The 112,560-nt window shown below is 63.7% G+C and carries 112 protein-coding genes, 1 pseudogene and 1 riboswitch (2 of these 114 cut by a window edge); of the genes and pseudogenes, 67 read left to right on the top strand and 46 right to left on the bottom strand.

Annotated features, from left to right (window positions below; genetic code table 11):
• A protein-coding gene (locus D1012_RS15230) for an acyl-CoA thioesterase (protein ID WP_118153986.1) crosses the window boundary here: on the top strand, positions 1-359 show its 3' portion. It extends 103 nt beyond the left edge of the window; only the last 359 of its 462 coding nucleotides appear in the window; its start codon lies beyond the left edge, outside the window; the stop codon is at positions 357-359.
• Here the strand turns inward: D1012_RS15230 and D1012_RS15225 are convergent.
• From D1012_RS15225 to D1012_RS15200, 6 genes are all read right to left on the bottom strand, one after another.
• Complete coding sequence (locus tag D1012_RS15225; RefSeq protein WP_118153983.1) at positions 344-1,144, bottom strand: ATP-binding cassette domain-containing protein; 801 nt, start codon at positions 1,142-1,144, stop codon at positions 344-346. The genes D1012_RS15230 and D1012_RS15225 overlap by 16 nt on opposite strands.
• The gene (locus tag D1012_RS15220; RefSeq protein ID WP_118153980.1) at positions 1,137-2,006 is read right to left on the bottom strand and encodes an ABC transporter ATP-binding protein; all 870 of its coding nucleotides are present in this window, start codon (positions 2,004-2,006) and stop codon (positions 1,137-1,139) included. The genes D1012_RS15225 and D1012_RS15220 overlap by 8 nt, the downstream gene beginning before the upstream one ends.
• Entirely contained in the window at positions 2,003-2,869 is an 867-nt protein-coding gene (locus D1012_RS15215) for an ABC transporter permease (RefSeq protein ID WP_118153977.1), read from the bottom strand. The genes D1012_RS15220 and D1012_RS15215 overlap by 4 nt, the downstream gene beginning before the upstream one ends.
• Positions 2,862-3,872 (bottom strand): ABC transporter permease, encoded by a 1,011-nt coding sequence (locus D1012_RS15210; protein WP_118153974.1) that lies wholly within the window; start codon positions 3,870-3,872, stop codon positions 2,862-2,864. Before D1012_RS15210 ends, D1012_RS15215 begins: the two co-directional genes overlap by 8 nt.
• 128 nt (positions 3,873-4,000) lie before the next feature.
• The gene (locus D1012_RS15205; RefSeq protein ID WP_118153971.1) at positions 4,001-5,524 is read right to left on the bottom strand and encodes an ABC transporter substrate-binding protein; all 1,524 of its coding nucleotides are present in this window, start codon (positions 5,522-5,524) and stop codon (positions 4,001-4,003) included.
• A gap of 47 nt (positions 5,525-5,571) precedes the next feature.
• Positions 5,572-7,140 carry a phytoene desaturase family protein gene (locus D1012_RS15200; RefSeq protein WP_118153968.1) on the bottom strand — a complete coding sequence of 523 codons (1,569 nt, stop codon included), beginning with the start codon at positions 7,138-7,140 and terminating at the stop codon, positions 5,572-5,574.
• 141 nt (positions 7,141-7,281) lie between these two features.
• Here D1012_RS15200 and D1012_RS15195 point away from each other — a divergent pair, with 141 nt between their 5' ends.
• The 10 genes from D1012_RS15195 (at position 7,282) to D1012_RS15150 (ending at position 18,760) form a co-directional block, all read left to right on the top strand.
• Positions 7,282-8,073 (top strand): cyclase family protein, encoded by a 792-nt coding sequence (locus tag D1012_RS15195; protein ID WP_118154105.1) that lies wholly within the window; start codon positions 7,282-7,284, stop codon positions 8,071-8,073.
• A 5-nt stretch (positions 8,074-8,078) separates the two neighbouring features.
• On the top strand, positions 8,079-9,644 hold the full coding sequence (locus tag D1012_RS15190; RefSeq protein WP_118153965.1) for a phytoene desaturase family protein: 1,566 nt from the start codon (positions 8,079-8,081) through the stop codon (positions 9,642-9,644).
• Positions 9,641-10,129, top strand: coding sequence for a MarR family winged helix-turn-helix transcriptional regulator (locus D1012_RS15185; RefSeq protein ID WP_118153962.1), 489 nt, complete (start codon positions 9,641-9,643; stop codon positions 10,127-10,129). Before D1012_RS15190 ends, D1012_RS15185 begins: the two co-directional genes overlap by 4 nt.
• A 1-nt stretch (position 10,130) precedes the next feature.
• Positions 10,131-12,278, top strand: coding sequence for a thiamine pyrophosphate-dependent enzyme (locus tag D1012_RS15180; RefSeq protein WP_118153959.1), 2,148 nt, complete (start codon positions 10,131-10,133; stop codon positions 12,276-12,278).
• Entirely contained in the window at positions 12,275-13,852 is a 1,578-nt protein-coding gene (locus tag D1012_RS15175) for an indolepyruvate oxidoreductase subunit beta family protein (RefSeq protein WP_233517138.1), read from the top strand. Before D1012_RS15180 ends, D1012_RS15175 begins: the two co-directional genes overlap by 4 nt.
• A gap of 248 nt (positions 13,853-14,100) precedes the next feature.
• Positions 14,101-14,919, top strand: coding sequence for a phosphonate ABC transporter ATP-binding protein (gene phnC, locus D1012_RS15170; RefSeq protein ID WP_118153956.1), 819 nt, complete (start codon positions 14,101-14,103; stop codon positions 14,917-14,919).
• 53 nt (positions 14,920-14,972) lie between these two features.
• Positions 14,973-15,872, top strand: a complete 900-nt coding sequence (gene phnD / locus D1012_RS15165) for a phosphonate ABC transporter substrate-binding protein (protein ID WP_118154099.1) — start codon at positions 14,973-14,975, stop codon at positions 15,870-15,872.
• Positions 15,873-15,934: 62 nt separating this feature from the next.
• Entirely contained in the window at positions 15,935-16,819 is an 885-nt protein-coding gene (phnE, locus tag D1012_RS15160; protein WP_118153953.1) for a phosphonate ABC transporter, permease protein PhnE, read from the top strand.
• Positions 16,820-16,821: 2 nt separating this feature from the next.
• Positions 16,822-18,141, top strand: a complete 1,320-nt coding sequence (phnE, locus tag D1012_RS15155; protein ID WP_118153950.1) for a phosphonate ABC transporter, permease protein PhnE — start codon at positions 16,822-16,824, stop codon at positions 18,139-18,141.
• A 1-nt stretch (position 18,142) separates the two neighbouring features.
• Positions 18,143-18,760: an LbetaH domain-containing protein gene (locus tag D1012_RS15150; protein ID WP_118153946.1), complete on the top strand. Its 618-nt coding sequence runs from the start codon at positions 18,143-18,145 to the stop codon at positions 18,758-18,760.
• A 97-nt stretch (positions 18,761-18,857) separates the two neighbouring features.
• Here D1012_RS15150 and D1012_RS23250 read toward each other — a convergent pair whose 3' ends face one another.
• The 3 genes from D1012_RS23250 to phnF are packed head-to-tail and all read right to left on the bottom strand — an operon-like array spanning position 18,858 to position 20,788.
• The gene (locus D1012_RS23250) at positions 18,858-19,445 is read right to left on the bottom strand and encodes an amidohydrolase family protein (RefSeq protein ID WP_354002045.1); all 588 of its coding nucleotides are present in this window, start codon (positions 19,443-19,445) and stop codon (positions 18,858-18,860) included.
• A 30-nt stretch (positions 19,446-19,475) separates the two neighbouring features.
• Entirely contained in the window at positions 19,476-20,015 is a 540-nt protein-coding gene (locus D1012_RS23245; RefSeq protein ID WP_354002044.1) for a hypothetical protein, read from the bottom strand.
• A 59-nt stretch (positions 20,016-20,074) separates the two neighbouring features.
• On the bottom strand, positions 20,075-20,788 hold the full coding sequence (gene phnF, locus D1012_RS15140; RefSeq protein WP_118153943.1) for a phosphonate metabolism transcriptional regulator PhnF: 714 nt from the start codon (positions 20,786-20,788) through the stop codon (positions 20,075-20,077).
• 99 nt (positions 20,789-20,887) lie between these two features.
• Between phnF and phnG the strand changes: the two genes are divergently transcribed.
• The 7 genes and pseudogenes from phnG (at position 20,888) to phnN (ending at position 26,103) form a co-directional block, all read left to right on the top strand.
• Complete coding sequence (gene phnG / locus D1012_RS15135) at positions 20,888-21,334, top strand: phosphonate C-P lyase system protein PhnG (RefSeq protein ID WP_118153940.1); 447 nt, start codon at positions 20,888-20,890, stop codon at positions 21,332-21,334.
• Positions 21,331-21,900 carry a phosphonate C-P lyase system protein PhnH gene (gene phnH, locus D1012_RS15130; protein WP_118153937.1) on the top strand — a complete coding sequence of 190 codons (570 nt, stop codon included), beginning with the start codon at positions 21,331-21,333 and terminating at the stop codon, positions 21,898-21,900. Before phnG ends, phnH begins: the two co-directional genes overlap by 4 nt.
• Positions 21,900-23,093, top strand: coding sequence for a carbon-phosphorus lyase complex subunit (locus tag D1012_RS15125; protein WP_118153934.1), 1,194 nt, complete (start codon positions 21,900-21,902; stop codon positions 23,091-23,093). Before phnH ends, D1012_RS15125 begins: the two co-directional genes overlap by 1 nt.
• A pseudogene (locus D1012_RS15120) lies at positions 23,090-23,941 on the top strand (alpha-D-ribose 1-methylphosphonate 5-phosphate C-P-lyase PhnJ); the annotation flags it as partial. The gene D1012_RS15125 and the pseudogene D1012_RS15120, both read left to right, overlap by 4 nt.
• A 167-nt stretch (positions 23,942-24,108) precedes the next feature.
• Positions 24,109-24,903 (top strand): phosphonate C-P lyase system protein PhnK, encoded by a 795-nt coding sequence (phnK, locus tag D1012_RS15115; protein WP_118153927.1) that lies wholly within the window; start codon positions 24,109-24,111, stop codon positions 24,901-24,903.
• 1 nt (position 24,904) lies between these two features.
• Positions 24,905-25,585 (top strand): phosphonate C-P lyase system protein PhnL, encoded by a 681-nt coding sequence (gene phnL / locus D1012_RS15110; protein WP_118153924.1) that lies wholly within the window; start codon positions 24,905-24,907, stop codon positions 25,583-25,585.
• Complete coding sequence (gene phnN / locus D1012_RS15105; protein WP_118153921.1) at positions 25,585-26,103, top strand: phosphonate metabolism protein/1,5-bisphosphokinase (PRPP-forming) PhnN; 519 nt, start codon at positions 25,585-25,587, stop codon at positions 26,101-26,103. The genes phnL and phnN overlap by 1 nt, the downstream gene beginning before the upstream one ends.
• On the opposite strand, the gene D1012_RS15100 is transcribed toward phnN, so the two are convergent.
• Entirely contained in the window at positions 26,085-26,759 is a 675-nt protein-coding gene (locus D1012_RS15100) for a DUF1045 domain-containing protein (RefSeq protein WP_118153917.1), read from the bottom strand. The genes phnN and D1012_RS15100 overlap by 19 nt on opposite strands.
• Before the next feature lie 97 nt (positions 26,760-26,856).
• On the opposite strand from D1012_RS15100, the gene D1012_RS15095 reads away from it, so the two are divergent.
• Positions 26,857-27,999 carry an alpha-D-ribose 1-methylphosphonate 5-triphosphate diphosphatase gene (locus D1012_RS15095; protein ID WP_118153914.1) on the top strand — a complete coding sequence of 381 codons (1,143 nt, stop codon included), beginning with the start codon at positions 26,857-26,859 and terminating at the stop codon, positions 27,997-27,999.
• Between the two features lie 300 nt (positions 28,000-28,299).
• On the opposite strand, the gene D1012_RS15090 is transcribed toward D1012_RS15095, so the two are convergent.
• The 6 genes from D1012_RS15090 to D1012_RS15065 are packed head-to-tail and all read right to left on the bottom strand — an operon-like array spanning position 28,300 to position 33,886.
• Positions 28,300-29,112: a phosphodiesterase gene (locus D1012_RS15090; protein ID WP_118153911.1), complete on the bottom strand. Its 813-nt coding sequence runs from the start codon at positions 29,110-29,112 to the stop codon at positions 28,300-28,302.
• Entirely contained in the window at positions 29,113-30,147 is a 1,035-nt protein-coding gene (locus tag D1012_RS15085; protein ID WP_118154096.1) for an ABC transporter ATP-binding protein, read from the bottom strand. It abuts the gene before it with no gap.
• A complete protein-coding gene (locus D1012_RS15080; protein ID WP_118153908.1) occupies positions 30,144-30,929 on the bottom strand; it encodes an ABC transporter permease in 786 nt (261 codons plus the stop codon). The genes D1012_RS15085 and D1012_RS15080 overlap by 4 nt, the downstream gene beginning before the upstream one ends.
• A gap of 4 nt (positions 30,930-30,933) precedes the next feature.
• Positions 30,934-31,737, bottom strand: a complete 804-nt coding sequence (locus D1012_RS15075) for an ABC transporter permease (RefSeq protein ID WP_118154093.1) — start codon at positions 31,735-31,737, stop codon at positions 30,934-30,936.
• Positions 31,738-31,797: 60 nt separating this feature from the next.
• The gene (locus D1012_RS15070; protein ID WP_118153905.1) at positions 31,798-32,793 is read right to left on the bottom strand and encodes an ABC transporter substrate-binding protein; all 996 of its coding nucleotides are present in this window, start codon (positions 32,791-32,793) and stop codon (positions 31,798-31,800) included.
• Positions 32,794-32,797: 4 nt separating this feature from the next.
• Complete coding sequence (locus tag D1012_RS15065) at positions 32,798-33,886, bottom strand: LacI family DNA-binding transcriptional regulator (RefSeq protein ID WP_118153902.1); 1,089 nt, start codon at positions 33,884-33,886, stop codon at positions 32,798-32,800.
• A 172-nt stretch (positions 33,887-34,058) separates the two neighbouring features.
• Positions 34,059-34,269: riboswitch (cobalamin riboswitch) on the top strand.
• Between the two features lie 30 nt (positions 34,270-34,299).
• Between D1012_RS15065 and D1012_RS15060 the strand changes: the two genes are divergently transcribed.
• From D1012_RS15060 to D1012_RS15025, 8 genes are all read left to right on the top strand, one after another.
• Positions 34,300-34,752, top strand: coding sequence for a DUF1636 family protein (locus D1012_RS15060; RefSeq protein ID WP_118153899.1), 453 nt, complete (start codon positions 34,300-34,302; stop codon positions 34,750-34,752).
• Positions 34,749-35,522: an ABC transporter ATP-binding protein gene (locus D1012_RS15055; RefSeq protein ID WP_118153897.1), complete on the top strand. Its 774-nt coding sequence runs from the start codon at positions 34,749-34,751 to the stop codon at positions 35,520-35,522. Before D1012_RS15060 ends, D1012_RS15055 begins: the two co-directional genes overlap by 4 nt.
• Before the next feature lie 45 nt (positions 35,523-35,567).
• Positions 35,568-36,470 carry an ABC transporter substrate-binding protein gene (locus D1012_RS15050; protein ID WP_233517144.1) on the top strand — a complete coding sequence of 301 codons (903 nt, stop codon included), beginning with the start codon at positions 35,568-35,570 and terminating at the stop codon, positions 36,468-36,470.
• Positions 36,471-36,473: 3 nt separating this feature from the next.
• Positions 36,474-37,523, top strand: coding sequence for a FecCD family ABC transporter permease (locus D1012_RS15045; protein ID WP_118153889.1), 1,050 nt, complete (start codon positions 36,474-36,476; stop codon positions 37,521-37,523).
• An 82-nt stretch (positions 37,524-37,605) separates the two neighbouring features.
• Positions 37,606-37,974 carry a hypothetical protein gene (locus D1012_RS15040; protein WP_147335709.1) on the top strand — a complete coding sequence of 123 codons (369 nt, stop codon included), beginning with the start codon at positions 37,606-37,608 and terminating at the stop codon, positions 37,972-37,974.
• Positions 37,975-38,148: 174 nt separating this feature from the next.
• Complete coding sequence (gene secD, locus D1012_RS15035) at positions 38,149-40,776, top strand: protein translocase subunit SecD (RefSeq protein ID WP_118154090.1); 2,628 nt, start codon at positions 38,149-38,151, stop codon at positions 40,774-40,776.
• A gap of 217 nt (positions 40,777-40,993) precedes the next feature.
• The gene (locus tag D1012_RS15030) at positions 40,994-41,455 is read left to right on the top strand and encodes an Lrp/AsnC family transcriptional regulator (protein ID WP_199489522.1); all 462 of its coding nucleotides are present in this window, start codon (positions 40,994-40,996) and stop codon (positions 41,453-41,455) included.
• A gap of 114 nt (positions 41,456-41,569) precedes the next feature.
• Complete coding sequence (locus D1012_RS15025) at positions 41,570-42,787, top strand: trans-sulfuration enzyme family protein (RefSeq protein ID WP_118153880.1); 1,218 nt, start codon at positions 41,570-41,572, stop codon at positions 42,785-42,787.
• 26 nt (positions 42,788-42,813) lie between these two features.
• Here D1012_RS15025 and D1012_RS15020 read toward each other — a convergent pair whose 3' ends face one another.
• The 10 genes from D1012_RS15020 to D1012_RS14975 all read right to left on the bottom strand — a co-directional run bounded on the left by D1012_RS15020 (position 42,814) and on the right by D1012_RS14975 (position 52,472).
• Positions 42,814-43,719, bottom strand: a complete 906-nt coding sequence (locus tag D1012_RS15020) for a homocysteine S-methyltransferase family protein (RefSeq protein WP_118153877.1) — start codon at positions 43,717-43,719, stop codon at positions 42,814-42,816.
• A 14-nt stretch (positions 43,720-43,733) separates the two neighbouring features.
• Complete coding sequence (locus D1012_RS15015) at positions 43,734-44,387, bottom strand: GntR family transcriptional regulator (protein WP_118153874.1); 654 nt, start codon at positions 44,385-44,387, stop codon at positions 43,734-43,736.
• A gap of 14 nt (positions 44,388-44,401) precedes the next feature.
• Positions 44,402-45,196 carry an ABC transporter ATP-binding protein gene (locus D1012_RS15010; protein WP_118153871.1) on the bottom strand — a complete coding sequence of 265 codons (795 nt, stop codon included), beginning with the start codon at positions 45,194-45,196 and terminating at the stop codon, positions 44,402-44,404.
• Positions 45,193-45,882, bottom strand: coding sequence for an ABC transporter permease (locus tag D1012_RS15005; protein ID WP_118153868.1), 690 nt, complete (start codon positions 45,880-45,882; stop codon positions 45,193-45,195). The genes D1012_RS15010 and D1012_RS15005 overlap by 4 nt, the downstream gene beginning before the upstream one ends.
• Before the next feature lie 2 nt (positions 45,883-45,884).
• On the bottom strand, positions 45,885-46,607 hold the full coding sequence (locus D1012_RS15000; protein WP_118153865.1) for an ABC transporter permease: 723 nt from the start codon (positions 46,605-46,607) through the stop codon (positions 45,885-45,887).
• A gap of 1 nt (position 46,608) precedes the next feature.
• A complete protein-coding gene (locus tag D1012_RS14995; protein WP_118153862.1) occupies positions 46,609-47,457 on the bottom strand; it encodes a transporter substrate-binding domain-containing protein in 849 nt (282 codons plus the stop codon).
• 35 nt (positions 47,458-47,492) lie between these two features.
• On the bottom strand, positions 47,493-48,680 hold the full coding sequence (locus tag D1012_RS14990; RefSeq protein ID WP_118153859.1) for a M20 metallopeptidase family protein: 1,188 nt from the start codon (positions 48,678-48,680) through the stop codon (positions 47,493-47,495).
• 309 nt (positions 48,681-48,989) lie between these two features.
• Positions 48,990-50,363 (bottom strand): aspartate aminotransferase family protein, encoded by a 1,374-nt coding sequence (locus D1012_RS14985; RefSeq protein WP_118153856.1) that lies wholly within the window; start codon positions 50,361-50,363, stop codon positions 48,990-48,992.
• Positions 50,364-50,382: 19 nt separating this feature from the next.
• Positions 50,383-51,876: an NAD-dependent succinate-semialdehyde dehydrogenase gene (locus D1012_RS14980; RefSeq protein WP_118153852.1), complete on the bottom strand. Its 1,494-nt coding sequence runs from the start codon at positions 51,874-51,876 to the stop codon at positions 50,383-50,385.
• Positions 51,877-51,995: 119 nt separating this feature from the next.
• Positions 51,996-52,472 (bottom strand): Lrp/AsnC family transcriptional regulator, encoded by a 477-nt coding sequence (locus tag D1012_RS14975; RefSeq protein ID WP_118153850.1) that lies wholly within the window; start codon positions 52,470-52,472, stop codon positions 51,996-51,998.
• A gap of 58 nt (positions 52,473-52,530) precedes the next feature.
• Here D1012_RS14975 and ehuR point away from each other — a divergent pair, with 58 nt between their 5' ends.
• The 10 genes from ehuR to doeB all read left to right on the top strand — a co-directional run bounded on the left by ehuR (position 52,531) and on the right by doeB (position 61,981).
• Positions 52,531-53,916: a MocR-like ectoine utilization transcription factor EhuR gene (ehuR, locus tag D1012_RS14970; RefSeq protein WP_118154087.1), complete on the top strand. Its 1,386-nt coding sequence runs from the start codon at positions 52,531-52,533 to the stop codon at positions 53,914-53,916.
• Between the two features lie 108 nt (positions 53,917-54,024).
• Positions 54,025-54,810, top strand: a complete 786-nt coding sequence (ehuA, locus tag D1012_RS14965) for an ectoine/hydroxyectoine ABC transporter ATP-binding protein EhuA (protein WP_118153847.1) — start codon at positions 54,025-54,027, stop codon at positions 54,808-54,810.
• A gap of 25 nt (positions 54,811-54,835) precedes the next feature.
• The gene (gene ehuB / locus D1012_RS14960; RefSeq protein WP_118153844.1) at positions 54,836-55,654 is read left to right on the top strand and encodes an ectoine/hydroxyectoine ABC transporter substrate-binding protein EhuB; all 819 of its coding nucleotides are present in this window, start codon (positions 54,836-54,838) and stop codon (positions 55,652-55,654) included.
• A gap of 68 nt (positions 55,655-55,722) precedes the next feature.
• Entirely contained in the window at positions 55,723-56,379 is a 657-nt protein-coding gene (ehuC, locus tag D1012_RS14955; protein WP_118153841.1) for an ectoine/hydroxyectoine ABC transporter permease subunit EhuC, read from the top strand.
• A gap of 1 nt (position 56,380) precedes the next feature.
• Entirely contained in the window at positions 56,381-57,040 is a 660-nt protein-coding gene (ehuD, locus tag D1012_RS14950) for an ectoine/hydroxyectoine ABC transporter permease subunit EhuD (protein ID WP_118153838.1), read from the top strand.
• The gene (locus tag D1012_RS14945; RefSeq protein ID WP_118153835.1) at positions 57,037-57,801 is read left to right on the top strand and encodes an aspartate racemase/maleate isomerase family protein; all 765 of its coding nucleotides are present in this window, start codon (positions 57,037-57,039) and stop codon (positions 57,799-57,801) included. The genes ehuD and D1012_RS14945 overlap by 4 nt, the downstream gene beginning before the upstream one ends.
• Positions 57,798-58,763, top strand: a complete 966-nt coding sequence (gene eutB / locus D1012_RS14940; RefSeq protein ID WP_118153832.1) for a hydroxyectoine utilization dehydratase EutB — start codon at positions 57,798-57,800, stop codon at positions 58,761-58,763. The genes D1012_RS14945 and eutB overlap by 4 nt, the downstream gene beginning before the upstream one ends.
• The gene (gene eutC / locus D1012_RS14935) at positions 58,760-59,743 is read left to right on the top strand and encodes an ectoine utilization protein EutC (protein ID WP_118153829.1); all 984 of its coding nucleotides are present in this window, start codon (positions 58,760-58,762) and stop codon (positions 59,741-59,743) included. Before eutB ends, eutC begins: the two co-directional genes overlap by 4 nt.
• Before the next feature lie 41 nt (positions 59,744-59,784).
• Positions 59,785-60,966, top strand: coding sequence for an ectoine hydrolase DoeA (gene doeA, locus D1012_RS14930; protein WP_118153826.1), 1,182 nt, complete (start codon positions 59,785-59,787; stop codon positions 60,964-60,966).
• 16 nt (positions 60,967-60,982) lie between these two features.
• On the top strand, positions 60,983-61,981 hold the full coding sequence (gene doeB, locus D1012_RS14925; protein ID WP_118154084.1) for a N(2)-acetyl-L-2,4-diaminobutanoate deacetylase DoeB: 999 nt from the start codon (positions 60,983-60,985) through the stop codon (positions 61,979-61,981).
• Here the strand turns inward: doeB and D1012_RS14920 are convergent, their stop codons facing one another.
• The 10 genes from D1012_RS14920 to D1012_RS14875 all read right to left on the bottom strand — a co-directional run bounded on the left by D1012_RS14920 (position 61,982) and on the right by D1012_RS14875 (position 71,243).
• On the bottom strand, positions 61,982-62,833 hold the full coding sequence (locus D1012_RS14920; RefSeq protein ID WP_118153823.1) for an alpha/beta hydrolase: 852 nt from the start codon (positions 62,831-62,833) through the stop codon (positions 61,982-61,984).
• Entirely contained in the window at positions 62,833-63,612 is a 780-nt protein-coding gene (locus D1012_RS14915) for an aspartate dehydrogenase (RefSeq protein WP_118153820.1), read from the bottom strand. The genes D1012_RS14920 and D1012_RS14915 overlap by 1 nt, the downstream gene beginning before the upstream one ends.
• Positions 63,612-64,313 (bottom strand): ABC transporter ATP-binding protein, encoded by a 702-nt coding sequence (locus D1012_RS14910; RefSeq protein ID WP_118153817.1) that lies wholly within the window; start codon positions 64,311-64,313, stop codon positions 63,612-63,614. The genes D1012_RS14915 and D1012_RS14910 overlap by 1 nt, the downstream gene beginning before the upstream one ends.
• Positions 64,313-65,062: an ABC transporter ATP-binding protein gene (locus D1012_RS14905; RefSeq protein ID WP_118153815.1), complete on the bottom strand. Its 750-nt coding sequence runs from the start codon at positions 65,060-65,062 to the stop codon at positions 64,313-64,315. The genes D1012_RS14910 and D1012_RS14905 overlap by 1 nt, the downstream gene beginning before the upstream one ends.
• Positions 65,059-66,033: a branched-chain amino acid ABC transporter permease gene (locus tag D1012_RS14900; RefSeq protein WP_118154079.1), complete on the bottom strand. Its 975-nt coding sequence runs from the start codon at positions 66,031-66,033 to the stop codon at positions 65,059-65,061. Before D1012_RS14900 ends, D1012_RS14905 begins: the two co-directional genes overlap by 4 nt.
• A 4-nt stretch (positions 66,034-66,037) precedes the next feature.
• The gene (locus D1012_RS14895) at positions 66,038-66,952 is read right to left on the bottom strand and encodes a branched-chain amino acid ABC transporter permease (RefSeq protein ID WP_118153812.1); all 915 of its coding nucleotides are present in this window, start codon (positions 66,950-66,952) and stop codon (positions 66,038-66,040) included.
• 83 nt (positions 66,953-67,035) lie between these two features.
• Entirely contained in the window at positions 67,036-68,175 is a 1,140-nt protein-coding gene (locus D1012_RS14890) for an ABC transporter substrate-binding protein (protein WP_118153809.1), read from the bottom strand.
• A gap of 86 nt (positions 68,176-68,261) precedes the next feature.
• Positions 68,262-68,810 (bottom strand): 3-hydroxyanthranilate 3,4-dioxygenase, encoded by a 549-nt coding sequence (locus D1012_RS14885; protein ID WP_118153806.1) that lies wholly within the window; start codon positions 68,808-68,810, stop codon positions 68,262-68,264.
• A 13-nt stretch (positions 68,811-68,823) separates the two neighbouring features.
• Entirely contained in the window at positions 68,824-69,780 is a 957-nt protein-coding gene (locus D1012_RS14880; RefSeq protein WP_118153803.1) for a dihydrodipicolinate synthase family protein, read from the bottom strand.
• A complete protein-coding gene (locus D1012_RS14875) occupies positions 69,777-71,243 on the bottom strand; it encodes an NAD-dependent succinate-semialdehyde dehydrogenase (RefSeq protein ID WP_118153800.1) in 1,467 nt (488 codons plus the stop codon). Before D1012_RS14875 ends, D1012_RS14880 begins: the two co-directional genes overlap by 4 nt.
• Before the next feature lie 99 nt (positions 71,244-71,342).
• On the opposite strand from D1012_RS14875, the gene D1012_RS14870 reads away from it, so the two are divergent.
• On the top strand, positions 71,343-72,287 hold the full coding sequence (locus tag D1012_RS14870) for a LysR substrate-binding domain-containing protein (RefSeq protein ID WP_118153797.1): 945 nt from the start codon (positions 71,343-71,345) through the stop codon (positions 72,285-72,287).
• A 7-nt stretch (positions 72,288-72,294) separates the two neighbouring features.
• On the opposite strand, the gene D1012_RS14865 is transcribed toward D1012_RS14870, so the two are convergent.
• Positions 72,295-73,410, bottom strand: a complete 1,116-nt coding sequence (locus D1012_RS14865; RefSeq protein ID WP_118153794.1) for a 3-hydroxyacyl-CoA dehydrogenase — start codon at positions 73,408-73,410, stop codon at positions 72,295-72,297.
• A gap of 130 nt (positions 73,411-73,540) precedes the next feature.
• On the opposite strand from D1012_RS14865, the gene D1012_RS14860 reads away from it, so the two are divergent.
• The 11 genes from D1012_RS14860 (at position 73,541) to D1012_RS14810 (ending at position 84,554) form a co-directional block, all read left to right on the top strand.
• A complete protein-coding gene (locus tag D1012_RS14860; protein WP_118153791.1) occupies positions 73,541-75,823 on the top strand; it encodes a bifunctional salicylyl-CoA 5-hydroxylase/oxidoreductase in 2,283 nt (760 codons plus the stop codon).
• Positions 75,820-76,557 carry an SDR family NAD(P)-dependent oxidoreductase gene (locus D1012_RS14855; protein WP_118153788.1) on the top strand — a complete coding sequence of 246 codons (738 nt, stop codon included), beginning with the start codon at positions 75,820-75,822 and terminating at the stop codon, positions 76,555-76,557. Before D1012_RS14860 ends, D1012_RS14855 begins: the two co-directional genes overlap by 4 nt.
• A complete protein-coding gene (locus D1012_RS14850; protein WP_118153785.1) occupies positions 76,554-76,991 on the top strand; it encodes a MarR family winged helix-turn-helix transcriptional regulator in 438 nt (145 codons plus the stop codon). The genes D1012_RS14855 and D1012_RS14850 overlap by 4 nt, the downstream gene beginning before the upstream one ends.
• Positions 76,988-77,800, top strand: a complete 813-nt coding sequence (locus D1012_RS14845) for an enoyl-CoA hydratase family protein (RefSeq protein ID WP_118153782.1) — start codon at positions 76,988-76,990, stop codon at positions 77,798-77,800. The genes D1012_RS14850 and D1012_RS14845 overlap by 4 nt, the downstream gene beginning before the upstream one ends.
• A gap of 50 nt (positions 77,801-77,850) precedes the next feature.
• Positions 77,851-78,990: an acyl-CoA dehydrogenase family protein gene (locus D1012_RS14840; RefSeq protein ID WP_118153779.1), complete on the top strand. Its 1,140-nt coding sequence runs from the start codon at positions 77,851-77,853 to the stop codon at positions 78,988-78,990.
• Between the two features lie 42 nt (positions 78,991-79,032).
• Positions 79,033-79,440, top strand: coding sequence for an acyl-CoA thioesterase (locus tag D1012_RS14835; protein WP_118153776.1), 408 nt, complete (start codon positions 79,033-79,035; stop codon positions 79,438-79,440).
• Positions 79,437-79,835 (top strand): RidA family protein, encoded by a 399-nt coding sequence (locus tag D1012_RS14830; RefSeq protein WP_118153773.1) that lies wholly within the window; start codon positions 79,437-79,439, stop codon positions 79,833-79,835. The genes D1012_RS14835 and D1012_RS14830 overlap by 4 nt, the downstream gene beginning before the upstream one ends.
• A 60-nt stretch (positions 79,836-79,895) precedes the next feature.
• Positions 79,896-81,524, top strand: a complete 1,629-nt coding sequence (locus tag D1012_RS14825) for an AMP-binding protein (RefSeq protein WP_118153770.1) — start codon at positions 79,896-79,898, stop codon at positions 81,522-81,524.
• A gap of 159 nt (positions 81,525-81,683) precedes the next feature.
• On the top strand, positions 81,684-81,986 hold the full coding sequence (locus D1012_RS14820; protein WP_118153767.1) for an ArsR/SmtB family transcription factor: 303 nt from the start codon (positions 81,684-81,686) through the stop codon (positions 81,984-81,986).
• Between the two features lie 52 nt (positions 81,987-82,038).
• Entirely contained in the window at positions 82,039-83,403 is a 1,365-nt protein-coding gene (locus D1012_RS14815) for an NAD(P)-binding domain-containing protein (protein ID WP_199489521.1), read from the top strand.
• Complete coding sequence (locus D1012_RS14810) at positions 83,394-84,554, top strand: MFS transporter (RefSeq protein WP_118153764.1); 1,161 nt, start codon at positions 83,394-83,396, stop codon at positions 84,552-84,554. Before D1012_RS14815 ends, D1012_RS14810 begins: the two co-directional genes overlap by 10 nt.
• 35 nt (positions 84,555-84,589) lie before the next feature.
• Here the strand turns inward: D1012_RS14810 and D1012_RS14805 are convergent, their stop codons facing one another.
• The 4 genes from D1012_RS14805 to D1012_RS14795 form a co-directional block, all read right to left on the bottom strand.
• Entirely contained in the window at positions 84,590-85,201 is a 612-nt protein-coding gene (locus D1012_RS14805) for a LysE family translocator (protein ID WP_118153761.1), read from the bottom strand.
• Between the two features lie 60 nt (positions 85,202-85,261).
• Positions 85,262-86,356 (bottom strand): helix-turn-helix transcriptional regulator, encoded by a 1,095-nt coding sequence (locus D1012_RS14800; protein ID WP_147335708.1) that lies wholly within the window; start codon positions 86,354-86,356, stop codon positions 85,262-85,264.
• A gap of 112 nt (positions 86,357-86,468) precedes the next feature.
• Positions 86,469-86,609: a hypothetical protein gene (locus D1012_RS22695; protein WP_158569361.1), complete on the bottom strand. Its 141-nt coding sequence runs from the start codon at positions 86,607-86,609 to the stop codon at positions 86,469-86,471.
• A gap of 33 nt (positions 86,610-86,642) precedes the next feature.
• Entirely contained in the window at positions 86,643-89,003 is a 2,361-nt protein-coding gene (locus D1012_RS14795; RefSeq protein ID WP_118153754.1) for a glucose/quinate/shikimate family membrane-bound PQQ-dependent dehydrogenase, read from the bottom strand.
• A 302-nt stretch (positions 89,004-89,305) separates the two neighbouring features.
• Between D1012_RS14795 and cls the strand changes: the two genes are divergently transcribed.
• Genes cls through D1012_RS23240 form a run of 3 tightly spaced genes read left to right on the top strand, consistent with a single transcriptional unit; the run spans position 89,306 to position 92,162 of the window.
• A complete protein-coding gene (cls, locus tag D1012_RS14790; RefSeq protein ID WP_118154072.1) occupies positions 89,306-90,715 on the top strand; it encodes a cardiolipin synthase in 1,410 nt (469 codons plus the stop codon).
• Positions 90,715-91,395 (top strand): endonuclease/exonuclease/phosphatase family protein, encoded by a 681-nt coding sequence (locus D1012_RS14785; protein WP_118153751.1) that lies wholly within the window; start codon positions 90,715-90,717, stop codon positions 91,393-91,395. Before cls ends, D1012_RS14785 begins: the two co-directional genes overlap by 1 nt.
• Positions 91,314-92,162 (top strand): sigma-70 family RNA polymerase sigma factor, encoded by an 849-nt coding sequence (locus D1012_RS23240; protein ID WP_354002043.1) that lies wholly within the window; start codon positions 91,314-91,316, stop codon positions 92,160-92,162. Before D1012_RS14785 ends, D1012_RS23240 begins: the two co-directional genes overlap by 82 nt.
• A 156-nt stretch (positions 92,163-92,318) precedes the next feature.
• Here the strand turns inward: D1012_RS23240 and D1012_RS14775 are convergent, their stop codons facing one another.
• Entirely contained in the window at positions 92,319-93,323 is a 1,005-nt protein-coding gene (locus D1012_RS14775) for a hypothetical protein (protein WP_118154066.1), read from the bottom strand.
• Positions 93,324-93,808: 485 nt separating this feature from the next.
• On the opposite strand from D1012_RS14775, the gene D1012_RS14770 reads away from it, so the two are divergent.
• From D1012_RS14770 to tdh, 4 genes are all read left to right on the top strand, one after another.
• On the top strand, positions 93,809-94,687 hold the full coding sequence (locus tag D1012_RS14770; RefSeq protein ID WP_118154062.1) for an SDR family oxidoreductase: 879 nt from the start codon (positions 93,809-93,811) through the stop codon (positions 94,685-94,687).
• Positions 94,688-94,839: 152 nt separating this feature from the next.
• Complete coding sequence (locus D1012_RS14765; protein ID WP_118153748.1) at positions 94,840-95,046, top strand: hypothetical protein; 207 nt, start codon at positions 94,840-94,842, stop codon at positions 95,044-95,046.
• Between the two features lie 181 nt (positions 95,047-95,227).
• The gene (locus D1012_RS14760; protein ID WP_118154059.1) at positions 95,228-96,415 is read left to right on the top strand and encodes a glycine C-acetyltransferase; all 1,188 of its coding nucleotides are present in this window, start codon (positions 95,228-95,230) and stop codon (positions 96,413-96,415) included.
• A gap of 11 nt (positions 96,416-96,426) precedes the next feature.
• Complete coding sequence (gene tdh, locus D1012_RS14755) at positions 96,427-97,452, top strand: L-threonine 3-dehydrogenase (protein WP_118154056.1); 1,026 nt, start codon at positions 96,427-96,429, stop codon at positions 97,450-97,452.
• A gap of 4 nt (positions 97,453-97,456) precedes the next feature.
• On the opposite strand, the gene D1012_RS14750 is transcribed toward tdh, so the two are convergent.
• Positions 97,457-97,927 carry an Lrp/AsnC family transcriptional regulator gene (locus D1012_RS14750; RefSeq protein ID WP_199489520.1) on the bottom strand — a complete coding sequence of 157 codons (471 nt, stop codon included), beginning with the start codon at positions 97,925-97,927 and terminating at the stop codon, positions 97,457-97,459.
• An 81-nt stretch (positions 97,928-98,008) separates the two neighbouring features.
• Between D1012_RS14750 and D1012_RS14745 the strand changes: the two genes are divergently transcribed.
• The 10 genes from D1012_RS14745 to D1012_RS14700 all read left to right on the top strand — a co-directional run bounded on the left by D1012_RS14745 (position 98,009) and on the right by D1012_RS14700 (position 108,920).
• Entirely contained in the window at positions 98,009-99,478 is a 1,470-nt protein-coding gene (locus tag D1012_RS14745; RefSeq protein ID WP_118153742.1) for an aminotransferase class V-fold PLP-dependent enzyme, read from the top strand.
• A 268-nt stretch (positions 99,479-99,746) separates the two neighbouring features.
• Positions 99,747-101,198: an NAD(P)-binding domain-containing protein gene (locus D1012_RS14740; RefSeq protein ID WP_118153738.1), complete on the top strand. Its 1,452-nt coding sequence runs from the start codon at positions 99,747-99,749 to the stop codon at positions 101,196-101,198.
• Between the two features lie 13 nt (positions 101,199-101,211).
• Positions 101,212-101,703 carry a carboxymuconolactone decarboxylase family protein gene (locus D1012_RS14735; RefSeq protein ID WP_118153735.1) on the top strand — a complete coding sequence of 164 codons (492 nt, stop codon included), beginning with the start codon at positions 101,212-101,214 and terminating at the stop codon, positions 101,701-101,703.
• Entirely contained in the window at positions 101,700-102,296 is a 597-nt protein-coding gene (locus D1012_RS14730) for a peroxidase-related enzyme (protein ID WP_118153732.1), read from the top strand. The genes D1012_RS14735 and D1012_RS14730 overlap by 4 nt, the downstream gene beginning before the upstream one ends.
• 25 nt (positions 102,297-102,321) lie before the next feature.
• Positions 102,322-103,440, top strand: coding sequence for an NAD/NADP octopine/nopaline dehydrogenase family protein (locus D1012_RS14725; protein ID WP_118153729.1), 1,119 nt, complete (start codon positions 102,322-102,324; stop codon positions 103,438-103,440).
• Positions 103,441-103,566: 126 nt separating this feature from the next.
• A complete protein-coding gene (locus tag D1012_RS14720; RefSeq protein WP_435530925.1) occupies positions 103,567-104,613 on the top strand; it encodes an ABC transporter substrate-binding protein in 1,047 nt (348 codons plus the stop codon).
• A 102-nt stretch (positions 104,614-104,715) separates the two neighbouring features.
• Positions 104,716-105,678, top strand: coding sequence for an ABC transporter permease (locus D1012_RS14715; protein ID WP_118153726.1), 963 nt, complete (start codon positions 104,716-104,718; stop codon positions 105,676-105,678).
• On the top strand, positions 105,675-106,469 hold the full coding sequence (locus tag D1012_RS14710) for an ABC transporter permease (RefSeq protein ID WP_118153723.1): 795 nt from the start codon (positions 105,675-105,677) through the stop codon (positions 106,467-106,469). Before D1012_RS14715 ends, D1012_RS14710 begins: the two co-directional genes overlap by 4 nt.
• Complete coding sequence (locus tag D1012_RS14705) at positions 106,462-107,544, top strand: ABC transporter ATP-binding protein (protein WP_118153721.1); 1,083 nt, start codon at positions 106,462-106,464, stop codon at positions 107,542-107,544. The genes D1012_RS14710 and D1012_RS14705 overlap by 8 nt, the downstream gene beginning before the upstream one ends.
• A 56-nt stretch (positions 107,545-107,600) precedes the next feature.
• Entirely contained in the window at positions 107,601-108,920 is a 1,320-nt protein-coding gene (locus D1012_RS14700; RefSeq protein WP_118154050.1) for an MATE family efflux transporter, read from the top strand.
• Here the strand turns inward: D1012_RS14700 and D1012_RS14695 are convergent.
• Complete coding sequence (locus tag D1012_RS14695) at positions 108,917-109,477, bottom strand: helix-turn-helix domain-containing protein (protein WP_118153718.1); 561 nt, start codon at positions 109,475-109,477, stop codon at positions 108,917-108,919. The two genes, D1012_RS14700 and D1012_RS14695, sit on opposite strands and share 4 nt — an antisense overlap.
• Positions 109,478-109,645: 168 nt before the next feature.
• Here D1012_RS14695 and D1012_RS14690 point away from each other — a divergent pair, with 168 nt between their 5' ends.
• Positions 109,646-110,539 (top strand): EamA family transporter, encoded by an 894-nt coding sequence (locus tag D1012_RS14690; protein WP_118153715.1) that lies wholly within the window; start codon positions 109,646-109,648, stop codon positions 110,537-110,539.
• 63 nt (positions 110,540-110,602) lie between these two features.
• On the opposite strand, the gene nrdF is transcribed toward D1012_RS14690, so the two are convergent.
• Both nrdF and nrdE read right to left on the bottom strand, forming a co-directional pair.
• Positions 110,603-111,577, bottom strand: a complete 975-nt coding sequence (nrdF, locus tag D1012_RS14685; protein ID WP_118153711.1) for a class 1b ribonucleoside-diphosphate reductase subunit beta — start codon at positions 111,575-111,577, stop codon at positions 110,603-110,605.
• Between the two features lie 61 nt (positions 111,578-111,638).
• A protein-coding gene (gene nrdE / locus D1012_RS14680; RefSeq protein ID WP_118153708.1) for a class 1b ribonucleoside-diphosphate reductase subunit alpha crosses the window boundary here: on the bottom strand, positions 111,639-112,560 show its 3' end. 1,202 nt of this gene lie beyond the right edge of the window; only the last 922 of its 2,124 coding nucleotides appear in the window; its start codon lies off the right edge, out of view; its stop codon occupies positions 111,639-111,641.

The raw sequence follows: 112,560 nt of genomic DNA, 5'->3' as shown, positions 1-112,560 counted from the left end.
TTGAGGAATTCTGGGCCCATATTGGCTGGCCCTGGCACGAGATCATCTGGAAGGAACGCTGGGGCACGCCGACGGTGCATTTGTCGTGCGATTTTTCCAGGCCATCCTTTTTTGGCGACAAGCTGACCTTTCGGCTGACGGTGACAAAGGTCGGGAAATCCTCGGTCGGGCTGAAGCACACGATCCATTGTGGCGACCAGCACCGCTGGTCTGTGACACAGGTTCTGGCCGCAAGCTGGCTGGACAGCCACACCTCGATGCCCTGGCCGGATGACGTGAAGGCGAAGCTGGAAAGCCTGATGGCCGCCCCCGATGCGCCAGAGCGGCGGCCCGTCGGCGGCCCTTATCCCCAGACCTGAGCCGGGTCTGGAAGGGGGATCGCCTCAAGCAATTCCCTCGTGTAGGCGGCCTGCGGATTGGCAAACAGGTCGGATGTGGGGCAATCTTCGACGATCCGGCCCTGATGCAACACGATGGTCCGCTGGCACAAGCGGCGGATCACCGACAGATCATGGCTGATAAAGGCCAGCGTCAGGCCAAGATCGGCCACCAGCCGCTCCAACAGGTTCAGCACCTGCGCCTGCGACGAGACGTCAAGACCAGACACGATCTCATCTGCCAGAATGAAATCCGGCTCCAGCGCAATCGCGCGGGCGATGCCGACCCGCTGACGTTGACCGCCGGACAGCTCATGCGGGTAGCGACTGGCGAATTGCTGCGGCAGGCCGACATGATCCAGCGCGCGGGTGATGCGTTCGGGGATGGCATCCAGCCCGTGCAGCCGGAGGGGTTCGGCGATGATCGTGCCGACCCGGTGGCGCGGGTTCAGTGATGACATGGGATCCTGAAAGATCATCTGGAACCGCCGCCGTAGCGGGCGCAGCGCAAAATCCGGCAAGTGGGTGATGTCGGTTCCCGCGAAATGGATTGCCCCACCCGATGGCTCCAGGAGCCTGACCAGCGCGCGGCCCAGCGTGGATTTGCCAGAGCCGGAGCCGCCGACAATGCCCACCACTGCCCCTTTGGGAATGGTAAAGGTCAGTCCTTTCAGGATCTCGATGCGTGGGGCGGGGCCGAACAGCGGCTTTGCCGTCATGTCAGCCAGCGTCAGATGCAGGTCGGTGACGGTGTAAAGATCAGCCATGCGCAGCCTTTCTGTCAAAACTGTCCACCTCGGCCCGAACCGCGCCGATCACCGCATCCGGCACCGGCTGCAGCCCGGCGTCCGGATCGGTGTACTTTGGCGTCGCGGCCAGCAGAGCGGCGGAATAGGCGTGGCGGGGGGCCGTGAAAAAGTCGGTCACAGTGCTGTCTTCGAGGACCAGCCCGGAATAGAGAACCGACAGCTTCTGGCAGACCTTTGACACGACGCCAAGATCATGGGTGACAAACAGTAGCGCCGTGCCGTGGCGGGCCTGCATCCCGGCAATCAGCCGCAGGATCTGTTTTTGCACCGTGACATCCAGCGCGGTGGTCGGTTCATCCGCCACGATCAGCTTTGGCTCGGCCGCAAAGGCCGAAGCGATCAGGATGCGCTGGCGCATGCCGCCCGAAAGCTCATGCGGGTAAGACCGCAGCACCCGTGCGGGGTCAGAAATCTGCACCTCGGCCAGCAAGTCAATGGCGCGGGCATCGGCTGCGGCGCGGGTCCAGCCCAGAATATCAACCAGCCGGTTGGTGATCTGCGGCCCGATCCGGTGGCTGGGGTTCAGCGCGGTCAGCGGGTCTTGCGGGATCAGGGCGCAACTGGCCCCAATGCGGCGCCGGCTTTCCCTTGGCGACAGGCGCAGCAGGTCGGTCCCGTCCAGCAGGATCTCGCCCTCGGTGATCTGGACCGAGGGCGGCAGGATGCCCAGCACCGCCTTGCCGATCATCGACTTGCCGGCCCCGCTTTCGCCGACCAGCCCCCGCACCTCGCCCGCCGCCACGTCCAGCGACACACGCCGGAGCAGGGGCGGACCGTTCTTCAGTCGGACGGATAGGTTACGGATGGACAGAAAGCTCATCTCAGCACCGGATCAAAGCGGTCTTTCAGCCCTTCGCCCAACTGGCTGAAGGCAAGGACTGTCAGGAACAGGGCAATCAGCGGGAAAACCAGCACCCACCAGGCCTGATGAATCGAGATGCGGCCTTCGGAGATCATCCCGCCCCAGGTGGGATCATCGGTTGCGATGGACAGGTTCACAAAGCTGAGGATCGCCTCGACAATGACCGCGATTCCCATCTCCAGCGTCAGAAGGACCACGATGGTCGGCAGGACATTGGGCAGGATTTCCCGCAGCATTGTGCCGATCCGCCCGCGTCCCGCCACCCGCGCCGAGGCGACGTAATCCATCGTGCCCTGCACCATCGCCTCGGCCCGCACGACACGGGCAAAGCGCGTCCAGTCGATGACCACGATGGCGATGATGATCGAGGTCAGGCTGGGGCCAAGCACGGCGATCAGCAGGATGGAAAACAGCACCGGCGGAAACGCCATCCAGATGTCGATCAGGCGCGAGATCACCATATCCACCCAGCCGCGCAGGAAACCAGCCAAAAGGCCCAGCGTGGCCCCGATCAGGCAGGTGATACTGCCCGCCAGCACTGCCACCAGCAGGGCAACACGCGCACCGTAGAGGAGGCGCGACAGGACATCGCGGCCAAGACTGTCCGTGCCCAGCCAGTAGCCCGGCTCTGCCCCCGCGACCCAGAACGGTGGCAGCCGGCCCAGGAACAGGTCTTGGGACAAGGGATCGTGCGGCGCGACCCAAGGCGCAAGCAGCGCCGCAAGGCAAAGCATCCCAAGCCAGAGCGCTGACAGCCACAGCCGCAGCCCGGCGCGGCGGCGGACCAGTGACCGCCCATCCAGTCCTTTGGCGTCAAGCATGGCGCAACCTTGGGTTCAGCACGGCATAAAGCAGATCGACGATCAGGTTTACGGCCGTGAAGATCACCGCAAACAGGATCACGATGCCCTGAATCAGCGGAAGGTCGCGGTTGATCACCGCGTCGATGGCCATGTTGCCAAGTCCTTCATAGGAAAACAGCCGCTCGATGATCACGGTGCCGCCGATCAGAAAGGTGAACTGCACGCCAACCAGCGTCAATGTGGGCAGGGCGGCGTTGCGCAGCGCCTCGCGCAGGATCACATGCGTTTCGCCATAACCCTTTGTGCGCGCAAGGGTGACATAATCAAGGTTCATGGTTTCCTTCAGACTTTGCTTCAGCAACTGGCCGATGATCGCAGCCAGCGGAATCGCCAGCGCCAGCGCGGGCATGAACATATGCGCCACCAGATCAGCCCAAAGATCGAACCGCAGCCGGATCAGGCTTTCAAACAGGTAAAATCCGGTGGTGAAGGGCAGGTCCAGTGATGGCGTCACCCGGCCCGAGATATGAAAGACCGGCAGCAGCACCCCGAAAACCAGCATCAGGACCAATCCCCAAAGAAAATCCGGTACGGACAGCGCCATGCCATTGGCCACGTCAATGGCGCCTTCTGTGCGGGTGCCGCGCCCGCGCGTGCCGATCAGGGCGGCAGATCCGCCCAGGATCACCGCCATCACCAGCGCCATGATCGACAGTTCCAGCGTCGCAGGCAGCCGCCCAAGTACCAGACCCAGCACTGGCTGGCGCGTGGTGATCGAGGTGCCGAAATCCCCCTGCATCACCCCGGCAAGCCAGATGCCGAACTGTGTGACCATTGGCTTGTCCAGGCCGTAAAGCGCAGACAGCCGGGCGATATCATCCTCGGTCGCGCCAGGGGGCAGCATCATGGCGATAGGGTTGCCGGGAACGACGCGGATCACGAAGAATACGATGACCGCAACGCCCGCCAGGGTAACAAGCGTGGTCAGCACGCGCAGAAGAATTATGCGAAGAAATGCCATCAGCCCTTGTGTCCTCCACGCGCCACGGCGCGGGTACGGAGGCGTCTGCCCCCTGATTTCATCTGTCCGAACTCGGCTGCCGGGGCCGGTGGGGAATGTCCCGCCCGGCCCCTCGCAACGGTGCTGCGTCAGGCGCGTTTCATCAGATGCGGCAAAAGCGACCCCGAGGCGTGCGGAGTCACCACGACACCCGGTGCGTGCAGGATCGGCTGAACATATTGCAGCAGCGGGATCACCAGCGCGTTTTCGGCAATATGCCGGTCTACTGCCTTCCAGCCCTCAATCCGCTTTGCCTCATCCTTCTCGCCCCACAACGGGCCGATCATGTTGATCAGATCCTCGCCGTCCCAGACCGAATGCGGCGAGGGACCGAACATTGCAAAGCCGGTCGAGGTGGTCGGATCGCCCACCGAGTTGCCCCAGTTGTAAAAGGCGGCGGGGGCAAGCTGGTCGGCGGCGCGCAATTCGTAATGCTTGGCAATTTCGTAGACCTCGATCTCGGCCTCGATTCCGACCTTGCGCCACAGCCCGACGATGGCTTGCACCATTTCGTAATCCTTGGGCTTGAAGCCCTTTGTGGTCTGGATCTTGAACTTGACCGGGTTGTCGGGGCCGTAGCCGCTGGCGGCCAGCAGTTCGATCGCCTTGGCCTCGTCATAAGGCACGGTGATGCTGGCGTCATAGGCCACATATTCCGGCGTCTGAAGGGTGTCGATCCTGACGCCGTAGCCCGAAAGCAGACGGTCGATGATCGCCTGTTTGTTGATGGCAAAGGCGGCAGCCATGCGGACATTGGGGTCGGTCATCACCTCGATATCGTTGAGAAAGATCATCCCGATGTCCGAGATCGGTGCCGCAACCCCAGCCAATGCCCCACCGCGCAGACGGTCATATTCCTCATAGGGCATTTCCAGCGTCACATGGCTGTTGCCCGATTCCACCTCGGCCACGCGGGCGGCGGCGTCGGGAACGAACTTGATCGTCACGGTGTCGAAATCGGGCTTGCCACCCCAATAGCCGGCATTGGCCTTCAATCGGACAAAGGCGTTGCGTTCGAATTTCTCGACCATATAGGGGCCGGTGCCGATGGGTGCGGCCTCGAACCCCTCGGCGCCGACCTTTTCGTAATAGGCCTTGGGCAGGACGTAACCGGTCAGAAAATACATCCATTTGAAGATGGTCGGATCGAACTGTGTCACATCGGCGATGACCTTGTTCCCCTCGACCCGGTGATTGGCCAGCGTGCCCCAGACGAACTGGATCGGGCTGCCGGTGTCCGGGTTCGCCACACGGGCAAGGTTCCAGGCCACGTCCTCGGCGGTAAAGGGCGACCCGTCGTGCCAGGTCACCCCCTCACGCACGGTCATCCAGATCTGGGTCTTGTCGTCATTCCAGCCCCATTCGGTCAACAGGCCGGGGGCAGGGCTCAGGTCGGGCTGTTGCAGGATGTACTGGTCAAAGACCGATTGGTAGAGGCCCTGGATTGTCGGGTTCACCGCGCTGGGGCCGACGGTCGGATCCCACGAGGGCAGGTTGACGTTATAGGCGATCACCAGCTCGTCAATGGCCTGCGCAAAGCTGGGCAAACCGATGGTGCCTGCCGCCACGGTGGCTGCAGAAAGCTTCAGAAGGCTGCGGCGGTCTAGGTTCATGGTTGTCTTCCCTGTTGGTGTTTCTTGGTCATTGTTCAGTGCCCGGTTCAGTTTCCGGCAAGTTTTCGGGCAAGCAGAAAGCCCGATCCCGCTCCGGTGCCACCGCCGGGCCAGACGGCGGCCCCGGTCAGATGCAGATTGGCGATGGGTGTGCTGCCGTCGGCATGGCCGCGGGCGGGACGAAACAGAAAGTGCTGCGACAGATGGTGGCTGCCGCAGACCTGATCGCCGCCCACCAGATTTGGATTGTCAGCCTCCAGGTCCAGCGGCGTCACGATGTGGCGTGCAAGGATCCTGGACCGGGTTCCCGGCGCATGGGCCTCCAGAATCGCCAGCGCCCGTTCGGCAAAGGGCGTGGCTGCATCGGCCCAGTCGGTCGCCGTGATCTCGCCCCCGGCGTCGCCTGTAATGGTTCCGGGGGCCATGCGGATCTGCACCCAAAGCACATGCTTTCCGTCGGGCGCACGGCTGGGGTCATAGACCGTGGGCTGACCCACGACGAGGATCGGCTCGTCGGGCAACAAGCCGGCCAATGCCTGCTGGTAGGTGCGCGCCATCTGGTCAAGGCTGGGGGCGATATGGACATAGGCTTGGCGTTGCAGCGCCGGCCCCGCCTTCCAGTCGGGCAGCGCGTCCATCGCCAGATGAATCATCATGGTGCCGGGCGCATGGCGGTAGCCGCCCATCGCGCGGTCAAAGGCGGGCGTCGTGCCGCCGGTCAGGCGGGGCAGGGCCCCCGGCGCAACCCCGGCAATCACCGTGCGACGGGCGGTGATGTGACGGCCATCGGCCAGTTCCACCCCGCTTGCGCGGCCCCGGTCATGCACAATCCGCGCGACGGGCGTTGATGTCTCTACAACGCCCCCGCGGGCCTCGATCGCGGCCACAAGGGCGCGGGTCACCGTGTCGGCCCCGCCTTGCCCGATCACCATGCCAAAGGCCTGGCCTGCCATCCCTTCGAGATAGGGAAATATCGCGCCGCCCGCGACATCGGGGGCAAAATCCAGATGCATCCCCCAGGCCCCCAGCAGCGCGCGGATGTGGGGATGGGCAAAGGTTTCCTCCAGCCAGGCGCGGGGCGAAGCCACCAGAAAGCGCCCCATGTCCAGCGTCCCGCCAAGGCCCTTTGCCCGCAGTGTCCTAAACAGGAAAGATGCAAGCGCACGCAGTTTCATCTCTGACCCGAGCAGGCCGAACAGATGCGGCGCTTCGGCCTGAAAGCCAGCGGCGAGGGTTTCCCATGTCGCCGCATCCTGCGCCGAAATCGCGCCGATGGCGGCCAGCGTTTCAGTCATGTCGGTGGAGACGCCCGCCCAGCTGCCATCGGAAAAGGACGATGCAAAGGGCCGGTTCACCGGCACAAAGGCGCAGCCGTGTCGGGTCAGTTCGGCGCCATACACCTTGAAAAACGGGCTTCCCGCAAACAAGGACAGGTTCATTGCCGCCCAGTCATGGCGAAAGCCGGGCAGGGTGTATTCGCCGGTCTTGACCGCGCCGCCCGCCACCGCCGCCTGTTCGAACACCGCCACGCGCCAGCCTTTCGCCGCAAGGTGAAGGGCGGCGGCCAAAGTGTTGTGGCCCGCCCCGATCAGGACTGCGTCGAACTCCCCGGCCATGTGTCCCCCGACCCGCGACTTGACAGATTGTCGCAGTGATATTTGCAAATGCATTTAAATCTGTCTAGCATGATTCGAAGGTCGCCGGATCAACCGGCGCGCGGGTCCGTGCCGGGTGGTCCGGCCAACAGGGAGAATGAGATGACTTCTGCAAGCGTCTTGAGTTCATTGGCGGGCATGCTCGCCTCGGGTGGTGTCGAAGTGGTGGATTGCACGGGCGTGCTTGGCCCCGAGACTCCGTTGCTGAAATTGCCGCCGGATTTTGCCAGGGATACCCCGCCGATCAAGATTCACCGCATCAGCGAATATGACTCCGACGGCCCGTTCTGGGCGTGGAACTGGCTGGAGCTGGGCGAACACAGCGGCACCCACTTTGACGCGCCGCATCACTGGATCACCGGCAAGGATTATGCCGATGGCTTTACCGATACGCTGGACGTGCAGCGGCTGGTGGCGCCGGTCAATGTGCTGGACTTCAGTGCGGAATGTGCGGCGAACCCCGATTTTCTGCTGACCATCGACCATGTTAAGACCTGGGAGGCTGAACACGGCGCGATCAACGCGGGCGAATGGGTCGTGCTGCGGTCTGACTGGGACAGCCGCGCGCATGATGAAGGGTTGTTCCTGAATGCCGACGAGACCGGGCCACATACTCCGGGTCCAACTGCCGAAGTGATCCAGTACCTTCTGGACAAGGGCATTGTCGGCTGGGGCAGCCAGTGCATCGGCACCGATGCGGGGCAGGCAGGCGGCATGACGCCACCGTTCCCGGCGCATAACCTGTTGCACAAGAACAATTGCTTTGGTCTGGCCTCGCTTGCCAACCTGTCGAAGCTGCCGGCCAAGGGGGCGATCCTGATTGCTGCGCCGCTGAAGATCAAGCAGGGGACCGGCAGTCCGATCCGGGCGCTGGCGCTGGTGCCGAAGGGCTGACGGGGATGCGGCCCGATCACATCATCATCGGCAGCGGCATCAACGCGCTGGTCGCCGGGGCGCTGCTGGCGCTGAAAGGCGACCGCGTGCTGTTGCTGGAGCGTGAGGCGGTGGCGGGCGGTTGTCTGCGAACCGAAGACATCACGCTGCCGGGCTTCCACCATGACGTGATGGCCGCAACCTGGGTTCTGTTCCTGACCTCACCGGCGGGGGCCGCGCTTGGTCCCCACCTTGCCCGGCACGGGTTCGACACCTGCCACACGGCCCATCCGACAGCGGTTGTGCGTCCGGATGGCAGTGCGCTGGTTCTGACAACGGACCGGGCAAGCAACATCGCCGCGTTCAACGCGCTGGCGGCGGGCGACGGTGACGCCCATGCCCGCGATGTCGGCGGGGTTGAGGCTGATGCACCCTTTCTCTTTTCACTTCTGGGCGGATCGCTGTGGTCCTGGCCGACGGCCCGGCTGCTCTGGGGGCAGATCCGCAAACGCGGCTTGCGGGGGCTGGCCGCATGGTTCGGCACCGCACTGGTTCCGGCGCGGGGGTGGCTGGAAACCGGGTATCAAAGCCCGCTGGTTCGGGCGCTGTACGCGCCATGGGTGCTGCATTGCGGTTTGACGCCGGAAAGTACCTGTTCGGGCCAGATGGGCAAGGTGATCGCCTTTGCGCTGGAGGCGGCGGGGGCACCCGTCGCCAAGGGCGGCTCGGCCCGCGCGGTCGCGGCCTTTCGGGCACTGATCGAAGAAAAGGGCGGCGAAATCCGCTGCAACGCGGATGTTGACCGCATTCTGGCAGAGCGGGGCCGGGTGCGGGGCGTCGCACTGGCGGGTGGGGAAGAGATCGCTTGCGGATCTGTCCTTGCCTCGGTCGCGCCGGGGCAATTGCAGGATCGGCTTCTGCGGGGGGTGAACCTGCCGGAAGATCAGGCGGCGGCGAAATCCTTCCGTCATGGCCGGGCGAATTTTCAGCTGCACTATGCGCTGGACCGTTGCCCGGAATGGGGGGCGCCGGGGCTGGAAGACGTGGCACTGATCCATCTGGCGGACGGGATCGATTCAGTCTCGAAATCCGCCAACGAGGCTGAGCGCGGCCTGCTGCCTGCGGTGCCGACGATCTGCGTCGGCCAGCCGCACCGGCTTGACGCGTCGCGCTGCCCGGAGGGCAAGGCGATCTTGTGGCTGCAGATCCCGGATGCGCCGCGCGTGGTCAAGGGCGACGCGGGCGGAGAGATCGAGACGGACGGGGGTTGGTCCGAAGCTGTGCGTGAAGCCTTTGCCGACCGGATCGAAGGCATCCTGAAACGCCATATCCGCGATTTTGACAGCATCAAGCTGGCGCGGCACGCCTGCTCCCCCGCCGACCTTCAGGCAATGAACATCAACCTTGTCGGCGGCGATCCTTATGGCGGGCTTTGCAGTATCGACCAGTTCTTCATCTTCCGTCCCTACGCCCATTCGACCAATGGCACCGGTCTGGTGCGCGGGCTGATCCATATCGGCGCGTCCACCCATCCCGGCCCCGGACTTGGGGGCGGGTCTGGCTATCTGGCGGCGAAAAGGCTGGGAGCATGAGCGATCAGTTGCCGCCTGTGCCAGCTTTGGAAACCCCGCTCCGGCTGGGGGAAATCGGGCTGACCAACTTTGCGCCCTACCTGATGAACCGGATCATGGGGCGCTATAATGCCAGCCTGCGGGATGAGATGGTGGGGCTTGGTCTGACCACACCCAAGATGCGAGCACTGGCGGTGCTTTCGGTGATCGAGGGGCCGCTGATCCGCGAACTGGCCGTGTATTCGGTCGTTGAGCAATCCACCTTGTCGCGTGCGCTGGACCAGTTGGCGACCGAGGGGCTGATCCGGCGGGAAACCGATGCGGTGGACAGCCGGGCCACGCGCATCTTTATCACCGAGGCCGGGCGGGCCGCGTTCGAGACATTGTGGCCGCACATGTCCGAAGCCCACGCCCGCATGTTCCGCGGTGTTTCTGCCGAAGAGCAGCGCGCCTTTGTCGGTACGTTGCAGAAAATGTTGACCAATATCCGAAAGCACGAGATCTGACATGGCGGAACGGTCCTTCAAGGCGGAAGTCGAACACCTGCGGCTTGGCGAAGGCCAGACCTTTACCGGCGAAGGCATTCTTGCGATCACCAAGGCGCTGCTGGAAAACGGAGTCGGTTATGTCGGTGGCTATCAGGGCGCGCCGATTTCACATCTGATGGATGTGCTTGCCGATGCCGAGGAACTGCTGGGCGAACTTGGCATCCGGTTCGAGGCCAACGCCAACGAGGCGGCGGCGGCGGCGATGCTGGCGGCAAGCGTGCATTACCCGATCCGGGGGGCGGTGACCTTCAAGGGGTCGGTCGGGGTGAACGTCGCCTCGGACGCGCTGGCCAACCTGGCCTCGTCGGGCGTGACGGGCGGGGCGCTGGTCATCGTGGGCGAGGATTACGGCGAGGGGTCCAGCATCATGCAGGAACGCAGCCACGCCTTTGCGATGAAATCGCAATTCTGGCTTCTGGACCCGCGCCCGAACCTGCCCTGCATCACCAAGGCGGTGAGGGACGGGTTCGAGCTGTCCGAGGCTACGAACACGCCCGTCATGCTGATGGTGCGGATCCGGTCCTGCCATGTGACGGGGTCGTTTCAGACCCGCGACAACCAGCGCCCCACGCTTTCGGTCAAGGACGCCCTGTCGAACCCGCAGTCGGATTTCGCCCGCGTCGTGCTGCCACCGATGTCCTACATGCACGAGCAGGACAAGATCAGGAACCGCTGGCCGGCGGCGGAGACATTCATCCGCGAACGTGGGCTGAACGAGGTGTTCGGCCCCAGATCCGCCCCGGTTGGCCTTGTCCTGCAAGGCGGCATGTACAACGGCGTGATCCGGGCGCTGCAACGGCTGGGGCTGGCCGATCTGCACGGCAATACCGAAGTGCCGCTTTATGTGCTCAACGTCACCTATCCGCTGGTGTCGGATGAGTTTCTTGAGTTCTGCGCAGGCAAGGACCAGATTCTTGTGATCGAGGAAGGCCAGCCGGAATTCATCGAACAGCAGCTGACCACATTCCTGTATCGCTCGGGGTCTACAGTCAAATTGCGTGGAAAGGGCATCCTGCCGATGGCGGGGGAGTATACTGGACAGGTCATGCTGGACGGGCTGACGGCCTTTTTCAAGGACGCCGCCCCCGGCATGTTGCCCGCCATCGTGCGCGCACCAAACGAGGACCGTCCGCAGATACCCGATCTGACCGCGACCGTGCCGATCCGCCCGCCGGGGTTTTGTACAGGTTGCCCGGAACGGCCGATCTTTGCCGCGATGAAGCTGGTGCAGCAGGAAACCGGCAAGCTGCAGATCAGCGCCGATATTGGCTGTCACCTGTTCGCCGCGCTGCCGCCGTTCGAGATTGGCGGGGCGACCATGGGCTATGGCCTTGGCCCTGCCGCCAACGCGGCGTTTGATGGCGGGGGGGAACGTCGCCCGGTGTCGATCATCGGCGATGGGGGATTCTGGCACAACGGGCTGTCGTCCAGCTTTACCAACATGGCCTTCAACAAGTCTGACGGCGTGGCGGTGATCGTGGACAACTACTATTCCGCTGCGACCGGGGGGCAGGACATCATGTCCAGCCGTGCCGACAATCCGACCAAGGCGACCAAACACCCGATCACCAAGGCCCTGCGCGGCATCGGGATCGACTGGGTGCGTCAGGTGGACAATACCTATGACGTGGGCCGGATGCGCGACGTGCTGCGAGAGGCACTGACAACCGATGCACCGGGGCCAAAAGTCATCGTTGCCTCGTCCGAATGCATGTTGAACAAACAGCGGCGCGAAAAGCCTCTGGCGCAAAAGGCGATCAGGGAGGGCCGACGGGTCGAGGCACCGCGCTTTGGCGTGGATGAAGATGTCTGCACCGGCGATCATGCCTGCATCCGCCTGTCAGGATGCCCGTCGCTGTCGGTCAAGAAACTGGACGATCCGTTGCGCGATGATCCGGTCGCCAGCATCGACCAGTCTTGTGTCGGGTGTGGCAACTGCGGCGAGGTGGCCGACGCCGCCGTGCTCTGCCCGTCGTTCTACCGTGCTGACGTGGTGCATAACCCTTCGCCGCTCGAAGCCCGCATTGCCCGCGTTCGCGCGCGCGTGATCGGCTGGCTGCAAACCCGCCGCGCCGCGCGCCGGTTGACCTTTGACGGTGCATCATGACCCTGCCGGACATGTTGCCCGACAGGCTGGCAGGCCTTTTGCCGGACAAAGCCGCCGATCCGCGCCTGTCGGGGATCATCAAGCTGGCGATCCTTGCGGTGGGCGGGCAGGGCGGCGGCGTGCTGACCGCCTGGATCGAGGATGTGGCGCGCTCGGCTGGGTACGCAGCGCAGGCCACGTCCGTTGCGGGCGTCTCGCAGCGGACGGGCGCCACGGTGTACTACGTCGAGATGGCGCCGCATCATGCGGGCGACCCGATGCCGGTGTTTTCGCTGATGCCCGCGCCGGGGGATGTGGACATCATGATTGCCGCCGAGATGATGGAGGCCGGGCGCTCGATCATCCGCGGTTTCGTCACGCCGGACCGGACCACGCTGATCGCGTCCACCCATCGGGCGCTGGCTGTGTCGGAAAAGATGGTTCCGGGGGATGGCATTGCCTCCAGTGGGGAGGTGATGGCGGCGGCCGACATTGCGGCGCGGCGGTTCATCGCGGCGGATTTCGACGCGCTGGCGATTGCGAACGGGTCGGTGATTTCGGCCTCGCTGTTCGGGGCGCTGGCTGGTTCGGGTGCCCTGCCTTTCCCGCGTGAGGCGTTCGAGGCCGCCATTCGGGCGGGTGGCAAGGGGATTGACGGGTCGCTCCGTGCTTTTGGTGCCGCTTTCGACGTGGCGGCCAATCCGGCCGATCAAGGTGTCGCACCCCGGCCTGCGCCCCGGCAAGTGCCCCGCGTCCTTGGTCCGGCCCGGTTGCTTGCCGACTGGGACAGGCTTGTCGCGCGGGTGGCTGCGATGCCTGTTCCGGTGGCAGAGCTTGCCCTTCCTGGCCTGCGCAAGGTCGTTGATTTTCAGGATCTTCGCTATGGCGCGGCCTATCTGGACCATCTGGCAAAGGTGATGGCGCGCGATGATGCTGCCCTGGGGTGGCGGCTGTCGCGTGAGGCGGCAAAGTACATCGCCAATGCCATGGCCTATGACGACATCATCCGGGTGGCCGACCTGAAAACCCGCGGTCGCCGTTTTGACCGCATCCGCAAGGAAATGCGCGTGAAAGACGCGAACCTTCTGCATCTGACCGAGTTTTTCCATCCCCGTGCCGAGGAAACCGTCGGTCTTTTCCCCGCGAAGCTGGGGGCAAAGCTGGAGGCTGACCCGAAATGGATGGCGCGGCTGGACCGCTGGTTCAACAAGGGCCGCCGTCTGCGCACCGACAGTCTGCGCGCCTTTCTGACTCTGCATCTGATCGGCGGTCTGCGGGGCTGGCGGTTGCGCACCCTGCGCCACGCGCAGGAAGAGGCGCATCTGGCGCTCTGGCTGGACCGGGCCCTGTCGCATGTGGCCGGGAATTACGATCTGGCCGTCGAGGTGATCCGCTGCCGCCGCCTGATCAAGGGCTATTCTGATACCCACAAGCGCGGCTTTTCCAAGTTTGACCGGGTGCTGGAAGCCACGGCCGCCGTCTCCGGGCGCGACGATGCCGCCGATTGGTGCCGCCGCCTGCGAGAAGCCGCCCTGAAGGACGAGGATGGCAAGGCGCTGGACGGGGCAATCGCAACAATCCGCAGCTTTGCCTGACGGGCAATGCAGTCGCATGTGACTGCGGCAAGAGGGGAGCGCTGCGCCGCTCTCTCTCTGTTCAGCTTTCCGGCGTGGAAGGCGCTGTTCCAGCACTTCGCGTCCCGCGCTCAAGGTGGCGCGGAGCGTTGGTGCCGGGTTGGGTACGGGTACATGCCAGGGTTTACAAAACCTTCGCATGATCGACGGCAAGGCGTCACATCAGGCCACTAAGCCCCGGATCAAGTCAAATGCCGGGAGAGACAAGGATGCTGGACGTCAAAGCCGTAACGCGTATGTTCGGCACCAAGGCTGCTGTCGATCGCATCAGCTTTACAGTTGATGGCCCGCAGTTTGTTGGCATCATTGGCCGGTCCGGTGCGGGCAAGTCGACATTCCTGCGCATGATGAACCGGCTGACCGATGCCACCTCGGGCGAGATACGGGTGGATGGCCGCAATGTGCTGGCCCTCAAGGGGGCGCAGGCGCGCGCGTGGCAGGGCCAGTGTGCGATGATCTTTCAGCAGTTCAACCTGGTGCCCCGGATGGATGTGGCCTCAAACGTGCTGCACGGCATCCTGAATCGCCGCAGCACTCTGCAGACCATGTTCAACCTGTGGCCCCGTGCAGATATCCTGAAGGCGCTGGATATTCTTGACCGCCTTGGCATCAGCGAGCAGGCCCCGAAACGGGCCGAAGCGCTGTCGGGTGGCCAGCAGCAGCGTGTGGCGATTGCGCGGGCGCTGATGCAGGACCCCAAGATCATTCTGGCCGATGAACCCATCGCCAGCCTTGATCCGATGAACGCCCAGATCGTCATGGATGCGCTGAAACAGATCAATGTCGAAGATGGCCGTATGGTCATCGCCAACCTGCATACGCTGGACACCGCGCGGCGCTATTGCGACCGGGTAATCGGTATGCGCGACGGTCGCATCGTGTTTGATGGCACGCCCGACCAGCTGTCCACCGGCGTCGCCCGCGACATCTACGGTGCCGACGCTTCGTTCAACGAATCCGCGACCTCCACCGCGATTCCCGCTGATGCCACAGCCGACCGCGTCTACGCCGACGCGATGCTGTCCTGATTCCCCTCTTGATTTCCAACGGCCCCTCCGGCCATCAACCACAGGAAACCCTGATGAAACCGCTGCTCCTTTCCCTGATCGCCTCCACCGCCCTTGCCGGCACCGCCATGGCGCAGGACGCCATCACCGGCTTCAACATCGGCATCCTCGGCGGCGAAAACGCCCAGGACCGTATGACCAACACCGAATGCTTCCGCGCCAAAGTCGAAGCGGAGCTTGGCGTTCCGGTCAAGCTCTTCACCCCCGCCGATTATGACGGCGTGATCCAGGGCCTGCTGGGCGGATCGCTCGATTACGCATGGCTGGGTGCCTCGGCCTATGCCAAGACCTACCTGACCAACCCCGAAGCTGTCGAAGTCATCCTGACCAAGCAGAACATCGACGACACCACCGGCTACTACGCTATCGGTTTCGCTCGCGCCGACTCGGGCATCACCTCGATGGACGAAGCCAAGGGCAAGACCTTTGCCTTTGCCGATCCGAACTCCACCTCGGGCTATCTGGTGCCCGGCGCCGAGCTTATGGAAGCCTATGGCCCGCTGGAGAACTATTTCTCCGAAGTCAAAATGTCGGGCGGCCATGAGCAGTCTATCGTTGGTGTTGCCAATGGCGATTTTGATGCTGCCGTGGCATGGGCCGATGGTCTGGGCGAATGGGAAGATGGCTTCACCTCAGGCGCATTCCGCAAATCTGCTGACTCCGGCTTCGTCGACATGAGCGACATTGTTGAAATCTGGCGCTCGAAACTGATTCCCGAAGGCCCGATGGTCCTGCGCAAGTCGCTGCCGCAAGACGTCAAGACCAAGATGACCGCCATGCTCGACACCATGTGGGAAACCGATCCGGAATGCGCCTATAACGTCGCCGCCGGTGAGGCAAAAGACTTCGTTCCGGTCACCCACGAAGACTATCTGGGCATCATCGCCGCCCGCAAGCTTCAAGAAAACATGTAATTTAAAATTACGATCTGCCGGGCTGCCCCATGGGTGGCCCGGCAATTTTTTGGGGACCGGACATGGTTGATATCGCCTTCGGGCCAGAGCGGGGAAAGCGCCCCGACACTGCCAACATTCAGGACAGCTATCTCGACATGGTCCGCCGCAAGCGGATGTATGGCGGTATTCTTCTGGTTATCTTCATCGCTTTGATGTCTTCCGGCTGGATACTGGCCGATGACCGCAACGCCGGTGGGTTCTGGAACGGTCTGCACCAGGTCTTCGACTTCCCCTCCGAGGTCTTGTCCGAAGCATGGGAGAAACGCGCCAGCCTCCCGGCTATTTTCATCGAACACATCCCGGCATTGATCGAGACGCTGAACATCGCCGCCGTCGCCACCCTGCTGGGCGCACTGGCGGCCATGTCGCTATCGCTGCTCGCCACCCGCGGCCTTGCCCGGTGGCCACGCCTGATCCCGCTGTTCCGTCGCACGATGGACGGGCTTCGCGCCATCCCCGAGATCGTGATTGCGCTGGTGCTGATCTATATCCTCGGCGGCGGTCCGGTCCCCGCCGTCATCGCCATTGCGCTGCATACCGGCGGCGCTTTGGGCAAGCTTTTCTCCGAAGTCGCGGAAAATGCCGATCTGAAACCCGTCGAAGGCCTTGCCTCGGTTGGCGCGAACTGGTCGCAGCGCATGTGGCTGGGCGTGATCCCGCAGGTGGCCCCGAACTGGCTGAGCTACGCGCTTTTGCGGTTCGAGATCAACGTCCGTGCCTCTGCGATCCTTGGCTTTGTCGGCGAAGGCGGCATCGGCCATGACCTTAAACTCGCAATGCAATGGGGACAGGGCCGCTATGACCAGGTGGTCGCGATCTTCCTTTTGCTGTTTTTCGCCATCGTGGTCATCGACCGCATCTCCGACCATTACCGCAACAAGCTGGTGAAGGGAGCCGCCTTGTGACCATGACCGCACTGTCTCCGTCTCTTGCCGAAACCGTGGTGCGGGGCTTTGACCGCAAGCGCCGCTTTGCAATTGGCGTTCCGCTGGCGATCCTTGCCTATCTGCTTTACGCCGCCGTCAGCTTTGACCTGGCCGGGCTTGTCGGCCGCGCGCGGCTGGACAATGCCGCGATCCTTCTGGGGGATTTCTGGTCGCACAAAACCCATGTCAGCCGCGACAACCGCTCGGGCAAGGTCGTCGTCGCCATCGAGGGCGAAAGCAAGGGAACTTATCCCGACGGCATGCTGCCCGATTGGGTGACAATGGCAGGCGCGGTCACGACCATCGACCTTGGGACCGGCCATGTCGTGACCTATGACGATGCTGGCGCGCGCTTTGTCGTGCCGGGGTATGGCACAATCGACATCCGCCCCGAAGGCGGCAAGCCGGTGCTGACCGCGCCAGAGCCGATCCCGGGCTGGATATCTGTCGCGGAAAACAAGGTTTCGGTCACCACCGCTGCTGGTCGCTTCAGCTACACCCGATCCAAGGTGGAAACCTTCAGGTATCAGCCCGGCTGGGAGTTGTGGTTCTTTACCCTCGACAGCCCGTTCTATGGCAAGAGCGTCGGAGAGTTGGCTGCCCTTGCCACCATGGGCGACCGGATCGACCCCGATCGCTCGAATCTGGGCTATATGGCCAGCGAATTCTGGACCAACAAGATGTGGCGGCATGGTGATGTGGCCTGGGCGATCTTCGAGACCATCCTGATGGCCTTTCTGGGCACGACGGCTGCAGCGCTGGTGGCCCTGCCGCTGGGGTTCCTTGCGGCCCGCAACTTCATGCCGCTTGGCCCCTTGCGCTTTGCCGCGCGTCGGCTGTTCGATTTCATCCGCGGGGTGGACGGGCTGATCTGGACCATCATTCTGAGCCGCGCCTTTGGTCCCGGACCGATGACCGGGGCCATTGCGATTGCCATCACGGACACCGGGTCATTCGGGAAGATGTTCTCTGAAGCTTTGGAAAACATTGACAGCAAGCAGGTCGAAGGAGTCGGGTCCACCGGGGCCAATGCGCTGCAAAAGGCCCGGTTCGGTGTTATTCCGCAGATCACACCAGTTCTAGTCAGCCAGGTGCTTTACTACCTTGAATCCAATACCCGAAGCGCCACCGTGATCGGCGCGATTGTCGGCGGCGGCATCGGACTGCTGTTGACCCAAGCGATCATCACTCAGAAGGACTGGGAAGAGGTCGCCTATTACATGGTCTTGATCGTGCTGATGGTGATGCTGATGGACAGCCTGTCAGGCTGGTTGCGCCGCAAGCTGATCAAGGGCAGCTGAGATGCCGAAGCTCTCGCCAACCGAACCCCTGATCCATGAAGGCGCCAAGATCGCCAACTCCACCTTTGGCGTTTATTGCGAGGTGGGGGCGGGGTCGATCGTGGTCAACTCTGCCTTTCAGGATTACGCCTATTGCGACCGCATGGCTGATATTGCCAATACGACCGTCGGCACATTTTCCAACATCGCGGCGATGACCCGGATTGGCCCGACCGATCACCCCTATCAGAATGCGGCGCAGCACCACTTCCTGTATCGGTCCTCGTATTACTGGGATGATGTCGAGGATGACGCGGCGTTCTTTGCCGCCCGTGCTGCCCGCCGCACCACCTTGGGGGCTGATTGCTGGATTGGCCATGGGGCGATCATCAAACCGGAAACTCATGTGGGCATCGGGGCAATTGTTGCCAGCGGTGCCGTGGTGACCAAAGATGTCGCGCCGTTCATGATCGTGGCGGGCTGCCCCGCCGTGCCGATCCGCGCGCGGTTTTCGCAAACCGTGATCGACCGCCTGCTGGCGCTGGCCTGGTGGGACTGGGACCATCATGCCCTTCGGTCGGCCTTGATGGATTTCCGTTCCCTGAAGGCAGAGGCGTTCCTGGAGAAATACAACGCCTGACTGTGACCGTCATCCGGCACCACCGGCTTTGCGTCATGCCAAGACTCAAGGCGCGATTACGTCTTCGGAGACCCTGCAGGGTCAGAGGATCGCTGTCTCAGGTCAGCCGTGCCCAGACCTTTGCCGCCAGCGCCCCGGACAGATGCGCCACGCGACCGTGGCACAGGGTCAATTCCACCCGATGTGTTTCGGGATTGACCGCCACCATATCGGCCCGCGCACCAATGCCAAGATGCCCGCGGTCCGCAAGCCCGGCAATGCGTGCCGGATGGATCGAGATCATGGCCCAGGCCTCTGGCAGGCCTAAGACACCGCGTTCGACCAGCGCCCACGCGGCTTGGGGCAGGGCAGGGTAATAGTAATCCGACACCAGAGCATCACAAAGTCCGGCCTCGATCAGATCTTGCGCCGCAATGTTGCCGGATTGGCTGCCGCCACGCACCACATTGGGGGCACCCATCAGCACCGGTTCGTTCACCACATGGGCCGCACGGGCAGCGTCAAAGCTGGTGGGAAACTCGCAGATCTGCGCGCCCAGCCCGCGATAAAAGGCGCGCGTCTCGGCAGTGTCGTCATCATGTGACCCCATCCGAAGGCCCTGTGCCGCGAAGTCTGCTGCGATCTGGCGCAAGGCTTGCGGCACCATTGGGCCTTGCGCGTCGGCGGCGGTGACAATGGCGAGCATCTCATCGGGCGCGCGACGGGTCTGTGCGGCTCATTGAGCGAAACGCTCCGGCTGGTCGCGCGCCATGTCCATCGCCTCTGGCAGGTGGTTGTTAAACACCACGTAATCCACGCCAAAGCGCGTCACCGCCGCGCGGACCGCCGCGTGCTGGTCGATGACGTGGGTCTCCAGCCGGATCTGCACGCGCACATCCGCCAGCACCTGCGCACGCACCTCTTGCAGGGCTTCCAGCAACGCCTCACAGGCCGGACCCGAGCGGAACCCGCCTTCCCAGCTCCAGCTTTGGGCGAACCATGCAGTGGTCACGCCGTTCACCGCCAACTCTGCCGCAGCCGAGGCCAACGCTTTTTTCGGCTCGAACGGGGCCGAAGGGCGCGGCGACAAATGCCGCTCGAACCCGTCGCCATGCAGGTCGATGATGCCGGGAAGCAGGATGTAGCCGGTCAGGTCCACTTCGGGGGCCGGGCCATCGACAATCACGCCATCCGCAATTGTCACAGGGTGATCGGCCAGAGCGCCACCGATCAGGGTCTGCGCATGGGTCAGGCGAAGGGGAGGCAGGCGGGGCATCAGGGAACCTATCTGAAAGGCCCCCGGCTATCGGGTTTTCGTGTCAGCCCTGTGACAGATCAGCCCTCGGCATTCAGCGTCAAGATCACCCGGTCGCCCGCAAACCAGGTGGTGCCATATTCCACCGGCACCCCTGCACCGTCGACGTTTACCGCAACCGAGCGCAAGACCGGGCTGCCTTCCTGCACCTGCAATGCCAGCGCCAGCACCGGGTCGGCCAGCTTGGCGGTCAGCCGCGTCTCGGCCCTCGTGTAATCGGCAAGGCCACAGGCCGCCAACGCCTCCGTGACCGAATGTTGCGCGGCCATTGCCGCCAAAAGCTCTGGAAAGCGCGTCGCCGGGAACACCGATTGGAACGCGGCCAAGGGCTGGCCATCGGCCAGCGACACGCCCTCGATCACATGGACCATATCCCCCGGTGCGATCCGCAGCGCCTGCGCCTCGCCCCCGCTGGCGGGGCGGCTTTCCAGCCGGCTGATCCGGCGCGACGGCGCGCGGCCGCTGTCGCGGATGTTCTGATGAAACCGCACGCGGCGACCCAGCGCGTAATCGGTGGGCGAGGTCGCCACAAACACCCCCGCGCCGCGCCGGGCATGCAGGGTGCCCGCCTCGATCAACGGGCCAAGCCCCTGCCGCACCGTATGCCGGTTGACGCCAAAGCGCGCGGCAAGGGCGGCCTCGGTCGGCAGTTTGTCACCGGGGCGATAGAGACCAGCCGCAATCTCTGCGCCAAGCGTGTGGGCGATGCTGCGCCAGAGCGGGGTACGGGCCATGCGTCACAGAACTTTCACGTGCATCAGCTGGGGAATCGGCCTAGATGTTGTCTAGTTGTATAGTAAGATAGACAACTTCGCAAGCTGTCGGGACTTCAGATGACCAGTCATACCGCCACATTCGACCGCAAGACATGGATGGGCCTGCTGGCCCGCGCCAAGCCTGAAAGGCTGGCCCAGTTGTTTCCGGAGCTTCCGGCCCATGAGTTGCTGCGCCCGCCGGAAATTGGCGCGGTGATGGTGCAGGGCAGGGCCGGGGGGGCGGGGTCTGCGTTCAATCTGGGCGAGATGACGGTCACGCGCTGCGCGCTGCGCCTGATCTCGGGGGCTGTTGGCCACGCCCATGTGCAGGGGCGCGACAAGCCTCATGCCACCCGCGCCGCCGTGGTCGATGCGCTGATGCAGACCGATCAGGCCGCCGCCCTGGCCGCGCAGGTGCTGGCCCCGCTGCAAGACGAAGAACGCGTGCGTCGCAGTGCCCGCGCTGCCAGGGCGGCTGCCACCAAAGTAGAGTTTTTCACCCTTGTCCGGGGAGAGGATCAATGACCCCCGAAGCCCTTCTTGGCGGGTTTGCCGATGCGCCTGTGCAATCGGCCCATGCCTTTCGTGCCAGCCTAGAGGCTCTGGCCCGCCCCGGAACCTTGCAGCATTTGACAGGAGCAATCCCGCCCGCACCGATGTCGGTCGCCGCCGGGGTGCTGGTCCTGACGCTGTGCGATGGCACGACGCCAGTTCATCTGGCGGGCGGGCATGATTGCGGCCCTTTGCGCGACTGGATCACCTTTCACACCGGCGCGCCTTTGGTGGCAGCCGAAGCGGCGGTTTTTGCAATCGGGGCTTGGGGTGCGCTGCAACCCGTCAGCCGCTTTGCCATCGGCCAGCCCGACTACCCCGACCGCAGCGCCACGCTGATCATCGAGATGCCCGAACTGACCGCCGAAGGTCCGCGCTTGACAGGGCCGGGGATCCGGCGCGCGGCCCACCTCTCGCTGCCCGCAATCACCGAATTCGCGGTCAACAGCGCGCTGTTCCCGCTGGGATTTGATTGCTTTTTCACCGCAGGCCAGCAGGTCGCAGGCCTGCCGCGCTCCACCAGAATTGAGGCTGCCTGATGTATGTTGCCGTCAAAGGGGGCGAGCGGGCCATTGATGCCGCCCACGCCTGGCTTGCCGCCGAACGGCGCGGCGATACTGGGATCGCCGCGCTGTCGGTGGCACAAATCCGCGAGCAACTGGCTCTGGCGGTCAATCGGGTGATGGCCGAGGGGTCGCTGTATGACCCCGATCTGGCGGCGCTTGCGATCAAACAGGCCCGGGGCGATCTGATTGAAGCGGTGTTCCTGATCTGCGCCTATCGCACCACGCTGCCCCGGTTTGGGTCATCGCGCCCGATCAACACCGGCGACATGGCGCTGACCCGCCGCATCTCGGCCACCTTCAAGGATCTGCCGGGCGGGCAGATCCTTGGGCCGACCTTTGACTATACCCACCGTTTGCTGGACTTCGCCCTGATGGCCGAAGGTGAGGCGCCTCTGGCGGCCCCCCCACCCCCATCCCCTCCCCACAGAGGGGGAGGGGAGGCGCCTTTGCCTGCCACCCTCCCGCATTTGGACACCCCGGTGCCTCCCTCCCCCCTCGTGGGGGAGGGATGGGGTGGGGGGGGCACTCCCGCCCCTGTCCCGCATGTCACGGATTTCCTCAACCGCGACGGGCTGATCCAGTCGGAGGTGCCCTCTGACGCCACGCCGCCGGACCTGACGCGTGAGCCGATGGAACTGCCGGCCTCGCGGCCCCTGCGCCTGCAGGCGCTGACGCGCGGGGATGAAGGGTTTGTGCTGTCCCTCGCCTATTCCACCCAGCGCGGCTATGGCCGCACCCATGCCTTTGTCGGCGAATTGCGCATCGGCACTGTCGCCGTTGAAATGGACATTCCCGAACTGGGCTTTGCAGTCGACATCGGCGAGATTGAGGTGACCGAATGCGAAACGGTGAACCAGTTCACCGGATCAAGAACCGAGCCGCCGCAATTTACCCGAGGCTACGGGCTGGTTTTTGGTCAGACCGAACGCAAGGCGATATCAATGAGTCTGGTGGACCGGGCTCTGCGCTGGAAAGAGCTTGGCGAAGATTTCATCGGCGCACCCGCGCAGGATGAGGAATTTGTGCTGATGCATGCCGACAACGTGCAGGCAACCGGGTTTCTGGAGCATATCAAACTGCCGCATTACGTCGATTTCCAATCGGAGCTGGAACTGATCCGCCGCCTGCGCGCCGAGGCGATCACCCAAAGGGAGGCCGCAGAATGACCGCTGGGGACTATAATTTTGCCTACCTCGACGAACAGACCAAGTGCATGATCCGTCGCGCGATTCTGAAGGGCATTGCCGTGCCCGGCTATCAGGTGCCTTTTGCCAGCCGCGAAATGCCCATGCCTTACGGCTGGGGCACCGGCGGGGTGCAGGTGACGGCGGCCTGCCTGACCCCGGATGACACGCTGAAGGTTATCGACCAGGGTGCTGATGACACCACCAACGCCGTGTCGATCCGCAAGTTTTTTCAGCGCACCGCAGGCGTCGCGGTGACCGAGGCCACCGCTGAGGCCACGATCATCCAGACCCGCCACCGCATCCCCGAAACCGCCCTGACAGAGGGGCAGATTCTGGTGTATCAGGTGCCGATCCCCGAACCCCTGCGCTTTCTGGAACCGCGCGAAACCGAGACGCGCAAGATGCACGAGTTGGAAGAATACGGGCTTATGCATGTAAAGCTGTACGAAGACATCGCGCGGCACGGCCAGATTGCCACCTCATACGCCTATCCGGTCAAGGTCGAGGGGCGCTATGTCATGGACCCCTCACCGATCCCCAAGTTTGACAACCCAAAGCTGTCGGACAGCTCGGCGATCCAGCTGTTCGGGGCAGGGCGCGAGCAGCGCATCTATGCGCTGCCGCCTTATACTCATGTCGTCAGTCTTGATTTCGACGACCACCCTTTTGTGGCCTCCAAGGCTGCGCATGACTGCGACCTGTGTGGCGCAGCCGACAGCTATCTGGATGAGGTGATTACCGACGATCTGGGTGGGCGGATGTTTGTCTGCTCGGATACGGATTTTTGCCGCTGCCGCCGCGCGGCAGGGCATACGGGCCGCCTTGGCGCGCCCGTGACCGCATCCCGGACCGTTGCCCCCCCACCCCCTCCCTCCCCCACAAGGGGGGAGGGGGGCGCTGATCCTGACCTGTCGGATCCTGGTGCCTCCCCTCCCCCTTGTGGGGAGGGGTTGGGGGTGGGGGGCCACCGTCACGACATCAAGGAGACGGCAGAATGACCGCGCATGACCGCAGCCTGTCAGACCGCCCGCTGTTTCAGGTGCAAAACCTGTCGAAATACTACGGTGCCCGCATTGGTTGTGCTGATGTATCCTTTGACCTTTACCCCGGCGAGGTGCTGGGGATTGTCGGCGAAAGCGGGTCGGGCAAATCGACGCTGCTGTCCTGCCTTGCTGGCCACATGGCGCCCGATACCGGCCGGGTGATCTTTGACACTGCGCTTGGCCCGCGCGATACTGTGACAATGGGCGAGGCCGAGCGCCGCCGGATGGGGCGCACGGATTGGGCCTTTGTCCATCAGAACCCGCGTGACGGGTTGCGGATGGGGGTTTCTGCGGGCGGCAATGTCGGTGAACGGCTGATGGCGATTGGCGCGCGGCACTATGGCGACATTCGCGACAAGTCCATCGACTGGCTGGGCAGGGTCGAGATTGCCGCTGACCGCATCGACGACCGACCGCGGGCCTTTTCGGGTGGCATGCAGCAACGTCTGCAGATTGCCCGCAATCTGGTGACCGGCCCGCGTCTGGTGTTCATGGACGAACCGACCGGAGGGCTGGATGTCAGCGTGCAGGCCCGGCTGCTGGATCTTTTGCGCGGATTGGTGCGTGAAATGGGGCTTTCGGCCATCATCGTCACGCATGATCTGGCAGTTGTGCGTCTGCTGGCCGATCGTCTGATGGTGATGAAGGGCGGGCATGTGGTAGAGCAGGGCCTGACCGATCAGGTGCTGGACGATCCGCAGCACGCCTATACCCAGCTTCTTGTCAGCTCTGTGCTTCAGGTGTGAAATGATTGAAATTCGAGACCTGTGCAAAAGCTTTACCCTGCATAACCAGGGTGCTGCGGTGATCCCGGTGATGGCGGGGGCGAACCTGAGTGTCGCGCGCGGCGACTGCGTCGGGCTGATTGGCGCATCGGGCGCAGGCAAATCCACGCTGATGCGGATGGTCTGGGGCAATTATCTGGCCGCCTCGGGCAGCATCCGGGTCGGCACGCTGGATGTGGCAACGGCCCAGCCGCGCCAGATCATTCGGTTGCGGCGCGAGACTTTGGGCTATGTCAGCCAGTTCCTGCGCGTGGTGCCGCGCGTGCCGACGCTGGAGGTGGTGGCCGAACCCCTCCTGAACCTCGGCATGCCCGCAGATCAGGCCCGCGACCGCGCGGCGTCGTTACTGGCGCGGCTGAACATTCCCGAAAGGTTGTGGACCCTGTCGCCCACCACCTTTTCGGGGGGCGAACAGCAGCGCGTCAACATCGCGCGCGGCTTTGCCCACCCTTATCCCGCTCTCTTGCTGGATGAACCCACCGCCAGCCTTGATGCGGTGAACCGCGAGGTGGTGCTGACCCTGATCGAAGAGGCCAAGGCGCGCGGGGCGGCGATTCTGGGCATCTTTCATGACGAGGCTGCACGGGACCGGGTCTGCGACCGCGTGGTTGATGTGCGGACCTTCATGCCGCGGGCGGCCTGATGCGGCTGTTCTTCGTTGTAGGCCCCTCGGGCGTGGGCAAGGATACGCTGTTGTCGGGTGCCATCGCCGCCGACCCCGCCCTGCATTGGGCGCGGCGTGCCATCACCCGGCCGGAAAGTGCCGGGGGCGAGCCGTTTGAAGGTGTGACGGAAGCTGAGTTTTCCAATCGGCTGGCGCGCGGTGATTTTGCGCTGCATTGGGACGCCCACGGTCTGAGCTATGGTGTGCCGCACACCGAGCTTCCTTTGGGGCGCGATGTGTTGCTGAACGGCTCCCGCGCGGCGATTGCTCAGGCGTTGGCAGCCTTTCCCGGACTGCGCATCATCCATATCACAGCGCCGGTCCCAGTGCTGGCCGAGCGCCTTTTGGGTCGGGGCCGTGAAAGCCGCGACCAGATCGAGGCCCGGCTGATCCGCGCCGACCAGCCGCTGCACGCAGCGGTTCCGGTGATCGAGATTGCCAATGACACCACCCCCGAGGCCGGCGTTGCCCGCCTGCTTCAGGCGCTCAGGGCATAGCGGTGCAGCAAATGGAACCGCCCCGCCTGATCTTCGCCACAAAGGCACAGATCCTGCAGGATAAAGGGTTGCGGGATCAGCCCGGAAAAATGCGCCTCGGCCGCGATTTGCAGGCGCGAGGCGTCTTTGCCCTCGAGGCGGCCCGAGAGGGTCAGGTGGAACTGAAACTCTTCCATGACGTAAGGATAGCCGTATTCCGCCAGAAAACCGCGCTGCCGGTCAGTCAGACGGTCAGGTCTGCGGCGGGCGACTTCGGCATCGGTCAGGGGCGCGCGGAACCGGTCAAGCGTCTGCACCACCTTGGCGGCCAGACCGACGAGGTCGGGATGCGGGGCGGGAACAAGGGCCAGGAACCCCTTCAGCAAGACGATCTGCAAGGCTGGCATCTGAACAGGACACAGGGTGGTGGCCAGGTGCCTGGTGCTGTCTGCCAACTCGGTCGCCGTCACGCCTTCGGCCAGCCGGAACGGCGGCTTGATCGTGCCGTGGAAGCCGTATTTGCGCGGATCAGAGGTCAGCTCTGCCAGCCCGTCGACATCGGGTTGCACAACCGCGCAGCCGCGCGCCAGATCCCAGCCCAGCCACTGGGCTGCGGCATCGGCAAAAGCCCCCGGACGAGGCGCGTAGTAGATCGCAAAGCGTTTCATCTGGTCCATGCCCGCAGTCCCTAACCGTGCTTTGTCACGCCCTTGTGACACATTCCTGCCAAGCCCACCCCAGTCACGCCGACCCCGTCAACCGGAAAGCCAGAAGATGACCGAGACAACCCTTGCCAATGCCAAACTTGTCCTGCCGACCGAGGTGATTCACGGCGCGATCCGCATCGAGAACGGCCATATCACGGCGATTGATTCTGGGGCCACAGTCCCGGCGGGGGCGATTGATTGCGAGGGCGATCTGGTGATGCCGGGATTGATCGAGCTCCATACCGACAATCTTGAGCGTCATATCGAACCGCGCCCGCGCGTGAACTGGCCCCATGCCAGCGCCATCATCGCACATGACGGGGAACTGGCGTCGGTCGGGATTACCACGGTGTTTGACGCGCTGCGCGTCGGCTCGGTTGTGTCGAACAAAAAGGCCAATTACGGTGAATATGCCCGGAAACTGGCCGATGAAATTCTGGACTTGCGGGCCAAGGGAGCCCTGCGCATCAGCCACTTTCTCCATTTGCGGGCTGAAGTGTGTTCCGAAACCCTGATCGAAGAACTGGCCAAATTCGGCCCCGACGACCGTATCGGCATCGTGTCGCTGATGGACCACACCCCCGGCCAACGACAGTTCCGCGACCTGACGCAACTGCGCGCCTACGTTTGCGGCAAGCATGGCCTGTCGGAAGCCGAGTTCGAATCCCATGTCGCTGATCAGGTGGCCCTGTCGGCACGGCTTGGCACTGCACATGAGGCCGCCGCCGTGTCCGAGTCCCGCCGGTTTGGCGCGGTGCTGGCCAGCCATGATGACACTACCGCCGAACAGGTGGCGATATCTGCCCGCCACGGCGCGCATTTTGCGGAATTCCCCACCACGATCGAGGCCGCCCGTGCCTGCCGCGACCACGGTACGCTGGTGATGATGGGCGCGCCGAACCTGATCCGGGGCGGATCGCATTCCGGCAATGTCGCGGCGCACAAACTGGCCGAGGCTGATCTGCTGGACATCGTGTCTTCCGACTATGTGCCCTCGGCCCTTCTGTCGGCGGCGCTGATGCTTGGTGACCTGTGGGGCGACGTGGCGCGGGGGGTGCGCACTGTCACCCAGGCACCGGGCCGGGCTGCGGGTCTGACCGACCGGGGCCATCTGGATATGGGCGCGCGCGGCGATGTGATCCGCGTGGCGCGGGTGGCTGGCGCTGCGGCGCTGCGGGGCACCTGGGTTCAGGGACGGCGGGTCGGCTGACGGGCTCTCCCGATCTTTGGCGGTCAAGGGGGATGGCAGCCAAAGCGGCCCGCGAGACCACCTGCCGACACATCTGGCGCGGGCGACGGGCGGTTATGGCGCAAAGCCCGCCATTGGGGTCGTTGTCATCGGCGACAGCAGAGCATGAAGCAACGCTCTGCTGCGCATGGGTCAGATGCACCGGAGATGCGCGCCTTTTATGCGCTTTTGCCAGACCGGCAGCTTTTTCCCGGTGAACAGTAGCGGAATTTCTGCGTGTGTCAGGCGGACATTCCGTCTGGCGCATGATGCAGACAGCATTCAGCCGAACGGCCACACCTCTGGCTTGGGTGTGATGGGCAGGACGTCAGAAATGAACCCCTGCAGCGGCGTGTCGAGCCAGAGGTGCAATGTCACGCCGCCCGGCTCCAGGGCCAGTGAATGCACCGCGTCCGGGTGCGGATCGCGGTGTACCGCATGGGCTGTCGAAGGGGAAATCAGGCAACTGACCGTGCCGATTTGTCCGGTAATGGCGCGGTGAACATGTCCGGAGATCATTTTCGCTGTTCCGCGATAGCCTTGCAACCGCTGCAGCAAGGTTGCCCCGTTTCTCAGATTGTCGGCATCCATGGCCGGTATCCCCGAGGGAAGCCACGGATGATGGGTCGCCACGATCACCGGCTGTCCGTCAAGACCGGCCAGCGTTTGATCAAGAAAGGCAAAGCCTTCGTCGGCCAGCCATCCGTGATGCGCGCCGTCCATCAAGGTATCCAGACCGATCAGCGCAAAGGGTCCAAAATCGCGTAGCCACTGGATCGGGCCTGCGGCGGGCATCCAATGCTCTGTGGAAAACGCCCGGCGCATGCCGTCATGGCTGTCGTGATTGCCGGGAATGGCCTGCCAGGGCAGGTGCAGATCGGCCATTATTTCTTTGAAATGGGCATATTCCTCGTCGGTTCCGTGATCTGTCAGATCGCCGGTGACGATGGCGCAATCAATCGGGCCAAGCTCTGGCAGGCGTTCGTTGATCGAGGCCACCGCGCGGCGCAGCGCCGTGGCGGTATCTGAATGGCCGCAGACAAGATCGCCTTTGGCGACAATATGGGGGTCACTGATCTGGATAAATGCGGGCATTCAGGCTGCGGCTTTCTCGGGTTCAAGGGTGAGGATGGCGTGTGGTGCGATGGTCACGCGCACGGTTTCGCCCGGTTTGGGCGCTGTCAGGCCCTGGTGCAGGCAAAACAGGGGGGCATCGGTCGCGCCGGACAGGGCAATCCGGTAATGCGTGCCCAGAAAGGTGACGGTTTCCACCCGCGCGGTCAGGGGGCCGTCGGCGGTGATCTTCACATCTTCGGCGCGCACAAAGGCGGCTTTTCCAGTGGCGGTGGCGTTCAGCGTCAGGTCTCCGCCAGGCAGGTGCAGGGTGCCGCCGTCAATCTTGCCTCCCAGCGGCATCGAATTGCCGACAAACCGCGCGACAAAGGCGGTTTCCGGCGCGCGATACAGCGCCTCGGGCGTGCCGATCTGGGCCACACGACCCTGGCTCATCACCGCCACGCGGTCGGCAATCGCCATCGCCTCGTCCTGATCGTGGGTCACAAAGATGGCGGTGATGCCGAACTGGCGCAGCAGCGCTGCCAGTTCATCGCGCAAGGTACCGCGCAGGGCGGCGTCCAGTGCCGAAAGCGGTTCATCCAGCAAAAGCAGGCGCGGGCGGGGGGCAAAGGCACGGGCCAGCGCAACCCGCTGGCGTTGGCCGCCCGACAGCGCAGTGATCGTGCGCCCGGCATAGGGTTCCAGCCGGCACAGGGCGATCACCTCGTCCACCCGCGCGTCAATCGCCGCGCGGGGCAGGCGCTGCATCTTAAGCCCGTAGCCGATGTTGCCCCGCACCGACATGTTGGGAAACAGCGCATAGGACTGAAACACCATTCCCACTTTGCGCCGTTCGACCGGCTGATGGGTCATATCGTCGTCCTTGAACCGGATCGACGCCCCAGCATCTGCGGTTTCCAGCCCTGCAATGATCCGCAATAGCGTGGTCTTGCCACAGCCTGACGGGCCCAGAAGCGACACGATCTCGCCTTCTGCTATATCCAGATCGGTGGGCAGCAGGGCACGGGTGCCGCCGGGAAAGGTCTTGGCGATGTTGCGAAGCGTCAGGGTCATCGGGTTATCCTTTGCGCACGGGCGCTGGCCCATTGCATGGCCAGAAGCAGCGGGACGATCATCACAAAGAAGATCAGGGTGTAGGCCGATGCAATTTCCAGCCGCATCGAGGCGTAGCTGTCCGCCAGTCCCACCGGCAGGGTCTTCAGATAGGGGGTGTGCAGCATCCAGGTCAGGTTGAACTCGCCGATCGACAGGGTGACGACGGTCAGCGCCCCTGCCAGAATGCCCGGCAGCGCGTTGGGGATCACAATGTCGACGAACCGCCGTGCCGGGCCAGCCCCAAGGCTGGCGGCGCCTTCCTCCAGCGTTTTGAGGTCAATGGCAGCCAGAACCGACATGACCGCACGCACCATGAAGGGCAGGGTGTAAAGCACATGGCCGACCAGAATGAAGGTCCAACTGAGCCGGAAGCCCTTGTAGCTGCCGTAAAGCTGCAAAAGCGCCAGAGCAAGCGCAAGGCCGGGAATGGCCAGTGGCAGCGAGATGAATTCCTCCAGCGCCCGCGTCAGGCGGCCCGGATTGCGCGCCATGGCATAGGCGGCGGGCACCCCGATCAGCAGCGTCATCACCAGACAGGCCAGCGCAATGCCCAGCGACAGAAAGATCGAACCTGAGTAAAGCGCCCAGACTTCGATGACCCATTTCAGCGTCAGGCCGGATTTCAGCCCCTGAAAGTAGTTCACGGTCAGCCCCGCCAGCACCGACTGGATCGTCGGAACCAGCAAAAACGCGGCGGCCAGCAGGGTGACGGCCAGTTGCAGCGCTTTTCCTATCCGCATTGTCTCAGCCCCCCGCCGCGACGGTGGTGCCTGAAAACATCCGGGCGACGAACAGGATCACCCATGTCACAAGGCCAAGGCAGACCGACAGCGCTGCGGCCATGGCGATATTCGCCGACAGCGTGAATTCGGTGTAGATCACCATCGGCAGCACATCAATGTTGGTGGCCAGCGTAAAGGCGGTGCCAAAGGCCCCCATCGCAGTGGCAAAGGCAATTGCCCCCGCCGCGATCAGTGCCGGGGCCAGTGCAGGCAACAGCACATCCAGCACCACCCGATGCTGGGGCGCGCCCAGCGTGCGGGCGGCTTCTTCCAGCGCGGGGTCGATCTTTTCCGCCGCTGCCATGACGGTCAAGAGAACACGCGGGATCGAGAAATAGAGATAGCCAAGGAACAGCCCGAAGATCGAATAGGCAAACACCACATGACCGGGCAGGAGCGTGTTGAACAGCCCCTGCCGCCCGCCCAGCAAGATGATCATGAACCCCACGACAACGCCGGGAAAGGCGAGGGGCAAGGTCAGGATGGACAGCAAGACGCTTCGGCCGCGAAAATGGTTGCGGGTCAAGAACACCCCCGCCGTGGTGGACACCGCCAAGGCAGCAGCGGTGACGGCCAGCGAGACCAGCACCGTTTGTACCAGCGTCGTCAGATAGCGTGGTGTCTGCAGGATTTGCAGATAGATGCCCCAACCCGCCTCGCCCTCGCCCGAGGACAGGATCAGCCGCACGATGGGCAGCGCCAGAAAGGTCAGCGCAAAGACGGCCAATGGCACAAGGCACAGGGCGACGAATAGTCGGGATGACATGCAGCGTTCCTTTTTGACGGGCAGAAGGCGGGCAGGGCGCAAAGACCCTGCCCGGACCGGTTACTTCACCTCGGCCAGATAGCGCTCGCCAAAGCCTTTCTGAGCGGCAGCCATGGCGCTATAGTCGACCGCGATCGCACGCTCGTAATCGGCATCCGGCAGGAACCGTGCGGCCACTTCGGCTGGCAGTGCCACCGGGCGGGCGGGCTTGAGATAGGCGTTGGTCCAGATCGCCTGACCTTCATCCGACAGGATGAAGTCTAGCGCCTTTTTGCCGGCTTCGGCATTCGGCGCGCCAGCGACAAGGCTCATGACGTAGGGAACGCGGATCGTACCTTCGCAGGGCAGCACGAATTCGAACGCGCCGGTTTCATTGTATTTGGCGCGGTAGGCGTTGAAATCGTAATCAAAAAGGATCGGAATTTCACCCGACACGACACGGGCAAACGAGGTCTGCTTTGGCACGATCGGGCTATTGGCGGCCAGGTCGTTGAAATACTTGATTGCCGGGTCAAAATTGGTCAGATCGCCGCCGAAGGCGTGGTTGACGGCAACCGCACCGGCATAGCCGACAAAGGCCGAGGCCGGGTCCAGATAGCCGACCATGCCCCGGTATTCCGGCTTGGTCAGGTCAGCCCAGCATTGTGGCACGGGCGCACCAGCCAGCGCGTCGACGTTCACGAACAGGCCCAGCGTGCCGTAATGCACGGCAAACCAGTTGCCCTCCGGGTCTTTCAGACCTTCGGGGATGTCATCGAACCCGGCTGGCTTGTAGGGCTGCACGACACCTGCAGGGATCGCGGCGATGCCGGTGGTCACGCCGTAATAGGCCACATCGGCCACCGGCGAGGCTTTTTCGGCGATCATCTGGCTGAGCGCCTGACCCGAGTTCTTGTTGTCATGCGGCATCTTGATGCCGACTTTTTCATCAAGCGCCCGGAGCATCGAGGCCCAATCCGCCCATTCGGGCGGGCAGTTGTAGCAGATTGCATCTTCGGCAGCGGCGGGAGCGGCAATGGCCGTTGCGAAAAGCACGGCAAGAACAGTATGTTTCATCGGTTCATCCTTGTTGAGCGTGAGGTTCGGCAGGGAGATCAGGCGACGGTCGGGTGGCACCCCGGCCGTCGTCACCGTTTTCCGGGTTTGGCAGGGCCAGCGTGGCCCCGGCCCGGAAAGCGAAAGGCAAGGCGGGAAGCTGAACGGTGTCCCCCCCTTGCAGCATGGTCAGCAATGAGCTTGCGGCCTGACGGCCCATTGCCTCGGGAGAGGTTTCGATCGTGGCCAGGGGTTTTTCCAGCAACCGGCCAATCTCGATCCCGTCAAATCCCACGACCGACAGATCCTGCGGCACCCGCCAGCCCAACAACCGGGCGGCCTTTTGCACAGCAATCGCCAGAAAGTCGTTCGAGGCGAAGATGGCTGTCAGGGCAGGGTGCTGTGCCAGAATCGCCGCAAGAAGATCCGGCTGGTTGGCCTCTGCCTCGCCAATCTCGATCAGCACAGGGTCCGGCAAGCCGCGGGTCCGACATTCGGAATGGAAACCCGCATAGCGGTTGCGCGACCGGTCAGATGTCGAAAACCGCAAGGCGAGAAATCCGGTGCGCCGATGGCCAAGACCCGCAAACTGACGGGCCACCTCTTTGGCCGCTTCGAAGTTGTCCACATAAGAGGTGATGAACCCATCCAGCGGGTCGTGAAACATCAGCGATATCGGAATGCCCCGCTTTTTCGCCAGTCGCAGCGCCGGGCTGCGGTCAGGGTCCACCATCGTGGTCACCAGCGCATCGGTTTTCTTCGCCAACAGCATCTCAATCGCCGCATCGTCTGCCGCCGCGTCGTAGTTCGAGCAGGAAATCAGCATCTGATAGCCTGACCCCAGCAATACAGCCTGCACCCCTTGCACTGCCTCGGCGAACACCGGATTGGCCAGCGACGGCACCAGACACCCCACCGTCATGGAGCGGCGGCTTTGCAGCGCGCGACCGATGGCCGAAAAGCTGAACCCCAGTTCGCGCGCGGCCCGCTCGACACGTTCGCGGACATCGGCGCTGGCCGGGCCGGAATTGTTCAGCACACGGCTTGCCGTCGCCACACCGCAGCCGGCGCTTTGCGCCACGTCCTTGATGGTGATGTTGGTTGTTTTGCTCATTGATAGCGCCACTGGAAACGTTTCCACAACTTAATATGCGAATCTGCACAAGATTATGACAGCGCTCAAGAGAATTCTGGGAACGCCTGATCCGCCGCCGCTATTTCTGCGAAACAGCTGTGGGCCATGTGGGGTTGGCGCGGAAAGTGGATTGACCCGGCAGGCTTGTGGCGGCAAACCTGTGCGGGATGGTTCCCGGCCAAACCACGTGCGGCCGGGTGAAAAGGGAATACGGTGTGGTGTAGGCAAAAGCCGCCAATTCCGTGACTGCCCCCGCAACTGTAAGCGGTGAGCGACCCCCGGTGCCACTGGCCGAAAGGCTGGGAAGGCGGGGCAAGCCCGGACCCGCGAGTCAGGAGACCTGCCATCGAAGTCAGTAACCACCGGGCGGGGTGCCCCGGAAGGAGTCTTCGATGGACGATAAACCGCGGCGGCCAGTGGCCACGCCCTCTTATTCCGTGGCGCAATCCGCGCCGCATCAGATACTGGTCTGCAAGGCCTGCAAACACACAGGCAGCAGCTGCGAGCCCGGCTTTGCCTTGCTGAAAAAGCTGCGCACGGCGATTGCAGCGGCAGGTCTCTCCGATGATTTTGAAGTGTCTGGCACGGCCTGTCTTGCTGGCTGTGTGCCGGATCATGGTGGTCCTTGCGTGGTGGGCTGGCGGGCAAATTCCAAGGCGACCTGGCTGTTCGGCGACATTGACCCGGCACAGCCGATTGACGACCTTGTTGAATTCGCGCGCCTTTATGCCGCGCTTGACGACGGCTGGATGGCTGGCCGCGATTGTCCGCCGCGCCTGTGCGACAACACGCTTGCCCGGATTCCGGCAGCGATGATTGTCACCCGCAAAGGGGCGATCCAGTGACCGCTGTTGAACTGAGCGGGGTTTGCTGGGGGCCAAAGGGGCAGGCTGACATTCTGTCCGACATCAGCTTTGCCGTGCCGCAAGGACAGATCATGGCGATCTGCGGGGCGAACGGGGCGGGCAAATCCTCGCTGTTGCGGCTGATCTATCGCCATCAGGCCCCGCGCAAAGGGACAGTGCGGCTGATGGGCAAAGACATCTGGCTGATGGGCGCGCCCGAGGCGGCGCGCCACCTTGCCGCTGTCTTACAGGAGCAGCCCACCGATTTTGCGCTGACCGCCCGGCAGATTGTGGCGCTTGGCCGTCTGCCGCATCGCAAAGGGTGGGGCGCCGGTCTGTTTGCCTCTGGCGATGAGGATGCCGCGATCATCGCGGCTGCCATTCAGCGCATGGATCTGACCGGCATGGCCGACCGCGCCTTTGGCACGTTGTCAGGCGGTGAACGCCAGCGGGTGATGGTCGCCCGCGCGCTGGCGCAACAGCCGCGGGTGATCGTGCTTGATGAACCCACCAACCACCTCGACATCCGCCACCAGCTGGAACTGCTGGCGCTGCTCAAGGGGCTTGGCCTGACCGTGATTGCCACGCTGCATGACCTGACCCTTGCCGCCGAATTTGCAACCCGTGTGCTGATCCTGCGCGAGGGACGAATCCTCGCCGACGGCACACCCGGTCAGGCGTTGACCGAGGCCACGCTTGCCGATGCCTTTCACGTCAAGGCGCGCATCGACCGGACAGGGCCAACCCCCCGCTTTTCCTTTCATCTCTGACAAACAGGACCAAACATGATCCGCCTTTCCCTTTTTGCCTTGCTGATGTCTGCGACCACCGCTGCCGCCTTTCCGGTTACGGTTAAAAGCTGTGACCGTGAGGTGACCTTTGACGCCGCTCCCACCCGCGCCATCTCGCATGATGTGAACCTGACCGAGATGATGCTGGTTCTGGGCCTGCGCGACAGCATGATCGGCTACACCGGCATCTCCGGCTGGAAGACGCTGGATGCCGAGATGCGTGCAGGTGTCGCCGAACTGCCGGAACTTGCGGCCAGATACCCCACCAAGGAAGTGATGGCCGGGGCCGAGCCTGACTTTTTCTTTGCGGGCTGGAACTACGGCATGAAAGTCGGCGGCGAGGTCACGCCCGACACGCTGGAACCGTTCGGCATTCAGACTTATGAGCTGACCGAAAGCTGCATCCACATCGGCCCAAAGGCCAAGTCCAGCATGGATGACATGTATAATGACATCCTGAACCTTGGAATAATCTTTGGCGTCGAGGCCAAAGCCGCAGAGCTGGTGGCAGGCTGGAAAGAGCGTCTGGCCGGGGCGACGGCGGGTGTGGACCGCTCGGCCCCCTTGCGTGTTTTCGTCTATGACAGCGGCGAAGAGGCGCCCTTTACGGCCGGGGCCTATGCGATGCCGACCGCGCTGATCGAAGCGGCGGGGGGCACCAACATCATGAATGATCTGGAAAAGAGCTGGGCTGAAATCGGCTGGGAGCCGGTGGTAGAGCGCAACCCCGAGGTGGTGGTGATCGTCAACTACGGCGATGTGACCGCCGAGCAGAAGATTGCCTTTATGAAGGAAAGCCCCGCCTTTGCCAGCATCGACGCGGTAAAGAACGACCGTTTTGTCGTGCTGGAATATGTCGAGGCAACGCCCGGTCCGCGCAATATCAATGCCGTGGAAAAGCTGGTCGCCGGTTTCTGGGGCAACTGAGCCATGGTTGACGCCACCGCCCATCCCTCCGTCGCGCGCCGGGTCGGGACCGGAACCGGCATTGCCGTTCTGGCAGCGCTGTTGCTGCTGGTCTCGATCATCGTGGCTGTGTCGGTGGGGGCGGTGGCGATCCCCCTCAGCACGGTCTGGGGCGTGGCGCTGGATCGTGTCCTGCCGGGACTTGTGACCCCGGACTGGAATGCGGGCCGGGCCAACATCGTCTGGGAAATCCGCTTTCCCCGTGTGGTGCTGGCCGGGTTGGTGGGGGCAGGGCTGGGACTTGTGGGGGCTGCGTTGCAAGCCGTCACGCGCAACCCGCTGGCCGATCCGCATCTGCTGGGTATCTCTTCGGGCGGGGCTTTCGGGGCCATTGCGGCATTGATGCATACCGGGCTGTTCCTGGGTCTTTTGACCGTGCCGCTGATGGCCTTTGGCGGGGCGTTGGGGGCCACGGTGCTGGTGCTGGGCGTCGCGCAACTGGCAGGGGCCAGCAGTGCCGACCGTCTGGTGCTGGCGGGGGTGGCTGTCAGCTTTGTGATCATGGCATGTGCAAACATCCTGATCTTTCTGGGCGATCCGCGCGCCACCCATACGGTGGTTTTCTGGATGCTGGGCGGGCTGGGCCTTGCACAGTGGAGCCATCTTTTGTGGCCACTGGCCGTGCTGATCCCCTGTGGCCTGTGGCTTTGGGCGCAGGCAGGGCGGTTGAACGCGATGAGCCTTGGCGATGAAACCGCCGCCAGCCTAGGGATCGAGGTTGGCCGGTTCCGGTTGACCGTCTTTGTCATGGCCGCGCTGATCACCGGGGTCATGGTGGCCTTTTCCGGGCTGATCGGCTTTGTCGGGCTGATGATGCCGCATCTGGTGCGGCTGGTGGCCGGGGGGGACAACGCCCGCGTGCTGCCCGGATCAGCGCTGGCGGGGGCGGTGTTCCTGATCTGGGCCGATGCTGCCGCCCGCGTGGTAATGGCCCCCGAAGACATGCCCATCGGTGTCGTCACCGGGTTGATCGGCGGGGTGTTCTTTATCTGGATGATGACGCGGCGCAGATAGGCGGCGGTTTGCCGGACGGCATTGGCGCAGGGCTGACATTTGGCCAATTGTCTCGGCATGCGATAAATGCGACATGGGCCGGATGAACCGGCTTGCGCCCCAATCCCCAAAGTTTCGCCAGGCATTCTTTGCCTGGATGGTGGGCCTGTCGCTGTGTCTGGTGTGGATTGGGGCTCAGCCACAACTGGCGAATATCCCGACGCAGTCCGCATCGGCCAGTTTGGCCGCAGTGCAGGCCGCAGAGCATGTCGCCACGGTATCGGCTGCGGGCAAGATCCACCGGAGCCCCGAGCTCCGGTATGGCGGCGACCCGGACTTTGTGGCGCTGCTGGCCGAGACGTACCGCGGTGCTTCGGGTATCTATAGCCATTTTTCCCGGTGTGGGGCTGATGCCCCGCGCGGCCTGTGCCTGCACACACGACCGGAACCGCGTGCGCCGCCTGTGATCTGAACGCTGATACCGTTGGTTTGTGCTGCGCGTGCAGGCCAAATCACAGCCACCCCATAAAGACGCTGCCCGGACGCCACAGGTGTCGGGCAAGGCTGCGTGTGGTGATTTCAAGGTCACATCGTTTCCGGCTCCCGCCCCGCCACAGGCCGGGGGATGCCGGTTCAAGGACAGGTCATGTCAAACACTCATTTCTGGAAACGCCTCTTTATCTGGGGTGTCTGTCTCTGGGGCGTCGTCTTTGCCCTGCCGAATGCCTTTTACCCGCAGGTCGAGCGCCACAATGATGCCGCAGCCGTTCTGACCCAAACCGGCAGCTTGTCAGCCGGGACAGCGGCGGATCTGGCGGGCTGGCCCACATGGCTGCCCTCCAGCCTTGTCAGCCTTGGGCTTGATCTGCGGGGCGGGGCGCATCTTCTGGCCGAAGTTCATGTCGAGGATGTGCATGCCGCGCGGATGGAGGGGCTGTGGCCGCAGGTGCGCGACCGCTTGCGTGATCTGCGCGATCAGGTTGGCAGCATCCGGCGTCAGGAAACTGCACAAGGCACGCTGCGCGTGACGCTTGGCAATCCGGAGGGCATGCCCGCCGCGCTGGAGGCGGTGCGGGCGCTTGCCACGCCGGTCGTGTCGATCACGGGGATCGGTCAGAATGACATCGAGGTGCGGGCCGAGGGGGATACGCTTGTCGTCACCCTTTCCGCCGCAGAGCAAAAGGCCTCAGACGAACGCACGCTGCAGCAATCGCTGGAAATCATCCGCCGCCGGGTGGATGAGGTTGGCACCCGTGAGCCGACAATCATGCGTCAGGGCGACGACCGCATTCTGATTCAGGTGCCGGGCATCGGGTCTGCTGCCGAGCTGAAATCCCTGATCGGAACGACGGCACAGCTGACCTTTCATCCGGTTCTGGGCCGGGCGGAAACTGCGCAAGGGGGCAGGCCGGGTGATCTGGTTCTGCCTGCGGCGGATGATCCGGGAGTGTTCTACGTGCTGGACCGCAGCCCGGTGGTCAGCGGCGAAAATCTGGTCGATGCACAGCCCGCCTTTGACCAGAACAACCGCCCGGCGGTGAGCTTTCGCTTTGATCCTGCGGGGGCGCGTGTTTTTGGCGATTACACCGCTGCCAACATCGGCCAGCCGTTTGCCATCGTGCTGGATGGCGAGGTGATTTCGGCCCCGGTGATCCAGAGCCATATTCCGGGTGGGTCCGGCATCATCACCGGGCAGTTCACGGTGGAGGATTCCACCGAACTGGCTGTTCTCTTGCGGGCGGGCGCGCTGCCGGCGGGGATGACCTTTCTTGAAGAGCGGACCATCGGCCCGGAACTTGGGGCCGACAGCATTGACGCCGGGCAGCGTGCTGCGGTGATCGGGATCGCGGCTGTCGCCCTGTTCATGGTGGCCTGCTATGGCGGTTTCGGCCTGATGGCGAACCTTGCACTTGCGCTGAACATGGGGCTGTTGCTGGCCGCGCTTTCGGTGATGGGGGCCACGCTGACCTTGCCCGGCATTGCGGGGATCGTGCTGACCATGGGGATGGCGGTCGATGCCAACGTGCTGATCTTTGAGCGGATACGCGAGGAATTGCGTCTGGGCCGCCCGGCGGGCCGCGCCGTTGACATCGGATTCCAAAAGGCGCTGTCGGCGATCATGGACAGCAATATCACCGGGCTTCTGACCGCGCTGATCATGTTTGCCATAGGCTCCGGCCCGGTGCGGGGTTTTGCGGTCACCCTGGGGTTGGGCATCCTGACGTCGATGTTCACCGCCGTTTATGTGACCCGGCTGATCATAGAGACATGGCTGCGGTGGAAACGGCCCAAGACCATCGCGCTGAAGGGCTGGATCAGACTGGCACCTGAGACAACGACAATCGACTTTTTCCGTGCGCAATGGCTGACCTTTGGCGCATCGGTTGCTGCGGTGGTGGCGTCGCTGCTGGTGGTCGCGATGCTTGGCCTGAACTTCGGGATCGACTTCAAGGGCGGCACGACCATTCGCGCAGAGACGACCCAAGCCATTGATGTCGGCACGTATCGGACGGCGCTGGCGGATTTGTCTCTTGGCGATGTGTCGATCACCGAAGTGTTTGATCCCGGCTTCCGCCCGGACCAGCATGTTGCAACCATCCGGATCGAAGCTCAGCAGGGCACAGAGGCGCTTTCGCCCGAGGCCGTGGCGCGGGTCGAGGCGGCGGTTCGGGCGGTCGATCCGGCGGTGACATTCACGGCGGTGGAGTCGGTTGGCCCCAAAGTCTCGGCAGAGCTGATCTGGCTGGCGCTCGCGGCAGTCGGGGCCGGGGCTGCCGGCATTCTCGTTTATGTCTGGATGCGCTTTGAGTGGCAGTTCGCTGTGGGAACGGTGGCCGCGCTGATCCATGATGTGGTGGTGACGGTCGGCATCTTTGCGCTGTTCGGGTTGAAGTTCGACCTGACCATCGTGGCGGCGCTGCTGACCATTCTGGGCTATTCGGTGAATGACACGGTGGTGATCTTTGACCGGCTGCGCGAGAACCTGGTCAAGTTCAGAACCACGCCGCTGCGCGATCTGATGAACCTGTCGGCCAATGAGACGCTGAGCCGTACGCTGATGACAGCGATGACGACGCTGATTGCCCTGATCGTGCTGCTGATCTTTGGCGGCGATGTTATCCGTGGCTTTGTGTTTGCCATGCTGCTGGGGGTGATCCTTGGCACCTGGTCCACCCTGTATGTGGCAAAGAACATCGTGCTGTTTCTGGGCGTTGACCGGACGGACAAGGCGGCACGCGGACCTGACCACGAGTTCGCCAGGATCGACGCCTAAAAACGGCGGCACCAACGAACGGGTTGGTGCCGCCCGACACCCGGAGTCTTCGAAGTCGTCGATGCTGATGCCTGCCGCATCGAGCTTTTCGTGTCGCGCAAAAGCGCAGTAGCTGTACGATCCGTCCCTTGAGGGGGGCGGGTCGCCGGCAGTGGCCTGTGGCAACGGGGCAGGGCATATGCAATATGCCCGCTCAAACCTACGGGAGAGGGGCGTTTTGGACGAGTTTGACCGCAAGATACTGGCCATCGTGCAACGCGACAGCCAGATCAAGGCCGAGGCGATTGCCGATCAGGTTGGCCTGTCCGCCTCGGCGGTGCAGCGCCGTTTGCGGGCCTTGCGGGCGGCCGGCATCATCCGCGCCGAGATTGCGGTTGTCGATCCAAAGGCGGCGGGGCAGGCGATGAGTTTTATCGCCGGGCTGGAGGTCGAACGGGACAATTACGATGTGCTGCAAAAGCTGCAGGCCTGGGCCGACCGGACCGAGGCCATTCAGCAGCTCTATTACGTCACCGGCGCGGTCGATCTGGTGGCGGTGATCTTGGCCCGCGATGTCGAGGATTATGATGCGATCACTGCGCGGATGATGCGCGACAATCCCCTGATCCGGCGGATCACCACCAATGTCGTGCTCAAGCCGCTGAAGGTGGGGCTGTATGTGCCCATGGGAGAAGATTGACGGCGCAAAAGATCCAGGTCGCGCTGGAAATCCGCGCAGATCGGCGGAAGTCTGCGGCCCGGCGGCGTCGCCTGCCGCTATCCTTGGCGGAAACGCTGACCAAAGGTGCCCGCCATGTTTCCCCCCTTGCCGCCCGATGCCCGCCCCGAAACCTTGGCACTGGATGCCGGGCTGACGATCAACCCGGCGACACGCTCCATCCAGCCCGATATCTCCATGTCGGTGAACCATCTGGTGGCCCCCGGAGAAGGGGCGTTTTCCGCCGCTGGTCTGGGCGATATTGCCGATGAGCCCTATACCTATGCCCGCTGGCTGAACCCGACCGTGCGGGCGCTGGAAACCCGGATGGCGGCGTTGGAGGGCGGCGAAGATGCGCTGGCCTTTGCGACCGGGGTGGCGGCCATTGCCGGGGTGTTCCTGACCCTGCTGAAGGCGGGGGATCATCTGATCATCAGCGATGTCACCTATGCCGGGGCGGCCGAGCTGGCGCGGGTGATCCTGCCCGGTCTGGGGATCGAGGTCACGCCGGTCAACCTGTCGCGCCCGGAAGATCTGCGCGCGGCGCTGCGGCCCAACACCCGGCTGGTGCATTGCGAAAGCCCGTGCAACCCGATCCTGCGGCTGACCGATCTGGCCGAGATCGCCCGGATCGCGCATGAGGCCGGGGCGCTTGTTTCGGTGGACAGCACGCTGGCCACGCCGGTCTCCACCCGTCCGCTGGCGCTGGGGGTGGATCTGGTGATCCATTCGCTGACCAAGTTCATCAACGGCCATGGCGATGCGCTGGGCGGCATCGTCTGCGGCCCGCAGGCGCTGATCGCGCAGCTGCGCGGGCGTGCCGGGGTGTATCTGGGGGCGGCGCTGTCGGCGTCGAATGCCTGGCTGATCTTGCGCGGCATCGACACGCTGTTCCCGCGCATGGCCCAGATCAACCAGACCGCGGCCACGCTGGCACAGATGCTGGAGGATCATCCGGCGGTGGAGCGGGTGATCTGGCCCGGTCTGCCGTCACACCCGCAGCATGATCTGGCGCGGCGGCAGATGGACCTTCCCGGCGGGGTGATCGGCTTTCGCACCAAGGACGGGCCTGCGATGGCGCGGCAGCTCGCGGCGCGGCTGCGGGTGGCGCATTACGCCTTTTCGCTGGGCCATCAGCGCAGCATCGTCACCTATCTGGACACCGCCGAGATGATCGGCGGCACCTACAAGTTGACGGGCGAGGGGCTGGAGGATTACCGCCGCTTTGCGGGCGACGGTATCTTCCGCCTGTCGGTCGGGCTGGAAGCGGCGGCGGACCTGATCCGCGATCTGGATCAGGCCCTGTCGGGTTAAACCTTGTCTGATTAACCCCTGTCGGGTCAGGACTTATCGGAGTGACCCAGATGGCCGGCCAGATGGTGGATATGCTCGGTGCCGATCCCGCAGCAGCCGCCGATGATGGTGGCCCCCTTTGCCGCCCAACCCTCGGCCCAGCCGCAGTAATGCGGCGGGTCCAGATCGGCGCGGATGGTCGAGACGACCTCGTTCGCGGCCCCGTCATCGTCTTGGGAGTCGCTGAAGGCGTTCGCATAGACGCCAAGGCGCAGCCTAGGTTCGGCGGCGCGGGCGGCCTCCAGCGCGGCCCCCATCACCTCGGGGCGCGAGCAGTTGAACAGCATCGCTTCGGCCCCGAGCTTCACGGCCAGATGCGCGGCTTCGGTTACAGTCTGGCCAGAGCGCAATTCGGGGCGGGGCAGGGCCTCGGCCCCGTCATCATCGCGCAGCGTGAAGGAAATCCACAGCGGCTTGCCGGTGGCGCGCGTGGCGATGGCGGCGGCCTCGGCCTCTTCCAGACTGGACTGGGTTTCGGCCAGCCACAGATCGACATGCGGGGTCAGGCCCTTGACCAGCACCGCCAGATATTCCTGCGCGACATCGGCCTGAAACAGCTCGGGCTGATACGATCCGAACACCGGCGGCAGCGATCCGGCAACACGCACATCCGGATTGCCCGCCGCTGCCTGCCGCGCCATGCGGCCCGCCAGATCGGCCAGCCGTTCGCCCTCGGCCTGGAACCGTGCCTCGCCAATGTGGAACGGCACCAGCGCATAGGAATTTGTGGTGATGACCCCGGCACCGGCCTGAACATAGGCCGCATGGACCTGTGCCACCGTCTCGGGGGCATCGATCAGGGCCAGAGCCGACCATTCGGGCTGACGGAACGGCGCGCCCACACGTTCCAGCTCGCGGCCCATGCCGCCGTCAAGGATGGTGATCTGTGTCATGTCGTCCTTTCCGTTCACAGGCTGTGAAAGCCTGCAACATCCTGTGTTATGGAATAGTCGATGTGATCGCGCACCGCCCGCTCGGCCTGATCGGGGGTCCCCCCGGTCAGCGCATCGAACAGCGGCTGATGTTCGTCCAGCAGTGGGTTGCGGCAGGGCCAGTGGCTTTCCGACCAGCGGTACAGCCACTCCATCTTGTCGGCCAGCAGGCCATGGCGGCGGATCAGATGCTGATGCCCGGTCTGGCGCACGAAACTGGCGTGAAACCCCAGATCGGCGGACACCCGCGCGCCGGTGTCGGCATCCTGTGCCACGGTCAGCGCGGCAAAGGCGGCGGTCACCTGATCCAAGCCCAGCACACCCCGCCGTTCGGCCAGAATGCGCGCGGCCAGGCCCTCAAAGGCGGCGCGCAGCGTGTAGATCTCCCAGATCACCTGCGCATCGAGCACCGCCACGCGCCAGCTGGAATAGGGGGTGCGGGTGACCAGCTCCTGCGCTTCCAGCGCGAACAGGGCCGAGCGCACGGTGCCGCGCCCGGTGCCGATCTGTTCGGTCAGCGCCTGTTCGGTCAGCAGTGTGCCCGGGGGCATGTCGCCGCGCACGATCGCCTCGCGCAGCCAGTCGGTCGCCTGATCCTGAAGGCTTTTGCGTTCAATGGGCTGGCGCATGGCTTGCCCTTTCTCTAGCGCGTCCGGTCGAAATGACCGGACAGAAAGGCGCGGGCGCGGTCTGACCTTGGGTTGGCAAAGACCTGTTCCGGGGTGCCGTCTTCCTCGATCTGGCCCTGATGCAGCAGCACCACGCGCGACGAGACATCGCGCGCAAACCCCATCTCGTGGGTCACGATCAGCAGAGTGCGCCCCTCTTCGGCCAGACTGCGGATCACCTTGAGCACCTCGCCCACCAGTTCCGGGTCCAGCGCCGAGGTCGGCTCGTCGAACAGGATGGCGCGGGGGCGCTGTGCCAAAGCCCGCGCAATGGCTACGCGCTGCTGTTGCCCGCCCGACAGATGCGCGGGCCAGGCGTCGCGCTTTTCGGCCAGACCGACCTTTTCCAGCAGGGCGGTCGCCTCATCCACCGCCTCGGCCCGGCTGCGGTTCTGCACGAACAGCGGGGCCTCGATCACGTTTTGCAAAACGGTGCGGTGCGTCCACAGGTTGAAGTTCTGGAACACAAAGCCGAGATGGCCGCGCATCCGCCGCGCCGTGGCCTCTTCGGCCCGGGTCAGGCGGCCGCCTTTCGGCGACAGGCTGTCTTCGCCCACGGTGACAGTGCCCGAATCCGGAATCTCCAGCATCGGGATGCAGCGCAGCAGGGTGCTTTTTCCCGAGCCCGAGGCCCCGATCATCGAGATCACGTCGCCGTCGCGCGCGCTCAGGTCGATGCCGCGCAGCACCTCATTGGCCCCGAACGTCTTGCGCAGCCCGGTGATCGACAGTGCCGGTCCCACAGCTTTGGTCTCCACAGCGTCCGTCATGGTGTCGTCCTTCCGAAATGCCAAGGCGAAAGCCGCCGTTCGAACCACGCAGAGAACCGGGTCACAAGCAGCGAGATTGCCAGATAGATTGCCGCCGCGCAGAGCAGGATTTCCACCGCGCGCCAGGTTTCCGAGATCGCGGCGCGCGCGATGCCGGTCATGTCCATCAGAGTGATGGTAGAGACAAGCGCCGTGGCTTTCAGCATCGAGATCACCTCGTTGGAATAAGCGGGCAGCGCCTGACGGAAGGCCAGCGGCAGCGTGATGCGGCGCAGGATGGCAAACCGGGTCATGCCCGACACGCGCCCCGCCTCGACCGCGCCCTTGGGCACGGCGCGCAAGCCGCCGCGCAGGATTTCCGAGGTATAGGCCGCGTCGTTCAGGATCAGCGCCAGCAGCCCGCACCAATAGGGTTCGCGCAGAAACGGCCACAGAAAGCTTTGCCGGACAAAGCCAAAGCCCGCCAGCCCGTAATAAATCATGAAGATCTGGATCAACAGCGGCGTGCCCCGGAACACAAAGACATAGGCCCCAGCCACCGCATTGCCGATCCGGGTGGTCCGCATCAGGTTGAGGATCAGCGCCAGCGTGCCCCCGCCTAGCAGCGACAGCACCCAGAAATTCAGGGTCAGCGGCAGACCCTTCAGCAGGCTGGCGAACATATCGCCCAGAAATGTGAAATCCATGCTCACATCCCCCCTTGCGGATGGCCGCGCAGGCTGCGGCGTTCGGCAAAGCGGAAGATCTGATCGGACACCGTGGTGATGCACAGATAGATCACTGCGCCTGCGGCGTAGAACAGGAAATGCTCCTGCGTCGTGCCGGCAGCGACCGACACCTGCCGCATCGTCTCGACCAGCCCGGTGACCGAGACCAGCGCGGTTTCCTTGATCACCGATTGCCACTGGTTGCCCATGCCGGGCAGGGCCGTGGTCATGGCCTGCGGCGCAATCACCCGGCGGAACAGGGTCAGCCGGGTCATGCCAACCACGCGGCCTGCCTCGACCATGCCCTTTGGCACTGCCTGATAGGCCCCGCGCAGCACCTCGGACTGGCCCGCAGCCGAAATAAGCCCGATCGCCAGCATCCCGGCGACAAAGCCCGAAATGTCGAACGGACCTTCAAAGCCAAGGCCGGTGCCGATGGCCGTCACAACCTGACGGCCACCGAAGTAGAACAGATAGATCACCAGAATATCGGGAACCCCGCGCAGCACGACGACATAGACCTCGGCCAGCCGCCGCAGCACGGCATTGCCGCCGATCCGCGCCCAGGCGATCAATATGCCCAAGCCGAGCCCGAACACAAAGGCCGCGACCGAGACAGCAAGCGTCATCAGCCCGGCGCGGACCAGCACCAGACCCCAGCCTTCGGGGCCAAAGCCCAGAAGCGCGAGTTTCCCGAATTCCATGTCAGAGCTTTGGCGTCACGACCATGCCGAACCACTGGTTCGACAGGGCCTCCAGCGTGCCATCATCGGACATGGATTTCAGCGCGGCGCTGATCTTGTCGGCCAGTTCGGCATTGCCCTTCTGGACCACGAATGCCGCGCCTGCGCCCATCACGCCGCCCTTGAACGAGGGGCCGGTCGCCATTGCGGTTTCGGTGTTCTTTTCCAGAAAGGCTGAGATGTTGGTGACGGATGCCATACCCGCATCCAGCCGCCCGTTCATCAGATCCTGATAGACATCAGGCCCATTGGGATAGGTGCGGATCGTCACGCCCTTTGGTTCCAGATAGGTGGCCAGAAAATCGGCCTGAATCGTCGCCACATGCACGCCGACGGTCTTACCCGCCAGCTTTTCGGCGATGGCGTTGATGGCGGCTTCGGTCGGCGCTTCTTCGGTCAGGTCGACAAAGGTGCCGGTGCCGTCAAGTTCCAACCCGCTTTCCTTCATCACCGCAAAGGTCGAGCCGCCGGTGGTGTAGGGCAGCGAGAAATCGACCACTTCCAGCCGCTTTCCGGTGATGGTGACGGAATCGACCACGGCATCGTATTTGCCATCGACCAGCCCCTGAATCATGCCATCCCACGCCTGCGAGATCACCTCGTATTCAAACCCGGCGCGCTTGGCGACTTCGTCCAGCATATCCAGCTCGAACCCGTACAGCGTGCCATCGGGCCGGGTCATGTTGAACGGAGGGAAAGCGCCTTCGGTTGCGAAGACAAGCTTCTTGTCCTGCGCCAGCACGGGGGCTGCGGTCAGGGCAACGGCTGCGGCCAGTGCGGCGCGCAGAAAGGTGCTGCGGGTGAGGGTCATCGGTGGTCTCCTTCAGGTGTCAGGGCAGAATTGGGTCAGGCCAGGAATTCGGTTGCCATCCGTGTCAACGCGATGGCGCTTTGGGCAATGCAGCCCTCATCAGGCTGGTAGTTGGAGTTGTGAACCCGGTCAGCGCGACCCGGCTGGCCGGAGCCGATGAAGATCTGCACCGATGGCACCCGTTCCGAGAAATAGGAAAAATCCTCGGCGCCAAAGCTGCTGCCGGGTTCAACCAGTGTGGGCGCGCCAAACTGTGCCGACAGCGCTTCGGCGGTGCGGGTGATCATGGCGTCATCATTCATCAGAGGCGGCGCGCCGCGGGTATAGTCCACCTCGGCCCGCAGGTTCAGCCCGGCGGCGGCCCCCATGCAGATGCGACGGAACGCGGCTTCGGCCAGATCGCGCGACTCGGGCGACCGGCACCGGACCGTGCCCTCGAACATGCAACTGTCGGGGATGATGTTCTGCGTGGCCCCGCCTTCGATGTGGCCGACCGTCAGCACGGCTGACAGGGCCGGGTCCATCTCACGCGAGATCACGGTTTGCAGCTGGGTCAGGACATGGGCTGCCCCGATGATCGGGTCGATGGCAGCATGCGGGCGCGCGGCATGACCGGATTTGCCATGCAGCACCACCCGGAATTCATCGCTCGACGCCGTGCTCGCCCCCCGGTTCAGCGAGATCTGACCAACGGGATGTTCGGGCCGGTTGTGAAAGGCGATGGCCATATCCACCCCGTCAGCCGCGCCATCGGCGACCATGGCGGCGGCCCCGCTGTCCTGCGTTTCCTCGGCGGGCTGGAAGATCAGCCGCACCGTTCCGGCAAGTGTCGGGGCCAGCTGCACCAGCGCGGCCGCAGCCCCAAGCAATGACGCGGTGTGCAGATCATGGCCGCAGGCATGCATCTTGCCGGGGATGGTCGAGGCAAAGGGCAGCCCGGTTTCCTCATGGATCGGCAGCGCGTCCATATCGGCGCGCAGGATCAGGCAGGGGCCGGGACGACCGCCGGTGATCTCGGCCACAACCCCGGTACGCCCGACGCCGGTTTTTGGTGTCAGCCCCAAGCCGCGCAGCTCACCCGCAACAATCGCGGCGGTGCGGATGGTGTCAAACCCGGTTTCAGGATGGGCGTGCAGATCACGCCGGACCGCGATCATCCGCTCCTCCACCGCGCGGACAAGGCGCTCGATTTCGGCGGCGGGGTCATTGGGACGGTGGGTCATGGGCAGGTTCCGGGATCAGAGGAGCGGCGCAATCAGCGCGCGTCATCTTTACGTCCGGAGTTATTGGCGAATTGTCAAGGATCGACAATCGGTCAAAGACCTAAAACCCGGAACTTCCTGTCATCTGCTGATCATCCGCCTGTGGTGCGGGCACGTGCGGACAAAGATCATCGCCCACGAAGCAACCCCCGCCCGCGCCAACCCGCGCGCATAGCCCAGCGGCTGGAGTGTTCCGGGCACCGAAGCGGAAAAGGAACCCGCGCGCCAATCGGTTGCCCGGCGCGCGGGGATGTCATGAACCCGATGTCGTCAGCCCAGAACGGCGCGCACGGCTTTATCCGCCGCCTTGATGACGACATCCGCTTCGTCGCGGGTCAGGCACAGCGGCGGGGCAAAGCCGAGGATGTCGCCTTGCGGCATGGCGCGGCCAATGACGCCCTGTTCCAGCAGGGCAGCGGCGACCGCTGGCCCGACCTTGCGCGCCGTGTCAAAAAAGCGCCGGTCGTCCTTGTCTTCGACAAATTCGACCGCAGCCATCAACCCATCGCCGCGCACCTCGCCGACATTGGCGTGACCGGCCAGCGCATCGGCCAGACCGGCGCGGAAGTAGGCCCCGACCTCGCCCGCGTTCTGCACAAGGCCCATCTCGTCAATCAGCTTCAGGTTTGCCACCCCGGCGGCGGCACAGATCGGGTGGGCGGAATAGGTCCAGCCGTGGCCAATCGGGCCAAGCTGATCGGACCCTTGCACCAGAACCTGCCACATCCGGTCCGACACGATCGACCCTGACAGCGGCGCATAGGCCGAGGTCAGACCCTTGGCGATGGTGATCAGATCCGGCTCCATCCCGTAATGCACCGACCCGAACATGGTGCCCAGACGGCCAAACCCGGTCACCACCTCATCCGCGACCAGCAGGATATCATACTTTTTCAGCACCGCCTGAATCGCCGCCCAATAGCCCTGTGGCGGCGGCACAATGCCGCCGGTGCCAAGGATCGGCTCGCCGATGAAGGCGGCGATGGTGTCGGGCCCTTCGGCAAGGATCATCTCTTCCAGCCGGGCGGCGCAATGGGCGCTGAAGTGTTCCTCGGACATCGAGCGGTCTTCGCGGCGGAAGTAATAGGGCGCGTCGGTGTGCAGGATCGGGGCGCGGGGCAGGTCGAAATTGGCGTGGAACAACGACAGGCCGGTCAGGCTGCCGGTCATCACGCCAGACCCGTGATAGCCCCGCCAACGGCTGATGATCTTTTTCTTCTCTGGGCGGCCCAGAATGTTGTTGTAGTACCAGATCAGCTTGATGTTGGTCTCGTTCGCATCCGACCCCGACAGCCCGAAGTAGACCCGGCTCATATGCTCGGGCGCGCGTTCGATGATCATCCGCGCCAGCGTGATGCTTGCCTCGGTCCCGTGGCCGACATAGGCGTGGTAATAGGCCAGTTCGCGCGCCTGTTCCGCAATGGCATCGGCAATTTCGGTCCGGCCATAGCCCACATTCACGCAGTAGAGCCCGGCAAAGGCATCCAGACTGCGTTTGCCGGTGGCGTCGACGATGTGGCAGCCCTCACCGCCGACGATGACGCGGCGCGGCGTGTCGCCGCGCGCATGCATGCCCATATGGGTCGAGGGATGGAAGAAATGGTCACGATCCCAGGCGTTCAGATCATTGTCGCGGTCAAGCATGATTGGTCCTTTCCCGCGCTCAGGCGGCGGTGTCGATGCAGAGGTATTTCAGTTCGGTAAACGCTTCCAGCCCGTGGCGCGAGCCTTCGCGCCCCAAGCCTGACTGTTTCCAGCCGCCAAAGGGCACCGGGCCGCCGGTGATCTTGACACGGTTGACGGCGATCATCCCGAATTCAAGCGCGCGTGACATCCGCAAGGCGCGGGCACCATCGCGGGTGACAACATAGGCCACAAGCCCGTAGTCGGTGTCATTGGCGCGGGCGATCACCTCGGCTTCGGTGTCAAAGGCCATCACCGAGGCGACCGGGCCAAAGGTTTCCTCGCGGTGGATCAGCGCGTCATCGGGGGCGTCCACGATCAGCGTGGGCCTATAGGCCAGCGCCAGATCTGGGTGCGCCGCCCCGCCGACCAGCACCCGTCCACCGCGCGCCACGGCATCCTTGACCTGCGCGGCCACCTTTGCCAGCGCGCGATCGTGCATCAGCGGGCCGATTTGCGACGCAGGGTCCAGGCCGGGGCCAACCCGCAGGGCAGCGATGCGGGCGGCCAGCTGTTCGGTGAAGGCGGGAAGGATGCTGCGCGCCACATAGATGCGGTTGGCGGCAAGACAGTCTTGGCCGGAGGTGGCAAATTTCGCGTCCATCGTGATCTGCACCGCGCGGTCGATGTCGGCATCGGCAAAGACGATCAGCGGCGCATGGCCGCCCAACTCCATCACCAGCCGCTTCATCGTGGGCGCACATTGCGCCGCGATTCTGCGGCCAATGCCGGTCGATCCGGTAAAGGACATCGCGCGCAGCCGGGGATCGGCGCACATCTGGCCGACGATTGGTGCGGCATCGCCCGGAACCATGTTCATCACCCCGTCCGGCAGCCCGGCCCGCTCCGCCAACTCGGCCAGAGCCAGCGCCGACAGCGGGGTTTCTGCCGAAGGATGCACCACCACCGTGCAGCCCGCCGCCAGAGCCGCCGCCACCTTGCGGGTGATCATTGCCGAGGGAAAGTTCCACGGCGTCACCACCCCCACCGGGCCAAGCGCCTCGCGGCGCACGATCATCTCGACATCGGCCAGATGCGGCGTGACGCCTTCGGCGTTCATGCGCGGGGCCTCATCTGCGTACCAGTCCAGAAACTCGGCGGCATAGGCGATCTCGCCCCGCGACTCGGCCAGCGGCTTGCCTTGCTCCATTGTCATGATCAGCGCCAGATCATCGACCGCCGCCAGCATCAGCGCGGCCCAGCGGCGCAGGATGCGGGCGCGCTCTTGTGGCAGGCGCGCCGCCCATGCCGGAAAGGCGGCCGTGGCCGCCGCAATGGCTGCATCGGTGGCACTGGCGTCCAGCGCCGCGACGCGGGCGACCAAGGCTCCGGTTGCCGGATCGGTCACGGCAAAATCGGCGGCATCCGGTGCCGCCGTCCAACGCCCGCCGATATGGCCAAGCGTGCGCAGCAACGCGCGGTCGGTCAGGCGGGACAAGGCGGGATGTGAGGTGACGGGAATCTGGGCATTCATCTGGCGGTCTCCTGTCCGGTTGGGGCCATGGTGCGCCAGATCCGGCAGAGAAGGGGGCCAAAGACGGGGGCGGGAATGGACCGGATACCGCCTCAGCGCGCCCGTTGTAGAGAGTCTCTCTACATCGCGGAAAACAGCGCCAGCGGCACCGGGGCATCTTCCTTTACGGTTCTGGTCACGATGTAGGTGAAATAGCGGTCGATTCCGATGTCCTGCGCCAGCATGCGGTCGATCAGGCGCTGATAGGTGTCGATGTCGCGGACCATGAGTTTCAGGATGTAATCCAGACTACCGCCGACCGACCAGCAGTCGGTCACCTCCTCCATTCCGGCGATGGCCCGCTCGAAGCGGTCAAAATCCGACTGCCGGTGATTGGACAGCGTGACCTCGACCAGAACGGTGGCAAAGGGGGCAATTCGCCGGGGGGCCAGCCGGGCGTGATAGCCCGAAATCACCCCCGCCTGTTCCAGCTTGCGCAGGCGCAGCCAGCACGGCGTGGGGGACAGGCCTGCAACTTCTGCCAGCTTCAGCTTGGTGATCCGGCCATCCCGCTGGACCGCCTCAAGGATCTTCAGGTCGATGGCATCCAGTTTCATGCGGCACCTCGTCATTCTTCGTTTGCAGATTGTCATGATTTTGCGCAGATTTGCAATCATGACACATTGGATGCCAGACCCCGCCACACTTTCCCGTCCTGCCTATCTGTCTTTGGCAGAGCAATTTGCCCGCGCGATTGAAACCGGCGCACTGGCTGCGGGGGCGCGGCTGATGCCGCACCGGAAGCTGGCCGATACCCTTGGCCTGTCGGTGCAGACCGTCAGCCGCGCCTATGATGAGCTGATCCGCCGGGGTCTGATCGCGGGTGAGGTGGGGCGGGGGTCGTTTGTGCTGGATCACGGGGCCGAGGCGCGCCAGCCCTATCTGCCCGAACGCCCCGGCGAGGTGATCGACCTGTCGATCCTGAAGCCGGTGGTCGAGGAAATGCAGTTCAACCGTCTGCGCAACGGCTTTGCCTGGCTGGCCGAAAACATGTCGGCCCCCTCTGCACTGTCGTTCCGGCCCAATGTGGTGATGCCGCATCACCGGGCGGTGGCGGCAGACTGGCTGATGCGGCAGGGCATTCCCGCCGAAGCCTCTGGCATTGCCCTGACCAATGGCGCCACCCCGGCGATCACCGCCGCCGTGATGGCCGTTGTGCCGCCGGGGGCGGGGTTGGCCGCCGCCGCGCTGACCCATCACACGCTGAAGCCACTGTGCACCTATCTGGGCCTGCATCTCGACGGAGTGGCGATGGATGGCGGCGGCATGCTGCCGGGCGCGCTGGATGAATTGGCGCGCAAGGGCACGATCCGCGCAGTCTATGTGCAGCCCAATGTCATCAATCCCTTGGGAATCATGATGTCAGAGAGCCGCCGGGCCGAGCTGGTGGCGGTGGCCCGCAGGCATGACCTTGCCATCATCGAGAATGACATTCTGAGTGTGATGATCCCGGACCGGGTGGCGACCTTTGCGGCGCTGGCGCCGGAGCGCACGCTCTATATCTGCGGCTTTACCAAGATCACGGTGCCGGGCTTGCGGCTGGCCTATCTGCACGCGCCGACACGCTATGCCTCGGCGGTGGCGAACCGGCATCTGGTGGTGAACTGGATGGCAACACCGCCGATGGCGGATCTTTTGTCGCATTGGATCACCGATGGCACGGTGGCCGAGCTGGCCGCCTGGCAGGCGCAAGCGATGAGCGACAGACATACCATTGCCGCCGATGTTCTGGGCAGCCTGATGCCAGCGTGTCATGGCAACAGCCTGCATCTGTGGATGCGTCTGCCCGAAGCCTGGTCAGAGGAGCGCTTTGTCGAACAGGCGCGGCTGCGGGGCGTGGCTGTGGCCGCTGGCGGGGCGTTCCGTGCCTCCGACAAGGTGCGAGGCGAGGCGATTCGGATTTCGCTTGGCTCGACCCGGCATGAAGATCTGCGGCGCGGGCTGTCGGTGGTGGCGGCCCTGTTGCGCGACGCGCCAGAGGCGCTTTTGCCCACGATCTGAGCGCTGAGATGGCATGAGACCCGTTAAAATTGTCATGATATTATTTAAAAATTGACATGATTTAATGTCCCGTTAATCCTGCCCCTCGAACCACCCAAGGGGGCAGGCGTGACCGATCCGATCATCCGTATTCAAAAACTCGACAAATCCTTTGGCACCTTGCAGGTGCTGGACGGGCTGTCTTTTGAGGTGAAGCCGGGGGAGAAACTGGCGCTGATCGGGCCTTCGGGGTCGGGAAAAACCACGATTTTGCGCATGCTGATGACGCTTGAGACCATCTCCGGCGGCAGGATCGAGGTGTGCGGCGAGCCGCTCTATCACATGACCAAAGGCGGCCGCGAAGTCCCGGCGGATGAGGCGCATCTACACCATATGCGCCGCCATATCGGCATGGTCTTTCAGCACTTCAACCTGTTTCCGCACAAGTCGGTGCTGGACAACATCACACTGGCCCCGATCCTGACCAAAGGCGAACCCAAGGCCAAGGCCGAAGCCCACGCCATGGAACTGCTGGATATGGTCGGGCTGGCCGAAAAGGCCAAGGCGATGCCGTCGCAGCTTTCCGGGGGGCAAAAACAGCGTGTCGCCATTGCCCGTGCCCTCGCCCTGAAGCCGCGCATCATGCTGTTTGACGAGGTCACCAGCGCGCTTGACCCGGAACTGGTCGAAGAGGTGCTGTTGGTGATGAAGCGGCTCGCCGCTGAAACCGACATGACGATGCTGCTGGTCACGCATGAGATGGGGTTTGCCCATGAATTCGCCGACCGCGTCCTGTTTTTCGACAAGGGCCGCATCGTCGAAGAGGGCCCCCCCGACCGGATTTTCACCAACCCGACGCATGAACGAACCCAAACTTTCCTGCGCAAGATCATCGCCGCAGGGCACCGCGTCTGACCCAAACCGACAGAGAGGACGAAGAATGAAAAAGACATTGCTGACCCTTGCCCTGATCGCGGCCCCCGCCGCCGTGATGGCCGACACGCTGGAAAGCCTGAAATCGCAGGGCTTTGCCCGCATTGCCATTGCCAACGAACCGCCCTTTACCGCCGTCGCCGCTGATGGCTCGGTATCCGGGGCCGCGCCCGATGTGGCGCGCGAGGTGTTCAAACGGCTAGGCGTGCCAGAGGTCGTGGCGTCGATCAGCGAATATGGCGCAATGATCCCCGGCCTGCAGGCGCGGCGGCACGATGCCATCACCGCAGGCCTGTTCATGAAGCCCGAGCGCTGTCAGGCCGTCGCCTATTCCGAACCCGTGCTCTGCGATGCCGAAGCCTTTTTGTTGCCCAAGGGCAACCCCAAGGGCTTTACTTCCTATGCCGATATCGCAGCCGACCCCACCGCCACCATCGGCGCACCGGGTGGTGGCACCGAAGAAAAGCTGGCACTGGAAGCGGGCGTGCCGCGCGATCGCGTGATCGTGGTGCCGGATGGTCAGTCGGGGCTGAAAATGCTGCAGGATGGTCGTCTGGATGTCTATTCGCTGCCGGTTCTGTCGATCTCGGACCTGATGACCAAGGCCGCCGATCCGAACCTTGAAATGCTGGCTCCGGTCGTCGGTGCCCCGGTCTATTGTGATGGTGCTGCGTTCCGCAAAGAAGACGCCGCCCTGCGCGATGCTTTTGACGTGGAACTGGCCAAGATGAAAGAGTCGGGCGAGTTCGCCGCCATCGTCGAACCCTACGGCTTCTCAGCCGCAGCGGCCATGTCGACCAGCCGTGCCGAGCTGTGCGGCGAGTGATCTGCTGACCTTTTCGGGTGGCGCGCGGTTCCCTGCGCCACCCACCTCTTTCCAAGGGTTTTCTCCGCATGCCTGACTGGTCCGGTTATCTGACACTGATCCTGCACGGGGCGCTGGTGACGGCGCAGCTCACGGTGATGGGCTGTGCGCTGGCGCTTGTGGCGGCCTTTGTCGCCGGTCTGGCGCGGCTGGCCCCGGTGGCCCCGGTGCGCTGGCTGGCCACGGTGTATATCGAGTTCTTTCGCGGCACCTCGATCTTTGTGCAGCTGTTCTGGGTCTATTTCGTGCTGCCCTTTGCCGGGATCACCCTGTCGCCCTTGCTGGCCGGTGTTCTGGCGCTTGGCCTGAACGTCGGGGCTTATGGGGCCGAGGTGGTGCGCGGGGCAATCCTGTCGGTGCCAAAAGACCAGTATGAGGCGACCATCGCGCTGAACCTGACGCGCTTTGCCCGCATGCGCCATGTGATCCTGCCGCAAGCCTTGCCGCTGATGTTGCCGACCTTTGGCAACAACGCGATTGAGCTGTTGAAGGCAACGGCAGTGGTGTCGCTGATCTCGCTGTCTGACATGACCTTTCAGGCGCAGGTCGTGCGCGCGCAGACCGGCAGCACGTTGTTTCCGTTTCTGACCATCCTGATCCTGTATTTCGCGATGGCCATGCTGATCACCTATGGCATCCGGCTGCTGGAACGGCGGATGACACGCGGTCTGGATGGGGTGCGCTGATATGGACTGGGACTGGAATTTTGTTGCCGAAATCACTCCGGCGCTGTTGCAGGGGCTGAAACTGACGCTGCTGATCACCGTGCTGTCGGCCCTTGTCGCTGCCGTTCTGGGGCTGGTCTTTGCCATCGCCCGGCGGTCGGAAAACCGCCTGATCGCGCGGCCGGTGTCGTTTTTCGTCGAGTTCATCCGGGGCACGCCGCTGCTGGTGCAGCTGTACTTCATCTTTTACGTGCTGCCCGGCGCGGGCATCCTGCTGCCGCCACTGGTGGCCGGGGTGATCGGCATGGGGCTGCACTATGCCACCTATACCGCCGAAGTGTACCGGGCCGGGATCGAAAACGTCGCCCGTGGCCAGTGGGAGGCGGCGCGGGCCACCAATCTGACCACCCGCCAAACCTGGGTTCATGTCATCATTCCGCAGGCAGTGCCACCGATGATCCCGGCGCTGGCCAATTATCTGATCGCCCTGTTCAAGGAAACGCCGCTGTTGTCCGCCATCACCGTGCTGGAAATGATGAATCAGGCCAAGCTGGTCGCCAATTCCAGCTATCGCTACATCGAACCGATGACTCTGGTGGGAGTGTTTTTCCTCGCCATCAGCCTCATTTCCGTTGTCATCCTGCGGTGGCTGGAACAGCGTTTCGGAAGGCTGGCAAAATGACCGACATTCATATCGCGCAGCACGCCCCGCGCCTTGACCCGCGCCCGGTGGCGCATAGGGTCGGGCTGGTGGCCCTGTCCACCGATCACACCTCCGAGGTGGATTATGCCCGTATTCTGTGTCCGGCGGGAATCGGCGTCTATGTCAACCGCATCCCCTTTGCCAATCCGGTCACGCCCGAAACCCTGCGGGCGATGGAGGGCGATCTGGCATCGGGTGCGGCGCTGATCCTGCCGGGCGAGGATCTGGATGCCGTGATCTACGGCTGCACCTCGGCCTCGGTCTGCATCGGCGATGCCGCTGTGCGGGCGCAGGTGGCCAAGGGCAAACCGGGGTGCCCGGTGGTGACGCCGGTTTCTGGCGCGTTGGCCGGGCTGCGGGCGATGGGGGCGCGGCGGATTTCGGTGCTGACCCCCTATACCCTTGAAACCTCGCGCCCGATGGCCGCGATGTTCGAGGCCGAGGGCCTGAGCATCGACCGCTTTACCTGCCTGAACATGACCGATGACCGCGACATGGCCCGCATCGCGCTGGATGATCTGGTGGAACTGGCCGCAGGGGCCGTGGCCTCCGGCTCCGAGGCGCTGTTCATTTCCTGCACAGCGGTACGCGCGGCATCGGTGATTGACCGGATCGAAGCCGCAACCGGCATCGCCGCGCTGTCGTCGAACTATGCCGCGGCATGGCAGGTGGCGCGGCTGTGCGGGGTGACGGGGGCCTTGGCCCCCGGTCACCTCATGACCTTTCCCGGCACGCCATGACCGCCCCGCTTGCTGTGACGCTTGACGATATCGAGCGGGCTGCGCTGCGCCTGCGCGGCCATATCCGGCACACGCCGATGCTGGCCGATCCGCTGTTGGCGGGCTGCCTGCTGAAACTGGAGTACCGCCAGATCACCGGCGCATTCAAACTGCGCGGGGCCACCAATGCGGTTCTGTCGCTGTCGCCGGACCAATTGGCGCGGGGGGTGGTGACCGCCTCGACCGGCAATCATGGCCGGGCGCTGGCCCATGCGGCGCGGGCTGCGGGCGGGCGGGCGGTGGTCTGCCTGTCGCACCTGGTGCCGGACAACAAGGTTCAGGCGATCCGCGACCTTGGGGCCGAGGTCCGCATCATTGGCCAAAGTCAGGATGAGGCGATGGCCGAGGTGACCCGCGCCGTGGCGCAAGAAGGGCTGACCGAGGTGCCGCCCTTTGACCATCCCGATGTGGTCGCGGGGCAGGGCACGCTGGGCCTGGAGATTCTGGCCGATTGCCCCGCGCCCGGTGTGGTGCTGATCCCGCTGTCAGGCGGCGGGTTGGCCGCCGGGGTTGCCGCCGCGATCCGGGCGCTGTCACCTGCCACCCGCATCATCGGGGTGTCGATGGAGCGGGGGGCCGCAATGGCGGCGTCACTTGCCGCCGGTCATGCGGTCGAGGTGCAGGAGCTGCCGACGCTGGCCGACAGTCTGGGCGGCGGGATCGGCCTGGCCAACCGGGTGACCTTTGCGATGTGCCGCGCGCTGCTGGATGACGTTGTGCTGGTGAACGAGGACGAAATCGCAGCGGCCATGCGCCATATCCACAGCGTGACCGGCGATGCCGTGGAAGGGGCCGCCGCCGTTGGCGTGGCCGCCCTGCTGGCGGGGCGGGTAGCCTGCGCGCCTGCCACGGTCTGCATTCTGTCCGGTGCCAATATCGCCCCGGAAACCTTTGCCCAAATCATGAAAGGCCAGTCTGCATGAGAGATCCGATCACCATTCTGACGGAAGCCGATCTGCGCAAACTGGTGCCGCTGGATATGGCTGCGATCGACTGTGTCGAAGAGGCGTTCCGCGCGCTGGCCACCGCGCCGGTCGCCATGCCGCCCATTATGCGGCTGGATATTCCTGAACACCGGGGCGAGGTGGACGTCAAGACCGCCTATATCCCCGGTCTGGACCATTTTGCGATCAAGATCAGTCCGGGGTTTTTCGGCAATCCCGCCCTTGGCCTGCCGTCGACCAATGGCATGATGGTGGTGCTGTCGACCCAAACCGGGCTGGTGCAGGCCCTGCTGCTGGACAATGGCTATCTGACCGATGTGCGCACCGCCGCTGCCGGGGCGGTGGCGGCCCGCCACCTCAGCCGCGCGGACAGTGCGACCGCCGCCATCCTTGGTGCGGGGATGCAGGCAGAGCTTCAGGCCGTGGCCTTGTCGATGGTGCGGCCGATCCGCAGTTTCCGCATCTGGGCGCGGGACGAGGCCAAGGCCGCCGCACTGTGTGAGCGCTTGGAGGCGCGTGGGCTGAGTGCGATGGCTTGTGCCACGGTCACTGAGGCGACGGAGGGCGCCGATGTGATCGTGACCACAACGCCCGCCACGACGCCGATCCTGCACAGCGCCCAGCCCGGTCAACACATCACCGCCATGGGATCGGACGCCGAGCATAAAAACGAGATTTCCCCGGCCTTGCTGGCGCAGGTGCAGTATGTCGCCGACCGCCTGTCACAAACCCGCAGCTTGGGCGAATTGCACCATGCCATTGCCGCCGGGGTCATCCCCGCCGACCGCAGCTTTCCCGAACTCGGGCAGATCATCGCCGGAACCGCCCGGATTGAGGCGACTGCTGCGACCATCACGCTGGCCGATCTGACCGGCACCGGCATTCAGGACACCGCGATTGCCGCCCTTGCCATCGCCCGCGCCCGCGCGGCCGGGGCAGGGCAGAGCTTTACTGTTTAAGAGAAACCCCGGGCAGCACGGCCCACAGGAGGATACGACCAATGACAGACGTGGACTTGCGGTTCTCCCGCGATGAATTTGCCACGCGTCTGGAAAAGACGCGCCGCGCGATGGAGGCGAAAGGCATTGAGCTGCTGATCGTCACCGATCCCAGCAACATGAACTGGCTGACCGGCTATGACGGCTGGTCGTTCTATGTCCATCAATGCGTGATCGTGCCGCCGCATGGCGAACCGATCTGGTTTGGCCGGGGGCAGGATGCGAACGGGGCAAAGCTGACCGCTTACCTGCGGCACGAAAACATCCTCGGCTATCCCGATCACTATGTGCAAAGCACTGAACGGCACCCGATGGACTACCTCTCGGGCATCCTGACCGACAAGGGCTGGGGCAGCCTGCGGATCGGGGTCGAGATGGACAATTACTACTTCACCGCCGCCGCCTTTGCCAGCCTGACCCGGCACCTGCCGAACGCGCGCTTTTCCGATGCGACAGCACTGGTGAACTGGCAGCGCGCTGTGAAGTCGCCGACCGAGATTTCCTATATGCGCAAGGCCGCGCGGATCGTGGAAAACATGCATGCGCGGATCGTCGACAAGATCGAGGTCGGCATGCGCAAATGCGATCTGGTGGCCGAGATCTATGATGCGGGGATCCGGGGGGATGCGGCGTTCGGAGGCGACTATCCTGCCATCGTGCCGCTGCTGCCCTCGGGCCGCGATGCGTCGGCGCCGCACCTGACCTGGGACGACAAGCCGATGAAATCGGGCGAAGGCACGTTCTTTGAAATCGCCGGCACCTATCACCGCTATCACTGCCCGCTGTCGCGCACCGTGTTTCTGGGCAAACCGACGCAAGCCTTTCTGGATGCCGAAAAGGCGACGCTGGAAGGGATGGAGGCTGGGCTGGCGGCGGCAAAGCCGGGCAACACCTGCGAAGACATCGCTCGCGGGTTCTTTGACGTGCTGGCCAAGTCCGGCATCATCAAGGACAACCGCACCGGCTATCCCATCGGCGTCAGCTATCCGCCGGACTGGGGCGAGCGCACCATGTCGCTGCGCCCCGGCGACAAGACCGAGCTGAAGCCGGGCATGACCTTTCACTTCATGACGGGTCTGTGGCTGGAGGATATGGGGCTGGAGATCACCGAAAGCATTCTGATCACCGAAACCGGGGTGGAATGTCTGGCAAACGTGCCGCGCAAGCTGTTTGTAAAGGACTGATCCGATGAGCACAGACATGCGACCGTCGCCGGTTTCGGCGACGGTGGATTTCGCGGCAGATGGCGTGCAGCACGGGTTTCTGCGTCTGCCCTACAGCCGCGACGATGCGGCCTGGGGCTCGGTGATGATTGCCGTCACGGTCGTGAAAAACGGCGACGGGCCGACGGCCTTGCTGACCGGGGGCAATCACGGTGATGAATACGAAGGCCCGATCGCGCTGTTTGATCTGGCCCGCACCTTGCGCGCGGCGGACGTTTCGGGGCGGGTCATCATCCTTCCGATGATGAACCAGCCCGCCTTTGCGGCAGGCACCCGGACCTCGCCCATCGACCGGGGCAACCTGAACCGCAGCTTTCCGGGCCGTCCCGATGGCTCGGTGACCGAAAAGATCGCCGATTACTTTCAGCGTGTGCTGTTGCCGATGGCCGATGTGGTGCTGGATTTTCATTCGGGCGGCAAGACGCTGGATTTCCTGCCATTCTGCGCCGCCCATATCCTGCCCGACAAGGGGCAGGAGGCCGAGGCGTTCCGGCTGGTCCGGGCCTTTGGCGCGCCCTATTCGGTCAGGATGCTGGAGATCGACGCGGTCGGCATGTACGACACCGCCGCCGAAACCATGGGCAAGGTGTTTGTCACCACCGAACTGGGCGGCGGCGGCACCGCCAGCGCCTATACCGCCGGAATTGCCATACGTGGCTGCCGCAACCTGCTGATGGCGGCGGGTATTTTGCGCGGAAACCCCGAGGCGATGCCGACGCAATGGCTCGATATGCCCGATGGCAGCTGTTTCACCTTTGCCGAAGACGCGGGGCTGATCCGCTTTTGCGCCGATCTGGGCGACCGGGTCAGCAAGGATCAGTGCATTGCAATGATCTATCCGACCGGGCGCACCGGGCTTGAGCCGACAGAGTTGCGCGCCAACCGGGCCGGTCTGTTCACCGCGCGGCATTTTCCGGGGCTGGTCAAACCGGGCGATTGCGTCGCCGTGATCGCGGATGAGGTGGACGGGGCGTAATCAGCGGGCAAGGTCCAGCAGCAGCTGTGACAGGGTGGACTCCGGGTCGGCAAGATCCAGAATGATGTCGAAATGGTTGCGGTTGGCCACCCGGTGGACCGGCCAGCCGGTCACGAGTGAGAACGCGTCTGACTGGCGGTGAAAGCCCATGGCTTCCCCCGCGCCCGCCGCCAGTGCCAAGGCTCCGCGCAGGCCCTGGGGCGAGTGGCGGAGCGGGCTTTGCGCCAGCTCTGCATCGGTGAACTGCATCCAGTCCTGCACATGGCAGGCGGCCAGCGGCGCCAGTTCGAACAGGCCGGACACCGGCAGGCAGGCGTGCAGCGGTTGGTCGGGCAGGCCCATCTCCGCTTGCCAGCCGGGTTGCGCGACGGCGGCGGCGAGATGGCCCCCGGCAGAGGAGCCGGTCACGGTGATGCGGGTGCGGTCAAGGCCCAACGCCTCGGCATTGTGCCACAGATGCGCAATCGCCCGGCGGCAGTCGGTGACGATCTCTGTCATGCTGGCCTCGGGGGCCAGCCGGTAATCTGGCACGGCGGTGGCAAAGCCCTGTGCGGCCAGCATCGGGGCGGCAAAGGCGGATTGCGCCCGCGACAGCGCCCGCCAGTATCCGCCATGAATGAACACCACCACGGGGCGGCTTTCCCCCGGCGTGGTGCCGAACAGATCCAGTTTCAGCCCGGTCTCGTCGCAGAACGTCAGCCCCGCGCGGGTGTGGGGCAGGCCGTGGGCGGCGTCCGACAGGCTTTGATACCGCGCCAGAATATCGGCAAACTCCGCCTCGGTCACGGTGGCGCGGGCGGTATAGTCGGCGTCCAGCTGGGCGCGGGGCAGGGTGGCTTCGTCTTTGAGCATCAGATCACCAGGGGGGTTGCGCGGTTCTCGATCAGCCGCACCAGAGACAGCGCCGTCAGGGCTGAGGATTTGGGGTTATGGGGCAGGGCCAGATTGTCGAGCGTGATCTCCATCCGGCCAAAATCCCCATTGGCAACGATGCGGTGGCGGTTGCCGGTGGCGGCGGGATCAGCGATCATCCGGATGATCGTGGCCTCAGGACCAACGCCTGCAAGCGCCGTGATCATCGCCACATTGGCATTTTGCGGAAACCGCCGTCCCGCCTCGCGCGCCGGACCCTCGAAAAAGCAGTGCGGGGCGGTGAGGCTGGCCAGATCGCACAGGGTTTCCGCCTCGGTCCCCGCCCATGCCAGAGCCGGTTTCGTGATGTCGTGGGTGACCTGCGCCAGCGGCAGGCGCGCGGCGGCAGACAGCGCATCCATGCCGCCCAACGCACCGGGGGGGATCAGGATCTGGCGATTATGGGCGCGGGCCAGATGCAGCAAAGCCTCCAGCGCGCCGTCTTCGGCAAAAGCCGAGGTGGAGGCGGGAGCAAAGTCGGCCCCTGCGGCAAGCGCGGCCTGACCCCAAGGCAGCACGGCGGCCCGACCCGCGACCTCGACCACGAGATCGGGCGTGTGTGCCGGCAGCTCGGTGGGCGCGGTGATCAGCGGAAAGGGCAGGTCGCGACCGGCATCGCGGACGGCAACCGCCACAATCTGAACCGCAGAGCGCCGTGCCGCCAGCAGACGCGCGATTTCAGAGCCGATGGCACCCCATCCGATCAGAACCAGCCGCATCAGATGCCGACCCAGGCCTGAACGCGGGCCTGATCGCGGGTCAGCTCGGCACTGGTGCCGGTCCAGACCGTCTTGCCCTTTTCCAGAATGAAATGCCGGTCGGCAAGGCGCTTGAGCACGGAAAACGTCTTGTCGATCAGCAGGATCGACTGCCCCTCGGCTTTCAGCTTTTCCACCACCTGCCAGATCTCCGACCGGATCACCGGGGCCAGCCCTTCGGTCGCCTCATCCAGAATGAGCAGGCGCGGGTTGGTCATCAGTGCGCGCCCCACGGCCAGCATCTGCTGCTCGCCGCCCGACAGCGTTGCCGCCATCTGCCCGCCACGCTCGCCAAGGCGGGGGAACAGCTCATAGATGCGGGCGAGGGTCCAGGGCGACTTTGCCGCCAGCCGGTTGGCCGCCGTGGCCACCAGATTTTCGCGCACGGTGAGGGTTGGAAACACCTGCCGCCCTTCGGGCACCAGACCAAAGCCCAGCCGCGCCACCTTTTCCGGGGCCAGCCCGCCGATGGCCCGCCCGTCATACTGCACCGCCCCGCCCTTTGGCGGCAGCAGGCCCATGATCGTGCGGACCGTGGTGGTCTTGCCCATGCCGTTGCGACCCATCAGGGTCACCACCTCGCCATCCTTGATATCGAGCGAGATGTCGAACAGCACCTGAGAGGCACCGTAGCCGGCTTGCAGATTTTGCACCGACAGCATCAGGTGTCCTCCTCTCCGAGATAGGCGTCGCGGACCGCCGGATTTGCGCGGATCTCATCGGCGTTGCCGGCCGCGATGACGCGCCCGTACACCAGCACGGTCACGCGGTCGGCGAGCGCAAACACCGCGTCCATATCGTGCTCGACCAGCAGCATCGCGCAATCGCCACGGGCGGCCAGCAGGGCGTCAATCATCTGCTGGCTTTCCAGATGGCCAAGCCCGGCCATCGGTTCATCCAGCAACAGCAGGCGCGGGCGCTGGGACAGTGCCATCAGCAGCTCCAGCTGCTTTTTCTCGCCATGGGCCAGATCGGCGACGGTCACCCCGGCGCGGGGGCCAAGCGCAGAGGCCGCAAGGATCTCTGCCACCTCGTCCCAGACCTCGGCGCGGTTTGCGGCGCGGTCAAATATACGGAAATTGCCGCCTTCGCGCGCCTGAACCGCAAGGGCGAGATTTTCGCGCACGGTCATGTCGTCCAACAGCGAGGTGATCTGAAAGGTCCGGCCCAGACCCAGTGCCACGCGCTCTGCCGGGGGCAGGCGGGTGATGTCGCGGCCCGCCAGATGGATGTGGCCCGCGTTTGGCATCAGCTCGCCGCAGATCTGGTTGATCAGGGTCGATTTTCCCGCCCCGTTTGGCCCGATCAGAGCGTGGATTTCGCCCGCATTGACGGTCAGGCTGACGTTGTCGGTTGCGGTCAGGCCCCCAAACGTCTTGGTCAGCCCGGCGATTTCAAGCACATGGTTCATTTCTGCCCCCCGGTCAGCTTGCGGATCAGCGCCATCAGCCCGCCTTTTGAGGTCAGCACCACAACCAGCAGCAGGATGCCAACCGGCAGCATCCAGTGCTCGGTATAGCGCGCCAGCGTCGTCTCCACCGTGAACAGAACCCCCGCGCCGATGAACGGCCCGGCCAGAGTGCCGACACCGCCAAGGATGACCATGATCATGAACTCGCCCGACCGGGTCCAGTGCATCATGTCGGGCGAGGCAAAGCGCAGGAAATTCACCATCAGCGCCCCGGCCAGCCCGGCCCCCATGCCGGAGAGAATGAAGGCATAGAGCTTGTAGCGAAAGGTCGAAATTCCCATCGAAGCCATGCGTCGTTCGTTCTGGCGGATGCCTGCAATGATCTGACCAAAGGAAGATTGCACCAAGCGGCGCAAAAACAGGTAATAGGCGGCGGCAAAGCACAGCACGACCCAATACAGCGTGTCGCGGTTGCGCATGTCGAGGCCCGGCAGCGCATTGGTGCGGCGCACCATGATTCCATCCTCGCCGCCATAGGTTTTCAGCGAGATGAACAGGAAAAAGAACATCTGCGCAAAGGCCAGCGTGATCATGATGAACTGCACGCCGCCGGTGCGCAGCGACATCGCGCCCACCAATGCCGCCGCCAGTCCGGCCACAAGTACGGCAGCGGGCAGGGTGATCAGCATCTGATCGGTGCCGGGGATCACGCCCAGAAACGAGGTTCCGGCGTCGAAATGGTGATACATGATCCCCACGACATAGCCGCCAATGCCAAAGAATGCCGCATGGCCAAAGCTGATCATGCCGCCATAGCCCAGAATGAAATTCAGACTGGCCGCCGCCATCCCATAGATCAGCGCCTGACCGACCAGCCGGGTCCAGCTGGTCTGGCCGGTGGCTGCGGCCAGAAACGGCACAAGTGCCAGCAGCAGGAAGACGGTAGCCAGAATAAGGTATTCGCGTTTCATCTGGTCATCCTTGCGCTGCAAACAGGCCGCGCGGACGGACCAGAAGGATAATCGCCATCATCAGGTAGATCCCCATCGAAGATATTCCGACCCCCAGCGCCTGCGCCTCGGATCCCGGCATGACCTGCTGCAACAGCCCCGGCAGAAAGGCGCGCAGCATGGTGTCGCACATCCCCAGCACGATCCCGGCGACAAAGGCCCCTTTCACCGATCCGACCCCGCCGATCACCACCACGACAAAGGTGGCCAGAATGATCTCGTCGCCCATGCCGACCTGTACCGACATGATCGGCGAGGCCATCACACCGGCAAGCCCGGCAAGCAGCGCGCCCAGCCCGAAGACGGCCGTATACAGCCCGCCAATGTTCACCCCCAGCGCCCGCACCATCTGGCGGTTGCTGGCCCCGGCGCGCACAAGCATGCCGATCCGGGTCTTGTTGATCAGCAGGTACAGGCCAAAGGCGACGGCCAGGCCGACCGCGATGACGAACAGACGGTAGCTGGGGTAGGGCAGGCCGGGAACGATCTCGACCGATCCCGAGAACATTTCCGGCAGAGAGGTGAACAGCGGCTGACGGCCGAAAATCAGCACGGTGGACTGGTTGAAGATCAGGATCAGCGCAAAGGTCGCCAGAACCTGATCCAGATGGTCGCGGGCATAAAGACGCCGCATCACCCCCAGCTCAACCAGAACCCCGGCAATTGCCGAGGCCACCAGCCCGGCCAGCAGCCCGGCCCAGAATGATCCGGTCTGAATCGAAACCCAGGCCCCGGCAAAGGCCCCGACCATGTACAAGGCGCCATGCGCCAGATTGATGACGCCCATGATGCCGAATATCAGCGTCAGCCCGGCGGCCAGCAAAAACAACGTGACGCCGTATTGCAGCCCGTTCAAAAGCTGCTCGATCAACAGGATCATCTGCGCCCCTCCAGGCGGTCTGTGAATTGGGATGGTGCCGGAACAGGGCCGGACGGCACAGTGCCATCCGGCCCGAAGTCAGGTCACATCTTGCAGTCGGCGGCGTAAACGTCGCCCACGGCTTCAAGGATCTTTTCCTTGGTCACGATCTTTGGATTACCTGCCTCGTCCGCTTCGATCGAGGTCAGATACCAGTCCTGAACCGGGTGCTGGTTGGCCCCAAAGGCAAAGCTGCCACGGGTCGAGGCGAAGTCGGCGGCCTTGAGCGCGGCTTGCAGAGCTTCGATGTCTTCGCCTCCGACCTTGTTCAACGCACCACCGATCAGCAGTCCGGTGTCATAGGCCTGCTGCGCATAGGTGGTCAGCGGGGTGGTGGGAAAGGCGGCGGCCCATTCGGCAACCATGGCTTTTGACGCCGCGTTGTCGAAATCGTCGTTCCAATGCGTGGTGCCGGTCAGACCGACAGCGGCGGGGCCGACGGCTTTGAGGATCACACCATCATAGGACGGTTCCGACAACACCATCGGGACAGAGCCCAGCAGCCCGGCCTGCTGGTATTGCTTGAGAAACGCAATGCCCTGACCACCCGGATGGAACTGGAACACCACCTGCGGGGCCGCGTTGCGGATCTGTGCCATCTCACCGGCAAAGTCGGACTGTTCGACGCCGGTGTAAATCTCGGTGACTGTCCCGCCGAATTCACGGCTGAACCCGGCGATGGCATCCTTGCCCGCCTGATAGTTGGGCGCCAGCGCGACTGCCGTGGTGTAGCCGAGCTTTTTGGCCGCAGCGCCCGAGGCTTCGTGCAGGCTGTCGTTCTGCCAGCTCACCACAAAGTAATTCGGATGGCATTTGGCCCCGGCCAGACCCGAAGGCGCGGCATTCGGGCTGACATAGATCGCGCCCGCATCAAGGGTTTCAGGCACAACCGCGCCCGAGACGTTCGAGAACACGATCCCGGTCAGCAGCTTGATGCCCTCTTCGTTCAGCATCCGGTCGGCCACCTGAACGCCGGTGTTCGGATCGCGGGCGTCGTCTTCGACGACCAGTTCAAATTCTGCGCCGGTGGCCTGCAGGCCAAGGGTCAGGCCGTCGCGGATCTGTTCGCCAAGGTACCCGGCGGGGCCGGACAGCGTAGTGATCACGCCGATCTTGGTCGCCTCGGCATGGGCTGGGCTCATCAGAGCGACCAGCATGCCGGTGGAGGTCAGCAGTTTTCTCATGTCATTCTCCCGGTTGTCGTTTGCGTCTTTTTGTTTTGCTTTGGGTCATACTGTCAGGCTTGAAATTTATTTCAAGCCTAAAACATCTAGAGTGTCACCCAGCCTGCCGGAGGTTTTTTGCCGGGGTGAATTTCACCGCATTTCGGGCAGGTGCGTGCTTTTTCATCGGCATAGAATGCCGTGTAGATCGGGGGCAGGTCATCAACGATGGAAACCAGATCAACCTCGGCCCGGTGAACGCGGGTGTTGCAGTTAAAGCAATACCACTCGACGGCATCCAAAGCGCCTTCGGGGCGGGCCGGTTCGATCACCAGCCCGATGGAGCCTTCCTGCGGGCGCTGCGGCGAATGGCGGATATGGGCGGGCAGCAAAAAGATGTCGCCCTCGCGGATCGGCACATCGTAGAACTCTCCCGTCGAAGTGTCATGCAATTTCAACAGCATGTCACCCTTTAACTGATAAAAGAACTCTTCCACCGGGTCATCGTGATAATCGGTCCGCTCGTTTGGTCCCCCGACAACGGTGACCATCAGATCGGCATCCTTGAACACCATCTGATTACCGACCGGCGGTTTCAGAAGGTGTTTGTGCGCGTCGATCCATTTCTGGAAATTGAAGGCCGCAAGGCGGGTCATCGGCGTCTCCTTCTCAGGCCAGTTTCAGGCCGCAGGTTTCGAATGCATGTCGGGTCAGGGTTTTCTCGTCTTCGGTCAGTTCCAGACAGGGCGGACGCACCCGGCCGCCGGTCTGGCCCAGCAGCTCCTGCCAGTATTTCTGATGCGCATGGGGTTTTTCCGCAGGGCGGGTGGATTTCAGCGCATGGCGCACCGGGTCCAGACTGTCGCGGATCTGCCGCGCTTCATCCGTGCGACCGGCAAAGGCGGCATCGGTATAGGCGCGCATCCGTTTGTCAGCGGCGGTCTGGAGCAGATAGGGCGGCGACGAACACAGATAAAGCTGCCAGTTCAGCTCCAGTATATTGTCCAGCCATTCCTCTTCGGATGCCGTCGACACAATCATCCTGTCGCCCGCCAGCCCGGACAGTTCCACATACATCGGCCGCGGGGTCGAGTATTTGATCGCAACCACGGTGTCGATATCGGCCAGCCGGTTGCACAGCTGCGGGCTCATCAGATAGCCCGAGTCGGGGTGCGACCACAGGGCGATGCCGATATCGACCTTTGAGGCGATGGTTTCGTAATAGCGGATCAGGGTTTCATCCTGCGCCTTGGTGAAGTGCAGAACCGGCGCGTGGACCACGATGTAATCTGCTCCGCAGGCCTGTGCGTGTCGGGCCAGGTCGATCACCACATCCATGTTCTGATCCGAACAGGACATGATGGTCTGCGCCCGGCCTTCTGCCGCGCGGACCGCCAGATCAAAGGCGCGTTTGCGTTCCTCGACCGACATCGCAAAGAATTCGCCCTGCTTGCCCGCAATAAAGAACCCGTCGATCCCCAGATCCTCGATCCAATGGGTCATGTTGGCGGCAAAGCCTGCCTCGTCGATGGAAAGGTCTTCGCGGAACGGCATCAAGGCCGCCGCCCAGATACCCTTCATATGGGCAAAGGCATGGGATTTGGCGTCTTTACGGGAATACTTCACGCTGTGGCTCCTGAAACTGTCGGCTCGGTCTCCAGCTCCATCCGGTGCGAGATGGTCTTGGTGACGGTATAGTGGTGCAGCCCCTCGGCCCCGCCTTCGCGACCGTGGCCTGAATATTTCACGCCGCCGAACGGCACCTCGGCCACGCTGGCCTCCAGCGTGTTGATCGACAGGTTCCCGGCTTCGATTTCAGTGGTCAGCCGGTCCACATTGGCGGCGGAATGGGTGAAGCCATAGGCGGCAAGGCCAAAGGGCAGCGCATTGGCGCGGGTGATCGCGTCGTCAAGCCCGCTGACCGGATTGATGATGGCAATCGGGCCAAAGGGCTCCTCGCGCATCACGCGGGCGTCGTCGGGCACCTCAGCCAGAACGGTGACCGGAAAGAAATATCCCGGCCCGTTGGGGCGCGTGCCGCCACACAGCACCTTGGCCCCTTTGGCGCGGGCATCCTCGACCAGTGCATCCAGCGCGGCGATCCGGCGGTGGTTGGCCACCGGCCCCATCTCGGTGTCGGCGTTCAACCCGTCGCCCATCCGCACCTGTGACGCGCGTTCGGCAAAGGACTGTGCGAAGGCCTCATACGACTGTTCCATCACGAAAAAGCGGGTGGGGGAGGTGCAGACCTGCCCCGAATTGCGCGCCTTGCGGACCGCAGACATCCGCCCCGCCGCTGCGGCATCCACATCGTCACACACAATCACCGGGGCATGACCGCCCAGTTCCATCAGCACCGGCGTCATCGACCGCGCTGCCATTTCGGTCAGGTGAATGCCCACCGAGGTCGAGCCGGTAAAGGCTACCACCCGGATACGGTCCTGCGGGATCAGATGGCTGGAAATTTCGGCCGGATCGCCGAACACCAGATTGAGCACGCCGGCGGGAAGCCCCGCTTCCTGAAATGCCCGCGCGATGTGGATCGCGCCTGCCGGGGTTTCCTCGGCCGCCTTGAGGATGATCGAACACCCCGACGCCAGCGCGCCCGCAATCTTTCGCGCCGGTTGTGACAGCGGGAAATTCCATGGCGAAAAGCCCGCCACAATCCCTGCCGGTTCGCGCACCACGGTATAGCGGATGCCGGGGGCCGAGGGCACGACATGGCCATACAGCCGCTGTGCCTCGCCCGCGTCCCATTCGAAAAACTCCGCCCCCCGGATCACCTCCATCCGGGCCTGCATCAGGGGCTTGCCGTTTTCCATCGTCAGCGACGGCGCGATCTGCGCGCCCCATTCCCGCAACAGACTGGCCGCACGCAGGATGATCTGCGCCCGGATGCGGGGCGCGGTGCGGCTCCAGACGCGAAAGCCCCGCTCTGCGGCGGCCAGCGCATCCTCCAGATCAGAGGTGCGGGCGATGGGCAGACGGCCGATTTCCTGTTCGGTCGCCGGGTTCAGCACAGGCAGGGTGTCTGCCGTCTTGCGCCAGGTGTTGTCGATGAAAAGCTGAAGATCGGGATAGTCGGTCATCTTGGGTCCACCGATTGTTCTTCCCTGATCAATCCGTATTGGCACTTAGAAAGCAAATGAAGTAATCGAAGCCAGATATTCACAAAGGGAATACAAGAAATGTCCCGGCTTCCCCGACTCGAGACTCATCTTTCGCTGCGCCACCTGACGTTGATTGATGCCATCGCGCGTGAAGGCACGCTGTTGGGGGCATCGCAAAGCCTGAATCTGACGCAACCCAGTGTGACCAAAGCGCTGCAAGAGGCCGAGGCCACCGTCCGCACCCGCCTGTTCGACCGCACCAATCGCGGCGTGCGGGCGACCGAGGCGGGCGAGGTGCTGGTCGCGCATGCCCGTCTGGTGCTGACCCAGTTGCGCCACGCCGGGCAAGAGCTGGAGGATCTGCGCACCGGATCGGGCGGGCGGGTGGCCGTGGGGGTGCTGGTTTCGGCGGCGGTGTCGATCCTGCCATCCGCCATTGCCGCCGTGCGGCAGAAACGCCCCAATCTGGCGGTCAAGGTGATCGAGGGCACCAATGATGTGCTGATGCCGCTGTTGCGGGCGGGCGAGATTGATCTGGTGATTGGCCGCTTGCCTGCCTTTTCCAGTGGCAGCGGTATTGCCGAGGAAATTCTGTGCGAGGATTTTGCCCAGATCGTCGTGCGAACCGGCCATCCTTTGCTGACACGATCTGGCCTGACGCTTGCCGATCTGATGGAGCAGCCGTGGATTCTGCCGCCGCAGGAAACCAGCCTGCGGCGGCAGATAGACGAAGGCTTTCGCCAGATGGGCCTGCGCGACCCCGCGAACAGCGTGGAATCGGTGTCGATCCTGACCAACCGCGCTTTGGTGTTGAACGCCGATTACCTGCTGATCTGGCCGGTACAGCTGGCGCGGGTGGAGGCGCAGCGCGGGCTGGTGCAGGTGTTGGATATTCCGCTGCCCACCACCCACCGCCCGATCGGCATCTCGACCCGGCGCGACTCCCGCCTATCACCCGCCGCCGACACGCTGATCGCCGCCTTGCGGCAGTCTGCCAGTCAGGAGGCGCTCGCCGCGCCCTGACGTGCCTTCAGTTCCCCGCCAGCAGCGGGGCAGGGTGGTAGCGTCCCCTGAGGTGGGGCGGCGCTGCGGCGTCCAAGGCTGCCAGTTCGGTACGCAGGGAGCCGCCGCGGTTTGCGATGATCTCGAATGGCCCGCGCGGAAAATTCAGCCCAAGTTTCAGCGCGGTGTCGATGCCGTCAGGGGTCGTGCCGCCTTCAGACAACAGCCACGCCGCCTCATTGGCAAGTGTGGCCTCAATCCGGCTGACGATGGCCGCCGCGTGCTGGGGCTGGGCGGCAGTCGGATCGGGAAACAGAAAGCCGCGCCCCGTCTTGCGCCCCAGATTGCCCGAGGCCACCTGACGGCGCAGGGCATCGAACACGTGATACCTTGGATGGCCATTCATCGCCTCCGAAAGGCTTTCCGTAGCGGCAAGATTGATATCGGCTCCGATCAGATCAATCAGCGCAAAAGGGCCAAGCCGGTAGCCCGCCGCCTGCATCGCCGCGTCGATGTCGGCGGCGCTGTGCCCAGCCTCCAGCAAAGCAAGCGCTTCGCCATAGAACGGCCGCGCGCAGCGGTTGACGATGAAGCCGGGGCGGTCGGGACAGGTGATAACGGTCTTGCCGGCCGCCTCGGTCAGCCTTTGTGCCGCGCGCAGGGCGGCGGCATTTGTTCCAGGGTGCGCCACCAGTTCGACAAGCTTCATCACCGGGGCGGGGTTAAAGAAATGCAGCCCCAACAGGCGTTCGGGATGCTGTAGCCCCTCGGCCATAGCCGCGACCCGCAGCGATGAGGTATTGGTCGCCAGCACCGCATCGGGCGCGATCACCGCTTCCAGTGATGCAAACAAGGCCCGCTTGACCTCGATCTGTTCGACCACAGCCTCGATGATCAGCTCTGCCGCGCCCATGGCCTCGGGGCCGGGGACGATGGTGATGCGCGACACCAGCGCCTCCAGATCTGCCTGTGCCATCTTGCCCGCTGCGACCCGCGCAGCAAGGCCTGCGCGCAGTCGGTCGATGGCGCTGTCACGGGCAGTGGCGAAACTGTCCGTCGCCAGAACCCGGAAGCCTGCTGCGGCATAGGTCTGGACGATGCCAAGCCCCATGGTTCCAAGGCCGATGACGGCAAGTGTGCTCATGTTTCCCTCCGGTTATTCCCCAAAGAAAGGCATGAACCCGAATTTGCTTCAAGCCCGAATATTTTAAGCTTGAATTTATTTTGGACCAGTGCAACGCTTTGGGCCGATGCAGGTTCGGAGGAGAGTGGCCATGAAAGTTCTTTGCCTGGGGGGCGGTCCTGCCGGACTGTACTTTGCCATTTCTATGAAACTGCGCGACCCGTCGCATGATGTGACCGTGCTGGAACGCAACAAGGCCAATGATACCTTTGGCTGGGGTGTGGTCCTGTCCGATGATGCGCTGGGCCGGATGCAAAAGAATGACCCGGTCAGCACCGAGGCCATCCGCAGCCATTTCTCGTATTGGGATGACATCGCGGTTGTCCATGACGGTGCGCGCTCGGTCTCGGGTGGGCATGGTTTTGCGGGGATCGGCCGCAAGCAGATGCTGATCCTGCTGCAGGCCCGCGCGCGTGAGCTGGGCATCACCCTGAGCTTTGAGGCCGAGTTCAAGTCGGCAGAAGACTATCGCTGCGACTATGATCTGGTGGTGGCCTGCGACGGCATCAACAGTCTGGTGCGCCGCGAATATGCCGATGTGTTTAAGCCCGACATCGACACCCGCCTGTGCAAGTTCGTCTGGCTGGGCACGCATCAGAAATTTGACGGGGCCTTTACCTTTATCTTCGAGAAAACGGCGCATGGCTGGGTCTGGGCGCATGTCTATCAGTTCGATGACAACACCGCGACCTTCATCGTCGAGACCATGCCCGAAACCTGGGAAAAGCTCGGCTTTGCGGACATGACCAAGGAAGAAACGGTCGAGGCCTGCCGCAAGATCTTTGAGTCACATCTGGGCGGCCATGATCTGATGTCGAATGCAGCACATCTGCGCGGATCTGCGGTCTGGATGCAGTTCCCGCGCGTGATCTGCGAAAAGTGGTATCACGAGAATGTCGTGCTGATGGGCGATTCCGCAGCGACCGGGCATTTCTCGATCGGCTCCGGCTCCCGACTGGCGTTTGACAGTGCCATCGCGCTGGCCGAATACCTGCATTCCGAACCCACGATGGAAGGTGCCTTTGCCCGGTATCAGGACGAGCGCCGGGTCGAGGTGCTGCGGCTGCAATCCGCCGCGCGCAACAGTCTGGAATGGTTCGAGCAGGTCGAACGCTATCTGGATATGGACCCGATGCAGTTCACCTATTCGCTCCTGACCCGGTCGCAACGGATCAGCCACGAAAACCTGCGTTTGCGCGATCCGGACTGGCTGCAACAGGCCGAAGACTGGTTTCAGGCACAGGCGGGCGGGCAAAAGGGCCGCCGTCCGATGTTTGCGCCATTCAAGCTGCGCGAGATGACGCTGAAGAACCGCATCGTGCTGTCGCCGATGGCGCAGTACAAAGCGGTCGATGGCTGCCCCACCGGCTGGCATTTCGCCCATTACGCCGAACGCGCCAAGGGCGGGGCCGCCCTGATCTGCACAGAGATGACCTGTGTCTCGGCTGAGGGCCGCATCACCCCCGGTTGTCCGGGCCTCTATGCGCCGGAGCATGAGGCGGCGTGGAAAGCCCTGGCCGATTTCATCCATGCCGAGACCAGCGCCAAATTCTGCCTGCAGATCGGCCATTCCGGGCGCAAAGGCTCCACCTGCGTGGCGTGGGAAGGCATCGACCGCCCGCTGGAGACCGGCAACTGGCAAACGATCTCCGCCTCTGCCATTCCCTACAAACCCGAAAATGCAGCCCCCCGTGCGATGACGGCCGAGGATTTCGCCGAGGTTACGGCGCAGTTTGTTTCGGCCACCCGGATGGCCGACAGCATTGGTGCCGACATGATCGAGATGCATGCGGCCCATGGCTATCTGCTGGCATCCTTCCTCAGCCCGATCACCAACACCCGGACCGATGCCTATGGCGGCAGTCTGGAAAACCGGTTGCGCTATCCGCTGGAGGTGTTCCGCGCCATGCGGGCGGTCTGGCCGGAGGGCAAGCCGATGTCGGTGCGGATTTCGGCGCATGACTGGATCGAAGGCGGCGTGACCCCGGATGAGGCGGTCGAGATCGCGCGCGCGTTTCGCGCGGCTGGGGCCGATATCATCGACGTATCGTCAGGCCAGACCGACCCGGCAGAGGCCCCGATCTATGGCCGCATGTTCCAGACCCCGTTCAGCGACCGCATCCGCAACGAAGTGGATATGCCCACGATGGCCGTCGGCAACATCACCGACTGGGATCAGGTCAATGGCATCCTGATGGCGGGCCGGGCCGATCTGGTTTGCCTTGCGCGGGCACATCTGGCCGATCCGTACTGGACATTGCACGCCGCAGCCGAGCAGGGCGATACCGCCAGTGACTGGCCCGCACCCTACAAAGGCGGGCGCGATCTGGCCTTCCGCCTGCGCCAGCGCCAGCAAGAGGCGATCCGGGTATGACGCTGACCGGCAAACGGGTGTTAATTACCGGCGGCGGCACCGGCACCGGGGCCGACCTTGCGCGCGGCTTTGCTGCGGCTGGCGCCGATGTGGTGATCTGTGGTCGTCGCGAAGCGCCGCTGCAAGCGGTGGCCACGGCGACCGGCGCGCGCTGTGTGCTGGCCGACGTGACGCAGCAGGCCGACCTGACCCGCGCCTTTGCCGAAGCCGGGCCGTGTGACATCATCATCGCCAATGCCGGTGTTGCCGACAGTGCGCCATTCGCCAAAGTGACGCCGGAACATTGGCACAGCATGCTGGCCACCAATCTGACCGGGGTGTTCCTGACCTTTCAGGCGGGGCTTGCGCAGCTGCCCGGCTGGGGGCGGCTGATCGCCATTGCCTCGACGGCGGGGCTCAAGGGCTATGCTTATGCCGCGCCCTATGCGGCGGCAAAGCATGGCACAGTCGGCCTTGTGCGCTCGCTCGCGCTGGAACTGGCAAGGCGGCCCGTCACGGTAAATGCGCTGTGTCCGGGCTTTCTGGATACCGAGATGACGGATCGCTCGGTCGATACCATCGTGGCAAAAACCGGCAAATCGCCCGAGGCGGCCCGTGCCGCACTGGCCGAGGGCAATCCGCAAAAGCGGTTGATCCAGCCTGCCGAAGTGACCGCTGCCGCGCTGTGGCTGTGTGGCGCGGGGTCCGAGGGCATCACCGGTCAGGCACTGGCGATTGCCGGGGGGGAAGTATGACAGATCCGCTTTCCAAACGGCGGCTGAAACTTTGGGTGCGCCTGCTGGGCGTGACCCGCTCGGCTGAGAGCGAGTTGCGAGAGTTTTTGCGGGTGAACCACGACACCACCTTGCCCCGCTTTGACGTGATGGCCGCGCTTTGGCGGCGGCGCGACGGGATCAGCATGACTGAGTTGTCGCGGATGCTGCTGGTCTCGAATGGCAACGCGACGGCGGTTGTCGACCGGCTGGAAAAGGATGGGCTGGTGCAGCGCACCCCGTCACAAACCGACCGGCGCACCATTTTTGTCAGTCTGACGTCTGAGGGCGTTGCGGCCTTTGACCGTTACGCGCTGGAACATGAGGCGGAAGTGAACCGGATATTTGGCGGACTGACCGAACAGGATCTTGACCAGCTGACCGACATTCTGAAACGCGCGCGAGGTGCGACATGACCGAACTTGCCGGATTGAAACCGCAGCATTTTCTGTGGGAGATGCAGGGCCGCGTGGCCGTCATCCGCCTGAGCCGGCCAGAGCGGAAAAACCCGCTGACCTTTGACAGCTATGCCGAGCTGCGCGACACCTTTCGGGCGCTGCCCTATGCGAGTGATGTCGATGTGGTGGTGTTCGCCTCGAACGGCGGCAACTTCTGTTCGGGCGGCGATGTGCATGACATCATCGGTCCGCTGGTCGGGATGGACATGAAAAGCCTGCTGGCCTTTACCCGGATGACCGGCGATCTGGTCAAGGCGATGATCGGCTGCGGCAAGCCCATCATCGCGGCGGTGGACGGGATCTGCGTCGGCGCGGGGGCGATCATCGCCATGGCGTCCGACCTGCGGCTGGCGACGCCAGAGGCGAAATGCGCGTTTCTGTTCACCCGTGTCGGCCTTGCAGGCTGCGACATGGGGGCCTGCGCCATGCTGCCCCGGATCATCGGGCAGGGGAGGGCGGCAGAGCTGCTCTATACCGGGCGGACGATGGCGGCAGAGGAAGGGCACAGCTGGGGGTTCTGGAACGCCCTGCACTCTGTGGAAACCCTGACAGATGAAGCGATGAAGCTGGCGGCCCGTCTGGCAGCAGGGCCGGTGTTTGCCCATGGCATGACCAAGACCCAGCTCAATCACGAATGGAACATGGGTCTGGAACAGGCGATCGAGGCCGAGGCGCAGGCGCAGGCGATCTGCATGCAGACCCGCGATTTTGAACGCGCCTATCACGCCTTTGTCGCCAAGGAAAAACCGGTCTTTCAGGGTGACTGACCTTTCGATGCCCCGATGGGGCATCCACCGCGAATTAACGGGTTAAAGAGATGAGCGACGCAACATTCCTGAACTGGCCGTTTTTCGAGGCAAAGCATCGTGAGCTTTCTACTGCGGTAGAGGCTTGGGCCAGCGCCAACCTGCCGGTCAGCCATGCAGATGCCGACGCGGCGTGCCGGGGGCTGGTGGCCGCACTGGGCAAGGCCGGATTGCTGCGCCCCACCGGCGCGGATGCGGGCGAGGCGCTGGATGTGCGTAGCCTGTGCCTGATCCGCGAGATATTGGCGCGCCATGACGGACTGGCCGATTTCTCCTTTGCCATGCAGGGACTGGGCATGGGGGCGGTCACGCTGTTTGGCAGCCCCGAGCAACGGGCTTGGCTGGAAAAGACCCGCGCGGGCACGGCGATTGCCGGGTTTGCGCTGACTGAACCGGGGTCTGGCTCCGATGTTGCCCATACTGCCACCGTGGCAGACGTGGTGCCGGGCGGCTTTCGGCTAACGGGCGACAAGACCTATATCTCGAACGGCGGTATCGCAGATGTCTATGTGATCTTTGCCCGCACCGGCGACGCGCCGGGGGCAAAAGGGCTGTCCGCCTTTGTGCTGCCCGCCGATACGCCGGGGCTGGAGGTGGTGGAGCGGATCGAGGTGATCGCGCCGCATCCGCTGGCCCATCTGCGCCTGAACGGTGTCGAACTGCCGCACTCAGCGCTGATCGGGCGTGCGGGGGACGGGTTCAAGATCGCCATGTCGGTGCTCGATGTGTTCCGCTCGACCGTCGGCGCTGCGGCGCTTGGCTTTGCCCGCCGCGCGCTGGACGAGGCCCTGACGCGGGTAAAGCGGGTGCGGGCCAGCGGCGGCAGTCTTGCCGATTACCAGATGGTACAGGGCCACATTGCCGACATGGCCTTGCAGATCGACGCGGCGGCGCTGCTGGTCTATCGCGCCGCCTGGACCAAGGACACGGGGGCCGCGCGGGTCACACGAGAGGCGGCGATGGCAAAGCTTTATGCCACCGAGGCCGCGCAACAGGTGATTGACACTGCGCTGCAACTGCATGGCGGCGATGGTGTGCGGCAGGGCTTTGCCGTTGAAAGCCTGTACCGTGAGATCCGCGCCCTGCGGATCTATGAAGGTGCCAGCGATGTGCAGCGGGTGGTGATCGCCCGCTCGGTTCTGGGGGCATGACATGAGCAGCCGTCCAACACCAAGCGAAAAGCGAGGTGCCGCATGATCTACACCAGACAGATCCGGGTGGAGTTCAACCATTGCGATCCGGCGGGCATCGTCTTTTACCCCCGCTATTTCGAAATGACCAATTCGGTCGCCGAGAACTTTTTCCGCGACGTGGTGCAGCTGCCCTACGAAGAGATGATGGCGCGCGGCGGCGGTGTTCCCACCGCCCGGCTGGAGGTGACCTTTCACGCGCCGTCCCGGCTGGGCGATCTGCTGGACTGGCGGATGCAAGTGCAGCGTCTGGGCGGCTCATCGCTGGATCTGACGATCGAGGCGCAGGGGGCCGACAAGAAACGGGTCAGTGTCGCGCTGACACTGGTGAATGTGAACGACAAGGGCCGCCCACAGCCCTGGTCCGATGAGGTCCGGCAGCGGATCACAACCTTTATGGAGGCCGAATGACTGCGCAAATCCTGCATCCCGAAGGATGGAAACCGGCCAGAGGCTACGCCAACGGCATGGCGGCTCAGGGCCGCATGGTGCTGACCGGCGGGCTGATCGGCTGGAATGCCGATTGTGAATTCGAAACCGATGATTTTGTCGGTCAGGTCGAACAGACCCTGCGCAACATCGTGGCGGTGCTGGCCGAGGCCGGGGCGCGGCCGGAGCATCTGGTCCGCCTGACATGGTATGTTACCAGCAAGGCCGAATACCTGTCTGATCCCAAGGGGTTGGGCCGGGTCTACAAAGAGATCATCGGGCGTCATTACCCCGCAATGGCCGTGGTGCAGGTGGTCGCCCTGATCGAAGATCGCGCCAAGGTCGAGATCGAGGCCACGGCGGTCATTCCGGACTGAGACGCAAATCCAATCCCGAAAGCCGCAAAAGACGGTCGGGGCAAACAGGGAGCTACTGAGATGCTTGGTCCAACAGGCCATCTGGATACCTTTACCCGTGATCACATCGCCCCCTTTGACAGCTGGCCGGTGCTGCATCTGGCCGGGTTTGACTACCCTGACTGGCTGAATGTCGGGGTGGAACTGACCAACCGCATGGTCGAGCGGGGCTATGGCGACAATATCGCGTTGATCGGCAATGGCCGCAGCCGGACCTACAAAGAGCTGACCGACTGGACCAACCGCATCGCCCATGCGCTGGTCGAGGATTATGGCGTGAAGCCGGGCAACCGCGTGCTGATCCGGTCGGCCAACAATCCGGCCATGGTGGCCTGCTGGCTGGCCGCGACCAAGGCGGGGGCGGTGGTGGTCAACACGATGCCGATGCTGCGGGCGGGCGAGTTGACCAAGATCGTTGACAAGGCCGAAATCACCCACGCGCTGTGCGACACAAGGCTGATGGAAGAGCTGATCCTGTGCGAACGCGACAGCGCCTTTCTCAAGACCGTGGTGGGCTTTGATGGCACCGAGAACCATGATGCCGAACTGGACCGGGCCGCGCTGAAAAAGCCGGTGCGGTTTGACGCGGCCCGCACCGGGCGCGATGATGTGGCGCTGCTGGGCTTTACTTCGGGCACCACCGGCGATGCCAAGGCGACGATGCATTTCCACCGCGACCTGCTGATCATCGCCGATGGCTATGCCAAAGAGGTGCTGAATGTGACGCCCGAGGATGTGTTCATCGGCAGCCCGCCGCTGGCCTTTACCTTTGGTCTGGGCGGGCTGGCGGTATTTCCGCTGCGGTTCGGGGCCACGGCGGCGCTGCTGGAACAGGCCAGCCCGACGAACATGATCAGTATGATCGAAGAGCACAAGGCGACCGTCTGTTTCACCGCGCCGACCGCCTATCGCGTGATGCTCAAGGCGATGGACGAGGGGGCCGATCTGTCCAGCCTGCGCGCCGCCGTCAGCGCGGGTGAGACGCTGCCCGCGCCGGTCTATGAAGAATGGAACCAAAAGACCGGCAAGCCGATGCTGGACGGCATCGGCGCGACAGAGCTGCTGCACATCTTCATCACCAACCGCTTTGACGACCACCGGCCGGGCTGCACTGGAAAGCCCGTCACGGGCTATGAGGCGCGGATCGTGGACGAGGCCATGAACGAACTGCCGCGCGGCGAAACCGGGCGTCTTGCGGTGCGCGGGCCGACCGGCTGTCGCTACCTCGCAGATGACCGGCAGGGGGTCTATGTGCGTGACGGGTGGAACCTGACAGGCGACGCCTTCTGGCAGGATGATCAGGGCTATTTCCACTTTGCAGCCCGAACCGACGACATCATCCTGTCGGCGGGCTACAACATTGCCGGACCAGAGGTTGAAACCGCGCTTTTGTCGCACCCGGCGGTGCTGGAATGCGCAGTGGTCGGCGCGCCGGATGAGGCACGGGGGCAGATCGTGCAGGCCCATGTGGTGCTAGCGCCCGGTCATGCGGGCGATGCGCTGATGGTCAAGGTTTTGCAAGACCATGTGAAAAAGGTGATCGCGCCGTTCAAATACCCGCGCAGCGTGATCTTTGCCAAGGCGCTGCCCAAGACTCAGACCGGAAAGATCCAGCGTTTTCAGCTGCGCGCAAAGCCCCCGCAACCCTGAGCGGCGGCACTTGCCGGGTCGCCGCTTCGGCGACCGGGCCGGTCCTACCAGAAAATCCGGGGTTCGCATCGTGATCGCCCTACAACAGTGCCAGAGGACAGCACATAGCCCTTGCGTTCTATTTCTATAATTCTAGAAATATAGAAAAGGAATCGCCTGATGGATATAGATCTTGCTGCGTCACGTCTTTCCGCGCTGGGCAATGCCACGCGCCTGCGCCTGTACCGGCTGCTTGTCCGGGCCGGTGATGCCGGGTTGTCTGTGGGCCAGATTCAGGAGCGGTTGGGCATACCGGGGTCGACCTTGTCGCATCATTGCCGCGCGCTGATCTCGGTTGGCCTGATCCAGCAGGAAAGGGTCGGCACCTCGTTGATCTGCCGGACCAATTATCCGGCGATGCGAGGGCTGATTGACGATCTGCTGGCAGAGTGTTGCGCCGATGCCGGTGAGGCCGGCAAGTGACAGCGGTTCTATCGTGGCGGTGTTTCTATCATTTCAGAAAAAGGGGATATCCATGACAAAGACCGTGGCCATTCTGGGGGCCGGGCCGGTTGGCCTTGCGGCTGCCGCACAGGTGCTGGAACGCCAGTTGATTCCGCTGATCCTCGAACAGGGACAGGCTGCGGGCCATGCCGTGCGCGGCTGGGCGCATGTACCGATGTTCTCCAACTGGCGCTACAACCTCGACGCTGCTGCAACAAGGCGTCTGGCGGCGCTGGGCTGGGTGCCACCTGACCCCGAGGCCTATCCCACGGGCGCAGATCTGGTCGCGGGGTATATCGACCCGCTGGCACATTCGCTGCAGCCTTGGCTGCAGACCGGCCAGCGGGTGGTCGCCATCTCCCGCGATGGGGTGGACAAGATCAAGGATGCCGGGCGCGCGGCGGCCCCCTTTGTCATCGAGACCGATGGGCCGGTCGGGCGGCAGTTCCATCGCGCCGATGCGGTGATTGACGCGACCGGCACATGGTTTCAGCCCAACCCTGGCGGGGCAGGGCGACCAGTGCCGGGCGAGGTGGGGCAGGCCGGTCTGAGTTATGGCATGCCGGATGTGGCAGGGGTCGCGCGCCAGAGGTTCGCGGGGCGGCAGGTGGCCGTGCTGGGTGGCGGTCACTCTGCCGTGGGCACGCTGATTGCATTGGCCGGATTGCCCGGCCCCGCGCCGGTCTGGCTGTGCCGGGCAGACAGTGTCACCCGCGCGCTGGGCGGCGGCGCTGCCGATCAGCTGGCGGCGCGCGGGGCCTTGGGCGTGGACATCGCCCGGCTTCTGGCCGGGGGACGGATCCGGCTGGAGGCCGGGTTCAGGCTGGCCGCGATCGAGGGGCAGGCGCCGTTGGTCGCGGTGGCGGCGGACGGGCGTCGGGTGGCGGCGGAAGAGCTGATCGTGGCCACCGGGTTCCGCCCCGATCTGTCGATCTTGCGCGAGCTGCGTGTGGCGCTGGACCCGGCGCTGGAATGTCCTCCGGCACTGGCACCGTTGATTGACCCTAACCTGCACGCCTGCGGCACGGTTCGCCCGCATGGCGCGGCAGAGCTGGCACACCCCGAGCCGGGATTTTACATAGCCGGCATGAAATCCTATGGCCGCGCGCCGACATTCCTGCTGGCGACGGGGCATGAACAGGTGCGCTCGATCGTGGCCGCAATCGCGGGCGACCATCAGGCGGCAGCGCGGGTGGAGCTGGAGCTGCCGGAAACCGGCGTGTGCAACGGGCCGGGCGTGGCTGCGGTCGCGGCGGGCTCTGCCTGCTGTGGCGGACCGGCCAAGGCTGAGCGCACGGCCTGTTGCGCAGCAGATGAGGCGGCAAAAGCCGTCGAAGCAGCGGGCTGCGGCTGCGAAGGTTCCAAAGAGCGGACGAGTGCCAGCACATGCTGTTGACCCTGTCGCCTGGACGGCGGGGGCGGCTGGTGGCCGCCCTTGGCACAGCCCAGACCATCGGCTGGGCGTCGAGCTATTACATCCCTGCGGTGCTGGCGGTGCCGATGGCGGCCAGTTTCGGGCTGTCGCCGGTCTGGGTCTTCGGGGCGTTTTCGATGGCGATGCTTGTGTCTGCGATGATCGGCCCCTGGGCCGGGGCGCGGATTGACCGGCTGGGCGGACGTGGCGTGCTGATGCTGTCGAATGTGGTGTTCGCCTGCGGTCTTGCGACACTGGCCGCAGCGCCGACACCGGCGATCCTGTTTCTGGGCTGGGCGATGATCGGGCTGGGCATGGGCATCGGGCTTTATGAGGCCGCCTTTGCCACGCTGGCCGGGATCTACGGGCGCGAGGCGCGCGGGCCGATCACCGGCATTACGCTGATTGCCGGATTTGCCAGCACGGTGGGTTGGCCGCTGTCTGGGTTGATGCTGGTCACATGGGGCTGGCGCGAGGCTTGTCTGGGCTGGGCGCTGATCCACCTGTGTCTGGCCTTGCCGCTGAATGCCCTGCTGCCGCGCGGCACCGCGCCGGTCGTGGCTCCGGTGGCAGAGGAGACGGGGGCTGCTGCCCCGCCACCGTTTGCGATGATCCTGCTCGCTGTGGTCTTTGCCGCGACATGGTTCAACTCGACCGCGATGGCCGCGCATCTGCCGGGGCTGTTGCAGGCGGCGGGGGCCAGCACCGCCATGGCCATTGCCGCCGGGGCGCTGATCGGCCCGGCACAGGTTGCCGCGCGCCTGCTGGAGTTTGGCCTGCTGCGGCGCTTTCACCCGTTGGTCTCAGCCCGGATGGCAGCGGCCGCGCATCCGGTCGCGGCGGTCAGTCTGGTGGCCTTTGGCGGTCCGGCGGCCTATGTCTTTGCCGTGTTGCATGGGGCGGGCAACGGCATTCTGACCATTGCCAAGGGCACCTTGCCGCTGGCGCTGTTTGGCCCGGTGGGCTACGGCCAGCGCATCGGCTGGCTGAACGCCCCGGCGCGCATTCTGCAAGCCGCAGCGCCCTTGGTCTTTGGGGCCGCGCTGGCGGCATGGGGGCTGTCGGCGGTCTGGCTGACAGCGGGGATCGGGCTGGTCGCTACGGGCGCGCTGCTGTGGCTGCGGCGCAGGTAGGGCTGGCTGTTCCACGCAGGTTTCTCCCGGACGGCCTAGTTGATCCACGGGCCGGAGACCACATGCAGGCCCATGCCGATCAGCGCACAGCCGACGCAGGCAGAGATCAGCTCTGTCCTTGTGCCGATGGCGCGTGCGGCCAGACCTGAGGTTGCGGCAATTGCGACAATGCAAAGCCACCCGCCTGCGATCACAAAGACGCTCAGGGCGATGGACAGGATCATGACCGGCGCGCCTGCGTCGATCAGGGTGGACGAGGCTGACAAGACGAAAATACCGGTGAACGGGTTGCAGATCGCAACGGTCATCCCGCGCAGAAACGGGCCGCCCGTGCGCCTTTGGTCATCTGCAAGCGGCGAAGGGTGCCCCGGACCATGGCCAACGGCAAAGCAGATCAGCCCGCCCCGGATCAAGAGGGCGGCGAACAACAGCCGCAGATAGGGTTGGGTGGCGTCATTCAGCGGCAGGTGCTGCCCGACCGTCAGCACAAGCGCGCTGAGGCTGGCCGCCCCCGCGCCGACCCCCAATGCCGCCCGCAGGGCGGAGGCCCGCGTGCCGGTGGTGGCACAGTGCAGAACAGTCAGAAAATTCGGCCCCGGCGTGACGGTGATCAGCGCATAGGCCAGAACAAATGCAAATAATGACATGAAACCAATCCGGACAAAGCTATGCGCAAGGGTCGCATGGCTATGTCGGGCGGGCAGTCGTCATATGCCGGGGGCGTTGGCCGGGGTATCGGGCGATGGCAGCCAGGGTGCACTTTTCAGCAGCGCGACCAGTTCGCTTTGCTGATGGGTGACGGTTTTCTGAAACACCCGCTCCAGATAGGTGCGGGCGGTCTTGACCGTGATGCCGACCTCGGCGGCGGCCTCGGCCAGCGTGCGCCCGGCAGAAAGCGCGGCGGCAAGCCGCGCCTCGCTGGGGCTCAGGTCGAACAGCCCGCACAGCGCCTCGACCGACGGCACCATGCGCGAGACCGCCAGCGGCGTGACCACCAGCATGACCTCGCCATCGGGAAACAGCGCCCGTGCGGTGCGGCGCAGCGGCAGCAGATGCACAACCACAGGCCGCAGATCGCTGCCATTGCGCAAGGGGATGGAGGCGGCGGCCTCGGTCTGCACCCGTGCAAGCGCTTCGGACAGGCGCTGGTTCTGGCGCGGCGCGACCAGAGCCAGTTTGCCCTGCGGCACGGCAAGGATCAGATCATCCATGGCGCGGAGAGTGTCGTTCATCGCCACAATCTGACCATCGGCCCGCAGCACTGCAGCGGGCAGGCCGATCTGGGTCATTGCCTCGACCCGGGCGCGCGCCACTTCCAGCCCCAGCCGCGCCGCCATCATCCCGGCCCGTGCAAGGTGGGACAGATGACCATTGAGGATGTCCCGTGCCCCGGGGGAATGCGGCCCGTCGCAAAGCGGGCGCTCAAAGGTAAAACAGGCGGTGTCGCCGGTCGGCAGCGCCAGAATGGCCCCGATCTGATAGCCAAGCCCCAGACCGATCAGCATTTTGCGCGACGGGTCAGCGTCAAGACCGGCAGGGTCGTAGACATCGATATCGCGCAGAAAGGTCTGTCCCCGGTTGACCCAATGCGCGGCACGCTCATGCGTGGAGGTGAAGTCCGCCGCCTGTGCATAGGCAGTAAACGCAGTTTGCACGGCAGGTGACGCGATCCAGCGCGGAACGCCGCCCCGGCGCACGACTTGCAGAACGCCGCCCAGTGACCCCGACGCTGTGGCAAGGTCATTCAGCGTCTGCGGCCAGCATTCCGGCTGGAAGGCAGCCTCATATATGCGGTCCGTCAAGTCCTGGATCATCTGGAACCCGGATTGCAACTCTGGCCTGAATCATACCGTGGCCGGGCAATGATCGCCACTGTTCTGAAACAGGGCGGCGTAAAGCTGTCTTGACGACGTTTTACCCGTCCGTAACGGCATGAGGTGGGGTGGACGGGGTGGTGTCTGACCCGTCACCTGCGGGCTGGGTGCCCGCCACCAGATACAGAAGCAGGGCGGCCAGACCCACGATGACAGCGATCCAGATCACAGATGGGCGCATTGGAATTATCCTTTGTAACCTTTGGGAACCGACCTATTCCGGCAGGGCATAGGCCAGAATGTGATCGCCGGGCTTGGTGCCGACCGATCCATGCCCGCCTGCAACCATCACCAGATACTGGCGGCCGTCGTGTTCATAGGTCATCGGGGTTGACTGACCTCCGGCAGGCAGCCGGGCACGCCAGATTTCGTCGCCCGAGGTCAGATCATAACCGCGCAGATAGTTGTCAACCGTCGCCGCCAGAAACGCCATCCCACCCCCGGTGATGATCGGGCCGCCGATGCCGGGCACGCCCAGCTCGAACGGAAGTGGCAGCGGGGTCATGTCGCGCACGGTGCCGTTCTTGTGCTGCCATGCGGTCTCGCCGGTGCGCAGATCGACGCCCGCGACATAGCCCCACGGCGGGGCCGAGCACGGCACCTGCAGCGGACCCAGAAACGGCCCCATGACCACGCCATAGGGCGCGCCCTCGTTCCGGTTCAGGCCCTGTTCGCTGGCGGTCTCGCCCTCGACCGGATCGGGGATCTGGTCGCGCGGCACAAGGCGCGCGGTAAAGGGCAGATAGGTCGGCATGCCGAACATGACCTGCCGCACCGGGTCTACCGCGACCGAGCCCCAGTTGAACACGCCGAAATTGCCCGGATGCACGATGGTGCCGTTGATCGACGGCGGCGTATAGCGCCCCTCATAGTTTAGCCGTTGCAGCTGGATGCGGCAGACCAGCTGATCCAGCATGGTGATGCCCCACATATCGGCCCCTGTCAGCGGATCAGGTGAAAAGCTGAGCGCCGAGACGGGTTGCGTGGGGGCGGTGAAATCTTCGGGAATGGCGCCGCCGGGCGCGGGCACCTCGGTCACGTCCAGCAGAGGCGTGCCGGTGCGGCGGTCGAGCACATAGATGTCGCCCTGCTTGGTGGCTTGCACCAGTGCGGGCACGTCAGAGCCATCCGGTTGTGTCAGGTTGATCAGCACCGGCTGGGCTGGCACGTCCATGTCCCACAGGTCATGATGCACGGTCTGGAACACCCATTCGCGCTGCCCTGTCGCCACATCCAGCGCCACCACCGACGAGGAATGCTCTTCGACCGCCCGGCTGCGGCCCATGCCCAACTGGTCCGGCACCTGATTGCCAAGCGGGATGTAGACCAGACCCAGCTCCTCATCGACCGAAAAGATCGACCAGCTGTTGGGCGAGTTCGGCATATAGGTCTCGCCCCCGGCAATGTCGATCGGGGTGGTTTGATCCGGGTTTCCGGCATCCCAGTTCCAGACCAGCGCGCCGGTGTCGATGTCAAAGGCGCGGATCACGCCGGATTGCGAATAGATTGAAAAGTTGTCGTTGACCGCGCCGCCGATGATCAGCAGCCCATCCACAGCCACCGGGGGCGAGGTGGAATAGTAATAGCCCGCCGGGTTATAGGGCATCCCGGCCTCCAGCTGCAGCTCGCCGTCATCGGCGAAAGCGGTGCAGCGCGCGCCGGTCGCGGCATCCAGCGCGATCAGCCTTGCGTCGGCGGTCGGCATGTAGACCCGCCGCGCGCACAAGCCATCGTCGGCCCCGCCCGCCGGATCCTCCCAATAGGTCACCCCGCGGCAGGTCTGGTGCTGGCGGTCCGGGTTCAGCCCGGAATTGGCATCATAGCGCCACTGTTCCTGCCCGGTGGCCGCATCCAATGCGATGGCGATGTTGTGCGGGGTGCAGACATACAGGCTGTTGCCGACCTTCAGCGGGGTGACCTGATAGGTGGTTTCGGTCACATCCTCGGGCAGCTTGACGTCGCCGGTCTGATACGTCCACGCCAGTTCGAGGGAATTGACATTTGCAGGCGTGATCTGGGTCAGCGGCGAATAGCGCTGGCCGTAATTGGTGCGCCCGTACTGGTGCCAGTCGCCATCGGCAAAGTCGGCCCCCATCGCCGGATCGGGGGTCAGCGCCTGTTCCGGCAATCTCCCGGCCAGATCATGCGGATCCTGAAACATCGCATACACAGCTGTTGTGATGCAGATCAGCGATGCAACCGCCACCGGCATGGCCGGCGGGCCGCTGCGGGACACTGCAGGGCTGGCCGACACAAAGCCACTCCGGTCAAAGCCACGTGCCGCAGGGATCAGAAGCCACAGACCCAGTACAACGATGATCCCGCCGCGCGGGGCAAGCTGCCACCAGTCAAAGCCCACCTCCCACACCGCCCATGCCAGAGTGGCAAGCATCAGGGCGGCATAAACCCATGTGGTCAGCGGGTGCCGACTGTGGATCAGAACGGCGGTAATCAGCAGGACAAAGCCAGCACCCAGATAATACCAACTGCCCCCCAGAACGGCGAGCCAGCTGCCAGCCCCCGTCAACAGAGCCCCGAGCAATGCAAACCCGATTGCCGTCACAGTTCTTGTCATGGGAAATTCCCTGTTTTTGGGTCATGAAATGGTGCCGTTCATAGGTAAGCTGCCCAAGGCGCGGAAAGTTCCCGGAAAGTTTCCCGTGGCGCGGATCAATCAGAACACGCGCAGCGGATCGCACAGGGCCTTGCCCGGTGCCGGAGTGAAAAGCAGCCGAACGCGGATCAGCAACACCCGGCGCGCAGGACATGCCCCGTCGGCCCATTGGCGTGCCCCATCCGTGTTTCGGTTTGACCTTGACTGCCCGGAAGACGACCATGGCAGGGATCGTCGCCCAACTGCGTGGTGGAACACAGAAAATGTCTGGACTTTGGACTGTCTTGCTGGGGCTGGCGCTTCTGGCCCTTGTGGCCAGCTGCGTCTGGCAAGCCGTGGTTTCGGCACGCACGCCGCAGGGAGCGATTGCCTGGGCGATCTTTCTGGTTGCCGCGCCATGGATCGCGGTGCCTGCCTATCTGGTGCTGGGCCAGCACAAGCTGAGATCAAAAACCACCTCCTATCGACAGACAGTGGCAGCCACGAACCAGAGGGGCATGCCCGCTGGCCCGCAAGAGCCGCATATCGTCAGCTCTGAGCGGTTGTTCGTGTTTTCGCGGTTGGGGGGCATGCCGGCGCAGGCTGGAAATTCGGCTGACCTGCTGATCAATGGCGATGCGACCTTTGCGGCCATTTTTGCAGCCATTGATGGCGCGGAAACCTATGTTCTTGCGCAGTTTTATACGATTGCTGACGATGCGCTGGGCAATGCCTTTGCTGACCGGCTCATCGCTGCGGCGGATCGGGGGGTCAAGGTCTGGCTGGTTTGCGACCGGGTCGGCAGCCATGGTCTGTCCACGGCCTACCGCCATCGGCTGATCAAAGCCGGTGTGCAATTCCGCGACCCGCGCGCAGGCAGTCACCGTGCCTCGCGGCTGCATGTCAACTTTCGCAACCATCGCAAGACCGTGGTGGTCGATGGCCAATGGGCGGCGGTGGGCGGTCACAATGTGGCGGATGCCTATGTCGGGCGCGATCCGGTCATGGGGTATTGGCGCGACACCCATCTGGCACTGCAAGGCCCGGTGGTATCGCAGTTGCAGACCGGATTTATCCGCGACTGGCACTGGTACACCGGGGATTTCATCGAGGATCAGCTGGACTGGTCGCCAAGTCCTTTCGCACCGGGTATCCCTGCGGTCACGGTGTTCATGGGGCCGACAGATGACCATGACACCGGGGCATTGTTCTTTGTCGCGGCGATCACCGGGGCGCAGCGCCGGGTCTGGGTCGCTTCACCCTATTTCGTGCCGGATGTCGATACGCTCTCTGCGCTGAAATGCGCGGCGCTGAAGGGGTGTGACGTGCGCATCCTGTTGCCTGCACGGGCCGACCACTTTCTGCCATGGCTGGCGGCGTTTGCATTCTTTGACGAGGTCCGCCATGCGGGGGTGAAGATCTACCGGTACAAGGATGGTTTCATGCATCAGAAAGCGATGCTGATCGACGACGATCTGTCCGCGGTCGGAACGGCGAATTTTGACAATCGGTCATTCCGGCTTAACTTTGAAACCATGGTGGTGGTTCATGACAGGGATTTTGCAGACCGGATGCGGGACATGCTGCACACTGATATGACCCATTCAGACCGTCTGGACCGCAACCTCGACTCTCAGCATATCGGCATCAGGGTCGGCGCGCGGTTGACGCGGCTGCTTGCGCCGTTGCTGTGATGGCGCTCAAGGTTGTCAGCTACAATATCCGCAAGGCGGTCGGGCTTGACTGGCGCCGCTCGCCCGAGCGTATCCTGAGGGTGCTGGACCAGCTGAACCCGGATGTGGCCGTTCTGCAGGAAGCGGACAAACGGCTTGGCCCCCGCCCCACGGCGCTGCCCCGCGATATGATCACTCATCTCACGCAAATGGAGGTTGTTGACCTCGGCCTCTCGGAGCGGGGGATCGGCTGGCATGGCAATGCCGTTCTGGTGCGCCGCGGGCTGGCGGTTGAGGCGAGGATGCGCCTGAGCCTGCCGGGGCTGGAGCCGCGCGGCGCGGTGATGGTGCGGGTGGGCGGCTTCTGGATCGTCGGCACCCATCTGGGGCTGATCCGCCGCTGGCGACAGTTGCAGATGAGTGAGATCCTGCGCCATCTGGGCCCGGTGGCCGATCGCGCGCTGGTCGTGGGCGATTTCAACGAATGGTCCCCGGTGCTGGGATTTGAGCCCTGGACCCCGAAACTGCGCATGGTTGCGCCGGGGCTGACGTTTCACGCAGCCCGCCCGGTTGCCCCACTTGACCGTTTTGCGCATGGAAGGGTGCTGAAGATCACCAATTGCGGCGTCGCCAGCGGTGGATTGGCGCGCATGGCGTCGGATCATCTGCCGATCTGGGCCGATGTCGAGCTGCGCGGTTAGGGCCCGGAAATTGGCAACAATCCACTTTTGACCCACCAACCTGCGATACAGACGGAACCAATAATCGGCCTTGTTTGTTGTTGTCGCGCGAGGATTTTGGTTTTGATGCGGCTTGCTCCATGCGGGACAAGCCGCTCCGTTATGGGGGGCATGAGATGACAGGCGCAAATGCGGCAAAAGTCACATATTTTGCGAAGAATGACGGCGCCTCCTCCGATCCGACGGGTGACGGAAGGGCGCGCACAAGCGATGAGACTTCTGACCGCAAGGATAAAACCGAGACCGGTTCGGACGAGATCGTCAGCTATATTCCCGCCCTTCGGATCTATGCGCGGTCTTTGACCCGCAATGTTGTAGATGCCGATGATCTGGTTCAGGAAACCCTTGTCCGGGGGCTTGCCAATATTCAGTCGTATCAGCTGGGGACCAATATGCGGGCCTGGCTGTTCACCATCATGCGCAACAGGTTTTACACCAACAGCAGCAAAAGCGCGCGCGAACCGACCGGCGATGCCGACTGCGTGTCATCGACCCCATCGGTGGTCAATGAGATCCAGTTCTGGCATCTGCGGCAGCGCGAAATGGAGCGTGCCCTGCTGGATCTGCCGATCCACTACCGGGAGGCGATTTTGCTGGTCGGGGTTCTGGGAGAAAACTACAAGGACGCGGCAAGCATCCTTGAGTGTGACATCGGCACCATCAAAAGCCGCGTCAGCCGGGCACGTACCATATTGTCACAAGTCATCAACGCGCCGATCGCTGAGTGATGGTCTGCAAGTCCTGAAAGTATCAGGCGGGGCGTGGGCGGTTGTGCCGCTGTTTCAGGTCAGCGGGACGGATACGTAAAGACTTTCAGAAATGTGATCGTTGAAAACAGGTCTGCCGCCAGCAAATATCCTTTGCTGGCGGCTTTGTCGGGCTGATTACAGCCGGTAGGTCAGACCACCGAACAGGCGGCCTTCGTCACGATGGCGACCACCGCGCACGGCACCGGCGACGGCGGCTGCACCTGCAACCAACGCGGCTGCTGTCAGGGCAAACGCTGTCAGGATGGCCCCGATCCGCGCCGTTTCTGCCGCCTCACGCGCCGTCGCTTCGGCTTCGGCGGCAAAGGCTTCGGCCTCGGCCCGGGTGTTTTGCACCGCAGCGATGGCCTCATCAACGCGGGCTTCGGCCTCGTCCTGGCTCAGATTGCCGCGCTGACTGACAGCCGCAACCAGATAGCTGCGATCACTGTCGCTGACGTCTCCGGTACGGATGCCGTTCAGGATGATCGCGGCGGTTTGCCGGTCAATCTCTGCCGTATCAGAGGCAGGGGAGGTGGTGGCAGCCGGGGACGCCGTGCCCGCAGCAGGGGCGGGGGCTGGTGCGGTCGGAGTGGTGCGCAGCAGGCTGTCGCTGATCCAGGAGGAAACCGCCTCATTATCGGCATCTGCATCGACAGCAGCACCCGCAGCCCCTGCTCCGCCGCTGACGGCCGCGCCACCGGCGCGCAGTGCCGTGTCGGCCACATTGCCTGCACCCACAGCGATGGCGCCAAAGGCACCCATCGCCATCCATGCCATCACCAGCATGCCCGCGCCCCAGACCACCAGACCATTGATCCCGTCGCGGGCGGCAACTTCATCAGCGGTGGCATCATCTACCCGCCGCCGCATCCGGCCTGCAATATAGCCGCCGGTCAGAAAGCTGGCGATCAGCGTGACGACCATCCACAGGCCGGTGACGATCAGCATCAGGCTGAACGATCCTTCGCCCGGTTCAAAGGAAATGGTCGCCATTCCCAGACCTGCACCAAACATGTGGAACAATCCGCCGATGGCAGCTGCAACGACGGCCCCGCCCAAAACGGCGGCCCAGTCGATGTAGCCACCCGGCAACTCCCGCGTGGGGGCTGTCGCGCTTGTCAGAGTTTCAGTTCTTTCCATGGTCATTTCCTTAATCAACGCAGGCCGATAAGCGACAAGACGGCAAGAACCACGACCACAAGGCCGACGAGATAGATGATGCTGTTCATGGGGATGCTCCTGAATGTTGTGTCATGACCGCATCAGGCTGCGCCCGACATGGTTCATCACAGCATCAACACGCAAATGCGAGGATTGTTCCCTGCAAGCTGGGTTTCCCCTTGGGCACCCTTGGGACGCGGGCACTATTGGAACAAGCGGGCCGATGCGGAGTTGACGGACAGCATCAACGCGAGGACATCACCATGAGCCCTATTGAGACAACACCTGCCACGCCAGCTGACACCCCAAACACTCCGGAACCGGGGGCGGGGTCAGACCGCCGGGTGCCGGATCAGCGCGACGATCAGCCGTTGAAAGAGATAAACGATCCGCCGCAGGATCAGAAGCAAGCCGGACAGGATCTGCGCGACCCGCAGAATCTGCGCGACCCCCAGACGCGCGATATGCAGCTGAGCCGCCCCGCTCAGCCTGATTACCCAAAGCCGCCCTTCCCGGAACAGACCCAGCAGTTGCCCGGCAGTTTCCTGAAAATGGACCCGCGCCCCGACCATGGCGAGGAAAGCTGGCGCGGCGCGGGCCGGTTGAACGGGATGGTTGCGCTGATCACCGGCGGTGACAGCGGGATCGGGCGCGCGGTTGCCATCGCCTATGCCCGCGAAGGGGCGGACATTGCCTTGTCCTATCTGGATGAGACCGAAGATGCCGAAGACACCGCCCGGATCATCAAGGATTGCGGGCGACAATGCCTGCAACTGCCCGGCGATATTGCCGATGCCGGTCACTGCCGCGAGCTGGTGGAGGCAGCGGTCAGTTGTTTTGGCCGGATCGACATATTGGTGAACAATGCCGCCCATCAGCGGATGTTCGATGCTCTGGAAGACATTCCCGATGCCGAATGGGAGCGGACCTTTGCGATCAACATCCACGCCATGTTCTATCTGTCCAAAGCGGCGGTGCCGTATATGCAGCCCGGAGCGTCGATCATCAATACCGCCTCGGTCAATGCCGACATGCCCAACCCCGGTCTTTTAGCCTATGCCACGACCAAGGGTGCGATCCAGAATTTCAGCGCCGGTCTGGCCCAGATGCTGGCCGAAAAGGATATCCGGGTGAATTGTGTCGCCCCCGGCCCGGTCTGGACCCCGCTGATCCCGGCCAGCATGCCGGGCAAGACAGTTGCCGAGTTCGGGCGAAACTACCCGATGAAGCGCCCGGCACAGCCGGTCGAGCTGGCTTCGGCCTATGTGATGCTGGCGGAGCCGATGTCGAGCTATGTCTCGGGCGCGACCATTGCTGTCACCGGCGGCAAGCCGATCCTGTAGGGCGACACTTTGCGTGACGGTGGAGTTTGGTTGTGGCCACTTTGCCCCCGCTCTGCCCGCAGCGACACGTGCAATCGGTTTCCGCATTTACGATGGGCAGGCCTGTGCCTCCTCGACAAGGCCTGGCAATACATGCGGCGAGAGGAAAGGCGATGTGCGACAAGCGGACTTTTCCTTCGAACAAGGCCGAGCCGGATGCTCTGCGGCTGTCAATTCATGCGATGCTGATGGGGGCAACGGCCGAGCATGTTGGGCGAAACCTGCGGGATGCCGCGATTGCGCTGGGTGACGCGCTGGATGACCTGCGCGCGGCTGGTTCTGAAACCGGCCCGCGAACCACCCCGGAAAAACCAGACTAGCGGTTGATGTTACGCTTGGGCACTGCCTTGTGATTGGGCTGTGGCGGCGGATCGGCTGCCCGCTGGCGCCGCAATCTAACGCGCCCGAATACCCAATATCTGTGATAGCGGATTTCATTCTTTTATATTGACGGTCGGGCGGGCTTGCGCCTACGATGGCATCATAGAACAGGAGAAACCGATGTCGCGCACAGATTTCCTTGAACATCTGGAACACACCCTGACGGAGATTGAGAATGCGGGGCTGTTCAAGCGTGAACGCCTGATCTCATCGCCCCAATCGGCGCATGTCACTGTGAACGGGACGCCACTGCTGAATCTGTGCGCCAACAACTATCTGGGTCTCGCCAGTGATCCGGCGCTGATCGCGGCGGCGCATCGGGCGCTGGATGAGCACGGTTTTGGCATGGCCTCGGTCCGTTTCATCTGTGGCACGCAAGACATGCACCGCCAGCTGGAACAGCGGATCGCGCAGTTTCTGGGGATGGACGATTCCATCCTATTCGCCGCCTGCTTCGATGCCAATGGCGGGCTGTTCGAGCCGCTGCTGGGGTCCGAGGATGCGGTGATCTCGGATGCGCTGAACCATGCGTCGATCATTGACGGCATCCGCCTGTGCAAGGCAAAGCGCTATCGCTACGCCACTTCCGACATGGCGGATCTGGAGGCGCAGTTGCAGGCCGCCCGTGAAGGTGGCGCGCGTCATATCCTGATTGCCACCGATGGCGTGTTCTCGATGGATGGCTATCTGGCCAAACTGCCCGAAATCACGGCGCTCGCCGAAAAATATGGCGCCTTGACCATGGTGGATGATTGCCACGCCACCGGCTTCATGGGGCCGCAGGGCCGGGGCACGCCCGCGCATCATGGGGTGTCGGTGGATATTCTGACCGGCACGCTGGGCAAGGCCCTTGGCGGGGCGCTGGGTGGCTACATCGCCGGGCCGCAGGCGGTGATCGACCTGTTGCGCCAGCGGGCCCGGCCCTATCTGTTTTCCAACGCGCTGCCGCCCGCGATCGTCGCCGCCGGTCTGGCCGCGCTGGATATTGTCGAGGCGGCGGATGATCTGCGCGCCCGCTTGTTTGACAATGCCCGCTACTGGCGGGCGGGCCTCGCGGATGCCGGGTTCACCCTGCTGCCGGGCGAACACCCGATCATTCCGGTGATGACCGGCGAGGCACCGCTGGCGCAGGCCATGGCCCGCGAGCTTTATGACCGGGGCGTGTTTGTGTCAGGTTTCTTCTTTCCCGTGGTGCCAAAGGGGCAGGCCCGGATCCGGACCCAGATGAATGCGCAACTGACCCGCACCGATCTGGATTTTGCGCTGGACCAGTTCCGCGCCGCTGGAAAAGCCGCAGGAGTGATCTGATGCACAATGACATGAAGGCACTGGCCAAGACCAAGGCTGAAATCGGATTGTGGATGGAGCACCGCCCGGTGCCCGAGATCGGCCCCGATGACGTGCTGATCCGCATCCGCAAGACCGGCATCTGCGGCACCGACATTCACATCTGGAACTGGGATGACTGGGCCGCGCGCACCGTGCCGCTGGGTCTGGTAACCGGCCACGAATTTGCGGGCGAGATTGTGGAGCTGGGCCGCAATGTCACCGGCCTTGCCATCGGGCAGCGCTGCTCGGGCGAGGGGCATCTGATTTCCAACCAGTCGCGCCAATCCCGCGCGGGCAAGTTCCATCTGGACCCCGCCACGCGCGGTATCGGGGTGAATGAGCAGGGGGCGTTTGCGCAATACCTGTCGCTCCCCGCCTTCAACGTGGTGCCGCTGCCCGATGAAATCGACGACGATATCGGCGCGATCCTCGATCCGCTGGGCAATGCCGTGCACACCGCGCTGTCGTTTGATCTGGTGGGCGAAGATGTGCTGATCACCGGGGCGGGGCCAATCGGGATCATGGCGGCTGCCGTCGCTCGCCATGTCGGTGCGCGCCATGTGGTGATCACCGATGTCAATCAGGACCGGCTGGATCTGGCGGCACAGGTGGCCGATGTCGTGCCGGTCAACGTGCTGACGCAGGACCTGCGCGAGGTTGAGGCGCGGCTCAAGATGAAGCAGGGCTTTGATGTCGGCATGGAAATGTCGGGCAATCAGGCCGCGCTGGATCAGATGATCGAAAATCTGGTGATGGGCGGGCGCATCGCCATGCTGGGCATCCCCCCCGGGAAATCCCCGGTGGACTGGAGCCGGATCGTGTTCAAGGCCATCACGCTGAAAGGCGTCTACGGCCGCGAGATCTTTGAGACCTGGTACAAGATGATCGCCATGCTGGAAAACGGTCTGGATATCCGCAAGGTCATCACCCACCGTTTTCCGGTCGACCAGTTCCGCGACGGGTTCGAGGTGATGCGCGCAGGGTCCAGTGGCAAGGTCGTGCTGGACTGGGGCTGAGCGGCTACAGCAGCCGGTTCAGATCGGCGGGGCGGTGTTCCAGAATCCGCTCCATCGAGAACAACCCGGTGACCTTGTCGAATTCGAACCCGTCGATCAGACGTTGATAAAAACGGTCATATCCGGCCATGCCGGGGGTGACCACCTTGAGCAGATAATCCCATTCCCCGCCGATCCGGTTGAAGTCGATCACTTCCGGCAGACCCTGCACATGGCGCGAAAAGCGGTCCACCCAGTCGCGCGAATGGTGCCGGGTGCGGATCATCACAAAGACCGTCAGATCCAGCCCCAGCGCCGCCAGATCAACCCGCGCCTGCGACCCGGCCAGAATTCCCTCGGCCTGCAGCGCCTGCATCCGCCGCCAGCAGGCGTTTTGCGACATACCGACCAGATCGGCAATCTGGCGCTGCGACAGCGATGAATCGCGTTGTACGGCGGTCAGGATGCGAAGATCAAATGTATCAAGATTTCTCATTCTGCCGATCATATGATCTGAAATACCATAAATCCAGCAGAATAAACGACGATTTGATCGCGGCACTTCGATCTATCTTTGATGCAGAATAAGGAGTTTCGTGCCGTGACTGACCAGCCTGATCCGTTTTCCCCCTTTCGTGCCATGCTGCAGGCGGCTGATCCCATCGCCGCCCTGCGCGCTGGCCTGATCGGCGAGGGGGCGTTGATCGACGGCCCCTTTGGTCCCAAACCGCTGATCTATGCCGACTACACTGCCTCTGGCCGCGCCTTGCGTCAGGTGGAGGGGTTCATCATGGACCACGTGCTGCCATACTACGCCAACAGCCACACCGAAGCCTCGTTCTGCGGCGCGCGGATGACGCAGATGCGCCGGGTGGCGCGGTCCGTCATCGCGCAGGCCTGTGGCGCAGGGCCGGAGCATGCGGTGATCTTTTGCGGCTCGGGGGCCACGGCGGGAATCAACCGTCTGGTCGCGCTTCTGGGGGCGGGGCCGGGGGCGCGGGTGATCCTTGGGCCGTTCGAACATCATTCCAACCTGCTGCCATGGCGCGAAAGCGGGGCGGAGGTGATTGAACTGGGCGAAGACCCCGCCGGAGGGCCAGACCGCGCGGCACTGGCTGAGGCTCTCGCCTCGGCGCCAAAGGGCGCGCGGGTGATCTGCGCGTTTTCGGCGGCATCCAATATCACGGGCGAGATTGCCGATGTGGCGGCGCTGACCCGGCAGGCCCGCGCTGCGGGCGCGCGGATCGTCTGGGATTATGCCGGTGGCGGCCCCTATCTGCCGATCAGCATGACGCCCGCACCGGGGGCCGGGATTGATGCGGTGGTCCTGTCACCGCACAAGTTCATCGGCGGGCCGGGGGCCTCGGGCGTGCTGATCCTGCGGCGCGATGCCGTGGTGTCAAGCCGGCCCAGCTGGCCCGGCGGTGGCACGGTGCGGTTTGTGTCCCCCGAAACGCATGACTACAGCCAAGCCCTTGAGTCCCGCGAAGAGGCCGGAACCCCGAATGTGATCGGGGATTTGCGGGCCGCGCTGGTGTTTCTGGTCAAGGACAGCATCAGCCGGGCGGGTATGGCAAAGCGCAACGCGGTTCTGGTGCAAAAAGCGCATGCCGCATGGCGGGGCCAGCCCCGGATCGACCTGCTGGGCCCGACTGAACGTGACCGGCTGCCGATCTTTGCCTTTCGGATCGCCAATGGGCAGGGCGGCTTTGTACATCATCAGCTGATCACGCGGTTGTTGTCGGACCGCTATGGCATTCAGGCGCGGGGCGGCTGTGCCTGTGCCGGACCTTATGTGCACCGGCTGTTGGGCATCGACAAATCCGCCTCGGCCCGGTTGCGCACGGCGATCCTGTCGGGGCGCGAGATCGAGAAGCCGGGGTTTGTCCGTCTCAACTTGTCACCGCTGATGTCGGACGATAAGGTGAACACTATTCTGGACAGCGTGATAGCGGTGTCGACCGAAGCCAGCGCGCTGTCACGGTGGTATCAGTGTGATCCTGCCAGTGCCATTTTTTCAGCCGTCCCCGAGGCCGTTTTGACATGACCAAGGGGTGCGGGGCGGGTGGGGCAGTAAATCGTTACATATTGATAAAGGTTTCTTGACAGACGTATCCGTTATGGCGACATTGATTCCGTGATGTCGGAGATAAAGTCGCCAAGATGGGGCAGAAACGTCAATCAACCTTCGTGGGAATGCTCTGGTCAGAGAGTGCTTCGGCACATCCCGGCACCAGAGAGATTGATGCTGCGCCGGGCGGAGTCGCGATGACATCTGCCCCGCGCCGGAACTGTAATCTTTCGGAGGTTTGGCGATGAACGGGCACGGATTGGAAGCGCTGGAACAGCGGTTGGCGCGGGATCTCGAAGATCTGTGCTATCCGCCCGCCAACTGGGTTCCGCCCACGGCGCAGGATGGTGCGCCTGTGGTTGATGCGGTGATCGTCGGCGGCGGGATGTGCGGTCTGGTGGCCTGGCTTGCCTTGTCGAAGGCGGGCATCCGCAACGTCCGCATCATCGACCGCAATCCCGAAGGGCAAGAGGGGCCATGGGTCACTTATGCCCGGATGGAGACGTTGCGCTCGCCCAAAACGCTGACCGGGCCCGCCTCCGGCCTGCCCGCCCTGACCTTTCAGGCCTGGTATCGGGCGCAGTTCGGGCAAGACGCTTGGGACAGTCTGGACAAGATCCCGCGCCCGATGTGGATGGAGTATCTGTCCTGGTATCGCCGGGTCATGCGGATTCCGGTCGAGAACGGCGTCGCGCTGGACCGGGTGGAGCCCGAAGGCGCGCTGCTGCGGTTGCATCTGTCGGGGGCCGGGCAAGGCACGGTTCTGACGCGCAAGCTGGTGATGGCAACGGGTCGCGACGGCACTGGTGCGCCGCAGATCCCGGCTTTTGTTAATGGCATCAGCCGCGCGTTCTGGGCACATTCTGCTGACCCGATTGATTTTGCGGCGCTGAAGGGCAAGCGGGTTGCGGTGGTTGGCGTCGGGGCGTCGGCGGTGGACAACGCCGCCGAGGCGCTGGAGGCGGGGGCGGCAGAGGTGCGCCACCTGATCCGCCGCGCGAAAATGCCCACCGTCAACAAGTTCATGGGCATCGGCAGCTATGGCTTTACCTGCGGCTTTGCCGGGATGAGTGATGAATGGCGCTGGCGGTTCATGAATTACTCTTTTGCCACCCAGACCCCGCCGCCGCGCGGATCAACCCTGCGGGTCAGCCGCCACCCCAACGCCTATTTCCACTTTGGCAAGGCTGTGTCTTCGGTGCGGCAGGACGGGCAGGGGCTGGTGATCAGCTTTGCCGATGGCACGCGGCTGGAGACGGATTTCCTGATCCTCGGCACCGGCTTTACCGTCGATCCGCTGTCGCGCACCGAATTCGGCGCGGCGGCAGATGATATTCTGCTGTGGCGCGATGTCTATACGCCGCCACCGGGCGAGGAGTCGCGCGACCTTGGGCTGTTTCCCTATCTGAACCCGGACTTCACGTTCCGTGAAAAGGTGCCGGGACGGTCAGACTGGCTGCGCAACGTCTATTGCTTTAACTATGGCTCCACCGTCAGTCTGGGCAAGACCAGCGGCGATATTCCGGCGGTGTCTGTCGGGGGCGAATGGCTGGGGCGCGAGATGGCGCGCAAGCTGTATCTGGAAGACATCGATACCCATTGGCAGGCGCTGCAAGATTATGCGTCACCTGAACTTCAGGGCGATGAATGGCAGCCAAGCGAGCTTCCAGCCGTCTCTGCGGTTCATGCGGGTTAAGGGGAACAGGATTATGACCGACATCATGAACAGTACCGTCCTCACCAGCGCCCGGCCAAAGCCCGGATCGCAGATCGAAGCCGAAGTTCTGAACCGCCGCGATATTTTTGAAAAGACGCAGGCCGCCGAAATTGCCGTTCTGACTCCCGCCGATCCGGGTGGGCTGTCGCATGATCTGCGCCACGCTCTGGCAGCCCGGATTGCCGCGCTGCATGGCGAACCGGATCAGGCCGCGCGCTATGCCGCTGGCGTCACCGACGCTGCCCTGTCCCCTCTGGCCAGCGTGGGCACCACATCGGATGATGCGCAGGTACAGGCGATGCTGACCTTTACCGATGCGGTCAGCACAAACCCGCGTGAGATCATTGCCGAAGACGTCACCGCGCTGCAATCGGCGGGGGTCAGCGATGCCGATATCGTGCGGCTGGCCGAGCTGAATGCCTTTCTGGCCTATCAGCTGCGCCTGATTGCCGGGCTGCGCTTGCTGGTGGAGGCTGCAGAATGACCGTCAAGACCAACGATGACATCATCCGCCGCTTTACCCGCAACGTGCCTGAATGGCGGCCCCGTGTGACTCCGGTGAAACTGGCCGAGGCGACGCAGGAACAGCTTGATGCCTTGCAGGTGACGCCGTCGAACACCAAGGTTTCCGATTATGTGCTGGTGCTGGCGCATGATGTCGAAACGCTCAAGGTGCGCTCGCCTTTGTTCAATGCGATCATGTATGGCAAGGGCGGGCTGAGCCGGGCCGAGCGTGAGCTGGGGGCCTTGGCTGCGTCGATCGTGAACCATTGCATCTATTGTGCGGCAGTCCATGCCGACCGCCACGCGCAGCTGTCCAAAGACAAGACGGTGACCGACAAGCTGTTTGCCATGGGGGAGAAGGCCGATCTTGGCCCGCGCGACCGTGCCATACTCGATTTCGGCATGCGGCTGGCGCGCACGCCGCAACAGGCGACGGCGCAAGAAGTGGCGAAACTGCGGGAGGCGGGTCTGGATGAGGGGGAAATCCTCGATCTGATCCTGTCGACCGCGCTGTTCAGCTGGGCAAACCGGCTGATGCACATTCTGGGTGATCCGGTCCGCAAGAGCGGATGACGACATAGCTAATAAAGGGGACGACATGGCTGCGACGCACGAAAAGCTGACAGTAGGAATTGCCGGAGCGGGGGCGGTGGCCTTTGCCACAGCGGCCTGTCTGGAAGATGCGGGCCACCGCGCCATTCTGTGGTCTCCGTCGGGCAAAAGCACCGCGCGTCTTGCCGCTGGTGAAGCGCTCACGGCCACGGGCGCGCTGGAGGGGGCGTTTCATCCCGGCGTCGCCGCCTCGGCGCAAGACCTGGTCGCTGCCTCTGATGTGGTTCTGGTGGCGCTGCCCGGCTATGGCCACAAGACCGTGCTCGACGCCATCGCCCCGCATCTGCGCGACGGCCAGCCCGTGATCATCAGCTCGCACGCGTCATTCGGGGCGCTGTATCTGCTGCGTCAGGTGGCTCAGCGCGGGGTGCGTCTGCCGGTCACGGTCTGGGGCACCACGCTGGCCACCGCGCGCCAGCCGGACCTTGCGACGGTCTCGGTCAACACCATCCGCTCAAAAATCGACGTGGCAACCGTGCCGGTGAGCGAGTCGGCAAAGGGGCTGGCGCTGTGCCAGACCCTGTTCGGCGACCGGTTTGTGCCGCGTGAGGATGTGCTGGCGATTTCGCTGTCGAACCTCAACCCGCAAAACCATATGGGCATCGCCCTGTGCAACATGACCCGGATGGAACATGGCGAGACCTGGAGCCAGGGCGGCAACGTGACCCCCAATGTCGGCCGCCTGATGGAAGCGCTGGATGCCGAGCGGGTGGCCATCGCTACGGCCCTCGGCCTCAAGGTGCGGACGATCTTTGAACATTACCACCTGTCCTATCACGTGCCGGTTGCCCCGATTGCCGAGATGAATGCCGAACTGCATGCCAAGGGCATCGGCGGGCAGGGTCCGGCCACCGCCGACAGCCGCTATGTGACCGAAGACGTGCCTTACGGCCTTGCCGTCACGGCAGCGCTTGGCAAGATGGCGGGCCATCCGGCCGTGCTGCACCAGTCCGGGGTCGCGCTGTTTTCGGCGATGTATGGCCGCGATTTTCTGGCCGAAAATACCTTACTGAGCGAAATCGGTCTGGACCGGCTGAGCCTTGATCAGCTGCGGCAGGCCTGTACCGATGGCACGCTTCCTACCACCGAAAAGACGGGCACATGAACCCGTTGTGAACCAGACCAAGGCCGATCCGACCTCAACCCCAACAGACAAGAGGATATGACCATGACCAAACTTCTTATGAACCGCCGCCGTTTTCTGCACGGCACTGCCCTCGGCGCTGCCGCGCTGGCCAGCCCGGCCTATCTGCGCCACGGCATGGCGCAGACCGGCGGCGAGGTGAACATCTGGACCTACAACAACTTTGTGCCGGACGCGTTCAAGACCCAGTTCGAATCGGAGACCGGGATCAAGGTCAACATCCGGCTGGTGGATGATCAGGGCAAGCAGTTCAACCTGCTGGCGGCAGAGCAGCCGAACCCGACCGTCGACATCCTGACCGTGGCTGGCCATCGCTATCTGCAATTCATCGATTCCGATCTGCTGGCCCCGATGGACACCGGCCGGCTGAGCAACTGGGGCAATATCAACCCGGTGTTTTCGGAAAGCGACTGGGGCACCATCAAGGACCAGAAATGGGGCGCGCCGATCCTGTCGGGGGCCGAGGTGCTGGCCTATAACACCGAAGTGGTCAGCGAAGAGGAAGCGCTGTCCTGGGATACGCTGTTTGCTGACAAGTACAGCCAACAGACCGCCTATATCCTGCAGGACATGATGTCGGTGCTGATGCTGGCGCGCGGCTATGACGGCAACATGATCGAATACATGAACGATGAGGCCGAAGCCGCCCGGATCATGACCGAAATGCGCGATTACCTGATCGCGCAAAAGCCCAAGGTCCGCAAATACTATGACGGCGGTGCCGAAGTGCAGCAGATGTTTGTCAATCAGGATATCGTTCTGGCCCATGCCTGGAACGGCCCGATTGCGACGCTGATCACCGATGGCTTCCCGGTGGCGATGACCATTCCGAAAGAGGGCAGCTATGGCTTTGTCTATACGATGAACATTGCCAAGGGCGCGCCGAACGCGGACAACGCCTATCTGTTCCTGAACGCTTTGCTGTCCAGCCCGGAAATCGGGGCGAACCTCAGCCGCAGCTCGGGCTTTATCTCGACCTTCAAGGATGTGGACCAGCATCTGACCGAGATCGAGCGCAAGGCCACCTCGTTCCCCGAGGAACAGCTGGCCGGTCTGCAATTCTTCCGCGCCGAGGCGAATGAGATGAAGTACCGCCTGATGGATCCGGCGGTGGAGCAGATCAAGGCCGCCTGATCAGAACGCGGGTGGCGCTTGCCCTGCGCCACCCGCAGTCTGCCTCATCCCCCGCAGCCCTGCCTGACCCGATGGTCGGGCCCCTGAAAGGCTTTCCGTCACATGACCCTTTCCAATGCGCCCGGCAAGGCTGATCGGCCAGGTTTCTGGGGCCGGCTCAGCGGCTTTGGCCCTTATGCCGCCCTGACCGAAGTGCTCTTCGCCTCCCCGCGCCGGCAGTTTCTGGTGCTGCTGACCATTCCGGTGATCTGGGTGTTCGTCACCCATCTGGGGCCGATCCTGCAGATGCTGAATGTCAGCCTGCTGACCAACTATCCGCCCAGCCCCAATAAGGTGCCGAGCTATACGCTGGAGCATTACGGCAAGTTCTTTACCGAAGGCATCTTCATCACGCCGTTCATCCGAACGATGGTGTTTTCCACGGTGCTGACGCTGACCACGCTGATCATCATGTATCCGGTGGCCTATTTTCTGGCCCGGCATGTGCCGCGCAACCGCCAGATGCTGTTTCTGATGCTGCTCCTGATCCCGTTCTGGGTGGGCGAGGTGGTGCGGATCTTTGCAATGATGATCCTGCTTGGCAACAACGGTGCGCTGAACCTTGTGCTGCAATTTCTGGGGCTGACCGAACGGCCGATCCCCTTCATGTATACCGGCTTTTCGCTGAGTGCGGGGATCATCTATCTGACCGCGCTTTACATGCTGATGCCGCTCTATTCCGCGCTGGAGAAAATTCCGGCCAATTATTCCGAAGCCGCCGCCGACCTTGGCGCCGGGCCGTGGACGCGCTTTCGCCGCATCACGCTGCCGCTGTCGCTCGAAGGCATTGCGTCAGGCTGCACGCTGGTGTTCCTGATCTCGACCGGCATGTATGCAACCCCGGTTCTGCTGGGCGGGCCAAGCACCACCCTGTTCTCCGAGGTGATCGCCGGGTTCTTTCATGTGGCGGGCGACCAGTGGCCGGTGGGTGCTGCGTTTTCCTGCATCATGCTGCTGACTGCATTGGCGGTGTCAGGCGGATTTAACAAGATCATGGGGCATCTGGCCGGAAGGGTAAAGAAATGACCCGCAACACGCGCATATTGATGCAATGCATCTACTGGGCTTTTGTGCTCTATCTGCTGGTGCCTCTGTTCCTGATGATGCTGATGGGCTTCAAGGATTCGAAGTTCATCGGTTTTCCGATCCGGTCCTGGACCCTGGATTGGTATCTGGGCGTCTTCAACGATACGGCGGTGGTGCAGGCCCTTGGCTATTCGGCGGTGATTGCCGTCGTCTCGACCGCGATTGCGCTGTTCATGGGCACCTGGATCGCCGTGGCCCTGACCGGGCGCTCGTTCTGGGGCCGGGCCATCATCCTGGGTCTGACCCTGCTGCCCGCCGTGATCCCCGGCGTCATTTCGGCCATCGCCTTCCGCATCGCGGCGCGCGTGGTGGGGATGGAGCCGGGCATGTGGGCGATCATCTGGTCGCATGCCATCCACAACGTGCCCTTTGTGGTGCTGGTGGTGATGGCCCGGCTGTCGACCCTGCCGAAAAGCTATGGCGAGGCGGCACGCGATCTGGGGGCGGACCCGATCATCACCTTCTTCCGCGTGACGCTGCCTTATCTGACACCTGCCATGATCGGCGGCGGCGTGTTCTGTATGCTGCTCAGCTTTGATGACTTCGTGCGTTCGTTCTTCCTCGGCGGTTACGAGCCAACGCTTCCGGTGCTGATCTTTGCTAAATTGCGCTCGGGCATGTCGCCAGAGATCAATGCAATTTCCACAATCGTTCTGGTGCTCACCGCTTTGCTTGGCCTCTGGGCCGAACGGTCGATGCGCGGAATGTCCAAGAGGGCTGCAAATGACTGATGTGAAAGACCCGATCGTCAGGATCGAAGGCGTAACCAAATCCTTCGGCAGCTTTATCGCGCTGCACGAAATGAACCTGAACATTGCCAGCGGTGAATTTGTCACTTTCCTCGGCCCGTCAGGCTGCGGCAAATCCACGACGCTGCGCATTCTGGGCGGGTTCGAGACTCCCGACACCGGACGGGTGATCCTGAACGGCAAGGACGTGACCGCCCTGCCGCCGAACAAGCGCAATGTGAACATGGTGTTTCAGGACTATGCCCTGTTTCCCAACATGACCGTGCGGCGCAACATCGCCTTTGGTCTGGAGCTGAAGGGGCTGGGGCAAGCGGCGATCAAGGCCCGCATTGACGAGTTGGCCTCGTTCCTCGAACTGACCGCCTATCTCGACCGCCGCCCCGACCAGCTGTCGGGCGGGCAGCGGCAGCGTGTGGCACTCGCCCGCGCGCTGGCCCCCGATCCGGCGCTTTTGCTGCTGGATGAACCACTGGGCGCGCTTGATGCCAAATTGCGGGCGCAGGTTCAGGTCGAGCTGAAGGCGATTCAACGCCGGACCAACAAGACCTTTTTCTTCGTGACCCACGATCAGGAAGAGGCGCTGACCATGTCCGACCGGATCGTGGTGATGAACAAGGGCCGGATTGAACAGGACGGCACCCCGGAAGAGCTGTATTTCCAGCCCGCCAGCCGTTTTGTCGCCGAGTTCATCGGTGAGACCAACCTGCTGTCGGGGCGGGCGCTGGCCGTGGATCAGGGCAGTGCCGGGTTCGACTGGCAGGGCCATCAGTTGCGCGCCACATCGACGCCCGGCCGGGCGGCGCTGGCCGGGGGTGCTGCCACAGCCTCGCTGCGGCCAGAGCGGATTCAGGTGCAGCGCGACCGTCCCGCCACCGACAATGCGGTGCAAGGGCAGGTGGTGAACCGGCTGTTCAAGGGGCACCGGATGCTGCTGGATGTGGCCGTGGGCGAGACCACGGTGCAGGCCTATACCGACACCGACCGGGGCCGCGAACTGGCCGATGGTCCGGTCTGGCTGGGCTGGAATGCCAACAGCCTGACCCTTCTGGCCGATTGACCCTTAGCAGGCTGTGACGCGGGCCGGGTCCGGCCCGCGTCATGCCGGACAAAATCATGCAGGACATCACCAATCGCAGGGTTCTGAACATTGCCCTGCCCATCCTCGTGTCAAACGCCACGATCCCGCTGCTGGGTCTGGTGGATACGGCCGTTGTCGGACAGATGGGCGAGGCGGCCCCGATCGGCGCGGTTGGCCTTGGCGGGATCATCCTGTCCACGGTCTATATGCTGTTTACTTTCCTGCGGATGGGCACCTCCGGCCTGACGGCGCAGGCGCATGGCCGGGGCCAGCCACGCGAAACCGCGCTGGTTCTGCACCGTGCCCTGCTGATCGCCGCGCTGTGCGGCGCGGGCATGATCCTGCTGCACCTGCCGGTGCTGGCCGGGGCCTTCATGCTGTCGCCCGCATCGGACGAGGTGGAGGATCTGGCGCGCACCTATGTGTCGATCCGCATCTGGGGGGCGCCCGCCACCATCGCGCTGTATGCCATGACCGGCTGGCTGATCGCGCTGGAAAAGGCGCGCACGGTGCTGATGCTGCAGCTGTGGATCAACGTCATCAACATCGCGCTGGATGTACTGTTCGTGATGGTGCTTGGCCTTGGCGTGCCGGGGGTGGCTGCAGCGACCCTGATCGGCGAATGGGCGGGCTTTGGCATGGCCCTCTGGTTGTGCCGCGGGGCGTTTCTGCCGGCGCTGCGCTCGCGCTGGGCCGAGATTGCCGAGCGTGTGGCCCTGAAGCAGACCATGTCGATGAACGCCGATCTGGTGCTGCGGTCGGTGCTGCTGCAGGCCAGCTATACCTCGTTCATCTTCCTGTCGGCCGGGCAGGGCGATGTCAGCCTTGCCGCCAATCAGGTCTTGCTGCAGTTTCTGCACTTGTTCTCGTATATGCTTGATGCCTTTGCCTTTTCCGCCGAAGCGCTGGTGGGGCAGGCGGTGGGCGCGCGGGCCGTCCGCCCGTTGCGCCGGGCGGCGCTGCTGTCGGGGCAATGGGCGCTGGGGGGCAGTCTATTGCTGACCACAGCGGCCTTTCTGGGCGGGCCGCAGCTGATCGCGCTGATGACCACCGCGCCCGAGGTGCAGGCCGAAGCGATGCGCTATCTGCCATGGGTCTGGATCATGCCGCTGGCCAGCTTTGGCAGCTTTATCTTTGACGGCATTTTCATCGGAGCCACGATGTCGCGCCAGATGCGCAACGTCATGTTCGTCTCGCTGATCTTCTATCTGGCCACGATCCTCATCGGTCTGCCGCTGATCGGCAATCATGCGCTGTGGCTGGGGCTGATCGTGATGAGCCTGGCGCGGACCCTGCTGATGGCGCGCAGCTATCCGCAGGTCGAGGCAAAGGCGCGTCTGCCGCAGGAGGCCTAGCTGTTCTGCACGATCAGAATGGCGCGGGCCGGGCCGCCAACGGCCTCGATCCGGTGCGGTCGGTCGGCGAAATAGCGCGCTGTATCGCCCGTGGACAGCTGCTGGCTTTCTTCGCCCGATGTCACCTCGATCGCTCCGTCCAGCAGGGTCAGATGCTCGCGGCAACCCGGCCCGTGCGGATCGCTGATCAGCTTGCCCCCGGTGGCAAAGGTCAGGTCATAGACTTCATGCACCCCCACTGCTTCAGCGGGGGACAGGATGCGGATGCTGACCCCAAGACCGCGCCCGCCGATCACCGGCGCGGCCTCGGCTCGGATCACTTCGATCCGTGGGGTTTCGCGCGCTTCCAAGAGCCCGGCGAAATCGACCTGAAGCGCCTGCGTCAGGTTCCACAGCGTCGCAACCGTCGGGCTGGATTCGCCGCGCTCGATCTGGCTGACCATGGAGCGGCTGACACCGGACAGCTTTGCCACGGCATCAAGGCTCAGGCCCTTTGCGGTCCGCGCTTCCTTGAGCGAGGCGGCCAGACGGGCGTGAATTTCAGAACGGGGGTTCATGGAGGATCTCTGAAACAAGCGGATAAAGCGCGCCAGAATTTTGGCTGCAATTCTCTGAACGTGGCCCAATATGACTGATATGGCAATGTTTTAAGTGTCGCGGCCCCTACGTCAATTTGCCGATTCAGCGACTGGTTTTCCCGCCGGAGCCGTGGCATCACATTTCCGATGGAACTCTGGATTGCCTTCACGATCTTTGCCGCAGCGGCGCAGACCCTTCGGTTTGCCCTGCAAAAGGCATTGGGTGCGACCGGGCTTTCGCCGGGGGGCGCGACCTTTGCCCGCTTTCTATTCGCGGCACCGCTGGCGACGGGCGCGGCCTTTGTCCTGTACCGCCAGACCGGCGTTGCGTTGCCGTTTCCCGATCTGCCGTTCTTTGGCTTTGTGCTGGTCGGCGGGGTGGCCCAGATCATCGCGACCGAGCTGACGGTCCGGCTGATGGGGCTGCGCAGCTTTGCGACGGGCATTGCCTTTACCAAGACCGAAGTGCTGCAGGTCGCCGTGGCCTCGGCCCTGATCCTTGGCGAAACCGTGTCCGGGCCTGCTGCCCTGTCGATGGCCATTGGGTTTGCCGGGCTGGTGTGTCTGTCGTTTCCTGCTGGTCGCACAGCGGCGTTTGAGGGGCGTCCGGTCGCTTTTGGCCTTGCGGCGGGCGGGCTGTTTGCGGTGGCCGCCATCTGCTATCGCGGGGCCACGCTGTCGCTGGAACCTGCGCCGTTTCTGCTGCGCGCCCTGCTGGCACTGGCGGCAGCGACGGTGATGCAATCGGTGATCATGGCGGTCTGGCTGGTGCTGCGCGAACCGGGTGAGATCCGGCGCGTGCTGCAAGGCTGGCGCCGAACCGGGCCGGTCGGCATCACCGGGCTGTTGGGCTCGCTGGGCTGGTTTGCGGCGTTTTCCTTGCAGAATGCGGCTTACGTCCGCGCGCTGGGGCAGGTCGAGGTGATCTTTACCCTGCTGTTCTCCACCTTCTACTTCCGCGAAAAACTGGGCCTGCGGGAATTGACCGGGGTGCTTCTGGTTTCACTCTGCGTGATTTTTCTGGTGCTGGAGGGCGTTTGACGCAATCGCCTGGCCGCCTGCCGCCGGGGATAACCCCGGCGGCCAGGATTGTGCGTTCGCTGGTCAGAAATCCCAGTCTTCATCTTCGGTCGCGACCGCCTTGCCGATCACATAAGACGAGCCCGAGCCGGAAAAGAAGTCGTGGTTTTCGCTGTCCGGGCTGAGTGCCGCCAGAATGGCGGGGTTCACCTCGCAGGCGGCGGGCGGGAACAGCGCCTCATAGCCCAGATTCTGCAACGCCTTGTTGGCGTTGTAATGCAGGAAGGCTTTGACATCTTCGGTCAGGCCGATGCCGTCATAAAGCTCGGCGGTATATTTCGCCTCGATGTCATACAGATCGAACATCAGCGCAAAGGCGTAATCCTTCAGCTCGGCCTGCCGCGCCTCTGTCTCGCGCTCCAGCGCGCGCTGGAACTTGTAACCGATGTAATAGCCATGCACCGCCTCGTCGCGGATGATCAGCCGGATCAGATCGGCCGTATTGGTCAGCCGCGCGCGGCTGGACCAGTACATCGGCAGGTAGAACCCGGAGTAGAACAGGAAGCTTTCCAGAAACACGCTTGCGATCTTGCGCTTCAGCGGATCCGCGCCGGGGGCATAATCGGACAGGATCGCGCGGGCCTTGGCCTGCAGATGCGGGTTGTCTTCGGACCAGCGGAACGCTTCGTCCACCTCTTTGGTCGAACACAGGGTCGAGAAGATCGACGAATAGCTGCGGGCATGCACCGCCTCCATAAAGGCGATGTTGGTCAGCACCGCCTCTTCATGCGGGGTCTGGGCATCGGGCAGCAGCGCCGGCGCGCCGACCGTGTTCTGGATCGTGTCGAGCAGCGTCAGCCCGGTGAACACCCGGATCGTCAGCTCGCGCTCTTCGGGCCGCAGCGTGGCCCAGCTTTGCACGTCATTCGACAGCGGCACCTTTTCCGGCAGCCAGAAGTTGACCGTCAGCCGGTTCCAGACCTCCAGATCCTTGTCATCCTGCAGACGGTTCCAGTTGATGGCGCGCGGCACGGCGACCGGGGTGATCGTATCTTTCATTTTCTGTCCTCAAATATCCCACGGGGGTCCGGGGGTGTGAAACCCCCGGCGGGTGCCGTTCTCACAACGTGCAGGAAACGCAGCCCTGCACTTCCGTCCCCTCAAGGGCGGTCTGGCGCAGGCGGATGTAATAGATGGTCTTGATGCCTTTTTTCCACGCGTAGATCTGCGCGCGGTTGATGTCGCGGGTGGTGGCATCCGATGGGAAAAACAGCGTCAGGCTCAGGCCCTGATCGACATGTTCGGTCGCCGCTGCATAGACGTCGATGATCGCCTCCGGCCCGATTTCATAGGCATCGCGATAGTAGTCCAGATTGTCATTGGTCATGAAGGCGGCGGGGTAATAGACCCGGCCGATCTTGCCTTCCTTGCGGATCTCGATCTTGGACACGATCGGGTGGATCGAGCTGGTGGAGTTGTTGATATAGCTGATCGACCCGGTCGGCGGCACCGCCTGCAGGTTGCGGTTATACAGCCCATGCGCCATCACATCGGCGCGCAGGCTGGCCCAGTCCGCGCGGGTGGGCAGCGTGATGTTTGCGAACACCCGCGCCACATCGGGCAGGGCGGGCAGCCAGTCGCGGCTGGTGTATTTGTCAAAGAAGCTGCCATCGGCGTATTTCGACTCGGCAAAGCCCGTGAAGGTCGTGCCCTTTTCCTGCGCCAGCAGGCAAGAGGCGCGGATTGCGTGATAGGCAACGGCGGCGAAATAGACCGAGGTGAACTCCACCCCTTCGGCACTGCCGTAATGGATGCGTTCGCGCGCCAGAAACCCGTGCAGGTTCATCTGGCCCAGACCGACCGCATGCGCCTCGTCATTGCCGCGCCGGATCGACGGCACCGAGTCAATCGCCGACATCTCCGAAACGGCGGTCAGCGCGCGGATCGCGTTTTCCACCGTCGCCCCGAAATCCGGGCCATCCATGGTGGCCGCGATGTTCAGCGAGCCGAGGTTGCAGGAAATATCGCTGCCCATCTGCGCG

Origin of the sequence: Pseudotabrizicola alkalilacus, assembly GCF_003443995.1 — a bacterium.
GTDB classification, from domain to species: Bacteria; Pseudomonadota; Alphaproteobacteria; order Rhodobacterales; family Rhodobacteraceae; genus Pseudotabrizicola; species Pseudotabrizicola alkalilacus.
The sequence above is the reverse complement of the archived record's forward strand: the minus strand, read 5'-3'. Positions and strand labels throughout refer to the sequence as shown.

Bases quoted from the DNA above. Each gene is read 5' to 3' on its own strand.
- D1012_RS15225 (WP_118153983.1), bottom strand. From the start codon at position 1,144: ATGGCTGATCTTTACACCGTCACCGACCTGCATCTGACGCTGGCTGAC.
- D1012_RS15220 (WP_118153980.1), bottom strand. From the start codon at position 2,006: ATGAGCTTTCTGTCCATCCGTAACCTATCCGTCCGACTGAAGAACGGT.
- D1012_RS15215 (WP_118153977.1), bottom strand. From the start codon at position 2,869: ATGCTTGACGCCAAAGGACTGGATGGGCGGTCACTGGTCCGCCGCCGC.
- D1012_RS15210 (WP_118153974.1), bottom strand. From the start codon at position 3,872: ATGGCATTTCTTCGCATAATTCTTCTGCGCGTGCTGACCACGCTTGTT.
- D1012_RS15205 (WP_118153971.1), bottom strand. From the start codon at position 5,524: ATGAACCTAGACCGCCGCAGCCTTCTGAAGCTTTCTGCAGCCACCGTG.
- D1012_RS15200 (WP_118153968.1), bottom strand. From the start codon at position 7,140: ATGGCCGGGGAGTTCGACGCAGTCCTGATCGGGGCGGGCCACAACACT.
- D1012_RS15195 (WP_118154105.1), top strand. From the start codon at position 7,282: ATGACTTCTGCAAGCGTCTTGAGTTCATTGGCGGGCATGCTCGCCTCG.
- D1012_RS15190 (WP_118153965.1), top strand. From the start codon at position 8,079: ATGCGGCCCGATCACATCATCATCGGCAGCGGCATCAACGCGCTGGTC.
- D1012_RS15185 (WP_118153962.1), top strand. From the start codon at position 9,641: ATGAGCGATCAGTTGCCGCCTGTGCCAGCTTTGGAAACCCCGCTCCGG.
- D1012_RS15180 (WP_118153959.1), top strand. From the start codon at position 10,131: ATGGCGGAACGGTCCTTCAAGGCGGAAGTCGAACACCTGCGGCTTGGC.
- D1012_RS15175 (WP_233517138.1), top strand. From the start codon at position 12,275: ATGACCCTGCCGGACATGTTGCCCGACAGGCTGGCAGGCCTTTTGCCG.
- phnC (WP_118153956.1), top strand. From the start codon at position 14,101: ATGCTGGACGTCAAAGCCGTAACGCGTATGTTCGGCACCAAGGCTGCT.
- phnD (WP_118154099.1), top strand. From the start codon at position 14,973: ATGAAACCGCTGCTCCTTTCCCTGATCGCCTCCACCGCCCTTGCCGGC.
- phnE (WP_118153953.1), top strand. From the start codon at position 15,935: ATGGTTGATATCGCCTTCGGGCCAGAGCGGGGAAAGCGCCCCGACACT.
- phnE (WP_118153950.1), top strand. From the start codon at position 16,822: ATGACCGCACTGTCTCCGTCTCTTGCCGAAACCGTGGTGCGGGGCTTT.
- D1012_RS15150 (WP_118153946.1), top strand. From the start codon at position 18,143: ATGCCGAAGCTCTCGCCAACCGAACCCCTGATCCATGAAGGCGCCAAG.
- D1012_RS23250 (WP_354002045.1), bottom strand. From the start codon at position 19,445: ATGCTCGCCATTGTCACCGCCGCCGACGCGCAAGGCCCAATGGTGCCG.
- D1012_RS23245 (WP_354002044.1), bottom strand. From the start codon at position 20,015: ATGCCCCGCCTGCCTCCCCTTCGCCTGACCCATGCGCAGACCCTGATC.
- phnF (WP_118153943.1), bottom strand. From the start codon at position 20,788: ATGGCCCGTACCCCGCTCTGGCGCAGCATCGCCCACACGCTTGGCGCA.
- phnG (WP_118153940.1), top strand. From the start codon at position 20,888: ATGACCAGTCATACCGCCACATTCGACCGCAAGACATGGATGGGCCTG.
- phnH (WP_118153937.1), top strand. From the start codon at position 21,331: ATGACCCCCGAAGCCCTTCTTGGCGGGTTTGCCGATGCGCCTGTGCAA.
- D1012_RS15125 (WP_118153934.1), top strand. From the start codon at position 21,900: ATGTATGTTGCCGTCAAAGGGGGCGAGCGGGCCATTGATGCCGCCCAC.
- phnK (WP_118153927.1), top strand. From the start codon at position 24,109: ATGACCGCGCATGACCGCAGCCTGTCAGACCGCCCGCTGTTTCAGGTG.
- phnL (WP_118153924.1), top strand. From the start codon at position 24,905: ATGATTGAAATTCGAGACCTGTGCAAAAGCTTTACCCTGCATAACCAG.
- phnN (WP_118153921.1), top strand. From the start codon at position 25,585: ATGCGGCTGTTCTTCGTTGTAGGCCCCTCGGGCGTGGGCAAGGATACG.
- D1012_RS15100 (WP_118153917.1), bottom strand. From the start codon at position 26,759: ATGGACCAGATGAAACGCTTTGCGATCTACTACGCGCCTCGTCCGGGG.
- D1012_RS15095 (WP_118153914.1), top strand. From the start codon at position 26,857: ATGACCGAGACAACCCTTGCCAATGCCAAACTTGTCCTGCCGACCGAG.
- D1012_RS15090 (WP_118153911.1), bottom strand. From the start codon at position 29,112: ATGCCCGCATTTATCCAGATCAGTGACCCCCATATTGTCGCCAAAGGC.
- D1012_RS15085 (WP_118154096.1), bottom strand. From the start codon at position 30,147: ATGACCCTGACGCTTCGCAACATCGCCAAGACCTTTCCCGGCGGCACC.
- D1012_RS15080 (WP_118153908.1), bottom strand. From the start codon at position 30,929: ATGCGGATAGGAAAAGCGCTGCAACTGGCCGTCACCCTGCTGGCCGCC.
- D1012_RS15075 (WP_118154093.1), bottom strand. From the start codon at position 31,737: ATGTCATCCCGACTATTCGTCGCCCTGTGCCTTGTGCCATTGGCCGTC.
- D1012_RS15070 (WP_118153905.1), bottom strand. From the start codon at position 32,793: ATGAAACATACTGTTCTTGCCGTGCTTTTCGCAACGGCCATTGCCGCT.
- D1012_RS15065 (WP_118153902.1), bottom strand. From the start codon at position 33,886: ATGAGCAAAACAACCAACATCACCATCAAGGACGTGGCGCAAAGCGCC.
- D1012_RS15060 (WP_118153899.1), top strand. From the start codon at position 34,300: ATGGACGATAAACCGCGGCGGCCAGTGGCCACGCCCTCTTATTCCGTG.
- D1012_RS15050 (WP_233517144.1), top strand. From the start codon at position 35,568: ATGTCTGCGACCACCGCTGCCGCCTTTCCGGTTACGGTTAAAAGCTGT.
- D1012_RS15045 (WP_118153889.1), top strand. From the start codon at position 36,474: ATGGTTGACGCCACCGCCCATCCCTCCGTCGCGCGCCGGGTCGGGACC.
- D1012_RS15040 (WP_147335709.1), top strand. From the start codon at position 37,606: ATGAACCGGCTTGCGCCCCAATCCCCAAAGTTTCGCCAGGCATTCTTT.
- secD (WP_118154090.1), top strand. From the start codon at position 38,149: ATGTCAAACACTCATTTCTGGAAACGCCTCTTTATCTGGGGTGTCTGT.
- D1012_RS15025 (WP_118153880.1), top strand. From the start codon at position 41,570: ATGTTTCCCCCCTTGCCGCCCGATGCCCGCCCCGAAACCTTGGCACTG.
- D1012_RS15020 (WP_118153877.1), bottom strand. From the start codon at position 43,719: ATGACACAGATCACCATCCTTGACGGCGGCATGGGCCGCGAGCTGGAA.
- D1012_RS15015 (WP_118153874.1), bottom strand. From the start codon at position 44,387: ATGCGCCAGCCCATTGAACGCAAAAGCCTTCAGGATCAGGCGACCGAC.
- D1012_RS15010 (WP_118153871.1), bottom strand. From the start codon at position 45,196: ATGACGGACGCTGTGGAGACCAAAGCTGTGGGACCGGCACTGTCGATC.
- D1012_RS15005 (WP_118153868.1), bottom strand. From the start codon at position 45,882: ATGGATTTCACATTTCTGGGCGATATGTTCGCCAGCCTGCTGAAGGGT.
- D1012_RS15000 (WP_118153865.1), bottom strand. From the start codon at position 46,607: ATGGAATTCGGGAAACTCGCGCTTCTGGGCTTTGGCCCCGAAGGCTGG.
- D1012_RS14995 (WP_118153862.1), bottom strand. From the start codon at position 47,457: ATGACCCTCACCCGCAGCACCTTTCTGCGCGCCGCACTGGCCGCAGCC.
- D1012_RS14990 (WP_118153859.1), bottom strand. From the start codon at position 48,680: ATGACCCACCGTCCCAATGACCCCGCCGCCGAAATCGAGCGCCTTGTC.
- D1012_RS14985 (WP_118153856.1), bottom strand. From the start codon at position 50,363: ATGCTTGACCGCGACAATGATCTGAACGCCTGGGATCGTGACCATTTC.
- D1012_RS14980 (WP_118153852.1), bottom strand. From the start codon at position 51,876: ATGAATGCCCAGATTCCCGTCACCTCACATCCCGCCTTGTCCCGCCTG.
- D1012_RS14975 (WP_118153850.1), bottom strand. From the start codon at position 52,472: ATGAAACTGGATGCCATCGACCTGAAGATCCTTGAGGCGGTCCAGCGG.
- ehuR (WP_118154087.1), top strand. From the start codon at position 52,531: ATGACACATTGGATGCCAGACCCCGCCACACTTTCCCGTCCTGCCTAT.
- ehuB (WP_118153844.1), top strand. From the start codon at position 54,836: ATGAAAAAGACATTGCTGACCCTTGCCCTGATCGCGGCCCCCGCCGCC.
- ehuC (WP_118153841.1), top strand. From the start codon at position 55,723: ATGCCTGACTGGTCCGGTTATCTGACACTGATCCTGCACGGGGCGCTG.
- ehuD (WP_118153838.1), top strand. From the start codon at position 56,381: ATGGACTGGGACTGGAATTTTGTTGCCGAAATCACTCCGGCGCTGTTG.
- D1012_RS14945 (WP_118153835.1), top strand. From the start codon at position 57,037: ATGACCGACATTCATATCGCGCAGCACGCCCCGCGCCTTGACCCGCGC.
- eutB (WP_118153832.1), top strand. From the start codon at position 57,798: ATGACCGCCCCGCTTGCTGTGACGCTTGACGATATCGAGCGGGCTGCG.
- eutC (WP_118153829.1), top strand. From the start codon at position 58,760: ATGAGAGATCCGATCACCATTCTGACGGAAGCCGATCTGCGCAAACTG.
- doeA (WP_118153826.1), top strand. From the start codon at position 59,785: ATGACAGACGTGGACTTGCGGTTCTCCCGCGATGAATTTGCCACGCGT.
- doeB (WP_118154084.1), top strand. From the start codon at position 60,983: ATGCGACCGTCGCCGGTTTCGGCGACGGTGGATTTCGCGGCAGATGGC.
- D1012_RS14920 (WP_118153823.1), bottom strand. From the start codon at position 62,833: ATGCTCAAAGACGAAGCCACCCTGCCCCGCGCCCAGCTGGACGCCGAC.
- D1012_RS14915 (WP_118153820.1), bottom strand. From the start codon at position 63,612: ATGCGGCTGGTTCTGATCGGATGGGGTGCCATCGGCTCTGAAATCGCG.
- D1012_RS14910 (WP_118153817.1), bottom strand. From the start codon at position 64,313: ATGCTGTCGGTGCAAAATCTGCAAGCCGGCTACGGTGCCTCTCAGGTG.
- D1012_RS14905 (WP_118153815.1), bottom strand. From the start codon at position 65,062: ATGAACCATGTGCTTGAAATCGCCGGGCTGACCAAGACGTTTGGGGGC.
- D1012_RS14900 (WP_118154079.1), bottom strand. From the start codon at position 66,033: ATGAAACGCGAATACCTTATTCTGGCTACCGTCTTCCTGCTGCTGGCA.
- D1012_RS14895 (WP_118153812.1), bottom strand. From the start codon at position 66,952: ATGATCCTGTTGATCGAGCAGCTTTTGAACGGGCTGCAATACGGCGTC.
- D1012_RS14890 (WP_118153809.1), bottom strand. From the start codon at position 68,175: ATGAGAAAACTGCTGACCTCCACCGGCATGCTGGTCGCTCTGATGAGC.
- D1012_RS14885 (WP_118153806.1), bottom strand. From the start codon at position 68,810: ATGACCCGCCTTGCGGCCTTCAATTTCCAGAAATGGATCGACGCGCAC.
- D1012_RS14875 (WP_118153800.1), bottom strand. From the start codon at position 71,243: ATGACCGACTATCCCGATCTTCAGCTTTTCATCGACAACACCTGGCGC.
- D1012_RS14870 (WP_118153797.1), top strand. From the start codon at position 71,343: ATGTCCCGGCTTCCCCGACTCGAGACTCATCTTTCGCTGCGCCACCTG.
- D1012_RS14865 (WP_118153794.1), bottom strand. From the start codon at position 73,410: ATGAGCACACTTGCCGTCATCGGCCTTGGAACCATGGGGCTTGGCATC.
- D1012_RS14860 (WP_118153791.1), top strand. From the start codon at position 73,541: ATGAAAGTTCTTTGCCTGGGGGGCGGTCCTGCCGGACTGTACTTTGCC.
- D1012_RS14855 (WP_118153788.1), top strand. From the start codon at position 75,820: ATGACGCTGACCGGCAAACGGGTGTTAATTACCGGCGGCGGCACCGGC.
- D1012_RS14850 (WP_118153785.1), top strand. From the start codon at position 76,554: ATGACAGATCCGCTTTCCAAACGGCGGCTGAAACTTTGGGTGCGCCTG.
- D1012_RS14845 (WP_118153782.1), top strand. From the start codon at position 76,988: ATGACCGAACTTGCCGGATTGAAACCGCAGCATTTTCTGTGGGAGATG.
- D1012_RS14840 (WP_118153779.1), top strand. From the start codon at position 77,851: ATGAGCGACGCAACATTCCTGAACTGGCCGTTTTTCGAGGCAAAGCAT.
- D1012_RS14835 (WP_118153776.1), top strand. From the start codon at position 79,033: ATGATCTACACCAGACAGATCCGGGTGGAGTTCAACCATTGCGATCCG.
- D1012_RS14830 (WP_118153773.1), top strand. From the start codon at position 79,437: ATGACTGCGCAAATCCTGCATCCCGAAGGATGGAAACCGGCCAGAGGC.
- D1012_RS14825 (WP_118153770.1), top strand. From the start codon at position 79,896: ATGCTTGGTCCAACAGGCCATCTGGATACCTTTACCCGTGATCACATC.
- D1012_RS14820 (WP_118153767.1), top strand. From the start codon at position 81,684: ATGGATATAGATCTTGCTGCGTCACGTCTTTCCGCGCTGGGCAATGCC.
- D1012_RS14815 (WP_199489521.1), top strand. From the start codon at position 82,039: ATGACAAAGACCGTGGCCATTCTGGGGGCCGGGCCGGTTGGCCTTGCG.
- D1012_RS14810 (WP_118153764.1), top strand. From the start codon at position 83,394: ATGCTGTTGACCCTGTCGCCTGGACGGCGGGGGCGGCTGGTGGCCGCC.
- D1012_RS14805 (WP_118153761.1), bottom strand. From the start codon at position 85,201: ATGTCATTATTTGCATTTGTTCTGGCCTATGCGCTGATCACCGTCACG.
- D1012_RS22695 (WP_158569361.1), bottom strand. From the start codon at position 86,609: ATGCGCCCATCTGTGATCTGGATCGCTGTCATCGTGGGTCTGGCCGCC.
- D1012_RS14795 (WP_118153754.1), bottom strand. From the start codon at position 89,003: ATGACAAGAACTGTGACGGCAATCGGGTTTGCATTGCTCGGGGCTCTG.
- cls (WP_118154072.1), top strand. From the start codon at position 89,306: ATGTCTGGACTTTGGACTGTCTTGCTGGGGCTGGCGCTTCTGGCCCTT.
- D1012_RS14785 (WP_118153751.1), top strand. From the start codon at position 90,715: ATGGCGCTCAAGGTTGTCAGCTACAATATCCGCAAGGCGGTCGGGCTT.
- D1012_RS14775 (WP_118154066.1), bottom strand. From the start codon at position 93,323: ATGGAAAGAACTGAAACTCTGACAAGCGCGACAGCCCCCACGCGGGAG.
- D1012_RS14770 (WP_118154062.1), top strand. From the start codon at position 93,809: ATGCAGCTGAGCCGCCCCGCTCAGCCTGATTACCCAAAGCCGCCCTTC.
- D1012_RS14765 (WP_118153748.1), top strand. From the start codon at position 94,840: ATGTGCGACAAGCGGACTTTTCCTTCGAACAAGGCCGAGCCGGATGCT.
- D1012_RS14760 (WP_118154059.1), top strand. From the start codon at position 95,228: ATGTCGCGCACAGATTTCCTTGAACATCTGGAACACACCCTGACGGAG.
- tdh (WP_118154056.1), top strand. From the start codon at position 96,427: ATGAAGGCACTGGCCAAGACCAAGGCTGAAATCGGATTGTGGATGGAG.
- D1012_RS14750 (WP_199489520.1), bottom strand. From the start codon at position 97,927: ATGAGAAATCTTGATACATTTGATCTTCGCATCCTGACCGCCGTACAA.
- D1012_RS14745 (WP_118153742.1), top strand. From the start codon at position 98,009: ATGCAGAATAAGGAGTTTCGTGCCGTGACTGACCAGCCTGATCCGTTT.
- D1012_RS14740 (WP_118153738.1), top strand. From the start codon at position 99,747: ATGAACGGGCACGGATTGGAAGCGCTGGAACAGCGGTTGGCGCGGGAT.
- D1012_RS14735 (WP_118153735.1), top strand. From the start codon at position 101,212: ATGACCGACATCATGAACAGTACCGTCCTCACCAGCGCCCGGCCAAAG.
- D1012_RS14730 (WP_118153732.1), top strand. From the start codon at position 101,700: ATGACCGTCAAGACCAACGATGACATCATCCGCCGCTTTACCCGCAAC.
- D1012_RS14725 (WP_118153729.1), top strand. From the start codon at position 102,322: ATGGCTGCGACGCACGAAAAGCTGACAGTAGGAATTGCCGGAGCGGGG.
- D1012_RS14715 (WP_118153726.1), top strand. From the start codon at position 104,716: ATGACCCTTTCCAATGCGCCCGGCAAGGCTGATCGGCCAGGTTTCTGG.
- D1012_RS14710 (WP_118153723.1), top strand. From the start codon at position 105,675: ATGACCCGCAACACGCGCATATTGATGCAATGCATCTACTGGGCTTTT.
- D1012_RS14705 (WP_118153721.1), top strand. From the start codon at position 106,462: ATGACTGATGTGAAAGACCCGATCGTCAGGATCGAAGGCGTAACCAAA.
- D1012_RS14700 (WP_118154050.1), top strand. From the start codon at position 107,601: ATGCAGGACATCACCAATCGCAGGGTTCTGAACATTGCCCTGCCCATC.
- D1012_RS14695 (WP_118153718.1), bottom strand. From the start codon at position 109,477: ATGAACCCCCGTTCTGAAATTCACGCCCGTCTGGCCGCCTCGCTCAAG.
- D1012_RS14690 (WP_118153715.1), top strand. From the start codon at position 109,646: ATGGAACTCTGGATTGCCTTCACGATCTTTGCCGCAGCGGCGCAGACC.
- nrdF (WP_118153711.1), bottom strand. From the start codon at position 111,577: ATGAAAGATACGATCACCCCGGTCGCCGTGCCGCGCGCCATCAACTGG.